The 112,488-nt window shown below is 65.6% G+C and carries 103 protein-coding genes and 4 pseudogenes (1 of these 107 only partly in view); 65 read left to right on the top strand and 42 right to left on the bottom strand.

All coding sequences use genetic code 11. The features are described 5' to 3' along the window. Positions 1-68 precede the first annotated feature (68 nt). The 6 genes from C7R54_RS08190 (at position 69) to C7R54_RS08215 (ending at position 8,696) form a co-directional block, all read left to right on the top strand. The gene (locus tag C7R54_RS08190; protein ID WP_129149712.1) at positions 69-1,025 is read left to right on the top strand and encodes an alpha/beta fold hydrolase; all 957 of its coding nucleotides are present in this window, start codon (positions 69-71) and stop codon (positions 1,023-1,025) included. A gap of 4 nt (positions 1,026-1,029) precedes the next feature. Then, on the top strand, positions 1,030-1,878 hold the full coding sequence (locus C7R54_RS08195) for a 3',5'-nucleoside bisphosphate phosphatase (protein ID WP_129149713.1): 849 nt from the start codon (positions 1,030-1,032) through the stop codon (positions 1,876-1,878). 13 nt (positions 1,879-1,891) lie between these two features. Next, positions 1,892-2,440, top strand: coding sequence for a transcription elongation factor GreB (gene greB, locus C7R54_RS08200; protein ID WP_129149714.1), 549 nt, complete (start codon positions 1,892-1,894; stop codon positions 2,438-2,440). Positions 2,441-2,517: 77 nt separating this feature from the next. Continuing rightward, positions 2,518-6,555 (top strand): phosphoribosylformylglycinamidine synthase, encoded by a 4,038-nt coding sequence (gene purL, locus C7R54_RS08205; RefSeq protein ID WP_129149715.1) that lies wholly within the window; start codon positions 2,518-2,520, stop codon positions 6,553-6,555. A gap of 51 nt (positions 6,556-6,606) precedes the next feature. Beyond that, entirely contained in the window at positions 6,607-8,079 is a 1,473-nt protein-coding gene (locus C7R54_RS08210) for a M20 family metallopeptidase (RefSeq protein WP_129149716.1), read from the top strand. 65 nt (positions 8,080-8,144) lie between these two features. Beyond that, positions 8,145-8,696 (top strand): DUF1415 domain-containing protein, encoded by a 552-nt coding sequence (locus C7R54_RS08215; RefSeq protein ID WP_129150391.1) that lies wholly within the window; start codon positions 8,145-8,147, stop codon positions 8,694-8,696. Between the two features lie 42 nt (positions 8,697-8,738). On the opposite strand, the gene C7R54_RS08220 is transcribed toward C7R54_RS08215, so the two are convergent. Beyond that, positions 8,739-9,590, bottom strand: coding sequence for a class I SAM-dependent methyltransferase (locus C7R54_RS08220; protein WP_129149717.1), 852 nt, complete (start codon positions 9,588-9,590; stop codon positions 8,739-8,741). A 376-nt stretch (positions 9,591-9,966) separates the two neighbouring features. Here C7R54_RS08220 and fusA point away from each other — a divergent pair, with 376 nt between their 5' ends. The 5 genes from fusA to C7R54_RS08245 all read left to right on the top strand — a co-directional run bounded on the left by fusA (position 9,967) and on the right by C7R54_RS08245 (position 16,343). Continuing rightward, positions 9,967-12,075 carry an elongation factor G gene (fusA, locus tag C7R54_RS08225; RefSeq protein ID WP_129149718.1) on the top strand — a complete coding sequence of 703 codons (2,109 nt, stop codon included), beginning with the start codon at positions 9,967-9,969 and terminating at the stop codon, positions 12,073-12,075. A gap of 463 nt (positions 12,076-12,538) precedes the next feature. Beyond that, complete coding sequence (locus C7R54_RS08230; protein WP_158021174.1) at positions 12,539-13,513, top strand: Bug family tripartite tricarboxylate transporter substrate binding protein; 975 nt, start codon at positions 12,539-12,541, stop codon at positions 13,511-13,513. A gap of 86 nt (positions 13,514-13,599) precedes the next feature. Further along, positions 13,600-14,574, top strand: a complete 975-nt coding sequence (locus C7R54_RS08235; protein ID WP_158021175.1) for a Bug family tripartite tricarboxylate transporter substrate binding protein — start codon at positions 13,600-13,602, stop codon at positions 14,572-14,574. A 108-nt stretch (positions 14,575-14,682) separates the two neighbouring features. Further along, complete coding sequence (locus C7R54_RS08240; protein ID WP_158021176.1) at positions 14,683-15,588, top strand: tripartite tricarboxylate transporter substrate binding protein; 906 nt, start codon at positions 14,683-14,685, stop codon at positions 15,586-15,588. A gap of 188 nt (positions 15,589-15,776) precedes the next feature. Then, a complete protein-coding gene (locus C7R54_RS08245; RefSeq protein WP_158021177.1) occupies positions 15,777-16,343 on the top strand; it encodes a tripartite tricarboxylate transporter substrate-binding protein in 567 nt (188 codons plus the stop codon). Between the two features lie 41 nt (positions 16,344-16,384). Here C7R54_RS08245 and C7R54_RS08250 read toward each other — a convergent pair whose 3' ends face one another. Together C7R54_RS08250 and C7R54_RS08255 are read right to left on the bottom strand one after the other, a co-directional pair. After that, positions 16,385-17,395 (bottom strand): tripartite tricarboxylate transporter substrate-binding protein, encoded by a 1,011-nt coding sequence (locus tag C7R54_RS08250; protein ID WP_129149723.1) that lies wholly within the window; start codon positions 17,393-17,395, stop codon positions 16,385-16,387. 91 nt (positions 17,396-17,486) lie between these two features. Further along, positions 17,487-18,482: a Bug family tripartite tricarboxylate transporter substrate binding protein gene (locus C7R54_RS08255; protein ID WP_129149724.1), complete on the bottom strand. Its 996-nt coding sequence runs from the start codon at positions 18,480-18,482 to the stop codon at positions 17,487-17,489. Positions 18,483-18,911: 429 nt separating this feature from the next. On the opposite strand from C7R54_RS08255, the gene guaB reads away from it, so the two are divergent. From guaB to C7R54_RS08280, 5 genes and pseudogenes are all read left to right on the top strand, one after another. Further along, a complete protein-coding gene (gene guaB, locus C7R54_RS08260; RefSeq protein ID WP_129149725.1) occupies positions 18,912-20,372 on the top strand; it encodes an IMP dehydrogenase in 1,461 nt (486 codons plus the stop codon). Positions 20,373-20,533: 161 nt separating this feature from the next. Next, the gene (guaA, locus tag C7R54_RS08265; RefSeq protein WP_129149726.1) at positions 20,534-22,126 is read left to right on the top strand and encodes a glutamine-hydrolyzing GMP synthase; all 1,593 of its coding nucleotides are present in this window, start codon (positions 20,534-20,536) and stop codon (positions 22,124-22,126) included. A gap of 247 nt (positions 22,127-22,373) precedes the next feature. Further along, positions 22,374-23,195, top strand: coding sequence for a type IV toxin-antitoxin system AbiEi family antitoxin domain-containing protein (locus C7R54_RS08270; protein WP_129149727.1), 822 nt, complete (start codon positions 22,374-22,376; stop codon positions 23,193-23,195). Positions 23,196-23,298: 103 nt separating this feature from the next. After that, positions 23,299-23,443: pseudogene (locus C7R54_RS08275) on the top strand (DNA-binding protein); the annotation flags it as partial. Between the two features lie 5 nt (positions 23,444-23,448). Continuing rightward, a pseudogene (locus C7R54_RS08280) lies at positions 23,449-23,570 on the top strand (ATP-binding protein); the annotation flags it as partial. Between the two features lie 46 nt (positions 23,571-23,616). On the opposite strand, the gene C7R54_RS08285 reads toward C7R54_RS08280, so the two are convergent. Continuing rightward, entirely contained in the window at positions 23,617-25,086 is a 1,470-nt protein-coding gene (locus C7R54_RS08285) for an FAD-dependent oxidoreductase (protein ID WP_129149728.1), read from the bottom strand. 49 nt (positions 25,087-25,135) lie between these two features. Here C7R54_RS08285 and C7R54_RS08290 point away from each other — a divergent pair, with 49 nt between their 5' ends. Next, positions 25,136-25,621, top strand: coding sequence for a MarR family winged helix-turn-helix transcriptional regulator (locus tag C7R54_RS08290; RefSeq protein WP_129149729.1), 486 nt, complete (start codon positions 25,136-25,138; stop codon positions 25,619-25,621). Between the two features lie 87 nt (positions 25,622-25,708). On the opposite strand, the gene C7R54_RS08295 is transcribed toward C7R54_RS08290, so the two are convergent. After that, positions 25,709-26,614, bottom strand: coding sequence for a LysR family transcriptional regulator (locus tag C7R54_RS08295; protein ID WP_240039434.1), 906 nt, complete (start codon positions 26,612-26,614; stop codon positions 25,709-25,711). A gap of 252 nt (positions 26,615-26,866) precedes the next feature. Between C7R54_RS08295 and C7R54_RS08300 the strand changes: the two genes are divergently transcribed. From C7R54_RS08300 to C7R54_RS29200, 7 genes and pseudogenes are all read left to right on the top strand, one after another. Then, the gene (locus C7R54_RS08300) at positions 26,867-27,670 is read left to right on the top strand and encodes an NADPH-dependent F420 reductase (RefSeq protein ID WP_129149730.1); all 804 of its coding nucleotides are present in this window, start codon (positions 26,867-26,869) and stop codon (positions 27,668-27,670) included. Between the two features lie 165 nt (positions 27,671-27,835). Continuing rightward, complete coding sequence (locus C7R54_RS08305) at positions 27,836-28,537, top strand: NADPH-dependent F420 reductase (RefSeq protein WP_129149731.1); 702 nt, start codon at positions 27,836-27,838, stop codon at positions 28,535-28,537. A 64-nt stretch (positions 28,538-28,601) separates the two neighbouring features. Then, the gene (locus C7R54_RS08310; RefSeq protein WP_129149732.1) at positions 28,602-29,369 is read left to right on the top strand and encodes an SDR family NAD(P)-dependent oxidoreductase; all 768 of its coding nucleotides are present in this window, start codon (positions 28,602-28,604) and stop codon (positions 29,367-29,369) included. A gap of 49 nt (positions 29,370-29,418) precedes the next feature. Next, positions 29,419-29,568 (top strand): annotated as a pseudogene (locus C7R54_RS08315) (DUF2840 domain-containing protein); the annotation flags it as partial. 50 nt (positions 29,569-29,618) lie between these two features. Then, positions 29,619-30,515 carry an NAD-dependent epimerase/dehydratase family protein gene (locus tag C7R54_RS08325; RefSeq protein WP_129149733.1) on the top strand — a complete coding sequence of 299 codons (897 nt, stop codon included), beginning with the start codon at positions 29,619-29,621 and terminating at the stop codon, positions 30,513-30,515. Continuing rightward, positions 30,512-31,252: an SDR family NAD(P)-dependent oxidoreductase gene (locus C7R54_RS08330; protein ID WP_129149734.1), complete on the top strand. Its 741-nt coding sequence runs from the start codon at positions 30,512-30,514 to the stop codon at positions 31,250-31,252. The genes C7R54_RS08325 and C7R54_RS08330 overlap by 4 nt, the downstream gene beginning before the upstream one ends. Positions 31,253-31,339: 87 nt before the next feature. Further along, positions 31,340-31,432 (top strand): annotated as a pseudogene (locus C7R54_RS29200) (LysR family transcriptional regulator); the annotation flags it as partial. A 6-nt stretch (positions 31,433-31,438) separates the two neighbouring features. On the opposite strand, the gene C7R54_RS08340 reads toward C7R54_RS29200, so the two are convergent. Next, entirely contained in the window at positions 31,439-32,359 is a 921-nt protein-coding gene (locus tag C7R54_RS08340; RefSeq protein ID WP_129149735.1) for a LysR family transcriptional regulator, read from the bottom strand. A gap of 300 nt (positions 32,360-32,659) precedes the next feature. Between C7R54_RS08340 and C7R54_RS08345 the strand changes: the two genes are divergently transcribed. Next, positions 32,660-33,595, top strand: a complete 936-nt coding sequence (locus C7R54_RS08345) for an aromatic alcohol reductase (RefSeq protein ID WP_129149736.1) — start codon at positions 32,660-32,662, stop codon at positions 33,593-33,595. Positions 33,596-33,670: 75 nt separating this feature from the next. Here the strand turns inward: C7R54_RS08345 and C7R54_RS08350 are convergent, their stop codons facing one another. Continuing rightward, complete coding sequence (locus C7R54_RS08350; RefSeq protein ID WP_129149737.1) at positions 33,671-34,390, bottom strand: SDR family oxidoreductase; 720 nt, start codon at positions 34,388-34,390, stop codon at positions 33,671-33,673. Further along, positions 34,369-35,490, bottom strand: a complete 1,122-nt coding sequence (locus tag C7R54_RS08355; RefSeq protein WP_240039435.1) for an alkene reductase — start codon at positions 35,488-35,490, stop codon at positions 34,369-34,371. The genes C7R54_RS08350 and C7R54_RS08355 overlap by 22 nt, the downstream gene beginning before the upstream one ends. Positions 35,491-35,564: 74 nt before the next feature. On the opposite strand from C7R54_RS08355, the gene C7R54_RS08360 reads away from it, so the two are divergent. Next, complete coding sequence (locus C7R54_RS08360) at positions 35,565-36,344, top strand: LysR family transcriptional regulator (RefSeq protein WP_240039436.1); 780 nt, start codon at positions 35,565-35,567, stop codon at positions 36,342-36,344. A 93-nt stretch (positions 36,345-36,437) separates the two neighbouring features. Beyond that, positions 36,438-37,100: an HD domain-containing protein gene (locus C7R54_RS08365; protein ID WP_204524302.1), complete on the top strand. Its 663-nt coding sequence runs from the start codon at positions 36,438-36,440 to the stop codon at positions 37,098-37,100. Between the two features lie 14 nt (positions 37,101-37,114). On the opposite strand, the gene C7R54_RS08370 is transcribed toward C7R54_RS08365, so the two are convergent. The 5 genes from C7R54_RS08370 to C7R54_RS08390 all read right to left on the bottom strand — a co-directional run bounded on the left by C7R54_RS08370 (position 37,115) and on the right by C7R54_RS08390 (position 42,171). Beyond that, on the bottom strand, positions 37,115-38,074 hold the full coding sequence (locus C7R54_RS08370; RefSeq protein WP_129149740.1) for a tripartite tricarboxylate transporter substrate binding protein: 960 nt from the start codon (positions 38,072-38,074) through the stop codon (positions 37,115-37,117). A 20-nt stretch (positions 38,075-38,094) separates the two neighbouring features. Then, a complete protein-coding gene (locus C7R54_RS08375) occupies positions 38,095-39,009 on the bottom strand; it encodes an amidohydrolase family protein (protein ID WP_158021178.1) in 915 nt (304 codons plus the stop codon). Between the two features lie 8 nt (positions 39,010-39,017). Next, a complete protein-coding gene (locus C7R54_RS08380) occupies positions 39,018-39,986 on the bottom strand; it encodes a Bug family tripartite tricarboxylate transporter substrate binding protein (protein ID WP_129149742.1) in 969 nt (322 codons plus the stop codon). Between the two features lie 145 nt (positions 39,987-40,131). After that, a complete protein-coding gene (locus C7R54_RS08385) occupies positions 40,132-40,998 on the bottom strand; it encodes an isocitrate lyase/PEP mutase family protein (RefSeq protein ID WP_129149743.1) in 867 nt (288 codons plus the stop codon). 9 nt (positions 40,999-41,007) lie between these two features. Beyond that, positions 41,008-42,171: a TauD/TfdA family dioxygenase gene (locus tag C7R54_RS08390; RefSeq protein ID WP_129149744.1), complete on the bottom strand. Its 1,164-nt coding sequence runs from the start codon at positions 42,169-42,171 to the stop codon at positions 41,008-41,010. A gap of 199 nt (positions 42,172-42,370) precedes the next feature. Here C7R54_RS08390 and C7R54_RS08395 point away from each other — a divergent pair, with 199 nt between their 5' ends. Together C7R54_RS08395 and C7R54_RS08400 are read left to right on the top strand one after the other, a co-directional pair. Next, positions 42,371-43,270, top strand: a complete 900-nt coding sequence (locus C7R54_RS08395) for a LysR family transcriptional regulator (protein WP_129149745.1) — start codon at positions 42,371-42,373, stop codon at positions 43,268-43,270. A 231-nt stretch (positions 43,271-43,501) separates the two neighbouring features. Beyond that, positions 43,502-45,112 carry a Fic family protein gene (locus tag C7R54_RS08400; RefSeq protein ID WP_129149746.1) on the top strand — a complete coding sequence of 537 codons (1,611 nt, stop codon included), beginning with the start codon at positions 43,502-43,504 and terminating at the stop codon, positions 45,110-45,112. 198 nt (positions 45,113-45,310) lie between these two features. Here C7R54_RS08400 and C7R54_RS08405 read toward each other — a convergent pair whose 3' ends face one another. Further along, a complete protein-coding gene (locus tag C7R54_RS08405; protein WP_129149747.1) occupies positions 45,311-46,429 on the bottom strand; it encodes an FAD-dependent oxidoreductase in 1,119 nt (372 codons plus the stop codon). 265 nt (positions 46,430-46,694) lie between these two features. Here C7R54_RS08405 and C7R54_RS08410 point away from each other — a divergent pair, with 265 nt between their 5' ends. Further along, positions 46,695-47,348, top strand: coding sequence for a glutathione S-transferase (locus C7R54_RS08410; RefSeq protein WP_129150397.1), 654 nt, complete (start codon positions 46,695-46,697; stop codon positions 47,346-47,348). Positions 47,349-47,445: 97 nt separating this feature from the next. Then, the gene (locus C7R54_RS08415; protein WP_129149748.1) at positions 47,446-48,021 is read left to right on the top strand and encodes a TetR/AcrR family transcriptional regulator; all 576 of its coding nucleotides are present in this window, start codon (positions 47,446-47,448) and stop codon (positions 48,019-48,021) included. A gap of 68 nt (positions 48,022-48,089) precedes the next feature. On the opposite strand, the gene C7R54_RS08420 is transcribed toward C7R54_RS08415, so the two are convergent. After that, on the bottom strand, positions 48,090-49,658 hold the full coding sequence (locus tag C7R54_RS08420) for a winged helix-turn-helix domain-containing tetratricopeptide repeat protein (protein WP_129149749.1): 1,569 nt from the start codon (positions 49,656-49,658) through the stop codon (positions 48,090-48,092). A gap of 149 nt (positions 49,659-49,807) precedes the next feature. Here C7R54_RS08420 and C7R54_RS08425 point away from each other — a divergent pair, with 149 nt between their 5' ends. Continuing rightward, positions 49,808-50,590 carry an SDR family oxidoreductase gene (locus tag C7R54_RS08425; RefSeq protein ID WP_129149750.1) on the top strand — a complete coding sequence of 261 codons (783 nt, stop codon included), beginning with the start codon at positions 49,808-49,810 and terminating at the stop codon, positions 50,588-50,590. A 1-nt stretch (position 50,591) separates the two neighbouring features. Here the strand turns inward: C7R54_RS08425 and C7R54_RS08430 are convergent, their stop codons facing one another. After that, on the bottom strand, positions 50,592-51,167 hold the full coding sequence (locus C7R54_RS08430; RefSeq protein WP_129149751.1) for a TetR/AcrR family transcriptional regulator: 576 nt from the start codon (positions 51,165-51,167) through the stop codon (positions 50,592-50,594). Positions 51,168-51,301: 134 nt separating this feature from the next. On the opposite strand from C7R54_RS08430, the gene C7R54_RS08435 reads away from it, so the two are divergent. The 7 genes from C7R54_RS08435 to C7R54_RS08465 all read left to right on the top strand — a co-directional run bounded on the left by C7R54_RS08435 (position 51,302) and on the right by C7R54_RS08465 (position 58,084). Beyond that, the gene (locus tag C7R54_RS08435; RefSeq protein ID WP_129149752.1) at positions 51,302-52,036 is read left to right on the top strand and encodes an SDR family NAD(P)-dependent oxidoreductase; all 735 of its coding nucleotides are present in this window, start codon (positions 51,302-51,304) and stop codon (positions 52,034-52,036) included. A 29-nt stretch (positions 52,037-52,065) separates the two neighbouring features. Next, complete coding sequence (locus C7R54_RS08440; RefSeq protein ID WP_129149753.1) at positions 52,066-52,662, top strand: NADPH-dependent F420 reductase; 597 nt, start codon at positions 52,066-52,068, stop codon at positions 52,660-52,662. Positions 52,663-52,872: 210 nt separating this feature from the next. Further along, positions 52,873-53,490, top strand: coding sequence for a nitroreductase family protein (locus C7R54_RS08445; RefSeq protein WP_129149754.1), 618 nt, complete (start codon positions 52,873-52,875; stop codon positions 53,488-53,490). A gap of 33 nt (positions 53,491-53,523) precedes the next feature. Beyond that, positions 53,524-54,069: a carboxymuconolactone decarboxylase family protein gene (locus C7R54_RS08450; RefSeq protein ID WP_129149755.1), complete on the top strand. Its 546-nt coding sequence runs from the start codon at positions 53,524-53,526 to the stop codon at positions 54,067-54,069. A gap of 61 nt (positions 54,070-54,130) precedes the next feature. Beyond that, positions 54,131-54,823 (top strand): glutathione S-transferase N-terminal domain-containing protein, encoded by a 693-nt coding sequence (locus C7R54_RS08455; RefSeq protein WP_129149756.1) that lies wholly within the window; start codon positions 54,131-54,133, stop codon positions 54,821-54,823. 49 nt (positions 54,824-54,872) lie between these two features. Then, positions 54,873-55,829, top strand: coding sequence for an AraC family transcriptional regulator (locus C7R54_RS08460; protein ID WP_129149757.1), 957 nt, complete (start codon positions 54,873-54,875; stop codon positions 55,827-55,829). A 161-nt stretch (positions 55,830-55,990) separates the two neighbouring features. Further along, positions 55,991-58,084, top strand: coding sequence for a putative bifunctional diguanylate cyclase/phosphodiesterase (locus C7R54_RS08465; protein ID WP_129149758.1), 2,094 nt, complete (start codon positions 55,991-55,993; stop codon positions 58,082-58,084). Between the two features lie 12 nt (positions 58,085-58,096). Here the strand turns inward: C7R54_RS08465 and C7R54_RS08470 are convergent, their stop codons facing one another. Both C7R54_RS08470 and C7R54_RS08475 read right to left on the bottom strand, forming a co-directional pair. Continuing rightward, complete coding sequence (locus C7R54_RS08470; RefSeq protein WP_129149759.1) at positions 58,097-58,750, bottom strand: FMN-dependent NADH-azoreductase; 654 nt, start codon at positions 58,748-58,750, stop codon at positions 58,097-58,099. 22 nt (positions 58,751-58,772) lie between these two features. Beyond that, positions 58,773-59,204 carry a GNAT family N-acetyltransferase gene (locus C7R54_RS08475; RefSeq protein WP_129149760.1) on the bottom strand — a complete coding sequence of 144 codons (432 nt, stop codon included), beginning with the start codon at positions 59,202-59,204 and terminating at the stop codon, positions 58,773-58,775. Positions 59,205-59,387: 183 nt separating this feature from the next. Here C7R54_RS08475 and pdxR point away from each other — a divergent pair, with 183 nt between their 5' ends. Further along, a complete protein-coding gene (gene pdxR / locus C7R54_RS08480) occupies positions 59,388-60,806 on the top strand; it encodes a MocR-like pyridoxine biosynthesis transcription factor PdxR (protein WP_129149761.1) in 1,419 nt (472 codons plus the stop codon). 80 nt (positions 60,807-60,886) lie between these two features. Here the strand turns inward: pdxR and C7R54_RS08485 are convergent, their stop codons facing one another. After that, entirely contained in the window at positions 60,887-61,372 is a 486-nt protein-coding gene (locus tag C7R54_RS08485; protein ID WP_240039478.1) for a hypothetical protein, read from the bottom strand. Positions 61,373-61,479: 107 nt separating this feature from the next. After that, positions 61,480-62,001 carry a hypothetical protein gene (locus tag C7R54_RS08490; protein ID WP_129149762.1) on the bottom strand — a complete coding sequence of 174 codons (522 nt, stop codon included), beginning with the start codon at positions 61,999-62,001 and terminating at the stop codon, positions 61,480-61,482. Positions 62,002-62,454: 453 nt separating this feature from the next. Between C7R54_RS08490 and C7R54_RS08495 the strand changes: the two genes are divergently transcribed. The 14 genes from C7R54_RS08495 (at position 62,455) to C7R54_RS08560 (ending at position 73,613) form a co-directional block, all read left to right on the top strand. Beyond that, complete coding sequence (locus C7R54_RS08495) at positions 62,455-62,862, top strand: GFA family protein (RefSeq protein WP_129149763.1); 408 nt, start codon at positions 62,455-62,457, stop codon at positions 62,860-62,862. A gap of 59 nt (positions 62,863-62,921) precedes the next feature. After that, positions 62,922-63,374, top strand: coding sequence for a DOPA 4,5-dioxygenase family protein (locus C7R54_RS08500; protein ID WP_129149764.1), 453 nt, complete (start codon positions 62,922-62,924; stop codon positions 63,372-63,374). A 154-nt stretch (positions 63,375-63,528) separates the two neighbouring features. Continuing rightward, positions 63,529-64,302 (top strand): SDR family oxidoreductase, encoded by a 774-nt coding sequence (locus tag C7R54_RS08505; RefSeq protein WP_129149765.1) that lies wholly within the window; start codon positions 63,529-63,531, stop codon positions 64,300-64,302. 27 nt (positions 64,303-64,329) lie between these two features. Continuing rightward, positions 64,330-65,238: a LysR family transcriptional regulator gene (locus tag C7R54_RS08510; protein ID WP_129149766.1), complete on the top strand. Its 909-nt coding sequence runs from the start codon at positions 64,330-64,332 to the stop codon at positions 65,236-65,238. Between the two features lie 168 nt (positions 65,239-65,406). Further along, positions 65,407-65,718: a BufA1 family periplasmic bufferin-type metallophore gene (locus C7R54_RS08515; RefSeq protein ID WP_129149767.1), complete on the top strand. Its 312-nt coding sequence runs from the start codon at positions 65,407-65,409 to the stop codon at positions 65,716-65,718. Positions 65,719-65,748: 30 nt separating this feature from the next. Further along, entirely contained in the window at positions 65,749-66,696 is a 948-nt protein-coding gene (gene bufB / locus C7R54_RS08520) for an MNIO family bufferin maturase (protein ID WP_129149768.1), read from the top strand. Next, positions 66,686-67,489, top strand: coding sequence for an HvfC/BufC N-terminal domain-containing protein (locus C7R54_RS08525; RefSeq protein WP_129149769.1), 804 nt, complete (start codon positions 66,686-66,688; stop codon positions 67,487-67,489). The genes bufB and C7R54_RS08525 overlap by 11 nt, the downstream gene beginning before the upstream one ends. Next, the gene (locus C7R54_RS08530) at positions 67,477-67,971 is read left to right on the top strand and encodes a DoxX family protein (protein WP_129149770.1); all 495 of its coding nucleotides are present in this window, start codon (positions 67,477-67,479) and stop codon (positions 67,969-67,971) included. Before C7R54_RS08525 ends, C7R54_RS08530 begins: the two co-directional genes overlap by 13 nt. Before the next feature lie 13 nt (positions 67,972-67,984). Continuing rightward, positions 67,985-68,626 (top strand): DUF1109 domain-containing protein, encoded by a 642-nt coding sequence (locus tag C7R54_RS08535; RefSeq protein WP_129149771.1) that lies wholly within the window; start codon positions 67,985-67,987, stop codon positions 68,624-68,626. Between the two features lie 88 nt (positions 68,627-68,714). Further along, positions 68,715-69,287: a sigma-70 family RNA polymerase sigma factor gene (locus C7R54_RS08540; RefSeq protein WP_129149772.1), complete on the top strand. Its 573-nt coding sequence runs from the start codon at positions 68,715-68,717 to the stop codon at positions 69,285-69,287. Then, positions 69,284-69,925, top strand: coding sequence for a DUF1109 domain-containing protein (locus C7R54_RS08545; RefSeq protein ID WP_129149773.1), 642 nt, complete (start codon positions 69,284-69,286; stop codon positions 69,923-69,925). Before C7R54_RS08540 ends, C7R54_RS08545 begins: the two co-directional genes overlap by 4 nt. Before the next feature lie 307 nt (positions 69,926-70,232). Then, positions 70,233-71,144, top strand: a complete 912-nt coding sequence (locus C7R54_RS08550; protein ID WP_129149774.1) for a dihydrodipicolinate synthase family protein — start codon at positions 70,233-70,235, stop codon at positions 71,142-71,144. 80 nt (positions 71,145-71,224) lie between these two features. After that, a complete protein-coding gene (locus C7R54_RS08555) occupies positions 71,225-72,211 on the top strand; it encodes a Bug family tripartite tricarboxylate transporter substrate binding protein (protein ID WP_129149775.1) in 987 nt (328 codons plus the stop codon). A gap of 97 nt (positions 72,212-72,308) precedes the next feature. Further along, the gene (locus C7R54_RS08560) at positions 72,309-73,613 is read left to right on the top strand and encodes an acyl-CoA thioesterase/bile acid-CoA:amino acid N-acyltransferase family protein (protein WP_240039438.1); all 1,305 of its coding nucleotides are present in this window, start codon (positions 72,309-72,311) and stop codon (positions 73,611-73,613) included. On the opposite strand, the gene tam is transcribed toward C7R54_RS08560, so the two are convergent. Together tam and C7R54_RS08570 are read right to left on the bottom strand one after the other, a co-directional pair. Beyond that, positions 73,594-74,355: a trans-aconitate 2-methyltransferase gene (tam, locus tag C7R54_RS08565; RefSeq protein WP_129149777.1), complete on the bottom strand. Its 762-nt coding sequence runs from the start codon at positions 74,353-74,355 to the stop codon at positions 73,594-73,596. The two genes, C7R54_RS08560 and tam, sit on opposite strands and share 20 nt — an antisense overlap. A 154-nt stretch (positions 74,356-74,509) precedes the next feature. Further along, entirely contained in the window at positions 74,510-75,391 is an 882-nt protein-coding gene (locus tag C7R54_RS08570; protein ID WP_129149778.1) for a LysR family transcriptional regulator, read from the bottom strand. A gap of 100 nt (positions 75,392-75,491) precedes the next feature. Between C7R54_RS08570 and C7R54_RS08575 the strand changes: the two genes are divergently transcribed. Both C7R54_RS08575 and C7R54_RS08580 read left to right on the top strand, forming a co-directional pair. Further along, positions 75,492-76,859, top strand: a complete 1,368-nt coding sequence (locus C7R54_RS08575) for an MFS transporter (RefSeq protein WP_129149779.1) — start codon at positions 75,492-75,494, stop codon at positions 76,857-76,859. 127 nt (positions 76,860-76,986) lie between these two features. Beyond that, complete coding sequence (locus tag C7R54_RS08580; RefSeq protein WP_129149780.1) at positions 76,987-78,684, top strand: Na/Pi cotransporter family protein; 1,698 nt, start codon at positions 76,987-76,989, stop codon at positions 78,682-78,684. Between the two features lie 10 nt (positions 78,685-78,694). Here C7R54_RS08580 and C7R54_RS08585 read toward each other — a convergent pair whose 3' ends face one another. After that, on the bottom strand, positions 78,695-80,179 hold the full coding sequence (locus C7R54_RS08585) for a 3-deoxy-D-arabino-heptulosonate 7-phosphate synthase (protein ID WP_129149781.1): 1,485 nt from the start codon (positions 80,177-80,179) through the stop codon (positions 78,695-78,697). 286 nt (positions 80,180-80,465) lie between these two features. On the opposite strand from C7R54_RS08585, the gene C7R54_RS08590 reads away from it, so the two are divergent. The 3 genes from C7R54_RS08590 to C7R54_RS08600 all read left to right on the top strand — a co-directional run bounded on the left by C7R54_RS08590 (position 80,466) and on the right by C7R54_RS08600 (position 82,921). Continuing rightward, positions 80,466-81,269, top strand: coding sequence for a YggS family pyridoxal phosphate-dependent enzyme (locus C7R54_RS08590; protein WP_129150401.1), 804 nt, complete (start codon positions 80,466-80,468; stop codon positions 81,267-81,269). Then, positions 81,269-82,138 (top strand): pyridoxine/pyridoxal/pyridoxamine kinase, encoded by an 870-nt coding sequence (gene pdxK, locus C7R54_RS08595; protein WP_129149782.1) that lies wholly within the window; start codon positions 81,269-81,271, stop codon positions 82,136-82,138. The genes C7R54_RS08590 and pdxK overlap by 1 nt, the downstream gene beginning before the upstream one ends. A 147-nt stretch (positions 82,139-82,285) precedes the next feature. Next, entirely contained in the window at positions 82,286-82,921 is a 636-nt protein-coding gene (locus C7R54_RS08600) for a glutathione S-transferase (protein ID WP_129149783.1), read from the top strand. Between the two features lie 77 nt (positions 82,922-82,998). Here the strand turns inward: C7R54_RS08600 and C7R54_RS08605 are convergent, their stop codons facing one another. Continuing rightward, entirely contained in the window at positions 82,999-83,748 is a 750-nt protein-coding gene (locus C7R54_RS08605; RefSeq protein WP_129149784.1) for an IclR family transcriptional regulator, read from the bottom strand. A gap of 315 nt (positions 83,749-84,063) precedes the next feature. Between C7R54_RS08605 and C7R54_RS08610 the strand changes: the two genes are divergently transcribed. Then, positions 84,064-85,227 carry an acyl-CoA dehydrogenase family protein gene (locus C7R54_RS08610; RefSeq protein WP_129149785.1) on the top strand — a complete coding sequence of 388 codons (1,164 nt, stop codon included), beginning with the start codon at positions 84,064-84,066 and terminating at the stop codon, positions 85,225-85,227. A gap of 7 nt (positions 85,228-85,234) precedes the next feature. Here C7R54_RS08610 and C7R54_RS08615 read toward each other — a convergent pair whose 3' ends face one another. Next, positions 85,235-86,128, bottom strand: coding sequence for an SDR family oxidoreductase (locus tag C7R54_RS08615; protein ID WP_129149786.1), 894 nt, complete (start codon positions 86,126-86,128; stop codon positions 85,235-85,237). A gap of 303 nt (positions 86,129-86,431) precedes the next feature. On the opposite strand from C7R54_RS08615, the gene C7R54_RS08620 reads away from it, so the two are divergent. Continuing rightward, complete coding sequence (locus tag C7R54_RS08620) at positions 86,432-87,145, top strand: MgtC/SapB family protein (RefSeq protein WP_377814280.1); 714 nt, start codon at positions 86,432-86,434, stop codon at positions 87,143-87,145. Positions 87,146-87,188: 43 nt separating this feature from the next. On the opposite strand, the gene C7R54_RS08625 is transcribed toward C7R54_RS08620, so the two are convergent. Both C7R54_RS08625 and C7R54_RS08630 read right to left on the bottom strand, forming a co-directional pair. Then, the gene (locus tag C7R54_RS08625; protein WP_129149787.1) at positions 87,189-88,076 is read right to left on the bottom strand and encodes an NAD(P)-dependent oxidoreductase; all 888 of its coding nucleotides are present in this window, start codon (positions 88,074-88,076) and stop codon (positions 87,189-87,191) included. Between the two features lie 143 nt (positions 88,077-88,219). Further along, complete coding sequence (locus tag C7R54_RS08630; RefSeq protein ID WP_129149788.1) at positions 88,220-89,098, bottom strand: aldo/keto reductase family oxidoreductase; 879 nt, start codon at positions 89,096-89,098, stop codon at positions 88,220-88,222. A 130-nt stretch (positions 89,099-89,228) separates the two neighbouring features. On the opposite strand from C7R54_RS08630, the gene C7R54_RS08635 reads away from it, so the two are divergent. Beyond that, positions 89,229-90,137, top strand: coding sequence for a LysR family transcriptional regulator (locus C7R54_RS08635; protein ID WP_129149789.1), 909 nt, complete (start codon positions 89,229-89,231; stop codon positions 90,135-90,137). Positions 90,138-90,348: 211 nt separating this feature from the next. Next, positions 90,349-91,905: a sensor domain-containing diguanylate cyclase gene (locus C7R54_RS08640; RefSeq protein WP_129149790.1), complete on the top strand. Its 1,557-nt coding sequence runs from the start codon at positions 90,349-90,351 to the stop codon at positions 91,903-91,905. Here the strand turns inward: C7R54_RS08640 and C7R54_RS08645 are convergent. After that, entirely contained in the window at positions 91,867-93,126 is a 1,260-nt protein-coding gene (locus tag C7R54_RS08645; protein ID WP_129149791.1) for an MFS transporter, read from the bottom strand. The two genes, C7R54_RS08640 and C7R54_RS08645, sit on opposite strands and share 39 nt — an antisense overlap. A 113-nt stretch (positions 93,127-93,239) precedes the next feature. On the opposite strand from C7R54_RS08645, the gene C7R54_RS08650 reads away from it, so the two are divergent. Both C7R54_RS08650 and C7R54_RS08655 read left to right on the top strand, forming a co-directional pair. Then, on the top strand, positions 93,240-94,175 hold the full coding sequence (locus C7R54_RS08650; RefSeq protein WP_129149792.1) for a LysR family transcriptional regulator: 936 nt from the start codon (positions 93,240-93,242) through the stop codon (positions 94,173-94,175). Positions 94,176-94,316: 141 nt separating this feature from the next. After that, positions 94,317-95,531 carry an MFS transporter gene (locus C7R54_RS08655; RefSeq protein WP_129149793.1) on the top strand — a complete coding sequence of 405 codons (1,215 nt, stop codon included), beginning with the start codon at positions 94,317-94,319 and terminating at the stop codon, positions 95,529-95,531. Between the two features lie 131 nt (positions 95,532-95,662). Here the strand turns inward: C7R54_RS08655 and C7R54_RS08660 are convergent, their stop codons facing one another. From C7R54_RS08660 to C7R54_RS08725, 14 genes are all read right to left on the bottom strand, one after another. Next, positions 95,663-96,427, bottom strand: coding sequence for an SDR family NAD(P)-dependent oxidoreductase (locus tag C7R54_RS08660; protein ID WP_129149794.1), 765 nt, complete (start codon positions 96,425-96,427; stop codon positions 95,663-95,665). A 102-nt stretch (positions 96,428-96,529) separates the two neighbouring features. Then, the gene (locus tag C7R54_RS08665) at positions 96,530-98,233 is read right to left on the bottom strand and encodes a rhodanese-like domain-containing protein (protein WP_129149795.1); all 1,704 of its coding nucleotides are present in this window, start codon (positions 98,231-98,233) and stop codon (positions 96,530-96,532) included. Positions 98,234-98,379: 146 nt separating this feature from the next. After that, positions 98,380-99,609, bottom strand: a complete 1,230-nt coding sequence (locus tag C7R54_RS08670) for an SfnB family sulfur acquisition oxidoreductase (RefSeq protein WP_129149796.1) — start codon at positions 99,607-99,609, stop codon at positions 98,380-98,382. Between the two features lie 98 nt (positions 99,610-99,707). Next, positions 99,708-100,562: an ABC transporter permease gene (locus tag C7R54_RS08675; RefSeq protein ID WP_129149797.1), complete on the bottom strand. Its 855-nt coding sequence runs from the start codon at positions 100,560-100,562 to the stop codon at positions 99,708-99,710. Continuing rightward, positions 100,559-101,536, bottom strand: coding sequence for an ABC transporter permease (locus C7R54_RS08680; protein ID WP_129149798.1), 978 nt, complete (start codon positions 101,534-101,536; stop codon positions 100,559-100,561). Before C7R54_RS08680 ends, C7R54_RS08675 begins: the two co-directional genes overlap by 4 nt. A gap of 6 nt (positions 101,537-101,542) precedes the next feature. Next, entirely contained in the window at positions 101,543-103,135 is a 1,593-nt protein-coding gene (locus C7R54_RS08685; RefSeq protein ID WP_129149799.1) for an ABC transporter substrate-binding protein, read from the bottom strand. Continuing rightward, positions 103,132-104,370 (bottom strand): LLM class flavin-dependent oxidoreductase, encoded by a 1,239-nt coding sequence (locus tag C7R54_RS08690; protein ID WP_129149800.1) that lies wholly within the window; start codon positions 104,368-104,370, stop codon positions 103,132-103,134. Before C7R54_RS08690 ends, C7R54_RS08685 begins: the two co-directional genes overlap by 4 nt. 12 nt (positions 104,371-104,382) lie before the next feature. Beyond that, the gene (locus C7R54_RS08695) at positions 104,383-106,092 is read right to left on the bottom strand and encodes a dipeptide ABC transporter ATP-binding protein (RefSeq protein WP_240039439.1); all 1,710 of its coding nucleotides are present in this window, start codon (positions 106,090-106,092) and stop codon (positions 104,383-104,385) included. Further along, positions 106,089-106,964: an ABC transporter permease gene (locus C7R54_RS08700; protein WP_129149801.1), complete on the bottom strand. Its 876-nt coding sequence runs from the start codon at positions 106,962-106,964 to the stop codon at positions 106,089-106,091. Before C7R54_RS08700 ends, C7R54_RS08695 begins: the two co-directional genes overlap by 4 nt. Beyond that, positions 106,961-107,935, bottom strand: coding sequence for an ABC transporter permease (locus C7R54_RS08705; protein WP_129149802.1), 975 nt, complete (start codon positions 107,933-107,935; stop codon positions 106,961-106,963). The genes C7R54_RS08700 and C7R54_RS08705 overlap by 4 nt, the downstream gene beginning before the upstream one ends. Before the next feature lie 73 nt (positions 107,936-108,008). Continuing rightward, the gene (locus C7R54_RS08710; protein ID WP_158021179.1) at positions 108,009-109,613 is read right to left on the bottom strand and encodes an ABC transporter substrate-binding protein; all 1,605 of its coding nucleotides are present in this window, start codon (positions 109,611-109,613) and stop codon (positions 108,009-108,011) included. A gap of 139 nt (positions 109,614-109,752) precedes the next feature. Beyond that, the gene (locus C7R54_RS08715; protein ID WP_129149804.1) at positions 109,753-111,024 is read right to left on the bottom strand and encodes an acyl-CoA dehydrogenase family protein; all 1,272 of its coding nucleotides are present in this window, start codon (positions 111,022-111,024) and stop codon (positions 109,753-109,755) included. 257 nt (positions 111,025-111,281) lie between these two features. Beyond that, a complete protein-coding gene (locus tag C7R54_RS08720; protein ID WP_129149805.1) occupies positions 111,282-112,214 on the bottom strand; it encodes a 2-dehydropantoate 2-reductase in 933 nt (310 codons plus the stop codon). A gap of 135 nt (positions 112,215-112,349) precedes the next feature. Continuing rightward, positions 112,350-112,488, bottom strand: partial view of an MATE family efflux transporter gene (locus C7R54_RS08725; protein WP_129150407.1) — the 3' end only. 1,193 nt of this gene lie beyond the right edge of the window; the window shows 139 of its 1,332 coding nt (coding positions 1,194-1,332); its start codon lies beyond the right edge, outside the window; the stop codon is at positions 112,350-112,352.

A 112,488-nucleotide genomic window follows, 5' to 3' on the forward strand; every position in this document is an offset into this window, starting at 1 on the left:
GCCGGCGGCCGTTGTCCGCCCCTTGCCTGCCGGTGGCCCGTTATCCCATTTCCCCCAGGAGCTCCCCGATGTCGTCTCCCCGTCTCGATTTCGTGACCTGCGCCAGCCCCGCCGGCCTGCATCGCATGGCGTATTGGGAATGGGGCGATCCGGACAACGACAAGGTCCTGGTCTGCGTGCACGGACTGACCCGCACCGGCAGGGATTTCGACACGCTGGCGCGCCGCATGGCCGGCGAGTATCGCGTGGTCTGCCCCGACGTGGCCGGCCGCGGCGCCTCGGACTGGCTCGCCAATCCGGCGTTCTATACCGTGCCCCAGTACGTGGCGGACATGGTGACGCTGCTGGCGCGGCTGCGGCCGGCGACGCTGCATTGGGTCGGCACCTCGATGGGCGGTCTCATCGGCATGGCGCTGGGCGGCTCGGCGGTGCTGTCCGCCAGGTTGCGCGCGGCCGGCGCCGGTCGCCCGGCGGGCGGGCCGGCCTTGCCCGGCGGCGGCTGGCATATCGGCAAGATGGTGCTCAACGACGTCGGGCCGCGGCTACAGCCCGCCGCGCTGGCGCGTATCGGCGAATACGTCGGCGCGCCGGTCGACGTGGCGGATTTCGATGCCGCGGTGGCGTATGTCCAGGACGTGTCGGGGGCGTTCGGCCCGCACAGCGATGCGCAATGGCGCGAACTGGCGCAGCACGTTTTCGTCGAGCGCAATGGCCGTTGGAGCAAGCACTATGACCTGAGGCTGTCCGCCCCCTTCGCGGTGCAGGACGAGGCAGCCTTGGCGGCCGGCGAGCAATTCCTGTGGCAGGCCTACGAGGCGCTCGACTGCCCGCTGCTGGTCCTGCGGGGAGAACGGTCCGACCTGTTGACGCCGGAGACGGTGGCGGAAATGTGCCGGCGCAATCCGCGCGCCCGCGCGATCGACGTCCCGGGGGTCGGGCATGCCCCCACGCTGATGGCGGACAGCCAGATCGCGCCGGTGGCCCATTTCCTGCTGGAGGAGCAAGGCGCCGACGGCCTACAATAGATCCATGACCCTATCCCGCTATTCCAACGTCGATCTGCATTGCCATTCCCGCGTCTCCGACGGCGTGCTGTCGCCGCGCGACGTGGCGGCGCGCGCCTACGCAAACGGCGTGGACATGTGGGCGCTGACCGATCATGACGAAGTGGGCGGGCTGGCCGAGGCCGGCGCGTCGGCGGCCGAACTGGGCCTGCGCTTCATCACCGGGGTGGAGATTTCCGTGACCTGGGCGGGGCAGACGGTGCACATCGTCGGGCTGGGGTTCGACCCCGGTAATGCCGCACTGGTGGAAGGCCTGCGCGCCACCCGTGCCGGGCGCGCCGACCGGGCCCGCAAGATCGGGGACCGCCTGGCGGACATGGGCATGCCGGGCGCCTTCGAAGGCGCCTTGCCGTTCGCCGGCAATCCGGAGCTCATCAGCCGCACCCACTTCGCCCGTTATCTGGTCGAGGCGGGGTATTGCCCGGATGTGCAGACGGTCTTCAATAAATACCTGGGGGACGACTGCCCCGGACAAGTGGCCATCCAGTGGGCGACCCTGGCCCAGGCGGTTGGCTGGATCATGGGCGCCGGCGGTCGGGCGGTCATCGCGCATCCCGGCCGCTACAAGTACACCGCGCTGCAGTTCGACGCCTTGTTCGACGAGTTCCTGGCGCTGGGCGGCGTGGGTATCGAGGTCAACACGGGCAGCCATACCGCGGACGAGGCGCGCCGCTATGCGGACGTGGCCCGCCGGCGGGGTTTCCTGGCCTCCTGCGGATCGGATTTCCACAGTCCGCAGGAAAGCCGGCTGGACCTGGGACAGTTGCCGCCGCTGCCTCCGGACCTGCGCACGGTCTGGCATGACTGGGAATGACGGTTCTAGCGCGATGAACAAAGCTTTCGTGAAAGAGTCCGACCAGGACGATGACGAGGATATTCCGCAGGCGCAGGCCTTGCCGCCCGGCACGCGCAACTACATTACGCCGCAGGGCTATGCCCGGCTGCGCGACGAACTGACGCACCTGATGACCGTCGAGCGGCCCGCCGTGGTGCAGGTGGTGTCCTGGGCCGCGTCCAACGGGGACCGTTCGGAGAACGGCGACTACCTGTACGGGAAAAAGCGCCTGCGCGAAATCGACCGCCGCATGCGCTTCCTGACCCGGCGGCTGGATATCGCCGAGGTGGTGGACCCGGCCACCCAGCCCAATCGCGACCAGGTTTTCTTCGGCGCCACCGTGCTCTACCTGGACAAGGCGGGCGACGAGCACGAGGTCTCCATCGTCGGCGTCGACGAGGCGGAGCCCCTGGCCGGCAAGATCAGCTGGATCTCCCCGGTGGCCCGGGCCCTGATCAAGGCGCGCGAAGGCGATACCGTGACCTTGCGCACCCCGGGCGGGGTGGAGACGCTGGAAATCCTGGAAGTCCGGTATCCGTAGCGGGTCATGGGGCGGAGTGGGCGCCAGGAGCGGTTAAAATCCCGCTTTGCTCCTTTTCCCCTACGGCGCCGCTCATCGTGTCCATCGTCCAGTATCTGCCCGGTTCATCCGTCCTGTCGTCTTTTCGCCGCGAGCGGCTGCTTGCGCAGCTGAAGCAGGCCGGCTTACCGGTAGCCGATATCTCCGCCCGCTACGAACATTTCGTCAACTGTGATGCCGCCTTGTCCGCGGATGAGCAGGCGCGCCTGGCGGAGCTGCTGGAATACGGCGATCCCTATGAAACCGCCGACAATCCCAAGGCCCTGGCCCTGCGTGTAATTCCGCGCCTGGGCACGATTTCGCCCTGGGCCAGCAAGGCCACGGATATCGCCCACAATTGCGGCCTCGCCACGGTGCGCCGCATCGAGCGGGGCGTGCGCTACATGCTGGTGCCGGAACGCGGCCTGCTGGGCAGCAAATCGTTCGATGCGGATATGCTCCAACGCGCCGCCGCGCTGCTGCACGACCGCATGACGGAAACCGTGGTCGACGCCAATTTCGACGGGCAGGCGCTGTTCGCCCCGCTGGACGGCCGTCCGATGCGGCAGGTGCCGGTGCTGGCGCAGGGCATCGCCGCGCTGGTCGAGGCCAATACCACCCTCGGCCTGGCGCTGTCGGAAGACGAAATCGAGTACCTGGCGCAAGCCTTCGGCAAGCTGGAACGCGATCCCACCGACGTCGAATTGATGATGTTCGCGCAGGCCAACAGCGAACACTGTCGCCACAAGATCTTCAATGCGCAATGGACCATCGACGGCCAGGCGCAGCCCCACACGCTATTCGGCATGATTCGCGCCACCCACGCGGCGCAGCCCGAAGGCACGGTGGTGGCCTATTCGGATAACGCCGCGATCATGGAAGGCGGCGTGGCCCAGCGTTTCCACGCCGGCCTGGCCGGGCAGGGCGCCGATGCGCTGGTCTACAAGCGGCGCGAGACCACGGTCCATACCTTGATGAAGGTGGAGACCCATAACCACCCGACCGCCATCGCGCCTTTCCCGGGCGCGTCCACGGGCGCGGGCGGCGAGATCCGCGACGAGGGCGCCACCGGCCGGGGTTCCAAGCCCAAGGCCGGCCTGACGGGTTTCACCGTGTCGCACCTGCGCATCGACGACGCGGTGCAGCCTTGGGAGGCCGATCATCACGGCCTGCCGGACCGCATCGCCTCGCCCCTGTCTATCATGATCGACGGCCCGATCGGCGGCGCAGCCTTCAACAACGAATTTGGCCGGCCCAATCTGCTCGGCTATTTCCGCAGCTATGAACAGACCGCCGGCGGCACCCGCTGGGGTTATCACAAGCCCATCATGATCGCCGGCGGCCTGGGCAGCATCGACGCCGGGCTCACGCACAAGAACGTCATCCCGGCCGGCGCGCTGCTGATCCAGCTGGGAGGCCCCGGCCTGCGCATCGGCATGGGCGGCGGCGCCGCGTCCAGCATGAGCGTGGGCAGCAACAGCGCCGACCTGGACTTCGATTCGGTCCAGCGCGGCAATCCGGAAATCGAGCGCCGCGCGCAGGAGGTCATCGACCGCTGCTGGCAGCAGGGCGAGGCCAATCCCATCATCGCCATCCACGACGTCGGCGCGGGCGGCCTGTCCAATGCCTTCCCGGAGCTGGTCAACGACGCCGGCCGCGGCGCCACGTTCGATCTTGCGCGCGTGCCGCTGGAAGAGTCCGGCATGTCGCCGGCCGAGATCTGGAGCAACGAGTCGCAGGAGCGGTATGTACTGGCCATCCTGCCGGCGGACCTGGCGCGCTTCGACGAGATCGCCCGCCGCGAACGCTGCCCCTATGCGGTGGTGGGCGTGGCCACGGAAGAACGTGAACTGCGCGTGGTGCAAGGCGAGGGCCTGCCGGGCCTGGATCCGGCAGGCGTGGCCGCGGGCCCCGTGCGTCCGGTGGACGTGCCCATCGACGTCATCCTGGGCAAGCCGCCGCGCATGTCGCGCGACGTCCAGCGCCTGCCGGCGATCGCCGAACCGGTGGACTTCGCGGGCATCGACCTGACCGAGGCGGCCTACCGGGTGCTGCGCCACCCCACGGTGGCCAACAAGACCTTCCTCATCACCATCGGTGACCGTACCGTGGGCGGCCTGACCGCGCGCGACCAGATGGTCGGTCCCTGGCAGGTGCCGGTGGCGGATGTCGCCGTTACGCTGGCCGACTACGAGGGCTTCCGGGGCGAAGCCATGGCCATGGGCGAACGCACGCCGGTGGCGGTCATCAATGCGCCGGCCTCAGGCCGCATGGCCGTGGCCGAGGCGCTGACCAACCTGGCCGCCGCCGACGTGGCGCAGGTGGAGAACATCAAGCTGTCGGCGAACTGGATGGCGGCCTGCGGCGTGCCGGGCCAGGACGCGGCGTTGTACGACACCGTATCGGCCGTCAGCGAACTGTGCCAGACGGTGGGCCTGTCGATCCCCGTGGGCAAGGACTCCCTGTCCATGAAGACCGCGTGGACCGAGAACGGCGAAGCGCGCCAGGTGGTGGCGCCGGTGTCGCTGGTGGTGACGGCTTTCGCGCCGGTCAAGGACGCGCGCGCCACGCTGACGCCGCAGTTGCGCGCGGATGTCGGCGACAGCGTGCTGATCCTGGTCGACCTGGGACGCGGCCTGCATCGCATGGGCGGGTCCATCCTGGCCCAGGTCTACAACCAGGTCGGCGACAGCGTGCCGGATATCGACGTGCCGCAGGACCTGCGCGCGTTCTTCATCACCATCCGTACCCTGGCCGAGGCGGGGACCCTGCTGTCCTATCACGACCGTTCCGACGGCGGCTTGTTCGCCACGCTGTGCGAGATGGCCTTCGCCGGGCGCACCGGCGTGTCCGTCAACCTGGACATGCTGACCATCGACGAGAACTCGGCCGATTGGGGTGACTACAAGATCCGTCCGGAGCAGGTCAAGGTCCAGCGCGACGAGCTGACCCTCAAGGCCTTGTTCTCGGAAGAGGCGGGCGCGGTGATCCAGGTGCCGGCGGCGCAGCGCGATGCCGTGATGCAGGTGCTGCGGGGCGCTGGCCTGTCCAAGTTCTCGCACGTCATCGGCGGCCTGAACAGCGGCGACGAAATCGAGTTCTATCGCGACGGCCGCAAGATCTGGGGCCAGCCGCGCGTCGACCTGGCGCGGGCCTGGAGCGAGACCAGCCAGCGCATCATGGCCTTGCGCGACAACCCGGAATGCGCCCAGGCCGAATTCGATACGTGGCTGGATGCCGCCAATCCCGGCCTGACGCCTCGCGTCGCATTCGATCCGCAGGAAGATGTGGCGGCGCCGTATATCGCCACCGGCAAGCGTCCGCGCGTGGCCATCCTGCGCGAACAGGGCTGCAACAGCCATGTGGAAATGGCATGGGCGTTCGACACCGCCGGCTTTGACGCGGTGGACGTGCATATGACCGACCTGCTGCAGGGCCGTGTCGACCTGGCCACGGTCAATGGCATGGTCGCCGTGGGCGGTTTCAGCTACGGCGACGTGCTGGGCGCCGGCGAAGGCTGGGCCCGTACCATCCGCTTCAACAGCCGCCTGTCCGACCAGTTCGCCGCCTTCTTCGGCCGCCAGGATACCTTTGGCCTGGGCGTGTGCAATGGCGCGCAGATGTTCGGCGCGCTGGCGCCCATCATCCCCGGGGCGCAGGCCTGGCCGCGTTTCACCCGCAACCAGTCGCAAAAGTTCGAGGCGCGGCTGTCCATGCTGGAGATCGCCGACTCGCCGTCCATCTTCTTCGCGGGCATGGCCGGCAGCCACATCCCGGTGGCCGTTTCGCACGGCGAAGGCTATGCCAATTTCTCGCAGCAAGGCGATGCGGGCAAGGTGGCGGGCGCGGCGTACTACGTGGACAACTACGGCAAGCGCACGGAAACCTATCCCTGCAACCCCAATGGCAGCCCGGCGGGCCTGGCCGCGGTCACCACGGCGGACGGCCGTTTCATGGCCATCATGCCGCACCCCGAACGCGTGTCGCGCAACGTCATGATGTCGTGGGCGCCTGAACGCTGGGGCGACAAGGACTCGGGCGGCGCGTTCAGCCCCTGGATGCGCGCCTTCCGCAACGCCCGTGTCTGGCTCAAGTAATCGACCCGCACAGCGGCCCGCGAGGCCGCTGTTTTTCAAGGACCATCACCTATGAACGCTCGTGTTCCCGACTCCGCGCTTTCCGGTCCCCTCGATCCGCAGGCCTTGCAGGCCTACGTCGATGAGAAGTGGGATAACGAAATCATCCCGGCGCTGACCGATTACATCGCCATTCCCGCCAAGAGCCCGGCTTTCGACGCCGATTGGGAGAAGAACGCCTACATCGAACGCGTGGTGCGGGATGCCGCGCAATGGGTCGAGTCGCAGAAAGTCGCGGGCCTGAAACTGGAAGTGGTGCGCCTGCCGGGACGCACGCCCGTCATTTTCTTCGAGGCGCCCGCCACCCGCGCCGACAACGGGGATACGGTGCTGCTGTACGGCCACCTGGACAAGCAGCCGGAATTCTCGGGCTGGCGCAACGACCTAGGCCCGTGGACGCCCAAGTACGAGAACGGCAAGCTCTACGGCCGTGGCGGCGCCGATGATGGTTATGCGATCTATGCGTCGCTGACGGCCATCCTGGCGCTGGACAAGCAGGGCGTGCCGCGTCCGCGCTGCGTGGGCATCGTGGAGACCTGTGAGGAATCGGGCAGCTACGACCTGCTGCCTTATGTGGACGCGCTGCGCGAGCGCCTGGGCAATGTCGCCCTGGTGGTCTGCCTGGATTCGGGCGCCGGCAACTACGACCAGCTGTGGATGACCACGTCGCTGCGCGGCATGGTGTCCGGCACCCTGGAAGTCCAGGTCCTGGACGAGGGCGTGCATTCCGGCGATTCCAGCGGCGTGGTGCCGTCCAGCTTCCGCATCCTGCGCCATCTGCTGGACCGGCTGGAGGACAGCGGCACGGGCCGCCTGCTGCCGAGCAGCTTCCATTGCGAAATTCCCGCCGAGCGCGTCGAGCAGGTGCATGCGACCGCCAAGATCCTTGGCGACGAGGTATGGCGCCGCTTTCCGTGGAGCTGCGGCGCCGATGGCGGCTTCGTGCTGCCCATGACGACCGAGCCGGAACAGGCCCTGCTCAACCGCACCTGGCGGCCGACCTTGTCGGTGACAGGGGCGGACGGCTTGCCGCCCTTGTCCAACGCCGGCAATGTGCTGCGGCCGCGCACGGCCTTCAAATTGTCGCTGCGCCTGCCGCCGCTGGTCGATGCCGTGGCCGCCGCGCAGGAGCTGAAGACCTTGCTGGAGGCCGACGCGCCCTATAACGCCAAGGTCACCTTCAGCCCCAATGCCGGCGCCTCCACGGGCTGGAATGCGCCCGAGTCGCAGGCCTGGCTGACCCAGGCCCTGGATGCCGCGTCGCGGCAGTACTACGGCGCGCCTTGCGGCTACATCGGCCAGGGCGGCACCATTCCGCTGATGAACACCTTGCAGCAAGGCTTCCCCAAGGCGCAATTCATGGTGTGCGGCGTGCTGGGGCCGAAGTCCAATGCGCACGGTCCCAACGAGTTCCTGCATGTGCCTTATGGCAAGAAGCTGACCGCGGCCGTGGCGCAGACCATGGCGGCCTTGCCGGCGGCATGATGGGACCGGAGAACGAGGACGGGGCGATCGAGCCCATCGCGCTCGACGCCCGGCACCTGGCGGGAATGCATCCCGACATCGAGGACGTCGCCCGGGTCACGCAACATTGGCTGACCCGCGCGGTCATCGGCCTGAACCTGTGCCCGTTCGCCAAGCGGGTGCATGTGAAGCGGCAGGTCCGTTATGTGGTCAGCGCCGCCACCGAGGAAGCCGACATCGCCGCCGACCTGGAAGCGGAATTGCGGCTGCTGGCGGACGCGGACCCGCAGGATATCGACACCACGCTCTTGATCCTGCCGGACGGGCTGGCCGATTTCTACGAGTTCAACGATTTCCTCGACACGGGCGATCGCCTGCTCAAGCGCCTGCGCCTGCGAGGCGTCCTTCAGGTCGCCAGCTTTCACCCGGATTACCAGTTCGCGGACACGGCGCCGGATGACATCGAGAACTACACCAACCGCGCGCCTTTTCCCATCCTGCATCTGTTGCGCGAAGACAGCATCGAGGAAGTACTGGAAACCTATCCCGACCCGGATGGGATCTACGAGCGCAACCAGGAGACGATGCGCCGGCTGGGGCTGGAGGGATGGCGGGCGGTGATGCGGGAAGACGACTGACGCAAGCGGGGCGCGGCCGGCACGGACGCCGTGCGCGCGAGGCTATTGCGTTGCGCCGGCCGACGCATCGGGAGCGAAAAAACGCTCCCGCAGTTCCCGCAGCCCGATCCGGTCCAGCATTTCGTTCAGGCGCTCGGCCGCTCGCCGCTGGGGCGGGTTCTTGTGCTGGGCGATGATCAACTCGTTCTTCATCGAGTGTTCCCAGCCGACCAGTTCCGTGACGCTCACCTGGTAGCCGTGGGCCTCCAGTTGCAGGCAGCGCAGGACATTGGTGACCTGGCTGCCGAATTCGCGGGTGTGCAGGGGGTGACGCCAGATCTCCGACAGGGGGTCGCGTTTGGTTTCGCCCTTGTTCTTGCGCAGGACGCTGGCGACCTCGGCCTGGCAGCAAGGCACGACCACGATGTAGCGGGCATGCCTGTTCAGGGCGAAACGCAGGGCGTCGTCGGTGGCGGTGTCACAGGCGTGCAAGGCGGTCACGACATCGACTTGCGGCGGCAGCTTGTCGGAGACGATGGAGTCGGCAACCGACAGGTTCAGGAAGGACATGCCCGCGCCGAAGCCCAAGCGGTCGGCCAATTCCTGGGATCGCCGTACCAATTCTTCCCGGGTTTCGATGCCGTAGATATGCGAGGCATCGTGCAGCGTCTTGAAAAACAGGTCGTAAAGAATGAAACCCAGATAGGACTTGCCGGCGCCATGGTCGACCAGGGTGATGTCGCGGCCTTCCTGCTTGAGCGCCTGGAGCAGGGGTTCGATGAACTGGAAAAGGTGGTAGACCTGCTTGAGCTTGCGGCGGCTGTCCTGGTTCAGCTTGCCGTCGCGCGTCAGGATGTGAAGCTCCTTGAGCAGTTCGACGGATTGGCCGGGACGGATATCGTGGTTCTTGGTCATGGGAACAGCGGGGGCCGCCGGACGGGATCCGTTGGTGCAGCGGTGATGGAATCTGTCATTTTAGCCGTCGGCGACAGGCTGCCGGCGGCTGGGTTTCCGTCCGGCTTGGATACCCCGAGGGAGCAGGTTCGGCCAGGGTAGCGAATCGCCCGCGCGCCTGAATCAACCCATCAATAACACCATGATTAATAGGGTCATATGCTTGAAATCCCAGGCTTCGCCCTTATTTTTTCGACCTGCGCAGGCTGGCCCCGTGGCCGCCGGCAAGGGGCCCCCGGGCGCCCTTGCGTTTCGCCCCACGCAGGGTGAAGATAGCGCCAGCCCCGGCCGGCCTTCAGGCTGCGGCCGGGCAAGTCCATCCGTTGGAGAAACCACCGTGACTCGCAAGACCCGTATCGAGAACTACCGCAACATCGGCATCAGCGCGCATATCGACGCTGGCAAGACCACGACGACCGAGCGCATTCTGTTCTACACCGGGGTGAATCACAAAATTGGTGAGGTTCACGACGGCGCCGCCACCATGGACTGGATGGAGCAGGAGCAGGAACGCGGTATCACCATTACTTCGGCTGCCACCACCGCCTTCTGGAAGGGCATGGCGGGCAATTATCCCGAGCACCGCATCAATATCATCGACACGCCGGGGCACGTCGACTTCACGATCGAGGTGGAGCGGTCCATGCGCGTGCTGGACGGTGCTTGCATGGTCTACGACTCGGTGGGCGGCGTGCAGCCGCAATCCGAAACCGTCTGGCGCCAGGCCAACAAGTACAAAGTGCCGCGTATTGCGTTCGTCAACAAGATGGACCGCGTCGGCGCGGACTTTTTCCGTGTGCAACGCCAGATCGGCGAACGCCTGAAGGGCGTGGCCGTGCCCATCCAGATTCCCGTGGGCGCGGAGGATCATTTCGAAGGCGTCATCGACCTGGTGAAGATGCAGGCCATCGTGTGGGATGACGCCAGCCAGGGCGTGAAGTTCGAATATCGCGATATTCCGGAGAACCTGAAGTCCACGGCTCAGGAATGGCACGACAAGATGGTAGAGGCGGCCGCCGAGGCCAACGAGGAATTGCTCGACAAATACCTGGGCGGCACGCCGCTTACCGAAGAGGAGATCAAGCAAGGCCTGCGCATCCGCACCATCAAGAACGAGATCGTGCCGATGCTTTGCGGCAGCGCGTTCAAGAACAAGGGCGTGCAGGCGATGCTGGACGCGGTGATCGATTATCTGCCGTCTCCGGTGGACGTGCCCGCCATCGCTGGGCATGACCTGAATGACAAGGAAATCGAGCGCCATCCTGCCGATGACGAGAAATTCTCGGCGCTGGCTTTCAAGATCATGACGGATCCCTTCGTCGGGCAGCTGGTGTTCTTCCGTGTGTATTCGGGCGTGATCAATTCCGGCGATACGGTGTTGATACCGGGCAAGGGCAAGAAGGAACGCCTGGGCCGCATCCTGCAGATGCACGCCAATGAGCGCAAGGAGATCAAGGAAGTCTATGCCGGCGATATCGCGGCGGCGGTGGGGCTGAAGGACGTGACGACGGGCGACACCTTGTCCGATCCTTCGGCCGTGATCATCCTGGAGAAAATGGTTTTCCCGGAGCCGGTGATTTCGCAGGCGGTGGAGCCGAAGACCCAGGCGGACCAGGAGAAAATGGGCATTGCCTTGAATCGCCTGGCGCAGGAGGATCCGTCCTTCCGCGTGCACACGGACGAGGAGTCGGGCCAGACCATTATCTCCGGGATGGGCGAGTTGCACCTGGAGATCCTGATCGATCGGATGAAGCGCGAGTTCGGCGTGGAAGCGACGGTCGGCAAGCCGCAGGTGGCTTATCGCGAGACCGTGCGCGGCACGGCGACAGATGTCGAAGGCAAGTTCGTCAAGCAGTCCGGCGGACGCGGCCAGTATGGTCATGCGGTGATAACCCTGGAGCCGCAGGAACAGGGCAAGGGATATGAGTTCGTCGACGCCATCAAGGGCGGCGTGATTCCGCGCGAATTCATTCCGGCCGTGGACAAGGGCATCCAGGAGACGCTGAAGGCCGGCATCCTGGCCGGGTATCCGGTGGTGGACGTCAAGGTGACGCTGACGTTCGGTTCGTACCACGACGTGGATTCGAACGAGAACGCATTCCGGATGGCCGGCTCCATGGCGTTCAAGGAAGCCATGCGCCGCGCGAAACCGGTGTTGCTGGAGCCGATGATGCATGTCGAGGTGGAAACGCCCGAAGACTTCATGGGTAATGTGATGGGCGATCTCTCGTCGCGGCGGGGGATGGTGCAGGGGATGGACGACATCGCCGGAGGCGGCGGCAAGCTGGTGCGTGCCGAAGTGCCTCTGTCCGAAATGTTCGGCTATTCCACGTCGCTGCGTTCGTTGACGCAGGGGCGTGCGACCTACACCATGGAGTTCAAGCATTACGCGGAAGTGCCCAGGCAGATCGCCGACGAGGTGATCGCGGCGAAATCCGCACGTTGATTCTCGTATGGCTGTGTAGGTCTCGTTGGTTGTCGCTGGCGCCGGTTTGCGGCGTCGGTCGATAGCACCGACAGGCAGTATCCATGAAGCCGGCGCATTATGCGCCGGCTTTTTTTCGGGTCGTCGCAAGACAAAACGCCCCTTCGAAGGCGGGTGACGCTGGGCTCACGGCAGCGAGTATTTCTTTTCGCCGGACCGTCATAAGACAAGAGAACTCCCTCGGGCCAGCCAGTGGCGCCAACCGCATGGCGTCGGAGCGCGTTGTTGTCCGGGAGGAGGGGCAGCCTCGGCTCGCGGTCCATACGGTCTTGGGCGGACTCAACTGTTATGCAATCAGTTTTTCATCTTGCTGCCGGAACCGACATGCGGCGCGTCGTACTCATCGGTAGCTGTCGCGCGCTGCAGGATTCTTGTTCGACGATCGGCATGAAGGAGATCGAAGATGGGCGTTTGCAGGAATGGATTGGGTTTGCTGGTTGTGGCGGGGAGTGCGTTTCCGCTCGCCGCGCTTTCGTCAGATGAGGTAATTGAAGTGTATCCAACGCGTCCTATAACGCTGGTTGTTGGTTTCTCTCCCGGCGATTCCCCGGATGTTGTCTCCCGTCATTTGGCTGCTTATATGACGGAAGACCTGGGCCAGAAAGTTGTCGTCGTCAACCGGCCAGGCGCAGGGGGGAATATCGGCGCTGCCGCGGTGGCCAAGGCTGCCGCGGACGGATATACGGTCTATATGGCGGTGAGGCCCGTCGCGCTGCACAAGGCCATGTACAAGCAAGTCAAATACGATTTCGCCAAGGATCTGGTTCCCGTCGGTATGGCTGTATCGGTGCCCTATGTCCTGGTCATGGGCAAGCACGTTCCGGCAACGACTTTTCTGGAAGCTGTTGAGCTGGTGGGCCGTAGTCCGGAAAAGTACGCCTGCGCATCGGGAGGGCTGGCGACGACGACTCACTTTTTATGCGAGGCATTGAGGGAGAAAGCGCCATTGCCGTGGACTCATGTTCCTTATCCGGGCAGCGTGGCGGCGTTGGTCGATGTGCTGGGCGGCCGTGCGGACTTCGCTGTCGCAACCATGACGGCCGCTCTGCCCCATATCTCCTCGGGAACGGTTCGCCCGCTAGCTGTCTTTTCAGAGGGGCGCGTGCCAGCAGTTTCGGCGGTTCCCCACATTGAAGAGTTTGGGTTCACCGGTATGGAGTCGCATGGTTGGTGCGCGCTCATGGCGCCGGCGGGTACGCCGATGCATGTGATCACACGCTTGAACCGCTCCATGAACGCGGCGCTTTCCAATGCTGCCGTTCAGGAGAAGCTCATCCGCTTTGGCTATGGCATGCCGAAAAAGAACAACACACCCGAAGCGCTGGAACAATTCCTTGCGGAAGATACGGAGCGATGGACCGGGGTGCTGGAGCAGCGGCAGCTAACGGGCCTTCAGTAGGCCGCGCGCCAGGTGTCGCGCGCTGCAGGATTCTTGTTCGACGATCGGCATGAAGGAGATCGAAGATGGGCGTTTGCAGGAATGGATTGGGTTTGCTGGTTGTGGCGGGGAATGCGTTCCCGTTCGCCGCGCTTTCGTCAGATGAGGTAATTGAAGTCTATCCAACGCGTCCTATAACGCTGGTTGTCGGCTTTCCGCCGGGAGGGGGTGTTGATGCCGTCGCCCGCCAGATGGCGACGCATTTGACGCAGGAGCTCGGGCAGAGCGTGATCGTGACTTACCGTCCCGGCGCTGCCGGCAACATAGGCGCCGCGGCGGTCGCAAGGGCCGCTCCAGACGGCTATACGGTCTATATGGCGGTGCGACCCGTGGCGCTTCACAAGACATTGTTCAAAGGTGTCGACTATGACTTCGCCACGGATCTTGTTCCGGTCGGGATGGTGGTCGGAGTTCCATATGTCCTGGCCATGGGCAAGCACGTTGCCGCGGCCAGTTTGCAGGCTGGGTTCGTCCTGGCCCGTTCTCATCCGCACGTGTTTACCTGTGCCTCGCCGGGAATGGGTTCGACAAACCATCTCCTCTGCGAGGACCTGAAGGAAAAGGCGTCGGTACCTTGGGTGCACGTCCCGTACAAAGGAGAGGCTTCCATGCTTGTCGACCTGATTGCTGGCCGAGCGGATTTCGCCGTTGTTTCCGTTCCGGCCGCGTTGCCATATATCGCTTCCGACAGCATTCGTCCCATGGCGGTATTCGCGAATGCTCGGGTTTCCGCCATTCCGTCGGTGCCACGTGTCGAAGAGCATGGCTATGGAAGCGTGCAGGCGCAGGGATGGTGCGCGCTCATGGCTCCAGCAGGCACACCGGCGCATGTGATAACACGCCTGAACCGTTCCATAAATGCTGCGCTTTCCAACGTTGAAGTTCGCAGGAAACTGGTCCGCCTTGGCTATGTGATGCCGGAGGGAGGCAATGCGCCCGAAGCGCTGGAGAAATTTCTTGCGGAAGATACGGAACGATGGACAAGGATGCTGGAGCAGCGGCAGATAACGGGGCTTCAGTAGTGTTCCAAGCGTGGGAGATAAAGGATGGGTCTGGGCTGTAAAGGGCTGGGTATCTTGATGACGGCTGGGAGTGCGTTTCCGTTGGCCGCGGCTTCGTCGGATAGGGCGATGGACGTTTATCCAAATCGTCCTGTAACCCTGGTTGTCGGCGCTCCAGCGGGCGCTGGCATCGACCGTATTGCCCGCCAGGTAGCCACGCATATGTCGAAGGACTTGGACGCGAAAGTCTTCGTTGAAAATCGGCCGGAAGAGAAAGGCAATGCCGGGGTGGAGTACGTGAAGAGGTCCGCGGCCGATGGACATACGGTGTACTTGGCGCTGCGCGCTGACGTACGCCGTAAATCGGCGTCGGCCATGCTTGACGCCTCCAAGGATTTTGTCCCTGTCGCGCTGCTGGCCAGGGTGCCCTATGTGCTGGTATCGGGCAAGCATGTGTGCACAACGTCGTTGCAGGACACCTTCGTGCTTATGTTTCAACGGCGACGCATATATACCTGCGCCTCCGAAGGCGGCGAATCGGTCGTGCACCTGTTGTGCGAGGTCCTGAAGAAGCGAGGCGGCCTGATTTGGAAGCACGTCCCCTACATGCGGGAGGCCGATGCGCTGGCGGACGTCATCGGCGGTGGCGCGGACCTTGCCATCGTTTCGTTACCGGCGACATTGCCATATATCAAATCGGACAGAGTACGTCCCTTGGCCGTGTTCGCGGAAACCCGGGTCGTCGCCATTCCGTCGGTGCCGGGCATCAACGAGCACGGATACGTTGACCCCCATGTGCCAGATTGGTGTGCCGTCATGGCGCCCGTTGGCACGCCATCGAACGTCGTCGATCGCTTGAATCACGCTGTCAATGCCGCGCTTTCCAATGCTGAAGTTGGAAAGCAACTCGCCAGCCTTGGCTATGCGATGCCACCGAAGACAAATACGCCGGAAGCATTAAGGGCATTTCTCGCGGCGGATACGGCACGGTGGGGGCGGGAGCTGGATGAGCATCGGCTCATGGCGCGTCAGTAGCGACTGATGGCCGATGTTGTCTTGCGCGATGGGGATGCCCGCTGCGGAATCAACACGAGGGGGTCGAAGATGGGCTTGAGGAAAACAGGTCTGGGTTTGCTGTTTGTGGCCGGCCACGCTGTACCGCTTGTCGCGATGGCCACGGAGAGGGGGGATAGAAGTGTATCAAGCATGTCGCCGCGGCGACTTTGCAGGATGTCGGTGCGCTAGGACGTCAGCGACCTGGTGGCCCCATTTGTGCATCGGGAGATGTAGGTTCTACTCCCCATCTGATATATGAACTTTTCAAAGCGCGAGCCGGTCTGGAATGGCAGTATGTCCCATTCAAAGGTGATCTGCCGGCACTGATGGAGGTAATTGCGGGGAGAGCCGACTTTGCCATCGTGACGGCGCCAGCGGCATTGCCGCGATTGGCGTCGGATGGCTTACGTGTGTCGACGGTCTTTTCAGATGGTCGGGTGCCAGCCCTTCAATCCGTGCCGAGTGTCGTCGAGCTGGGATATATGGATGCCGGGACGCAAGGCTGGTTCGCCGTCGTCGCGCCGAAGGGAACGCCGTCGCACGCCATTGCCAGATTGAATCTATCGATCAACAAGGCGCTGGCTAACGATTCAGTACGCAAGCGGCTCATGCAACTCGGTTATACGGTTCCACAATCGGCCAATACTTCGGAAGCGCTCGAAGTGTTCCTCGGGGAAGACACGGAAAGATGGACAGAGGTTCTGAAGTCCAGGCAAATCGTGGGCGTTCAGTAGGGTGACCCCAGGTCCGCCGTGGGGCCTGGGGCGTAGGGTTCTCAATTGCGATTGACATCCAGGGTTTTCCCGGGCGCACTCCACCGTCGTCCGATGAAGTCATTCCAGCGCTTCGTTTCCTCCATCATCAACTGCGTCAGCAAACGGGCGTTATTGGGCGGAAAGGGCAGGGAATAGCCAAGGTTGAGCAGTTGCCCGCGCAGCCGCGGTCTCGCCAGCGCGCGATTCAATGCGCGGTTCAAGGCGTCGATCGCCCTGGGGGGTGTTCCCGTTGGGGCGACCAATCCGAGCCAGGCATCATCGTGGACCTTGCCGAATCCCAGTTCACGAAAAGTGGGAATTGCAGGCGCCAGGGGCGCACGCCCCTCGCCGGAAACCGCGATGGCGTGCACGGCGCCTGCCCGTATGTAGGGAAGCGCGGCCGTCAGTCCCAGGAAATAGATGTCCAGATGTCCGCTGATGATGTGGGTGAGCGCCTGGTCGACGTAGTTATAGGGCGCGTGCACCACCTCGCCTTGGGCCTCTTTCTTGAACTCCTCGCATAGAAAATGTCCCGTGGATCCCACGCCGGGAGAGGCGCAGCTGAGCGGAGGTTTTTTTCGGGCTCGTGCCACCATTTCCTCGATGGTGGTGATGGCCGTGTGCCTGCCGGCGATGACCACGAACGGCAATGTGGCCATCAGCCCTACCGCCTGGAGGTCCCGCGTCAGGTCATAGGTCGGGCGCGCTTGCATGGCGCCATAGGTTGCGTTGGGCCGGGTGGCAATGAAAAGCGTGTAGCCGTCCGGCGTGCTGCGCGCCACATAATCCGCCGCGACGTTACTGGTCCCGCCAAGGCGATTTTCCACGAGGATGTCGACGCCCAGTTCCTGCTCCATCTCGGCGGCGACGAGCCTGGTCAGGGTGTCGACCGCTGTTCCCTGGGTGAATCCCACAACGATGGTGATCGGCTTGGCGGGGTACGCGGTCTTGGTGTTGGCGGAGTGTGCGGCAACGGGCAGCATGCTGCCTACGATCAGGGCAGCCCAGGTTTTGCGCATGCGGAATAGCATTCATGTATCCATAAAGATTTGGCGTATCCATGCCATCGATGGCCGAGGCCGGTCGGGCCTCGGACGAGAGGGCGGCTGTTGAGAGGATGGCTTAGTGCCGCGCGGGTGCGATGCGGCGATCCGCGATGAGGTCGGTCCAGTGCGCGGTTTCTTCCGCGATCAACCGCTCCAGGGACGCGGCTGTGTTCGGAGGCGCGGGAAGGATGTAGCCGAGACTGGATAGCTGCTCGCGCAATTGTGGTTCCGTAAGCACGCGGTTCAAGGACGTATTCAGCCGCTGCATCACGTTGGCCGGCGTGCCTGCCGGGGCGACCAGGCCGTACCAGACATCGCCATGCAGCTTGTCGAATCCCTCTTCTTCCAACGTCGGGATTCCTGGTGCCGAGGGTGCGCGTTCACGCCCGGAGACGGCTACGCCATGTACGGCGCCTGCTCGTATGTAGGGAAGCGCGGCCGACAGCGTGACGAACACCGTGTCGATGTGTCCGCCGAGCATGTGCGTAAATGCTTGATCGGAGTACGTATAAGGGACATGCAGCATTTCAACGTTCGCCCGTTGTTGAAACTCTTCGCAAAGAAGATGACCTGTCGACCCCACACCGCCCGAAGCGCATTTCAAGGACAAGGGATGCGCCTTGGCACGCGCTACCATTTCCCCGGGACTCGTGATCATGGTGTCCCGTCCCGCCACGATGACACTAGGCGCCGTCGCCATGAGTCCTACTGGGAGCAGGTCCCGCCTGAGGTCATAGCGTGGATTTTCATGCAAGGCGCCATAGGTGATGTTGGGTCTTGCCGCAACGAAGAGGGTATAGCCGTCGGGCTGGCTGCGCGCCACGTGTTCAGCCCCGATATTGCCCGCGGCTCCAGGGCGGTTTTCCACGAGGACAGTGACGCCGAGTTCCTGCTCCAGCACTCTGGCAACATGCCGGGAAAGGATGTCGACGCCGCCTCCCTGGGAGCCTCCGACCACGATGGTTATGCGTTTGGCGGGATAGGCTTGTTCCGCATTCGAGGAATGTGCACTCATGGGCAATACGCCGCCGGCCATCAGTGCCGCCCAGATTTTTCGCTTGGTGAATTGCATTCACATCTCCGTGGTCATTGCGGTGCTCACATAGGCGCCGCTTGCCCCGTTTAGTTGGAACAGTCCGCGAGGCGTTCCCAACCAAATTCGTCCGATGGCGCTAGCACTCATGCCTGGCTAACGCGCCCAGCGATCGATGTCGGGTAAGGAGTTGGATGCAAATCGGAGACGATGAAGCGGTGGTTCTTGCTTCGGTAAGCTGCCAAGTTGCCTTTTCGGTAGTTCGTGGCTGGTGTCCTGTGCACCGGCGGTCGTAGTCCCTCCGATATTCCCTGTTGTTACAATTTGGGGCCGGATCAGCGCCTCGCACGGAACCTGGAGGCGTTGCGGAGACAGGCTTTTCCTATGTCCCATAGGGTTTCTTAATGGTAAACACCTAGTAAATAAGCAGGGAAGGCGTATAATTTTGCTTTGCGCCCGGAGCTTCCCATGCGTCTCATCAAAACCGCGCTCACCTTCGACGACGTCTTGTTGGTGCCCGCGTACTCGAATGTATTGCCCCGCGATACATCTCTGCAGACCCGCCTCAGCCGTAACATCTCCCTGAACATCCCGCTCGTGTCCGCCGCCATGGATACCGTGACGGAATCGCGCCTGGCCATCGCCATGGCGCAGGAGGGCGGGATCGGCATCATCCACAAGAACCTGACCGCCGACGAGCAGGCCCGTGAAGTCGCCCGCGTGAAGCGCCACGAGTTCGGCATCGTGATCGACCCGGTCACGGTCACGCCGCAGATGAAGGTGCGCGACGCGATCGCCTTGCAGCAGCAGCACGGCATCTCCGGCCTGCCGGTGGTGGAAGGCCGCAAGGTGGTTGGCATCGTCACCAACCGCGACCTGCGTTTCGAAGCCCGCCTGGACGAGCCGCTGCGCAATATCATGACCCCGCAAGAGCGCCTGGTGACCATGCGCGAGGGCGCGACGCTGGAAGAGGCGCAGCAACTGATGCACAAGCACCGCCTGGAGCGCGTGCTGATCGTCAATGACAAGTTCGAGCTGCGTGGCCTGGCTACCGTCAAGGACATCGTCAAGAACACCGCTCACCCGCAAGCCAACAAGGATGCCCAGGGCCAGTTGCGCGTCGGCGCGGCGGTCGGCGTCGGCGGCAACACGGAAGAGCGCGTCGAGAAACTGGTCGCCGCGGGCGTGGACGTGATCGTGGTCGACACCGCGCACGGGCATTCGGCGGGCGTGCTGGAAGGCGTGCGCTGGGTGAAGCAGAACTATCCCAAGGTCGACGTCATCGGCGGCAACATCGCCACGGCGGCGGCGGCGCGGGCGCTGGTCGAGCATGGCGCGGACGGCGTCAAGGTCGGTATCGGCCCGGGCTCCATCTGCACGACGCGTGTCGTGGCAGGCGTGGGCGTGCCCCAGATCACGGCGATTTCCGATGTGGCGCAGGCGCTGGAAGGCACTGGCGTTCCGCTGATCGCCGACGGCGGTATCCGTTATTCGGGCGATGTGGCCAAGGCCCTGGCGGCCGGCGCCTATGCCTGCATGATGGGCGGCATGTTCGCCGGCACGGACGAGGCGCCGGGTGAAGTGGTGCTGTTCCAGGGCCGGTCGTACAAGTCCTATCGCGGCATGGGCAGCCTGGGCGCGATGACCGACGGCTCGGCCGACCGCTACTTCCAGGATCCCGCCAACAACGCCGACAAGCTGGTGCCGGAAGGCATCGAAGGCCGCGTGCCCTACAAGGGCAGCGTGCTGCAGATCATTTACCAGCTGGCCGGCGGCGTGCGTGCCTCCATGGGCTACTGCGGTTGCGCGTCCATCGACGACATGCGGACCAAGACCGAGTTCGTGCAGATCACGGCGGCCGGTTTCCGCGAGTCGCATGTGCACGACGTGCAGATCACCAAGGAAGCGCCGAACTACCGCGCCGACTGATCTTCGGCGTAAGGCCTCGCGGCCAGCGCGCACCGGTGGAAGCCTGCTTCCCGCCGGTGCGCTTTTGCTTAATAGTGCCGTTGTCGCGGCACTCGTCGTATTCCGTTTTCAGCCATTGGCCGTCGTGTTGAGCGGCGGCATCTTTCCAGCCAGAGCCCACTATGCACCAGCGCATCCTCATTCTCGATTACGGTTCACAGGTCACCCAGCTGATCGCGCGCCGCGTCCGCGAAGCCGGCGTGTACTGCGAGATCCACCCGGGTGACGTAACCGACGAGTTCGTGCGCGGCCAGGTCGCGCAGGGCCTGAAAGGCATCGTCCTGTCCGGCAGCCACGCGTCCGCCTACGATGAAGCGTCCATGCGGGTGCCGGGTTCGGTATTCGAGCTGGGCGTGCCGGTGCTGGGCATTTGCTACGGCATGCAAAGCATGGCGCAGCAATTGGGCGGCAAGGTCGAATGGTCCGATCATCGCGAGTTCGGGTATGCGGAAGTGCGCGCGCACGGGCATACCCGCCTGCTGGAAGGCATCGAGGATTTCACCACGCCGGAAGGCCATGGCATGCTCAAGGTCTGGATGAGCCATGGCGACAAGGTCACGGCGCTGCCGCCGGGTTTCAAGCTGATGGCGTCGACGCCGTCCTGCCCGATCGCAGGCATGGCCGATGAATCGCGCGGTTTCTACGCGGTGCAATTCCACCCCGAAGTCACGCATACCGTCCAGGGCAAGGCCTTGCTGTCGCGCTTCGTCAACGAGATCTGCGGCTGCACCGGCGACTGGAACATGCCCGACTACGTCTCGGAAGCCGTTGCCCGCATACGCGAACAGGTCGGCGATGACGAGGTGATCCTGGGCCTGTCCGGCGGCGTCGATTCGTCCGTTGCCGCGGCGCTGATCCACAAGGCCATTGGCGACAGGCTGACCTGCGTTTTTGTCGATCATGGCTTGCTGCGCCTGGACGAGGGCAAGCAGGTCATGCAGACGTTTGCCGAGAACATGGGCGTCAAGATCATTCATATCGACGCCACTGAACAATTCATGGGCAAGCTGGCAGGTGTCAGCGATCCCGAGGCAAAGCGCAAGATCATTGGCCGCGAGTTCGTCGAGGTCTTCCAGACCGAGGCGGGCAAGCTGAAGGCGGCGAAGTGGCTGGCGCAGGGTACGATTTATCCCGACGTGATCGAATCGGCGGGCGCCAAGACGGGCAAGGCGGTGGCGATCAAGTCGCACCATAATGTCGGCGGCCTGCCGGAGACCTTGAACCTGAAATTGCTGGAGCCCTTGCGCGAGTTGTTCAAGGACGAGGTCCGCGAACTGGGTGTGGCCTTGGGGCTACCGCCCGGGATGGTGTATCGCCATCCGTTCCCGGGGCCGGGACTGGGCGTTCGCATCCTGGGTGAAGTGAAGACCGAGTACGCGGACCTTTTGCGCCGCGCCGACGCGATTTTCATCGACGAGCTGCGCAGCACGCTGGACCCGATCAGCGGCAAGTCCTGGTACGACCTGACGTCGCAGGCTTTCGCGGTATTCCTGCCGGTGAAGTCGGTGGGGGTGATGGGGGATGGGCGCACGTACGATTACGTCGTTGCCCTGCGCGCCGTGCAGACGTCTGACTTCATGACCGCCGATTGGGCGCCCTTGCCGTATCCCTTGCTGGCGAAGGTCAGCGGGCGGATTATCAATGAGGTGCGGGGGATTAACCGGGTGGTGTATGACGTGAGCAGCAAGCCGCCGGCGACGATTGAGTGGGAGTGAAATCGGGTCCTTCGGCCGAGCATTAGCAGGTCTCCTGGCCCCTGACGGTAAAAGCCGTCACGAACAGCGTCTTCAGTGTGTCCTTGTGAAGGGAGGGTGGCATGAATAAGTCTCCCTGGACGAGCCATCGATGCGAGTTACACGGTTTATTTTTCCAGGAAAAAGTTCACTTTGAGTGATCTTTTTTTGCCATAAGCCAAACCATTGGACCTTGGCAGAGGTTTATAAAAGCTGTATTTTGACCACTATGAGTGATCAAAATACGAGAAAATTGAACCTATTGCTGGCCGAACTCGGTGATACGCGCCTGATATCGAGTCGCTGGTTGCGGGAGCGCGGCTACTCCAACAGCCTCGTCGCGCGCTACGTGAGCAGCGGCTGGTTAGTGTCGCCCGTGCGCGGCGTCTACATGCGCAAGGGCGGACACCTGCGGTGGGAGGGCGTGGTTCGCAGCCTGCAAGTTGGGGAGGGGATGCCGCTGCATGTCGGCGGCCGCTTCGCACTCAGCCTGCAGGGGCACGAGCATTACCTGCGCCTGGGTGATGCCGGGACGGTCACCCTCTATGGGCCGCGGCGGCCACCGGGCTGGGTGAGCAAGCTGCCGTTGCAGGAGCGCTTCGCATTCCAGGGCAAGGGGCCGTTCGATCTACCCGCCGTGCCGCTGACGACCGAGGTGTCCGAGTCCGTTCTGGCCGAGCAAGGATTGGCTTGGCATCGCGTTGGCTCGGATATCGATGCACTGGTGTTTTCGACGTCCGAGCGGGCCATGTTGGAGTTATGCGATGGTGTGTCGGATACGTCGCTGGTCTATGAGGCTGATGCGTTGATGCAGGCGATGACGACGCTGCGGCCGCAGCGTGTCGGCCTGCTGCTGCGCCACTGCCGCAGCATTAAGGCCAAGCGGCTGTTTCTGGCCCTGGCTGATCGCCATCGCCATGCATGGCTGTCGCATGTACCGTTGGATGGCGTTGATCTAGGCCGGGGCAAACGTGCGCTGGTGCCAGGCGGGCACCTGCATCCAACCTATCAGATCACCTTGCCGGGAGACCTCGATGAGCACTTGGCTTGATCATTGGGACCCGCGCTACACCGACCGGGTGCGGTGGCTGGTCGAGATTCTACCCGTGCTGGAAGAAACGCTGGCTAGGATCGCCGGTACACGATGAGACGACGAGGTGACGCCGGATCTGGTCGGACTGACCGACGTGGCCGACATCGTGGGCATATCGCGGCAAAACATGCGCAAACTGATGCTGGCCCCATCCGGGAAGCTTCCCGGCGCAGGTGCATGAGAGCATCGTGTCGATCTGGCACTTGCAGACTTCCAGGTCGTCGCCAAACGCCATGAACGCGGCAGCATCATCTTGACTAGCCCCCTTCCATTCCCCAGCGGGTCAGCGCCTTCGCCGACGACCGGACACTGACGGCAGCCATGCTGGACCGCCAGGGGGCTGCTGCTCGCCGCAGCGACTTCAGAACCGGCTTCATTCCTAGTTGCAGTAGCGGTCCACATGGTCTCGAAGTGCGGCTATCTGGTCTCTGGCAAAGACGCCAGCCAGGTAGCCATCGGGCCTGACCAGCGCGGAGGCCCCCTCTTCAAGGCCGTAGAACCGGGCGAACTGGCCCAGCCGATCTTCGATCTCCATGCCGGATCCGATACGGTGAATGTGCAATCCAGCATGTGGTGCGAGACTCGAGGTACCGTTGACCAGCAAGGTCCAATGCGTGCCCTTGAACAGGTTGAATAGACGCGTTGGAATGCCGCCGGCACCCTGCACAGCGGCATCAGGGGCGCGAGCGCCTGGCGCTAGCGTGCTGGAGCGCCCTCCGAACGACAGTGGCGAAGTGGGATAGCCAATATCCAACTGTTGGACTTCACGGCTCCGCCTGTTGTCTCCGGTCTTGAAGCCCGCAAGCAGGCGTGTAGACAGGTCGAGCACATCCGCGGCCAAAGGTCTACGTTCGGCTTCGTAGGTCTCCAGGAGCGCCTCGGGTGCGCCGGCCAGCACGGCGGCCAGCTTCCAGCCCAGGTTGTAGGCGTCCTGCACGCTGGTGTTGAGGCCTTGCCCTCCGGTGGGAGGGTGGACATGCGCCGCGTCGCCAACCAGGAACACCGGGCCATCCCGATAACGATCAGCAAGCCTGGCGTTCATATTGTAGGTGGAGGACCAGGCAACCGACCGCACCACTACGTCCGTGCGCTTTGTGTGCAGAGCCACGCGTTCGGTCAGCCCGGCCGCCGAGAGGTCAATGTCGCCATCCAGAGGAACCGGCGCCTGGATCTGGAACAGGCCGGTGCCCGCGAGCGGGCAGATGGCCATGGGGCCTGCGTCCCCTCCGTCAAACTGGTGCCATACATCGCGCGACAGCCCCTCCAACACGACATCGGCCACGATGGCGCGCACGCCCAAGGTCTTGCCCGGAAAGCCTATCCCCAAAGTGCTGCGCACAAAGCTCCGCCCGCCATCGGCTCCCACCAGATAGCGGGCGCGGAGGGTTTCTTCGCCCTCCGGGGAAGTAAGCACGGCCTCGATCCCATTGGCGATGACCGCCATTCGGGTCAGTTCGACACCAAACTCTGGCGCATGCCCTAATTCGATCAGGCGTTCGCGCATCACCGCTTCGGTCTTGAATTGCGGGACCATCAACGGCAGGCGGTAAGGCTCGGCAGGCGTAGGGTCATTAACGCTTGTCACTTCCTGATCCACATGGCGGCCATCGACGGTGTACTTGCGAACAGTGGGGTAGATGCCACCCGCCGCCATGGCCCGGTCCAGGATGCCGAGGTCTTCAAAAATCTCCTGGGTACGCGGCTGGATGCCCTTGCCGCGCGAGCCCTGGAAGGGGGAGGGAAGTTTTTCGACCAGGACAAAGCGCACTCCGCGCCGCGCCAGGTCTATGGCCAAGGTCAGGCCGGCGGCACCGGCGCCGCAGATCAGGACATCAACAGGCTCGCGCATGATTCAATCTCCAAATAATGTGTAATATGCACGTATCAGGAGATAGCTTATGGCCGAAAAAAAGAAAGTGCAAGATACACATATCTCGGCTCAGTTGAAGGATCTCCATCGATCCTTGATTTCGATCGTGAGCGTGATGAACCGTCCCCGGAACGACGAGCGGCTGATTGCAGAAGCCGGCGTCCATCTGGACCAAGCGCTTTTTCGCCTTCTGGTGGTGATCGAGCGAGTGGGACCGATTGGGGTGGTCGAGCTGGCAGATCGCCTTGGCAGGGACTACACGACCATCAGCCGCCAAGTCTCCAAGCTGGAGCGGATGGGACTGGTGATCCGGCATGAGAACGCGGAAGACCGCCGGATGCGCGAAGCGGTGGTCTCTGCCCAGGGCAAGGCCATGACCGACCAGATCGATCAGGCTCGTGAGCGCTTGGCAAGAGGAATCCTCAGGGATTGGACTCCGGAAGACATCGCGAACCTGGTGCGCCTGATGCGACGGTTCGCCGAGGACTTGGAGCAAGGCACAAGGACTGGCTAGAGAGCTTTTGAACAGTTCGCGCCGGATTCAGTCGAACCGGCCCTCACGATTGAAGCGCATGATCCGGCGATGCAAGTACCTGGCCGTTCACGATGAGCCGCCACCGTCCTCAAACGTACTAAGGCAGAGATCCACGAAGCCGCGCACTTTGGGATCCATGTAGCGGCTCGATGCGAATACGGCGTGGACAGGCGCCGGAACCTCCGCCCAGCCGGGAAGCACGCAAGACAGCGTGCCAGCAGCCACATAGGGTTCCGCCATGAAGCGCGGCAAGTGCGTGATCCCGAGTCCTGCAAGTGCGAGGTTCTTCGCCGCGATCGTGCTGTTGACGGCACAGCGCGGGGACACAGTGACTTTCTCTGTGTTCTCACCGTTTACCAGGGCCCAATTGGAACGCCCCCGCGTCGTCTTCATGATCAGATCGTGGCGCTTCAGGTCGCCGACGGCGGAAAGCGCCGGGCCCCGCTTCAGATAGCCAGGGGCAGCATACAGCCCGTAAGACACCTCGCCGAGTTTTCGCGCCGAGAGCCCCGAATCTTCGAGCGCGCCAACACGGATGGCGACGTCAAAGCCTTCATGGATGATATCGACCAGGCGATTCGTGTATTCCGCTTCCACCGTTACTTTCGGGGCCATTCGCAGGAACGCCGCGATCCATTCGTCCACGACCATCGTTCCGAACTCGGATCCAGCCGTGAGCTTGAGCAGTCCTTTGGGCTCCTTGGACTGCTGCGCCACCGCCGCCTCCGCGGCTTCGGCGGCGGTCAGGATGCACATGGCGCGCTCGAAATAATCGCGCCCGACCTCGGTGACGCTGAGGCGACGTGTCGAGCGGGTGAGGAGCTGTGCGCCGAGCTTCTTCTCCATGCGACTGACGATGCGGCTGATGCGCGCCTTGTCGGTGCCCAGCCGATCCGCAGCCGTCGTGAAGGAGCCATCGGTCACGACCGCCACGAAGACGCGCATCTCCGGTAGATCGATTGATGTGTTCATGGACAACAGTATGTGACTTCACCCTGTATTTATCAATCACGAAGGTAAGTCCATAGTGCGATTCATGCAACACGTCGCGCCCAATAAATACGGCGGTGGCACGGACTTGCTGCGGTTGTGAGCGTCACGGCGATCGAGACGCACACCGCCCTGTCGTTCGAACGACTTGCTTGCATCGCGGCGCGCTTAGGCGTGCGTCCCATGAAACCTGTCGGCGGGTTCCCGCCGTTCTCTCATAGAAGGAATGCGAAGATGACACAGACTATCGGAATTATTGGCACTGGCCTCGTAGGCAAGGCCGTCGCGCGCCTGGCTGTCGCCGCGGGGTACAACGTCGTGATCAGCAATTCGCGTGGCCCCGACACGCTCTCGGAACTGGTCAAGGGCCTTGGCCCCCGGGCCCATGCCGGAACCGTCGAAGACGCGATCGCCGCCGGGGATATCGTCACCCTTTCGATTCCGATCGCTGCCTTCGAGCAGTTGCCGGGCGACAAGTTCGCCGGCAAGGTCGTCCTCGACCAGACGAACTACTATCCCGGTCTCGGCGACTTCCGTCGCGATGATCTGGATCAGGGCGAGCTCACCTCAAGCGAACTCGTCGCGCGTCATCTCAAGGGCGCCAAGGTCGTCAAGGGCCTTCACAACCTCAGCTGGATCCACATGCAGGCGAATGCCACACCCACGGACGATGCAAACCGCACCACGCTTCCGGTTGCCGGCGACGACGCGGGCGCCAAGCAGGCCGTGACCCTCTTCCTCGACGACATCGGCTACGACGTTGTCGACGCCGGCTCGCTCGCCGACAGCTGGCGCATCGAGCCCAGCACGGGCATCTACTTCTGGCGCTACGCCCCCGAGGTGCCGCTCGACGCCACCGACGAGGAAACCCGCCGCAAGTATCAGCAGCCGGGTAAGCCGCTGTCGCGCGACGAGGCGCGCAAGCTCGTCGACGAGGCGGTGCGCCCGTCGCCGATCGGCGGGACTTTCGAAGGCATGCCGCGGATTCACGTTCATCTTTTCTTCGAGCAGGCCAGCGCCGATACGGTCAAGAAGTAAAGCTTCCGCGTCGGGCGTCTCATTGTGGGCGCCCGGTGACGGCTCACACAACCGATCTATTGATGTATTGATAGACAACTGTCTGTCGTTTTTTCTGCTATTTATCTATTTTTCGATCATCCCTAGAGTAGTGCTTTCAACACAACTGGGAAGCTCGAAAGCAAAATGAAGATAGGAATTTTGAATGCCGGCAATGTCGGCAGCCGCCTGGCGCGAGCCTGGGCAACCGCAGGTCATGACCTCGTCATTGCGAAGGACGGCGAGGATCGCAAGATCGCACCGTTGCTGGCAGAACTGGGCGACCGGGCCCGGCTCGGCACGATCCGCGAGGCCGCCGAGTTCGGCGAGGCCGTTCTGTTCTCCGTCTACTGGCCGCGGGTCGACGCGATCGTCAGCGAAGTAGGCGACGCGCTCGATGGCAAGACCGTCATCGAGACCATGAACCCGCTCGGCGTCACCGCGAATTTTCAGCATTTCCACGAACTGGACTTCATGCGCGACAACTCGACCTCCGAGGTTTTGCAGCAACGCCTGTCGAAGGCCCGGATCGTCAAGGCGTTCAATCTGCTGGGATCGCCATTGCTTGAAGCCGCAGCGTGGTCGAAGTCGCCGGTGCAGCCCAACGTCTTCTATGTCAGCGACGACGCATCGGCCGCGCAGGTCACGCGCGGTCTGATCGCGGATGCCGGCTTCAGGCCCATCAACGCCGGCCCCCTCAAAGGCGCCCGGCAACTGGAGCAGGCCGGCATCCTGCTGCACCACATTGCCGAGCATGAATATGCCGGGGACGCGGACGGCCTTGTCCGGCTGGCGCTGTCGGTCATCGAGGCAAGCCCAGGCCCGGTCGTACGCGAACGGATCACCTGAGCCACCTCGCAATCCGATCCGCAAGACCACTGAAACCACATTTCGCTTTACCTAGGAGAGTCTCATGTCCCAGTCCCTCAAGGGAAAAACCGCTCTCGTCACCGGCGGATCGCGCGGCATCGGTCGCGCGATTGCCGAACGGCTTGCGGCCGATGGTGCGACCGTCGCCATCACCTACAACGCAAGCAGCGCAGGCGCAGAAGAAGTGGTTACGACTATCGAAAAAACGGGCGGCACCGCTTTCGCGCTTCACGCGGACCTCGCCGATGCTGCAGCGATCCCGGCATTGTTCGATGCGCTCGACCGCGAGCTTACTGCAAGGAAGGGAAGCAAGGCGCTCGACATTCTGGTCAATAACGCCGGCAATTCCGGCTGGGGCGGCCTTGCCGATGCGACGCCGGACGCCTGGAACACGATGTTCGCGGTTCATGCCCGCGCACCGTTCTTCGTCGTTCAATCCGCGCTGAGCCGTCTCGCCGATGGTGGTCGGATCATCAATACGTCCTCCGGTCTGGCTACGCGCCCATTGCCGGCCGTCCCCATCTACGCCATGGCCAAGGCGGCCATCAACAACCTGACCCATGCGTTGGCGATGGAATTGGGACCGCGCGGAATCACGGTGAACGCCGTGGCGCCGGGCTGGACGCGAACGGACATGAACGCCGCTGTACGCGAAAACGCCGACATGGTGAAGGCAATCGAAGCCGATACCGCGTTGGGACGTTTTGGCGAAACCTCGGACATTGCCGCTGTCGTTGCTTTCCTGGCCTCCGATGAAGGCCGTTGGGTGACTGCCCAGGTGATCGAAGCCAGCGGCGGCTACAAGCTCTGATTCCGTCTGGGCGGAACCCGATACACCGGAGGAAATCGGGCCATCAAGCCGTTGGCGGCGTTGCGCGGTGTTCCTGTCGGACGCGACGTTCCGCCCCATCCGCTTGCAGGCCAACGATTACGGCGCCGTGCGCTGGCAGCTCATGGTGATGCAGTCAGGTACCTTTGAAGCGCTGCAGCAGCCACCTGCCTGCCGGCCCAGGCAATCGATCCGCTGGATAGGCAGCCTGGAAAGGCATCACGCCTGCGGATGGCCCTTCCAACTCTTGCAAGGCACTTTGTTGCTGAGGGACGACGGGTCCGGGGGCTAGCGCGATCCGACCGCGCCGAGGCAGCCCTGAAAGCCGCAAGCATCCAGCCCATTCGCGGCGATCTTGATGCCGGCCTGGCGCCGATAACCGCTGCTGCGCAGTTGGCCGACGTCACCATTTACGCCGCTCAAGTCGCGTTCTACCGCGAGCCGGCCGTCATCCGGACGCTGTGCGATGCACTCGCCGGACGCGGCAAGACGTTGATCTTCCTATCGGGCAGCGGCGTCTTCATGCAGCGCACCGGCGGCGCGTGGAGTTCCGACAGCTTTGCCGAAGACGATCCGTTCGTGCCGGAGCCCTTGGCGCTTCCACGGGTAAAGGCGGAAGGGATTGTCCGCGCTAGCGCCGCGCAAGGCATGCGAAGCATGGTGATTCGACCGCCGATGATTTGGGGGCCGGGCGACAACGGGCCAGTGGCGAGCGTGTACCGCTCCGTCGCGCTTACGGGCGCTGCCTGCTATATCGGCTCGGGACTGGCGACCTACTCCAACGTGCATAGCGCCGACCTTGCCCGGCTGTTCTCGCTCGCCATCGCGCGCGGACAAGCCGGTGCGCTGTATCACGCCGTAGCCGGCGAAATTCCGTATCGCTGGATCGCTGAGGCCGTGGCGCATGACCTAGGGGTCAAGACGCGAAGTCTGACGGTGGACGAGGCGGCCCAGGTATTCGGTACGTTCGGGGCGCTTATCCAGTCTGCCAGCAGCCGCTCCCGTGATCCCCGGACACGAACCGAGTTGGGCTGGAAGCCCTTCCAACTCGACCTGTTATCAGAAGTCGGCGAGCCGCGGCTGCGTGCGCTCGCGGACCCGCAATTTAACCAAGGAGCAAATTCATGAAAACGCATCAAGACAAAGTCGCAATTATCACCGGTGGAAAGCAAGGCATCGGTCGCGGAATCGCCAATCTTCTTGCCGAGAGAGGCGCCAAGGTAGTTCTCGTCAACCGCGAGAGCGCCGACGAAGCGGCGAAGGCGATCGGCAATGGCGCTATCGCAGTCGCTGCCGACGTGGCGAGTGAAGGAGGATGGGCCGAGGTCGCCGGGCAGGTCGAGCACGCATTTGGTCGGGCCGACATCCTTGTACACGCTGCGGGCATCTATCCCTTGGCGACGCTTGATCAAATGACTCCTGTCGAATGGCGGCGTGTGCTCGCTGTGAATCTCGATGCGCATCTGCTCGGGGCCCGCGCGATCGTACCGCTGATGCGAAAAGCCGGCGGCGGCTCGATCGTCACTATTGGTTCGGACGCCGTCGATATGGTGACGCCACCCGGCATGGGGTTCTCGCACTACGTCGCGTCCAAGATGGGTGCGATCGGCTTGGTGCGCGCGCTCGCCAACGAGTTGGCGGCCGACAACATCATTGTCAACGCCGTCCATCCCGGCATCACCGACACCGAAGGTGCCAGCGGCATGCCTAACGAGCAGAAGGCGCAGGTCTACATGATGCAGGCAATCAAGCGCCTTGGCACGCCTGCCGACATCGCTGGTCCCGTTGCCTTCCTTACCAGCGACGACGCGCGCTTTGTGACGGGGCAGACGTTAGTGGTCGATGGTGGCTTGATGCGGCTGTGAAAAAGAGACGATGAAGGCCCAAGCATCGCAAGGCGTCACTTGGGCCGGACAGGGCGAGCGATGACCCATGGAATTGCGCCCCTTACGATGCTTCATCGCTCCTTACGATGCTTCATTGCGGTCGCTGAAGAACTACAGTTGGTCCCCGCAGCGGAGCGACTGCACATTGAACAGTCGCCGCGCCTTCTACACCTGCAACTTCCACTCCGGCTCCACATCATGGATAAGTTTCGCGATCCAGTCGGCAAAGGCTCGAACCGTTGGGGAAAGATGGCGGTTCCTCGGGTACATGATCGATAAAGGAACTGTCGGCGCCGTCAGGCCGGGCAACACCTGTCGCAGTTGCTTGCTGCGTAGATAAGGGATCACCATGTAGCTGGCGGCACGGATCAGGCCCAGGCCGTGCAAGCCGGCGGAAACATAGGCGTCCGTATCGTTGACGGTAATGCGCTCGGGGACCTGGGCGGCAGACTCCTCGCCGTCGATCACGAAGCTCCAATGCGAGCTAGGGCTGTTTCGGCTCGATAGGAAACCCACTGCATGGTGGTTGCGCAGGTCGTCCAATGATTTTGGCTCGCCATATTCCTCGATATAGGCGGGCGATGCGCAGGTGATCCACTCGAACCCGGCGATACGCCGCGCGACGAGTATGGCGGAGTCTTGGGGTACACCCGCACGGATTACGCAATCGACGCCTTCCTGCACAAGATCGATGGTCCTGTCACCCAGGGTCAGCGTCAGTTCCACGTCTGGATACGTAGCCTGGAACTCCTTGATGGCGGGCAATACGAACAGGCGCGCGAACGAAGACGTCATGTCGACACGCAGCTTTCCCCGGGGCTGTCCCGCACTGCCCGGGAATGAGGACTCCACCATTTCTATCTCCGCCAGCAGGCGGCGGCAGTGGTCGTAGTAGAGGCTTCCATCTGGCGTCAGGCTGATATGCCTGGTTGTCCGTTGAAGCAACCGTACGCCGAGATAGGTCTCCAGCTCCTTGATGGCCCGCGTCACCGACGACGGCGGAATAGCCAGGCTGGTGGCGGCCTTGCCGAAGCTGTGCGCTTCGACGACGCGAGCAAAAACCTGCATGGCCTGAAGTCTATCCATTCCGATATTCCTTTGTTCTGGCGGCGTCTTCCCCGCAGCTTCAAGAATTGTTCCGAGTTTGCGAATTAACTCCGCGGAAGTTGTCAAAAATTTCACCGCCTGGGGTCGAAATCGGGAAATTTCGGGTCGATTATTCCATATCCGCTAATACCAAAACTCAACATTGGGTCTATATCTGACCGCCTTGTTCGCGCAGACTTGTGCAAACGCTACTTCGAGAGCGATGTCCAGACCTAACCGCTCGAGCGGGGAGCTCACGAGGCTCTTCCTGGTGGGTCTCATTCATGAAATGGATACTGTATGAACACACGCAAAGTAGATTTACGTGACATCCTGGTGCTCGGCGCCGGGCAATTGGGAATGGCGGTCATCCGGGAGCTTGCTCCGCGCCTTCGGGCAGCGAACGAGCAACTGACCGTACTGGTCGCGCCGCAAACCGTGAACCGCCCCTCCGGACAGGATACGGCGACTGTCGCCGAGTTGCGCGAGCTCGGCGTCGAGGTCATGGGCCTGGATCTGGCGTCGGACGCACAGACGCTGACCAGCCTGTTCAAGCGATTCAGGACGGTAGTGAACTGCACCGGTTTCGTGGCCGGGCCGGGCACTCAGATGAAGATCACTCGGGCGGCACTGGCCGCGGGCGTCAAGCGGTACTTCCCGTGGCAATTCGGCGTCGACTACGACGTGGTGGGACGCGGTAGCGGGCAGCCTGTGTTCGACGAGCAGTACGACGTACGTGGACTGCTGCGCGGCCAGACCGCCACTGAATGGGTGATCGTGTCGACCGGAATGTTCACCAGTTTCCTGTTCGAGCCGTCGTTCGATGTCGTCAACCTCGAGCGACGGACGGTCCACGGGCTCGGCGGCTGGGATACGAAGGTCACCGTGACCACACCGGAGGATATCGGAAAGCTCACCACGGAGATCCTGCTTGCCGAGCCGCGCATCGTCGACCAGGTCGTCTATGTCGCCGGCGACACGATCTCCTACGGGCAGTTGGCGCAGGTGGTCGAGCGCGTCACCGGGCTTCCATTCGAGAAAACGGAATGGAGCCTGGATAAGCTCCGTGCCGACCTTGCCGCTGCCCCGGATGACGTAATGACCCGTTATCGCGCGGCTTTCGCCCAGGGGGACGGTATGTGGTGGGAGAAGTCGAGCACGTACAACGCGCGCCACGGCTTCGAGACGGCGGACGTCGAGGCGTATCTGCGCGCTCGCCTACAGGCAGGGCGGTAATCGACCCGATTTCATCCGGACTTGGCATCGCACGCCAGCCACGGGGCGTGCGGCGCCAGCCGCTTCCGTGTTGGCTCAGATTGCCATCCTGCCGGTCGAACCGCCACCATCGACGAACAAGGTCTGTCCGGTAATGTACCCAGCGTCTTCGGATGGCAGGAAGGCAATGGCGGCGGCAAGCTCTTCAGGTTTGCCGAGCCGGCGCATCGGGATTATCGATAGGAAGCGCTTTTCCGCTTCGCTGCCAACGGGTGTGTTCTGGCGGAACATTTCGGTTTCCACCGGGCCGGGAGCCACGGCATTGACCGTGATGCCGCTCTCGGCGAGCTCCAAAGCCCAGGTGCGCGTAAGGCTGTTGATTGCTGCCTTGGCTGCCGCATAGGCGCTACGCTGGGCGATGCCCACGACTACCATGCTGGAAAGATTGACGATGCGCCCCCAGCCTTTTTCCCGCATGGCCGGCAAGGTGGCCTGCACCGCCTGTATGGTCGGATGGATGTTGCCTCGAAACATCTCGTCCACTTCCGTGAGATCGATTTTGCCCAAGGGCTGCATTTTGATCATGCCGAGGTTATTCACCACACCATCGATGGAATAGCGTTCGGCCAGCTCGGCGAAGGTCAGCGTCGAAGCTGTTTTGTCGCTGAGATCGATCGGCACCAGCGTACCGGGGAATCCTGGATCGGCACCGCGTGCGATGCCAACCACATGATGACCGGCGGCTGCGAGCCGTTCCGAGACTGCACGGCCGATACCCTTGCTTGCACCGGTGATTAGAAAAGTTCGCTTCGCCATGTTGTTTCCTTTTTTACGTATGGAGGGAAGTCCGTGTATCCCACTTCGCCGTTGCGCGTGTAGTAGACGGACCGGTCCGCTACGGCCAAGGGCCAGCCGTTCCTGAGACGCTCTACAAGATCGGGATTCGCGATATACGGCCGGCCGTAGGCAATCAGATCGACCAGCCCGGTATCGAGCGCAGCCTGGGCGCGCTCAACGTCATTGAAACCGCCACACCAGATGAAGGAGCCAGCGAAGGATGCCCGCGCCTTGGCGAGCATGCGATGGTCAAGATGGAGCGCCTTGAACGTGGCCGATTCCATGTTGCCGTCGGGTAGAAGCTCGTAGAGCAGATGGATATATGCGACGCCGCGTTGCCCGAGCTGCTCGACGACATACAGGAATGTCTCCTCGACAAGCGGATCGGCGGGCATTGAGCCATACTTTCCGAATGGCGAAAGACGAACGCCCACGCCCCCCGGGCCGATTTCGGCGACTACCGCCTCGACGACCTCCATCAGGAAACGTGTGCGGTCTTCCAGCTTGCCTCCGCCATAGCGGTCAGTGCGGGTATTGAGCACCGAGTTCATGAACTGCTCGATCAGGTAGCCGTTGGCGGCGTGAATCTCGACGCCATCAAAACCGGCCTCCCGGGCGTTCGCAGCGGCCTTGGCAAAAGTGCCCACCATGGCCGTCACCTCGTCGGTGCCGAGTGGCCTTGGCTTTTCCGCCCCCATGAAGCGCAACCGACCGTCGGGGCCATGTGCGAATACCTCCGAGCCGATGGCCTGTTCCGCCGTCACGCCGACCGGCGCCTGGCCATTCGGCAATAGAGACGAATGTGCCAGTCGACCAACATGCCACAGCTGCATGAAGATGGTGCCGCCACGATGATGAACTGCTTCGGTGACGGGGAGCCAAGCTCGCTTTTGCGCTTCGGAATGTATCCCGGGAATTCGCGCGTAGCCGTGACTGGACTGGTCCACGTCATTGACTTCAGAGATGATCAGGCCAGCGCTGGCGCGCTGCCCGTAATACTTGGCGACGAGTTCATTGGCCATGTCGCCGTCCGCCGGATGCGCGCCTTCAGTAGTACGGGTTCGCGTCATCGGCGGCATGACGACCCGGTTCTTGAGGTGGATGGGCCCCAGGGGCCGCGGTCGGACGAGCGGTGTCGCGTCTTGAGACTCGGTTGGGGGCCAAGCTATTGCATCGAACGACACGGCGCCTGACCCTGACGCCGGCGGGGGAGGCTTGGCTGGAACGCTGTGTCGCGGCATTGGGCGAGCTGGATCGCGGGGAGAACGCGCTCCTTCTGGCGCGGGACACGCCTGGCGGCGAGGTCCGTATCGATTTGCCGACGGCTTTCGGGCGGCTATACATCATGCCGGTGCTGCTCGATGTCGCAAAACGCTATCCGGCGCTAAATCTCAATGTGAGTTTCACGGATCGTCGGGTCGACCTGATCGGCGAGAATATCGACCTGGCCGTGCGCATTGGGAAGCTGGAGGATACGGCGGACCTGGTGGCGCTTCGGATCGGCGTTCAACACATGGTGATCGTCGGTGCGCCCGGTTATCTCGAGCAGCGTGGCGTCCCGCGGTCTTGGGACGATCTTCATGCGCACGATTGCATCGTGGGACGGCGGCAAGGAAGCCGCGTGGCCTGGCTGTTAAAGCAAGCGGATGGTTCCATCGCCCGGCAGTTCATTCCGATCAAGCATGAGTTTCAGGATTTCGAGACCGTGCTGATGGCGGTCAGGGCGGGACACGGTCTCACGCAACTTCCGTCATGGATGGTGCGAGACGATGTCCGAAAAGGAACCCTGCGGACCGTGCTGGAGGGGTGGTCCGGAGGCGAATTGCCGATCAATATTCTTTGGCCGCACATGAAGACGCTGCCCGCCAAGATGCGAGTGGTTGTAGACGGGCTGGCGCGCTGGGCGCGGGAGTCTTCGCCCAGCGCGCCCTAGGTGGGAATCTTTCGTGTTTGGGTCTTTATTTAGCCTTCCTCCAGGCATAATATTCCCGGCTAACAGCTTCCGTAACACGCCGGAGTCACCCAAATGATGACTGACGATACCAACGCCTCCCCATTCATTGCCGGCGTGCGGATTCCCGATAGCAAGCTAGCGCGGGAAATTACCGGGTTCATTCGCGACACGGAGAGCGATCTGCTTTTCAAGCATTCGGTACGTGTGTATTTATGGGGAGCCTTGGCCGGGAGCCGAAACGGCCTGACGTTCGATCCCGAGTTGTTCTATGCCGCTGCGATGTTCCACGACATCGGCCTGACCGAGCGGTATGAACATAGCCACCTGCGCTTCGAAGTCGACGGTGCGAATGCCGCGCGGGATTTTCTTCGGCAGCGAGGGATTGCCGACAGCGACCTGGAGACGGTATGGAATGCCATCGCGCTCCACACGACGCCAGGTATTCCGGAATTCATGCGTCCCGAGATCGCGCTGGTCCAGGTCGGGGCCGGCATGGACGTAGCGGGGCGCGGCTTCGGCAGCTTTACTGCCGAACAGCGCAATGCCGTCACGGCAGCGTTTCCGCGCGAAGCCGACTTCAAGCACGGTATCATCGATGCGTTCTACGATGGTATGAAGCATCGGCCGAACAGCACCTTCGGCACATTCAACGATGATATCCTGGCGTTCAAGGATCCGGGTTTCCAGAGGATCAACATATGCAGCGCGATCCTCGCGTCGGATTGGCCCGGCTGAACCCAGTATCACGGTCACCCGGCGCGCGCATTCGATTCCCGCACGACCTTGCCCCAACGTTCGACCTCGGTCACCAGGAAGTCGCGGAAGCCGTCCGGCGTGCTGCCCGTCGCGATAAGGCCTTCGTCCAGGAGGCGCCGGCGATTGACCGGATCGGCCAGGATCTTCCCGGTCGCCTGCGATAGCTTCCCGGCGTAGGTCTTGTCCATGCCGGCGGGCCCCAGCACGCCGTACCACGCGCTGAAGTCATAGCCGGGCAGCGTGTCGGCCACGGGCGGCACGGAGGGCATGATTTCCATGCGCGCGGCGCTGCTGACGGCCAAGGCATTTACCTTCCTGGCCTCGATCTGCGCCTTGGCGATGGCCGCGCCCGCGAACATCAGCTGTACCTGTCCTCCCAGCAAATCCGTCATGGCCGGCGCCGTGCCCTTGTACGGCACCAGCACCAGGTCGATGCCGGCTTCGCGCTTGAGCACTTCCGCGCCCAGATGGCCGGCCGAGCCGATGCCGGGCAGGGCCATGTTCAGCGTGCCAGGCTGGGCCTTCGCCAGCGCGATGAGTTCGGGCAGGGTGGTGGCCTTGACCGACGGATGCGCCACCAGGAAGGAAGGCGCCGTGGCCAGATAGGACACCGGCTGGAAGCTCTTTACCGGGTCGTAAGCCAGATTGTCGTACAGCGTGGCATTGATCGCGTGGCTGGTGTAGCACACAAGCAGCGTGCGGCCATCGGGATCGGCATGCGCGACCGTTTGCGCGGCGATATTGCCGCCGGCGCCGGGCTTGTTGTCGACCACGAAGGTGCCGCCGCCCATGTACTTGCCCAGCTCCGCCGCCAGCAAGCGCGCGACCGTATCGGTGCCCCCGCCGGGCGTGGCGCCGACGACGATGCGCGTCGGCGCGCCCTGGGCGCGCGCCACGCCCGCTGCGGCCACCATGCCGGCGCCCAACACGCCCATGAAAGAACGTCGCTTCATTTTGTCTCCTGAACGTAGCGCTACGCCTGCTCGGCTTGCGGAAAACCGTAAAGCGCGGCCGGGTTGTCCACCAGTATGCGGTTGCGCAGGGCCTCGTCCTGCACCCATACGCAAAACTTGTCGATGAGGTGGCCGTCGTCCGGCACTTGCGCGGGCGCGAAGAGGGCAGGGTGTGGCCAGTTCGAGCCGAACACCAGTCGATCCGGACGGGTTTCGACCAAGGCATGCACGAGCGGCGCCATGTCGGAATAATTCACGGCGTCCGAAGAACGGCGGTACCAGCTGGAAATCTTCGTCCAGCAGTCCTCGCGCCGCTGCATCAGGCGCAGCAGCGCCTGGAAACCGCGGCTGTCCGGCCCCTGCGTACCCTGCGCGCAACCCAGGTGATCGAAGACCAGCGGCACCGGTACGCGCATCAGTTCTTCTTCCAGCTCGGCCAGTTCGTCCACATTGTTGACATGCACCTGCACGTGCCAGCCCAAGGGCCGGATAACCCGCGCGAAATGCGATATCGCCTGCGTGCCGCCATAACCCTTGACGTGCGTGGACACGCGCACGCCCCGCATGCCGCCGCGATGCAGATCTTCGATTTCCTGGGGCCCCACGTCCGGGCGCAGCCCGGCGACGCCGCGGGCACGGTGCTGGCCCAGGGCCGCGATGACATCGAGCGTAAGGCGGTTGTCCGCGCCGTAGACGCTGGCGCTGACCTGCACCGTACGGCCCAGGCCTACCTGGTCGCACATCGCAATGTATTGCGCCAGCGTGGCGGGCGCTGGCGTGTAGGAACGGTGCTCCACCAGGGGATAGCGCGCCGGGTCGTCATAGACATGGCAGTGGCAATCCGTCGCGTGGGGCGGCAGGGCGTGGCGCGGGCGGGACACCCGCGCCAAGGGGGGAAGGCATACGGCCGCTTCCCCTGCTTGGTGCTGAGTCATGGATGCTCCTAGTTCTGCGCGGTGATGCCCGCTTCCTTGATCACGGCGCTCCATTTGGCCGTTTCACTCTTCAGGACCTTGTCGAAGTCCGCGGGCGCGCCCAACGCGACATCGGCGCCCAGGTCACGGAACTGGCGGGCGGTGTTTTCTTCCTTCAGCGTTTCTTCCAGCGCGGTATTGACGCGGGCCAGGACGTCGGCGGGCGTTCCTTTCGGAAACAGCAGGCCGGTCGTGGTCGCCGCCTCGAAGCCGGGCAATCCCTGTTCGGCCAGGGTGGGCAGTTCCGGCATGACGGACGAGCGCTTCGCGCTGGTCACGCCCAGGGCCTTCAACTTGCCAGCCTTGATCTGCGCCAACGTGGAAGCCAACTGGTCGAAGGTCAGGTCGACGTGGCCGCCCAGCATGTCCGACACGGCCAGGCTGCTGCCCTTGTAGGGCACGTGCAGCAGCTTGGTGCCGCTTTGCTTCTGGAAATACTCGCCGGTCAGGTGCGCGGCCGTGCCGACGCCCGCCGACGCCATCGTCAACTTGCCGGGATTCGCCTTGGCGTAGGCGATGAATTCCTGAAGGTTGTTGGCCGGCACGGTCGGGCCTATGGCCAGCACCAGCGATGCGCGCGAGATAGGGCCGGCGGACACGAAATCCTGTTCCGGCCGCAGTTGCGCATCGGGATGCAGCGCGCGCAGGGGCGCCAGCGCGCCCGTCGAGCCCAACAGCACCGTATAGCCGTCCGGAGCCGCCCGGGCGACGACTTCGGCGCCGACCAGGCCGGCAGCACCCGCGCGGTTATCGACGATGACGGTCTGGCCCAGGCGTTGGGCCATGCCCGAGGCGATGATGCGGGCCGTTGCATCGATGTTGCCGCCTGGCGGGAAGGGCACCACCAGGCGGATGGGTTTGTCGGGATAGGCAGCGGCGGCGGTGGCCGCCGCAATACAGAACAACGCGCCGGTCAGCGCGCGCATCAAAGCTCGCATGAGTGTCTCCTATTTGATTTTTCTGGCGGCGATGTCGCCGCTTTTTGACCCGCCGGGCGGATGCTGAATTTCCCAGGGGCCTGAATTTCCTATTACAGGCGCAGGACGCCACGCTGGCGCGATGGCGCTTCCCGCTTGCCTGCCACTAGTCTCCTGAATACTTGCGTCCGTTCTCCAAAAGCTCGGGCGTGCCGATCAAGCCGTTCAGTCCGTTGAAGTCGTTCATCTCTTCCTTGAACTGGCGCGTCGTGCCGGTGCGCTTCAGGCCTTCGAAGTAGCGTTGCAGCTGGCGCGAGACGAAGCGCGCGGTGCCACCCGGGTAGATGACGATGCGATAGCCTCGCTTGCCCAGTTCCTCCGCGCTCTGGATCGGCGTCTTGCCGCCTTCGACCATGTTCGCGAGCATGGGCAGGCGAGAGGCGAACAGCCCGCATACCTTGTCCATCTGCGCGGCGTCATTCACCGCCTCGATGAAAAGGGCATCCACGCCGCATTCCAGATAAGCCTCGGCACGCTCGATGGCGGCGTCCAATCCTTCCACGGCCACCGCGTCGGTACGTGCCAGGATCAGCGTGCCGGCGTTGTGCCGCGCGTCCACGGCCGCGCGCAGTTTGCCGCACATCTCGCGGGTCGAGACCAGCGACTTGCCTTCCAGGTGGCCGCAGCGCTTGGGGAAGGTTTGGTCTTCGAGCTGTATCATGCCGGCGCCAGCGCGCTCGAACATGCGTACCGTGCGCTGGGTATTCAGCGCATTGCCGTAGCCGGTGTCGCCATCGACGATGATGGGCAGGCTGACGCGGTCGGCGATACGGGCCAGCACGTCAGCGGTCTCGGACGCCGTCGTCAGGCCTACGTCGGAACGGCCTAGCTGGGTGTAGGCCACCGCGCCGCCGGACAGGTACACGGCTTCGAAGCCGGCCTGTTCGGCAATCAGCGCGGTGAGCGCGTCGTAGACGCCGGGAGCCAGGACGGGCGTGTCGCCGCGCAGGCGCGCTTTCAGGGAAATGCTCATCGTGTGCCCTTACGCCGTCGCGTGTTCTTTGTTCAGGCCGGCGATGATGCGCTCCATGTCTTCCTTGAGCATGAAGGGACGCCAGGTTTCGAACGGCATGTTCAAGGCCTTGGCCTGCCGCTTCTCGTATTCCAGGAACTCCTGGGTGATCGCGCTGCCCCGCACGCCGCCGCGCACCGATCCGGCGCGGCTGTCGCCGTAATACTCTTTCCAGTCATCCGGCAGCGGTTGGGAGGTGGGCACGGACAACCACAGGCGGAACAGGTGGCGCTTGCGGTCCGGTTCATCGTAGTCCTCGAAGGGCGTGCGCGAGTGCAGCGTGACGTAGTTGTTGAGCAGCTGCATGTCGCCCTGTTCCAGCTCCATGGTGAAGCAGAGCGGGTCGCTGGGCATCAGTTCGTCCAGCAGGTCCAGCGCTTCGGTCTGGGCCTGCGTCAGGCGGGGCACTTCGGGGAAATCGCGCTGCGCCGCGACCGTGTTCTTGCGGTTGGCGCGAGCGGCGAAGTACTCGGGGTGGTTGCCGAAGATGGACAGGCGATAGTAGGGCGGCTGGCTGGGATCCTGCGTGCCCTGGTAGCTGTGGAAGAAGGGCTGCCTGAGCACCGGGATCAGGTCCGGACGACGGCGTTCCACTGCCTCGTATAGCGCGATCGAGCTGATCACCTTGCTGGTGCCGCCCGCCTTGGCGGTGCGACGGCACAACAGGCCCACCACGTCGGCGGAGTCCTGATGGAAGTCCAGGCCGGCGTTGGTGTTGTAGCCGCGACCGCCCTTGACCTTGTACTCGCCGCCTTCGTTGCGGACGTCGTTCATGAACTGGCTGGCACGGTTCTGCGTGCGGCCGACGCCCATGTACAGGCTCATGCCCCAGTAGGCCAGGCGGGATTCGTCTTCAGTCCACTCGCCCACCGGGAAGCCCTTGACCAGGCACATGCCCCAGCGCCCTTGGGTGGTGTCGATGGCTTCCTGCAGGATCTTGCGGGCCGCTTCGTTCAAGGGAAAGTCGGCCTGTTCCATGGACAGGAGGGGCTTGCCCAGCGTCTTGGCATGGTCCAGGGCGTCGCGGAAGCCCTGCACCTGCTCTTCGGTCAGGCGAAGGGTCCAGGAACGGTCATCCCGCGCCTGTTGCGCGGTCCACGCCTGGGGACGGTCCGATCGTGCCGTGAAGGTCATCTTGCTCACTCCTTATGGTTGGCCCGGTGTCCCAGGCGTTTGAGCGTAGTCTAGTCACGGCGGCTTCGTTAGAATAGCGAATATATTTGAGCTTCTTCATAAGCATTTTTGATGAAGTGAACGGGCGTTACCCGCGGACGGAGGCGACGGCGGACAGGCATGTTGCCCGGCAATAGAACGGTTCTGGCAGTGAGCATCCATGAAGATAGAGACCTTCCACACCTTGGAAGCGGTGTTGCAGACCGGTACTTTCGCCGGCGCCGCCAAGCAGGCCAACGTCACGCCCAGCGCGGTCAGCATGCAGATGAAGCAGCTGGAGCTCTATCTGGGCAAGCCCCTGTTCGACCGTTCCGGCTTGCAGGCACGGCCCAACCAATTGGCGCATCAGGTTGCGGACACGATGCGTCAAGCGCTGCACGGCCTGGAGGCCTTGCGCGCCGGTCATGGACTGGCGGTGGAGGGCGTGGTGCGGCTGGGCGTGATCGAGTCGATGCAGCCCATGGTCTTGCCTGGCATCATGCGCTATCTGCGGGATCACCATCCCAAGCTGGAATTGCGGCTGGTGCGGGGGCGCAGCAGCTCGTTGACGGCCGCGGTGAAGGCGGCGGAGATCGACGCGGCGCTGGTGGCGCAGCCGCCGACCGGCGGTTCGGCGCGACTGCGCTGGACGCCCATGCTCAAACGCGAGCTCGTGGTGGTCGCCCCGCCGAATGTCACGGACAGCAATGTGGCGGCGCTCTTCCGGCAGTACGACTGGATACGCTACGACCGGCAGACGGTCTCGGGGGGGCTGGCGACGCAATACGTCAGCACGCATATCCGCGAGATCCGCGGCACATTGGAGTTCGACAGCGCGCCGGCCATCGCGGCCATGGTCAGCGCGGGACTGGGCATCTCGGTGCTGCAAACGCCGGATCCTTCCGTGCTGCGAACGCATCCCTTGCGGGTAATCAAGCTGGGGCGGTCGGCGCCCGTGCTGACGTTGTCCATGGCGGCGCGCAAGTCCGACGACGACAACCGCGCGGTCGAGGCCGTGCGGGAAGCCATGCAAATGGCGCTGGCGTCGTACCAGCGCGAGGCGGTGGCTGCCGCGCGTTAAGGGACTACGGGCTGGAATGGGCGGCCATGGCGAGCGCAAGGAGGAAGGCGTTCCCGGCGCCAGCACTCGTAATCGCGACTGTCGCGTTTACCTGTCTCGTCTGGCATAATCATTTTTGTTCAAAAACCGAAAAATATAATTAATTTTGTGCAAACTTAATCGTTATTCCGCATGATGGCGCCTGCCAAACTGGTTTTAAGCATACGACATCCCCTTTAACAGGAGCCGTTCATGACCGACCTGCCCACAGATCCTGTTGGTGCTGCCTGGCTAGCTCAGGCTTATGACGTGCTTCCACTGGGGCAGTTTTCGGTGTTGAGCCAGATCGGCGGCAGACGCGCAACTCAGGTCAATGATGGGTTCCGTCTGGAAATCTACACGGAACCCATGCGACCCGCTGCCGAGCCCGCTGCGCATTTACAGTTCCACCTGCGGCACGAGGTGCCCCACCTGGAATTCCTGGCCCGTTTGTTCGAGCGGACGGGCCCGGACTTTGTGCAGGTATGGGTCGCGCGCGAGCCAACCGGTCAGTACGCGCGCCGCGCCGCCTTTTTGTATGAGTGGCTTACTGGGAATGTCCTTGAGGTGCCTGAGAGGCTAGCCGGCAACTACGTCGATGCCATTGATGAGGAAAAAATGGTCGCGGCGTCCAGGGACCGGGTGATCAGGGCGCCTCGCTGGAGGATAAATGACAACTTGGCTGGCACGCGCGAATTCTGCCCCAGCGTGATCAAGACCAAGGCAGTAGAGACTGCAGCCGCATTGGACGTACCGCGCCTGTTCGGTGAGTTGACGGACGAGTTCGGCGAGGACCTCCTGCAGCGTGCAGCGGTCTGGATGACGTTGCGCGAGAGCAAGGCCAGCTTCGCCATCGAAGGCGAAGCCGACCGGGTAGGGCGAGTGCAGCGTTTTGCGGATGTAATGGCGCGACGTACAGGGCAGGGAGAGCTACCGCTGGACGATTCCGCGTTGGCAGCGTTGCAGAAGGAGATTCTGGGCGATCTGACCACGATCACGCACTTCGGGGTGCGCCAATCGCCGGTGTTCGTTGGCGAAACGGTGCGCTACCAAGAGATAGTGCACTACGTCGCCCCGGCTGCTGGCGAAGTCGGCGCGATGCTCGACGGACTGCGGATGTTCCTCGAAAAAACAGAAGGACAGTCGCCTGTAATGCGGGCCGCCGTCGCGGCTTTCGGTTTTGTCTACATTCATCCGCTCGCCGACGGCAATGGCCGCGTGCATCGATTCCTGGTCAATGACATCCTGCGGCGCGATGGCGTGATCCCGGACCCGGTGATTCTGCCGATCTCCGCGGTTATCACGGATGACGCGGGCGAGCGGCGCGGCTACGATCGCGTGCTGGACCAGGTGTCCAAGCCGCTGATGCAGGCGGTGCGTGACCATGTTGTCTTCGAGTCCAGGCAAACCGCTTATCCGGACGGCGTGTTGTCGAATTTTGTATTCAACGGCGGCAATCAGGCCACGCCAATATGGCGTTATCCGGACCTTGGACCTCACGTGGTCTTCCTGGCCAACATCGTTAGCCGCACCCTGACCGAGCAGATGCGCGAGGAGTCACGCTATCTGCGCAGCCATGCACGGGCCCGCTCGGCGCTGAAGGAGGTGGTCGAGATGCCCGATCACCAGGCGGACCGCGTTCTACGCTCGATCGAGCAGAACCGCGGCGAGTTGAGCAATGTGCTGGCCAAAGAACTCCCCGTTCTTGCAAGGCCCGGGGTGTGGACAGAAATTGTCGATGTCGTCTCTCGCGCCTTGGGCGAGGATGGTACGGACATGGCAGTGATCGACCGATACCGTCCCGGTAAACCTGTTGGGCGCTAAAAACCCTATCCATCCACGACCGGCGGCGCTCACGACAGGGCGTCGAGCTGGTATGGAACGCCCCTGACGGCGGTCGGCGAGAATCCGAATCGCTTGTTGAAGCGTACCGAGAAGCGTGAGGCCACGTCCTGGGGCTTGTCGAGCCCGTCCTTGAAGGAATGAAACTGCCGGTGTTCCCTCGCTTCCAGCCATGGAAGCTCAACGCGCGGCGGTGAGGAAGTCGATGAGACTGAAGGGCGCGCGTTCGCCCAGGCAAAGGTCCAGGACTCGATGCGCGTCCTCGGCCGCGGCCCGGCTACGCGCGAACATTGCCGTTTCAAAGCGGGCCAGCGCGCCCTCGATGTCTCCACTATCAGCGGCGATGGCCTCACCGAGCTCGGCTCCGTCCAGCATCGCCAGGTTTGCACCGTCGCCGGCCGGCGGCGATAGATGCGCGGCGTCGCCGAGCAGCGTCACGCCTGGAGTACGCGCCCATCGATGACCGACCGGCAGCGCGTCGATCGTTCTAAGGACGGGCGCCGTGTGGCTGTCGGTGATCAATGTGGTGAGCGCCGATGTCCATCCGTCGAATTCGGCCGCGATCCTGGTCTTGGCTGCTGCGGCGTCGTTGAAATCAATTTCCGCGAACCAGGACTCAGGCCGTCTCAATTGAATGTAGGCGTGCAGTATGCCCGCCGGTTCACGGTGCGCGGTGATTCCCTTGCCGGGCTCAAGCGCGAACATCCCGCCGGCCCCGACCGCTGCCGCCGTCGCGGGGAACCGCCTATCGGCATCATGCAGGTAGGTTTCGACGAAGGAGACACCGACGTAGGCGGGCTGCGCGCTTGACAGCAATGGTCGCACCTTGGACCACGCGCCATCGGCGCCGACCAGCAATTCGGTCTCCACGGTCGAGCCGTCGGTGAACGTCAGCTTGTGACGACCGCCGCCCAGGGACACGGCGCGGGCCAGCTTCCGCCCCCACCGGATCGTCCCCGCAGGCAAGGCGTCGATGAGGATGCGCCGCAGGTCGCCACGCAGCACTTCGGGGCGCCCACCGTCTTCGGGCTGGTCTAGCAGGACATTGCCATCCCGGTCCAGGGCGCGCGTCGCGTCGCCCCCCTCGTTGATGATCGCGCGGAACGCGGCAGTAAGGCCGGCTGCGGCAAGGGCGCGTTGACCATCCTGTTCGTGTATGTCGAGCTGGCCGCCCTGAGTACGGGCGTGCGCCGACGGCTCCGCTTCGTAGATCGTGGCGGTGATGCCGTGCACGTGGAGCACGCGGGCCAGTATCAGGCCGCCCAGGCCTGCGCCAACTATGGTTACGGATAGGGTCATGATGTCGTCTCGAACGATAGCGGCATTGTTCCATACGCGGCAGGTCGGAACAACGTTCCTTGACAACCCGATTCCGGCGGAATATTGTTCAAGCTAACAAACGTTAGGTAGTGTACCGAGTGGCGCATTAAGTGGCGCATCAAGGGCGTATCAGTCAGCGCGCTGGATATCGATGATCGTCCTGGCGTTGATCACCCAAAACCGTAAAGAGGCGAGATCTATGAATGCAGTTCCCACGAGCGCCGATGTCAGGCAAGTGCCGATGATGACGATTCACGATTTTCCGAAGGGGCCCTATCCGACGCGCGTTCGCATCGCCCTGGCTGAAAAGAATCTGCAATCGCGAGCACGGTTCGTGATGGTCGACCTGTACAAGGGGGAACACAAGAAACCCGAATTCATTGCGACCAAGAACTACTCGGGAACCCTGCCGGTGCTGGAGCTTGCTGACGGAACCTGCATTGCGGAATGCACGGCCATCACCGAGTATCTCGACAACCTCGACGGCCAGCCTGCGTTGACGGGCAGGACCGCGCTGGAAAAAGGCCTCATCCACATGATGAGCAAGCGCGCCGAACTGGAGCTGCTCGATGCCATCAGCGTGTACTTCCATCACGGCACGCCGGGACTGGGGCCGCAAGTGGAGCTGTATCAGAATCCCGAATGGGGATGCAGGCAGCGCGACAAGGCGCTGCGCGGCATGCACTACTTCGACGCGGTACTGAAAAATCAACCCTATGTTGCCGGCAAGGCGTTCTCGATGGCGGACATTACGGTGATCGGCGGCTTGGTGTTCGCCGCCATCGTCGATCTGCCAGTGCCGGAGGAATGCGGGGCGCTACTGGCGTGGTATGAACGGGTGCGGCAGCGTCCCAGCGTAAAGGACCAGCCGGCATTCCTGGATCTTGCCGCCGGTTGAATTGGGTCCAGGCCGGACGGCTTGCACTCCCACGTTTGTTGGGAGGCGCGACCAGCGATACACTGGCCCTCTTCGGTACGTCGCCAAGGGCAGGTTCGTGAAGAGCGAGGCAAGCATCAGTTCCCATGAACGTATCCTGTTGATCGCGACAAGGATTGCGCAGGCGCACGGCTACGGCGGCTTGAACCTTCGCAGCCTTGCCGCGGAAGTGGGGATCAAGGCGGCAAGCCTATACCACCATTTTCCGAGCAAGGCGGATCTTGCCGCGGCAGTCGCCAAGCGTTATTGGGAAGATGCGGCGCTGGCGCTGGAAGCCTTGTCGAGCAAGTTTCCGGATCCCGCCGACAGTCTGCGCAAATATCCGGAGGTCTTCCGCAAGTCGTTGGAAAACGACAATCGCATATGCCTATGCAGCTTCATGAGCGCCGAATACGACGATCTGCCGGACGTAGTGAAGAAGGAAGTGCAGCAGTTTACTGACGTTAACGTCGCATGGCTCGGAAAGGTGCTGGTGGCGTCGGGTCTTGTCGCTTCCAGGGATGCCAGGAAGCGGGCGGGCGCCATATTTGCGGCGATAGCCGGCGCACAACTGATGGCACGAGGCCGGTCGGACCTAAAGCTCTTCGATACCTTGATCGACGGCTACAGGGCGGCGGGGCTGCTGCCGGCTTGAAAGGAAAGGCATCCATGTTGGCGCTTGCCGCGCGCTGAATGCGTGTTCAGTGCGCAGCCTTCCTCGATTCAGCAAGCGAATCCCGCCTTTTTCAAGCCTTCCGCCATGAGCGCACGGTTCACGCGGCTTTGGGTCGGCAGCCAACTGAGCAAGCGGTCCAGGTCCTGGTCCGGCGCGAGGCTTGCCAGGCGCTGGGCGGCGATGCCGGCTTCGTCCTGTTTGTCGAGCATGGCCAGGCTGGCGACGAGCACGACTTGCGACACCATCAGGTTCGGCATGTTGCGCGCGGACTTTTCCGCCCACGCCGCGGCTGCGCTGAAATCGCCGAGGAAGTAATGGGCGGCCGCCATGCCGATCTGCATTCGGTACAACTCCGGATCGACGGGACTCAGGGACATGGCGCGGGTAAATTGCTTGATGGCCTGTTCCGCCTGGCCGTACCACAAGTGGCAGAACGCGCCGAGAAACCACGCCGAAGCAAGATTCGGATTCAATTCCCTCGCCCGGTCCAGCAAGGCGATGCCTTCGACCAGATCGTCGGCCAGATGGCACAAGGCATGACCGCTGCGCGCCAAGGCCACCGCGTCGTATTGCCCCAGTTCGACCGCGCGGCGTGCCAGTCGAGCGCCTTCGGCCATTTCCGTGGGGCGATCCTGCATCCAGCCGTTGATCTTGCGCCAGCAATGGCACCATGCTGCCATCGCATACGCCGACGCAAATTCCGCGTCGCAGGCAAAGGCGCGCTGGAATAGCGGAAGGGCTTCGGCCATGGCCTGCCGCGTGCCTCGGTGCAGCTGCGCCATGCCGCGCAAGTAGTAGTCGTAGGCATCGAGGTTCCCGGTCGCCTTGACCCTGGCCCGGGCAATTTCCGCCTGTTCCACTTGCGGCGCGATGGCGCCTACCACGCTGGCGGCGATTTGATCCTGGAAGTCGAAGATATTGCCTAGCACACCCTCGAAGCGTTCCGCACTATGCGTTGCGCCAGTGGCCGCATCAACCAGGTGCCCGGTGATGCGTACGCGGCCTTGCGCCTGTCGCCAACTGCCTTCGAGCACGTAGCGCACGCCCAGTTCACGCCCGATCTGCTTTACGTCGACGCTGCGATTCTTGTAGGTGAAGCTGGAATTGCGGGCCACCACGAACAGCCAGCGATAGCGGGACAGGGCGATGATGACATCTTCGATGACGCCATCAGCCAGATAGTCCTGCGCCGGGTCGCCGCTAAGGTTGACGAAGGGCAGCACCGCGATGGATGGTCTGGTGACTACTACGGCAGGGAGGGATGCCGATTCCGCCAGGGGTTGATTGCCCGCCTGCGGCGATTCTCCTTGCTCGGCCAGATCGGCGACAAAGCGGAAGCCTTTGCGCGGGATGGTCCTGATGACGTGTTGCTGCTGGCCGTCGTCGCCAACGGCCGCACGTACGGCGTTCACATGGCTGGCTACCGTGGATTCGGAAACCGCGCGCCCATTCCATACCTGGTCGATCAACTCGTCCCGGCCGACCACGCGGTTGCGGTTTTTTGCCAGATACACCAGCAGGTCGAAGGCCTTGGGCGTCGTCGCCACCAGCGCTGAGGCGTGGCGCAACTCGCGGCGTTCCAGGTCCAGCGCGCAGTCGGCGAAAACCCATTGCATTCAGGACTCCAGTGCGGTTGCGGGCAGGCCGCGGCCGCCGGTTCGACGGTCCAAGGAATCTTGGACGGAAATACGAGCTGGCGGCAAAGCCGCGGCGGCCGCCGGAAATGATACTACCGGCATCGCACAACGAGCCGGAGGGCATAAACATGAAAGTCGTCGTTATCGGTGGAAGCGGGTTGATTGGATCGAATGTAGTCCAGCGGCTGTCCCGCAATGGACATGAAGTATTTTCCGCATCCCTGAAAAGCGGTGTGAACATCATTACTGGCGCGGGCCTGGCCGACGCGCTCAGGGGCGCGCAAGTCGTGGTGGATGTTTCCAATTCGCCATCGTTTGCCGACGATGCGGTGATGGCGTTCTTCCAGACCGCGGGGCGCAACCTGGTGGCTGCCGAAGAGGCCGCGGGCGTCGAGCACCACCTGGCGCTGTCGGTCGTGGGCACCGAGCGTTTGCAGGAAAGCGGCTATTTCCGCGCCAAGGCCGCGCAGGAAGCATTGATCAAGGCATCGCCGATTCCCTACACGCTGCTGCGTGCCACCCAGTTTTTTGAATTCATAGGCGGCATTGTCGATTCCTGCGCCCACGGAGACGAACTGCGCGTTTCCCCGGCGCTGATCCAGCCGGTCGCCGCCGACGACGTGTCCGCCGTCCTGGCGGATCTTGCGGCGGGCGTGCCGCTGAATGACACAGTGGAAGTCGCCGGTCCGGACCGCTTCCCCCTGGACGAGCTGGCGCGCAAGTACCTCGCGCGTCACAACGATACGCGCAAGGTGATTGCCGACGTCCACGCCCGCTATTTCGGCAGCGAACTGGACGACCGCACCCTGGTCGCCGGCGACGGATATCGCGTCGGCCCGACGCGCTTCATCAACTGGCTCGCCAGTGGCGCGTCGTCGCGGCACCTGACCCCCGGGCCGGCCTTGTCCTGAGCTACGTCGCTTTCCCGACGTTGTTGCCAGGCCGGTTGGTAAGGATGGCGCTCGTAATTAGGTGAACGAGGTGATCCGCCCGCGCCTTGAACGAGGGTTGGTCCACCGCCCAACCCAGCGCCGTTATCAGGGCGAACAGGTCGTCCCCGGTCATGTCGGCGCGCGCCGTTCCTTCGTCCTGGGCGCGCCGCAGCAGTCGCGCGCCCGCCGAATGCACGGCGGCGCATGACGCATAGAGCGCGGAGTCCGGGTTGGCGTGGGCGGCCGCCATCATGGCGACCACGCCCCGATAGCCTTGGGTGAACACCACCAGTTCGCGAAACCAGGTGAGAAGTGCCGCGTCAGCCGCGGCGGAGGTTTCGAGTTCGTCCGCCTTCCGCGTAAGGGCGTCCAGGTGGGTGCACAGCAAGGCCTCGAACAAGGCTTCCCGCGTGGGGAAATGACGAAGCAGCGTGGCCAGGCCCACGCCCGCGCGGCGGGCGATATCGCGCATCGACGCGTCGGCGCCATGCTCGGCGACGGCGTCACGCGCGAAGGTGAGGATCTGGCTGCGATTTTTTTGGGCGTCGGCTCTCATGGGGTGTGGAAGGCTGTATTGACAAATGGATCAGTGATCCATATAGTCTTTTATCCGGATCGGTGATCCGTATCATACAGCGTCGTACGGCGCCTCCCCAGCTTCCGTGCGACCCCCAACGAAGGGCACATGACATGAACAGACTGAATGGAAAGACCGCCGTAATTACCGGCGGCGCGACAGGCATAGGCCTCGCCGCGGCAAAGCGCTTCATCGAGGAGGGCGCTTTCGTCTTCCTCTTCGGCCGCCGGCAGCAGGCGCTCGACGCCGCCGTGGCCGCGCTGGGCGCCAATGCTCGCGCGGTACAGGGCTCGGTGTCCGATCCAGCCGATCTCGATCGACTCTATGCCGACGTGAAGGCCCAGCGGGCAAGCCTCGACATCGTCTTCGCCAACGCCGGCACGGGAAGTCCGCTGCCGCTCACCCAGATCACCGCCGAGCACATGGCCGAGACCTTCGACACCAACGTGATGGGAGTGGTCTTCACGGTCCAGAAGGCGCTGCCGCTCATGGGCCAGGGCGGTTCCATCATCCTGACCGGGTCGAGCGCCGGCACCACGGGCGCCTCGGGGTTCAGCGCCTATAGCGCTAGCAAGGCGGCCGTGCGCAACCTGGCCCGGACCTGGGCGGAGGAACTGAAGGGCACCGGCATACGGGTCAATGTGCTGTCGCCGGGGCCGACCGCGACGGAACTCGCCAAGGCCGCGCTAGGCGAGGAAGGCCAGAAGCACTATGCCTCGATGAACCCCCTGCAGCGCATGGCCGATCCAGCGGAAATCGGGGCCGTGGCCGCCTTTCTCGCGTCATCGGACAGCAGCTTCATGACTGCCAGCGAGGTCGCCGTCGACGGCGGCCTGGCGCAGCTCTGACCCTGCCGAAAACAACGAAGGAGAATCTCATGAGCTACGCAATCATCGGCCTGGGCAAGATAGGTCGGGCCCTGGCCAAGGCATTTGCCCGCCGCGGCATCGAAGTATCCGTCGCGACCACGCGGGATCCGGCAAGCTTTGCATCCGACGCGGCCGCCATCGGACCCACGATCATTCCCACGACCCTGGCGCAAGCCGTCAAGGCGGACGTCATCTTTTTGGCTGTCCGTTTCGAGTCGCACCCGGACGTCGCAAAGGCGCTGGCCGACTGGAAGGGCAAGACCATCGTCGACGCAATGAACACGCAGGCGACGCCTGAGGAACTGGGGGGCCTTCCATCTTCCGTCGTCGTCGCGCAGGCGTTCAGCGGGGCGAGGGTGGTGAAAGGCTTCAATCATCTGGTCGCCGCGGTTCTCGACCAGGACCCGGCGGTAAACGGCGGCAGGAGGGTCGTGTTCCTCGCGAGCGACGATGACGGCGCGGCGGCGGAGATGGGCGCGCTTGTGGAGAAACTCGGTTTCGCGCCGATCCAGCTGGGCGCACTTTCGGAAGGCGGACGGCTGGTGCACGCGCGCGGGAAAACCTGGGGCCACCTGATCTTCAAGGACCTGGTCAAGTTCGGCTGATGCCATTCAGCGCATTTCCCGGCCGGCGGTGGGGAAACCGCTGGCTGGGGGGGCATGACGCCGTGCTCTTAATGGCCCTGATATCGGTCCTGATATCCGGAGTTGATCCTTTTGAGCATTTTATTGAGAATATAGAGTCTCGAAAGATGCATGGCATGGTCCTAAAGTGGAGCCTCCTAACCACTGCTCCCCAACCCAACAGGACCCTCCATGACCAACGCCGTGATCGAATGCATCCTGAGTCGCAGCGCTTCCAAGTACTACGATCCCGCCGCCACCTTGAGCGATGACCAGATCGGTGAGCTGGTGCGCATCGGCACCTCCGCGCCGACTTCCTTCCATATGCAGAACTGGCGCTTCATCGCCGTGCGCACGCCTGAAGCCAAGGCGCGCCTGCTGCCGATCGCCTGGAACCAGCCGCCCATCACCGATGCGGCCGTCACTTTCATCATCTGCGGCCAGCTGGCCGATTCCAGCGTCATCCCCGAGCGCCTGGCTCCCCTGGTGGAAGCGGGCGTGATGCCCGAAGCGATGGTGCCGGAATGGGAAAAACCCGCGCGCGGCCTGTATGCCGAGCATCCCCAGCGCCAGCGCGACGAGGCTGTGCGGACAGGCACTTTCGGCGCGTCGGCAATGATCTATGCCGCCCGTTCGCTGGGCCTGGGGTCGACGCCCATGATCGGTTTCGACGCCGAAGGCGTGACCCGCGAGTTCGGGCTGGCCGATAACGAAGTGCCCGTCATGCTCTTGTCCATCGGCGCGGAACTTCCGGGCAACTGGGCGCAGAAGCCACGCCGGCCGCTGTCCGAAGTGCTGGATTTCGTCTGAGCCGCCCCTATCCACTATCCAAGGAGAAATACGATGACCAGGACTACCCCGCTTGCTCCGGAACAGGTGCCGGCCGAATCGAAACCCACCCTCGATGCCTTCACCAGGAACCTGGGGTTCACCCCGAACATGATGGCGGCCTTCGCCCAGAGTCCCATTGCCTTCAATGCATGGGCCACGCTGCTGGGCGCCTTGAGCAAGGCGCTGGACGTGAAGACCCGCGACAGCATCGGCCTGGCCGTGTCCGAAGTGAACGGCTGCGATTATTGCTTGACGGTACACAGCTATACGGCCCAGCACATGGCCAAGCTGCCCGCCGATGACATCATTCTTGCCCGGAAGGGGCAGGCCAGCGATCCCAAGCGCGATGCCGCCCTTCGTTTTGCCCGCAAGGTCATCGAGACCCGCGGCAAGGTCGACGACGCCGACCTGAGCGCTGTGCGGGATGCTGGGTACACTGATGCGAACGTCATGGAAATTGTCGCGTTGGTGGCCATGTATTCGCTGACGAACTTTTTCAACAACGTGTTCGATCCGGAAAAGGATTTCCCCGCCGTTGCGCCCGCGGGGTCGATCTGAACGCCAACGGGCCGCGTCGCGGCGCGGCCCGCACCTCGACAAACCCTCAAGGAGCCGGCAAGTGCCGACCGATCATCCGATTTTCTCGCGCTGGCCGGCGCGGCATCCCGACCGGCTGCAGCTCTTTTCCCTGCCGACGCCCAACGGCGTGAAGGTGGGCATCATGCTGGAGGAGACTGGCCTTGCCTATGAGCCTCACCGCATCGACATCACGGCGAACGAAAGCCATGATCCGGCTTATCTCGCGCTCAATCCCAACGGCAAGATCCCGGCCATCCTTGACCCCAATGGGCCGGGCGGCCGGCCGTTGGCATTGTTCGAATCGGGGGCGATCCTGCTTTATCTCGCCGAGAAGACGGGCCAGTTCCTGTCCACGGATCCCGGCGCCCGCTACGAGACGATACAGTGGTTGATGTGGCAGATGGGCGGCGTCGGGCCGATGTTCGGCCAGGTGGGCTTCTTCAATAAATTCGCCGGCAAGGACTATGAGGACAAGCGCCCCCTGGAACGCTACGCCAAGGAATCGGCGCGGCTGCTGGGCGTGCTCGACGGGAGGCTTGCGAACCGGGATTGGGTGATGGACGAGGGCTACAGCATCGCCGACATTTCCCTGCTCGGCTGGGTGCGCAACCTGATCGGCTTCTACGAGGCGCGCGAGTTGGTGGGCTTCGACCGTTATCGACATGTCCGGCGTTGGCTGGACCAGGGCCTGGGGCGACCGGGAGTGCAGCGCGGGTTGAAGGTGACGGCCTAGCGCCGGCGCCGACACATCGGCAATACGACAGGCGAGCGTCCAGGTTTCCATGTCCCAGGTCGACTGGCTTAGCCATCTCCTCAACATGATCACCGTCACGGGGCGGCTGGAGGTGCGCTGCACCTATGGCGCCCCCTGGCGCATCGCCTGGCCCCGGTCCGAGGCGCATGCGATTCCTTACCACATCGTGCTCAAGGGCCGGGCCATCATCGAGGATCCGGAGACGCGGACGGCCACGGAACTGGCGGAGGGCGACATCGTGCTATTGCCTAGCGGGTCGGCGCACGTTTTGCATGACGGCAGCGGGGAGCCGCCGGGGGAGGCGCGCAATCGTCAAGGCGCGGCGGGGTGGATGCTCATGGAGAACGACGGGCCGGGCGAACGCCTGGACATGTTGTGCGGGCGGTTCTTCGTCGAACGGCCCCACGACAGGCTGATACGCAATTACCTGCCCGCGAACCTGGTGGTGCGGGCGAGGGACGGCGACGTCGCGGGAGACGCCGAGTCCTCGACCAGGCACCTGGCCGGCCTGGTGGGACTCATGCGCATGGAGTCCGCCGGCGGCAGGCTGGGCGGATACGCGATGCTCAACGTGCTGACGTCGGCGCTGTTCACGCTGGTCCTACGCGCGGCAAGCGAGTCGGAGCAAGTCCCGGCAGGCTTGCTGGCGTTGGCCGGCCATTCACGCCTGGCCCCCGCCATTTCCGCCATGTTCGCCGATCCGGCACGGTCCTGGAGCCTGCCGGAACTGGCGGACCTGTGCAGCATGTCGCGCGCGACGTTCATGCGTCACTTCCAGGACAAGCTCGGGCGTTCGGCCGTCGACCTGCTGACCGATATCCGCATGAGCCTGGCCGCCAATGCGTTGAAGAAGCCGGGAAAGACCACCGAGGCCGTGGCCGAGGAGGTCGGGTATCAGTCCGTGGCGGCATTCCGGCGGGTGTTTAGCGACCGGATGGGGATGACGCCCGGGCAATGGCGCCGAGTGGCGGACGAGAAAGCGTAAAGCACGCCTCGGCTTCCGCCTGCTCTACAGTTATGTTAAAAATTGAAACAATGCCCAGGCGGTGCCGGTGGCGGCGTTGACGTCGTACCTAGAGGCACGGCGGCGCCCACGAGCCATGGCGGCGACGGGATGGAACAAGAACGAGAGCGTAGGGGCCGCGTATGCATGGTATCTATGATCCGCTGTTGACGTGCCTGTCCGTGGTGGTTGCCTTTCTTGCGTCCTTCACCGCACTCGAAGGCGCCGCCATGCTCACGACCGTGACGAGCAGCCGTCGACGCCACGTGTGGCTGGCGGGCAGCGCATGCGCGATGGGCATGGGCATCTGGTCGATGCACTTCATCGGGATGATCGCGCTTACGCTGCCGATCAGCGTGGGCTACGACATAGACGTGACGGCTGCCTCGCTCGTGCTGGCGATACTCGCGGCGCTGGTCGCGCTTGCCACCGTGAGCCGCGGGCAGCTTTCGGTAAAACGATTGCTCGTGGCAGGCGCCATCATGGGGACCGGCGTGGCCGCCATGCATTACACCGGCATGATGGCGATGCGCATGTCCCCGTCCATCGACTACGATGCCGCGCGGGTCGCGTTATCGATCGCGATCGCGGTTGGCGCTTCGATCGCCGCGCTGTGGCTGGCGTTCCGTTTGCGCGACTCGCGTCGCGAATACATCGTGTGGAAACGCATCGGCGCGGCCGCCGTGATGGCGGGCGCGATCGCGGGCATGCATTACACCGGCATGAGCGCCGCCACCTTCGCCGATGGCAGCCTTTGCCTGAGCACGCAAAAGGTAGACGCCAACACGCTGGCGCTCACGGTGGGCGTGGCGTCGACCGCCGTGCTGATCGGCACGCTATGGATCTTCGGCATGCAGGCGAGCCGCCTGTCCGCCTCGCTCGAACGCGCGACGCAAACCATCCGGCACCTGGGCACGCACGATGCGCTTACCGACCTCCCCAACCGCGTCTATCTGATGGCCCAGGCGAAGGACCTGGTGCGGCGCATCGCCGACACCGGCGAAGCCTTGGCCGTGCTGTTCATCGACCTGGATGGCTTCAAGGCGGTCAACGATACGCTGGGCCATCGGGCCGGCGACGAGTTGCTGCGCCTGGCCGCCATGCGCATCGCGGCTTGCATGCGCAAGGACGACGTGGTGGCGCGGCTGGGCGGCGACGAGTTCGTGGTCGTGGCGACGGGACTGCCTGCCGCCGAGCGCGTCGATGCGGCGGACGCCATCGCGCGGCATATCCTGGCCAGCCTGGGCGAAGAGTTCGTGCTCGATGGCGCGGTTCCGGTTCGCGTCGGCGCCAGTATCGGCATCGCGTTGGCGCATGGCGAGGGCGCCGTCTTCGACACGCTGCTGAGCCGCGCGGACTGCGCGATGTACGCCGCCAAGCGCGGCGGCCGCCACACCTTCCGCCACTTCGAGGACGGCATGGACGCGTCCACGCTGCGTTCGCTGCAGATCCAGCGCGACCTGCACGGGTCTGTCGTGCACGAGCAGTTCGATCTCGTGTTCCAGCCGAAACTCACCGTCGACGGCAAGGTCATGACGGGCGCCGAAGCGCTCCTGTGCTGGGCGCATCCGGTGCTTGGCAAGGTGCCGCTGTTCGAATTCCTGCCCGTCGCCGAGCGCGCGGGCCTGATGCCTTCGATCGGCGATTGGGTATTGCGCCGCATTTGCGCGCATATCGTCGAATGGGACCGCGAAGGGCTCGCGCCCCTGTCCATCTCGATGAGGCTATCGGCGTCGCAGTTCAATCTGCCGCGCATCGTCGAGCGCATCGACGCCATCGTGGCGGCAGCCGGCGTGCCGCCGCAACGGCTGATGTTCGAGATCGGCGAAGCCACCGCGATGCAGGACGTCGAACGCACGCGCCGGGTCGTGGCGGCCTTGCGCGAACGGGGCTATGCCGTGGCGCTCGATGATTTCGGCATGGCGTTTTCCAGCCTGGCGCATCTGAAGGATTTCCGTGTCGACCAGATCAAGATCGACCGCACGTTCATGGATGACCTGGACGATACGTCCTTGCGCGGGTCGGCGCTGCTGTCCGCCGTGATGGCGCTGGCGCGCGTGCTGGGCATCGTGGTCGTCGCCGGGGGTGTCGAGACCGTCGCGCAGTCGCTCAAGCTGCTCGCGCTCGACTGCGACCAGATGCAAGGGGCGGCCGGCGGAACGCCGCTCGCGGGGCACGAGTTCCGCCGCGCGATGGCGGCGCCGTTCGCGGCGGGCGCCAAGGTCGCGCCGACATGATGCCCGAGGGCGTCAGGCGGATGCCACCTGACGCTGGCTGCCGTGCGCCCTGGCGTCGAGGCTGGAAGTATCCAGTGTTTCGATCAGGGCCTGCCGGTCCGCGGCCAGTTCGCCATCATCGCGGAATGCCGTTGCCTGCAGGCAGAGGAATTGCAGCATGGTCAACCCGATGCAGCCGAAGGCCGCGGTCAGGTAAGGGGTCAGGAAGTCCGGTTGCCTGGCGCGCTCGCCACTGAAGACCCCGCCCGACGCAATAGCGATATAGACAGGCTTGTCCCGCAGCAGGCCGATTTTTTCGCCCGTCGGCGCCATGCCTATCGTGCGGCCTACCCGCAGCACCTGGTCGATCCAGGCCTTGAGGACGGAAGGCACCGTGAAGTTATTCATCGGCGTGCCGATGACAAGGACATCGGCGCTCTCGATTTCCCCGATCAATTGCTCCGACAGGCGTGTCGCGTCGGTGGCCTCGGCGGCCGCCAGGGCCTCGGGCGTGGACAGGGCGATCGCGTAGCCGGCGTCCGCGTGGGGTAGGGGATCGCGGCCCAGGTCGCGGCGCAGGACGGATGCCTGGGGATGCATGGCGCGCAGCCGCGCCACGATCGCGGCCGAGATTTCCCGGCTGTGCGATGCCTCTCTCGGGCTGCAATCGATATGAAGAATCCTCACGTATCGTGCTCCAGTGCTTCGTTTATAGCGCTTGGCGGAAATGCATGCCCATGGCCAGCAGTCCCTGCCGGAAATAGAAGCGCTGCGCCAGGGCATTGCCCAGGCCCGTGTCGAGGACGAAATTCGCGCAGTCCTGTTCGCGGGCTTCCTCGCGCAAGGCGTCGAGCAGCCGGGCGCCCAGTCCTGCGCGCCGCGCATCGGCGCTGGCGACGAGGTCGTCGACGTAGAGAAAGCGCCCATACAGGGTGTTTTCCTGCAGGCGATAGCCGGCCAGGGCCTTGACCTGCCCGTCTTGCCAGGCGGCAAGGATGCGATATCCCTGCCTGGCTTGGCGATGCACCTGCGCGGTATATGCATGCACGTCCGTCAGGTGCGGACGCAGCTCGCGCATGACGTCGAAGCCTGCCTGGATGTCCTGGTCGCTGTCGAGATGGCTCAATCGAAAATGGGGCATGGGCAATCCTTGTGGTTCAGCGAATAATGTAGGACGATCATGGCCTATGAGACAGGTGCAAGAACGGGTTAAAAGAATGGGACATAGGACCCAGGACATAAGCATCGGGCGTGGAACCCCGGAGTCCGGTAGCCGGAAACCGGCGCATCCGGCCCGGGCATGGAAATGAGCGGGGCATGAACCATGGACGTGGAACACCTGAAACCGCGCCGTAAGCAGGACGGCCCGGTCTACCTGCAGTTGTACCGGCGGTACCGGGAAGCGATCTCGACCGGCAAGCTCAAGCCGGGCGATCGTGTGCCGTCGGTGCGCAGCCTCGCCAGCGAGTTGAGCCTGGCGCGCGGCACGGTCGAGATGGCCTACGAGATGCTGGCCAGCGAAGGCTATTTCGTGGCGCGTGGCGCGGCGGGGACCATCGTGTCGCCGCGCCTGGAGAACCTGCCCGATCCGGACAAGGGGACGGCGGCCGCGCGGCCCGCGCATCAGGCGTCCTATCCCTCGTTGTCGGCGCAGGGCGAACCGCGACCGTTCCAGCTGGGCCTGCCGGCATTGGATGCGTTTCCGCGCAAGGTGTGGGCGCGCCTGGCCGGGCGCAACGTGCGCATCCTGGAGACGGAGGCGATGATTTCTCCCGATCCCGCGGGGTATGCGCCCCTGCGCCGTGCCATAGCCGCCTATCTTGGGATTTCGCGCGGCATCGTCTGCGCCCCGGAGCAGGTATTCGTGACGACGGGATACTGGGGCGCGCTGGAACTCGTCCGCCGCGCGTTGCTGCAAGCCGGGGACCAGGGCTGGTACGAGGATCCGGGCTACATCCATGCCCGGTCGTGGCTGGAGCGCGCCGGCATGCGACTGGAGCCGGTGCCTGTCGATGATGAGGGCCTGGACGTGGAGATGGGGGAGCGGCTGGCCCCGCGTGCGCGCTTCGCGGTGGTCACGCCCACGCATCAGAGCCCCATGGGCATGGCCTTGTCATTGCCGCGTCGGCTGGCGCTGCTGGAATGGGCCAAGCGCAGCCAGGCCTGGATCATCGAGGACGACTACGACAGCGAGTTTCGCTACCATGGCCGGCCGCTGCCGGCGTTGAAAAGCCTGGATCGTGATGGGCGCGTGCTTTACAACGGCACCTTCAGCAAGGTGCTGTTTCCGGGCTTGCGGCTCGCGTATCTGGTGGTGCCGCTGTCGCAGGCCGGCAGGTTTCGCGACGCGGTGGACCATTTGGCCGGTCCCGGTTCCATCCTGCTGCAGTCCATGGTCGCCGATTTCATGGAGCAGGGGCATTTCGTCCGGCACCTGCGCAAGATGCGTGGCCTGTATGCGGCCAGGCGCGGCTATCTGGTGGATGCGCTGGCGCAAACGATGGAAGATCGCCTGCATGTCCAGCCGCAAGCCGGCGGCATACATGTCCTGGCGCATTTGCGGACCGGACAGGACGACAAGGCGCTGGCGGCGGCCGCGCGAGCCCGGGGGCTCGCGGTCCAGGCCTTGAGCGACTGGCGCGTGCGCCAGGGATCGCAAAGCGGTTTGCTGATGGGGTTCGCCAATCTTGCGACGCCCGCGGACGCGCTGAGGGCGGTCCGGCGCCTGGCGCAGGTCCTGTAGCGCTCACCCGTGCCGCGTGGGCGGCGTGGGGGGCGTCGCAGGCGTGGCGGCCGCGCGGCCCCGTCCCGAAACTGCTGGCCTTATTGCAGCGTGCCCCAACGCGTCACGGCCGGTTCGGCCGAGGCCCATTTCCAGGTGTCCTGGCCGCGGCAAGCGGTGGCGGCATACCAGCGTTCGGGCGCCGCGGGCGTGTCGCCGTCCTGTACGGAGAAGACGAACTCCTTGCAGGATGCGAGCATGGACGAGAACGCGCGGGTGACTCTTACCTTGCCGTGGCCGTTCTCCACCGGCAGGACATGCTTGACCTGCCATGTGCCCGTGCCGTCGACCGGCAGGCGCCCCGCTGTCGCGGCAATGAGGTTCTGCTGGTCCGCGTGCATGTTTTTCATGAAACGAGAGACGGCCTCGTCCGTGGCGGCCTGCACGGTAATGCCCACGCCCAATGCCACGGCCGGATTCGCCGTGACGGCGCCCGAGGCCACGGCGGCGGCCGCGCCGCTCGCGGCGCCGATCGAGGAGCAGCCGCTGGTAGCGGCCAGGAGACACCCGTATAGCGCGGCAAGCAGGCAGGGTAGGGCGCGGGCGCCCCTGCCGTCCCTCGCGCGAATGTGCGGCCCGCGTCGCCGCGCGCGCGACGATACGCTGGCGACGTCGTCCACCTGTGCACCGTCTCTCACTGGAGCGCGCCCCAGCGGTCGGTGGACGGCTCGGCCGATGCCCATTTCCATACCTTGCCGTCCCGGCATACCGACGCGACGTAGAACGCGCTCGACGCGGCGGTGTCCTTGGTCGCCTCGTGCTCGACGGAGAACACGATTTCCTTGCAATCGAGCGCGCCCGTGCTGATCTTGCGGCTTACCGTCACGCGGCCATGCGCGTCGTCTTCGATGGGGAAGGCGTGTTTGACGGACCAGGGTGCGACCGCGCCCGGGCCAAGCGGGCCGGCGGCGCTGGCGATGCTGTTCTGCGTGTTGTCATGGACGACGCGCTCCGAATACTGCACGCCGGTCTTCGCCAGCGCAACCGCGCCAAGGCCGATACCGGTCGCAACCGCCGCATTGTTGGTGACCTTCGACGCGACCAGCGCGCCGCCGACACCGGCGCCTGCCTGGGCTCCTTCGGAATACAGCGAGCTGCACGCGGTACAGGCGAGACTCGCCAGGCTGGCGAGCACGACGACCGCGATCAGGCGCATTCGGCGCGCGGGCGATGTCCATTCCTCGCGGTGTCGTGGCGGGGGCGCCGTGGTCGGCGTTGTCGACGTTCTGGATATGGAATGGATCTGTCCTTGCATTTTCCTGCTTTGCGTCGACGGCCGAGGGTCTCGATACGATTCGCCGGTCCGCGCGCACTTCCGCACTTTTTCGGTGCGGCGGATTTTGCCCGATAACCTTTCAGGACGGGACATCTGAAATGCAAGAAATTGCAATATCACGGATCAAGGACCGCACTGAAGTTACGCGACATGGCGGCCGTCTGCCTGGACCGGCCCCTGGTGGCGGCATCCTGGCCGCCGCCAGGGATGGCCGCGCCGCGGCCGCGAGGGCGCCGGGCCGCTCGCTTGTCGGGTGGCGGGCGACGGGGGAAAGGCTGTATAAATACACAGCGCCCACAGCCGAGGCGCCACTCCCGCAGCGAGGACACCAATATGAAAGGTACGTGTTTATGCGGCGCCGTGAGCGTCACGGCCGCTGACAGCAGGTCGATAGGCGCCTGCCATTGTGGATATTGCCGCAGATGGGGAGGCGGTCCCTTGCTCGCGGTCCACTGCGGGCCAGACGCGGTGTTTGTCGGCCAGGACCAGATATCGGTCTACCGTTCGTCCGACTGGGCTGAACGCGCCTTCTGCGCCAAATGCGGCGCCCATCTTTATTACAAGCTCCTCGCCGACGGCCATTACTTCATTCCGGCCGGTCTCCTGGACACCACGGATTTCCAACTGGATAGCCAGATCTATATCGACAAGAAGCCGCCGTACTACGATTTCGCCAACCAGACGCCGACGATGACGGAGCAGCAGGTCATCGACGCCTATGCGCCCAAGCCGTCCGAGTAGGGCGGTGACGATCGCGGCCGCATTCGCTGGTTCCATTTTCTGGATATTCGGGATACTCCATGGATAAAGCCTTGGCGGGTACGCCCGCAGCTTCCGGACCGGATCGCGCGGTCCAAGCGCTGGATACGATACGCAGCTATCACGCGCACATCTATTTCGACGGTCCGGCGCAGCGCCAGGCCGCCGAGATCCTGCGCGAGGAAATCTCCCTGCGCTTCTCCGTGCTGCTTGGCCGCTGGCACGACACCCTGGTCGGCCCGCATGCGCGGCCCATGTACCAGGTGGCCTTCGCTGTCGCCGAATATGCGCGTTTCGTGCCCTGGCTCATGATCAATCGCCGCGGACTGGCCGTGCTCGTCCACCCCAACACGGGCAGGCCCAGGACCGACCATACGGACCACGCGCTCTGGATGGGCGAGGTGCTGGGCATCCTCAACCCACAGCGGCTGCCCGATATGGAGGGGCCGGAGCCCGCGATCGTGCCCAACACACAGCCTACGCTTACGGCCTGAGCGGACATCCGGCCGCGCCGGCGTCCAGGCGTAAGTCCAGGCGTAAGCGTCCCATTGGCATGATTTCCTGGATTATCTATCCAGGCCGGCAGCATTTATTTCCGCGGTCGCCATCTCTACAGTGAGCGGTACCCCATACCTGAAGGAGATTTCCATGGCGGACCATTCCATAAAGGGCAAAGTCGTCTTGATCGCCGGCGGCGCCAAGAACCTCGGCGGCCTGATCGCCCGCGACCTGGCTGGGCAAGGCGCCAAGGCCGTCGCCATTCACTACAACAGCCCGGCCAGCAAGGCCGACGCGGACGCGACCGTGGCCGCGGTGCAGGCCGCGGGCGCCAAGGCGGTCGCCTTCCAGGCGAACCTGACCACGGCGGCGGCCGTCGAGAAACTGTTCGCCGATACCGTCGCCGCGCTGGGCCGCCCGGACATCGCCATCAACACCGTGGGCAAGGTGCTGAAGAAGCCCTTTGTCGAGATCAGCGAGGCCGAGTACGACGAAATGACGGCGGTCAATTCCAAGGCGGCCTTCTTCTTCCTCAAGGAAGCCGGCAAGCACGTCAACGACAACGGCAAGGTGGTCACGCTGGTGACGTCGCTGCTGGGCGCGTTCACGCCCTTCTATGCTTCCTATGCCGGCACCAAGGCGCCCGTGGAGCATTACACTCGCGCCGCGGCGAAGGAGTTTGGCGCGCGCGGCATTTCGGTGACCGCGGTAGGGCCCGGCCCGATGGACACGCCGTTCTTCTACCCGGCCGAGGGCGCCGACGCCGTGGCCTATCACAAGACCGCGGCCGCGCTGTCGCCCTTCAGCAAGACCGGTCTCACCGATATCCAGGACGTGGTGCCGTTCATCCGCCACCTGGTGAGCGATGGCTGGTGGATCACCGGCCAGACCATCCTGATCAACGGCGGTTATACGACCAAGTAATGCCCTGGAGGGGGCGCGTGCGAGGACATGGATAGACTAGACCGATACCGGATTTTCATGCAGGTCGCCGAGATGGGCAGTTTCATCAAGGCGGCGCACGCGCTGGACGTGCCGCGCGCGTCGGTATCGGCCGCCATCCAGCAACTGGAGGCGCAGGTGGGTGTCCGCCTGCTGCACCGGACCACGCGCCAGGTGCGCCTGACCGCCGATGGCGCGCTGCTGCTCGAACGCCTGCGTCCGCTGCTGGCCGACGTGGAGGACATCGACCTGTTGTTCCACGCCAGCCAGCGCCAGGTGTCGGGCCAGTTCCAGATCGACGTGCCCAGCCGCATCGCGCGCCGGCTGATCGCGCCGGCCTTGCCGGCGTTGTTGCGCAGGCATCCGCGCCTGCGCCTGGTCCTGGGATCGAGCGACCGCGCGGTCGACCTCGTGAAGGAGGGGGTCGATTGCGCGGTGCGGGTGGGGGCCTTGCAGGACAGCAGCCTGGTGGTGCGCCAGCTGGGCACGATCGCGCTGATCAACTGCGCGAGTCCCCGCTACCTGGCGGAGCAGGGCGTGCCCGAGCGGCCCGGGGACCTGGAGTCGGGGCATTGGATGGTGGGCTATGCATCGCCCACGACCGGGCGGGAACTGCCCTGGACATACGTGTCCGACGACGGCGGCGAGCAAGTCGTGGCGGTGGCCAGCCAAGTGGTGACGAACAATGCGGAAGGCTATATCGCCTGCTGTCGCGCCGGCCTGGGGTTGATCCAGATACCGCGCTTCGACGTGCGGCATCTGCTGGATGCGGGAGACCTGGTCGAGGTCATGCCGGCCTATCGGGCGGCGCCCATGCCGGTTTCCCTGCTGTATCCGCACCGCCGCCAGCGTTCGCGCAGGCTGGCGGTATTCCTGGAGTGGTTCGAGGACCTGATGCGGGAGCATCTGGACGCATAGTCCGATCCCCGCGGCTTCGCTGCCTGCTGCCCCCCAAGGGGCTCTTTTGCCTTGGGGCGGCCCGGCGGCAAAAAATTTCCCGCTGGCCTGTAACCCGATCCGCGTCGTGGACGAATTAGCTTGTGTATCCGCCATGGATACGTCCGAATGCAATTACCGGAGAAAGCCATGTCTGCAAAAACCACCGTTACTTCCACCTTGCTCGCCAGCGCCCTGGCCGGCATCCTCGCCTCCGCCGCCAACGCCGCGCCTCTCACCAAGGAAGAGGCCGGCGCCGCCCTGGCCGCGCACAAGGAAAAATGCTACGGCGTCGCGCTGAAGGGCCAGAACGATTGCGCCGCGGGACCCGGCACCACCTGCCAGGGCACTTCCACCATGGACTTCCAGGGCAATGCGTGGAAATTCGTCCGAGGCGGCACGTGCACGAGCATCGAGGTCCCAGGCGGCGGGCATGGGTCGCTTACCCCCATCAAGTCCTGACACGGCGGTTCCCCACGGCAAGGGACGGCCATGAACGCAATTTCCAAGGCAACCGCCGGGCCAACGGCGGAGGGGACCGCGACGGTGCGCGACCCTGGCCGTCTCCTGCGCCAATGCCCGGATGGAAGGGCGCTGGCCGGCACCAGCTTCAAGCCCGAGCACCTGGCGGCGATCCTGGACGATGCCGTGACGGATGGATTCTTCGAAGTCCACGCCGAGAACTACATGGGCGCGGGCGGACCGCCGCATCGGATGCTTGCCGCCATCCGCGAACGCCATCCGCTGTCCCTGCATGGCGTGTGCATGTCGATAGGCGGCATGGCCGGGCTGGACACGGAACATCTGGCGCGCTTTCGCGAGCTCGTCCTGCGCTACGAGCCGCTGCTGGTGTCCGAGCACCTGGCGTGGTCGTCGCATCAGGGTGCGTTCTACAACGACCTTTTGCCCTTACCCTACACAAATGCGACCCTCGCAAGGGTCTGCGAGCACATCGACCAGGTCCAGCAGGCGATCCAGCGCCCGCTGCTGCTGGAGAATCCGGCGACCTATGTGGCATTTTCGTCCTCGACGATGAGCGAGACGGATTTCATCCGCGCGGTTTCCAGGCGCACCGGTTGTGGTCTGCTCCTCGATATCAACAACGTCTTCGTTTCGGCGACCAATCACGGTTATTCGGCCGAGCGGTACCTGGTGGATTTCCCGCTGCAGCACGTCGGTGAAATCCACCTTGCCGGTCATGACGCGCAATGCGACGACGACGGACAACCGCTGCTGATAGACAGCCATGACCGCGCCATCGCCGATCCCGTCTGGGCGCTGTATCGCGGCGTCATCGCTCGCGCGGGCGCCAGGCCGACGCTGGTTGAGTGGGACAGCGCGCTGCCCGCCTGGCCCGTGCTGCGGGCGCAAGCGCATACGGCGCTTGGCATCCTGCGCGGCCATGGCGCGTTCGAGGAGGACCACGTCCATGCCGTCTGAACGTCGTTCCCATGCGCCGGACCATGCCGCCGCGTTCGCGCCCGGCTTGCTGAAGCCCGCGCTGGCGGCCCCTGCGGACTTGATGGCAGGACGCGGAAAAAGCGTCGTCAAGCGCTACAACGTCTATCGCAACAACGTGACCGTGAGCCTGATCGACGCGCTGGCCGCCATCTATCCCGCCGTCCAGCGCATTACCGGCGTAACGTTTTTTCGCGCCATGGCGCGTTTCCATGTCCGCGCGACGCCGCCGGCCTGTCCGATGCTGTTCGAGTACGGACGGGATTTTCCCGCTTTCATCGAGGCCTACGAGTACGCGGCGGGCCTGCCCTGGCTGGCGGACACGGCGCGTATCGAACGGGCCTGGCTGGACGCCTATCACGCCGCCGATTCGCCGGTCCTGCCGGCCGCGGCGCTTGCCGCCGTCGACCCGAAGGGATTGGCCGACCTGCGTTTCGTCCCGCATCCCTCCACGCGCGTCCTGCGATCGAGATACCCCGCGGTGTCGATCTTCGCGATGACCAGGGCGCCGGGCCCCATCATGCCGCCGTGCGGAAGCGACGCGGAGGATGCGCTGGTGACGCGGCCGGCGCAGGAAGTCATCGTGTCGCGCCTGCCGCCGGGAGGCGCCGCCTTCCTTGTCCAGCTGCTCGAAGGCGTGCCGCTGGGCGCGGCCGCCCAGGCGGCTTACGACGAAGCCGCCGGTTTCGATCTCCCGGCCAATCTCGAGGGCATGATCGCGGCGGGCGTATTCGCTGCCATTGAACATGGAGGTAAACACGAATGTCAGTCATGAATACCCGCGAAGCGCCCGTGCCCCTCGTGGCCATGGTCCGGGCAAGAGGGTGGCTGGCGCGCTGCGCCCAGCCTTGGTGGGTGCAATTGATGCTGCGGGTCGCGCTAGCGGTGCCGTTCTGGAGGTCCGGCATCCTTAAATGGGAGGGGTTCCTGCGCCTGAACGACACCGCCATCGCATTGTTCACCGATGAATTCCAACTGCACCTGCCGGGCGGACCTTATCCCTTTCCGGCGCCGGCTGTCGTCGCGTTCCTGTCTGGATGCGGCGAGGTGCTGTTTCCCGTGCTGCTCGTGCTGGGTATCGGGACGCGCTTCGCCGCCACCGGGCTCTTGCTCATGACCTGCGTTATCGAGCTGACGGTTCCCGACGGCTGGCCGGTGCACCTGACTTGGGGCGCCATGGCCGCGGCCATCGTCGCCTGGGGGCCTGGCCGCCTTTCACTGGACTATTTGCTGGGGGACCGGTCCCCTCGGTCATGATGCGTGGATGCAAATGAGAACCCAGGATCTGGTATCCAGGCTGGCCGGGCGTGCGGGACCCATCGAGCGCAACGCCGTCGCCAGGCGATTGAACCGGGCACTGATGGCGGGCCTGGCGGGCAATGCCGTCCTGCTGGTGACGCTGTACGGTATCGACACCAATATGCCGGAACAGATGCTTACCGCGATGTTCTGGATAAGGCTGGCGTTTCCCCTGGCCATCATGGCGGCGGCGTTGAGGCTGGCCGAGCGGCTGGCCCGGCCCGGCGCGGCGCTCGGACTGGCGTGGACGGCGGCCATCGTACCGACGATCCTGATGTTGCTGGTCGCGGCCGTGATCCTGTTCGCGACGCCGTCGGCATATCGGTTGCGGTGGACGCTGGGCGCGACGTGGGCCGCCACGACGGCAAACGCCGTGCTGCTTTCCCTGCCGTCGCTCGCGGCGGTCATGCACGCCATGAAGGGGCTGGCGCCGACACGCCTGGCGGTGGCGGGCGCGGGCGCCGGGTTGCTGGCGGGCGCCCAGGGCCTGCTGGTGTATTCGGTCTACTGTGCCGACATGCCGGCGACGTTCTGGAGCGTCTGGCACGTCCTGGCCGTTCTCGTCACCATGGCCATCGGCGCCGGGCTGGCCCCGGGATATCTGCGATGGTAGCGGCCAGGCGGGGCGGCGCGTCGGGCAGGGGACGGCCGGGTAGAATTCCTGGCGGGGATGTTCCCCCGTCGCCAGACCAGGCGCCCTCATGACACCTGCACCGCAAGATGGATCGCCGGAATCCGCCGAAATCCGGCTCAGGGCCTTGTTGCTGGCCGGGTTGGACGGCGATGCGCGCGCCTACCACGCATTCCTGCAGGCGTTGGGGGCGCACCTGCGGGCCTTCCTGCGCAGGCGACTCTATCGCCTGCCCGATGACATCGAGGACATCGTCCAGGAGATACTGATCGCCGTGCACAACGGACGCCACACCTATCTGCCGGACCAGCCGCTGACGGCCTGGACCCACGCCATCGCGCGTTACAAGGTGGCCGATTACCTGCGGCATCGGTCTCGCCACGAGGCGCTGCACGAGCCGCTGGACGATCAGCAGGATATCTTCGCGGAGTCCGACGAAGAGGCGGCGCAGGCGCGCCGCGATGTGGGCAAGCTCCTGGCACAGTTGCCGGACCGCCATCGCCTTCCCATCCTGCACGTCAAGGTGCACGGGCTCTCGGTCGCGGAGACCGCCCAGTTGACGGGCTTGTCGGAATCAGCGGTGAAGGTGGGCGTGCACCGCGGACTCAAGGCGCTGGCTGCCAGGATACGAGGTTCGTTATGAAGACCGATGACATGATTTCCATGCTGGCCGCCCAGGTCGCGCCGGTCGATCGCGGCATCCTGGCGCGGCGCTATCGCGGCGCGCTGGCGCTGGGCGGATTGGGTTCCATCCTGCTGATGGCGATGATCTACGGGATACGGCCGGATATCCGCGCGATGCTGGCCACCCCGTTGTTCTGGGCCAGGATGGCCTTTCCCGCCTGCACGGCGGCGGCGGCGCTGCTGGCCGCCGCCCGGCTGTCGCGTCCTGGCATGCCGGTGGGACGCGGCTGGGTCTTGCTGGCCGCGCCCGTCGTCGCCGTATGGGGCGCCGCCGCTGTCATGTTGCTGGCGGCGCCGGCGCAGGCGCGCCTGCCCATGGTCTTGGGTGTCACATGGCGCACGTGTCCCTTCAATATCGCCTTGCTATCCGTGCCGACCTTCATCGCGGTGTTCTGGGCGATGAAGGGCCTGGCGCCCACACGCCCGCGCCTGGCGGGCGCGACGGCAGGCCTGCTTGCCAGCGCCACCGCGACAGTGGCGTACTGCCTGCACTGCCCTGAAATGGGCGTGGCTTTCTGGGCGGTGTGGTATTTCACTGGCATGTTGTTGCCGACGGCGCTGGGCGCGCTGCTTGGGCCGAAGCTGCTGCGCTGGTAGACGGCGCGGGAGAGGAGGTTATTCCGCGCGCGGGCGCCTGCTCCGCTCCGGTGCCGATGGCTTCCCTCCACCTTGCTTTTACCAGTCCAAATGCTATCTTCCAGGAAGTTGTGCGCGCGTTCCTGGCAAGCTTCCATCGCGACCTGGTGACCGAGCTTCCGGTGCTGGAACAGGGATTTCTTGTCTTGCCTTGCCGACCGAGCCGGGGTTGGGAACCCGGCTGGCCCCGGGCCTGAAGTCCCGTGCCGACGCCGTCATCAAGCGCAGCGCCGCCTGAACCGCTGCCCCTATCCTGGAGACATCATTCATGACCGCTTTCACTTTTTCGCAGCTGCGCGCTGCGCTCAACGGTATTTCCGGCATCCTGGTCACGCCTTTCGACGACCAGGACCAGATCGCGCCGCGCAAGCTTGCCCCCATCGTCGATCGCGCCGTGGACGCCGGCGTGCATTGCCTGGTGGTGAACGGCAATACCAGCGAGTTCTATGGCCTGTCGCCGGAGGAAGCCGTGTCCATGGCGCACGCGGCGACCGAACTGGTGGGCGGCCGCGCGCCCGTGCTGGGCGGCGTGGGCCGCGACATCGGCCAGGCTTGCCGCCTGGCGCGTGAATCGGCGCGGGCCGGCGCCAGCGGCCTGATGGTGCACCAGCTGCCGGACCCCTTCGTCGCGCCGCGCGGCGTGGTGGAGTACGTGAAGCGGGTGGGCGATGCCAGCGGCGGCCTGCCCATCGTGCTGTACCTGCGCAACGAGGGCATCGGCCTGGCGGCGATCGAGGCCTTGTGCCGCCTGCCCGGCGTGGTCGGCATCAAGTGGGCTTCGCCCACGCCCCTGCTGATGGGCGAAGCCATGCGTCGCTGCGCCGACCTGGATCTGGCATGGGTTTGCGGCCTGGCCGAAATCTGGGCGCCGCCGTTGTATGCGATGGGCGCGCGCGGGTTCACGTCCGGCCTGATCAACGTCAAGCCGGCCCATTCGGTGGCGATACACCAGGCGCTGGAGGCGGCCGATTATCCGCGCGCCCGCGTGCTGATCGAGCAGATGCGCGCCTTCGAATCCTTGCGCGCCGAAGAGCAGAACGGCTGCAACGTCAGCGTGGTGAAGGCGGCCTTGCAGCTGCTGGGCCAGGACTGCGGCGCGCCGCGTCCGCCGGCGGCATGGCCCCTGACGGAAGCGTCCGCGCAGGCGCTGCGACAGTTGTTGGCGGGCTGGCGCGACTGAGGGCAAGGGAAACCCCTAGATGGTTTCCCGCCAGCGCTTGCACGACCATACGGCTTTCCTCGCCGCTCATGGAGTGCCGGATGCCTTTGTCTCGTCGTCACATGCTGGGCGCGCTGGCCGCCTTGCCCTGCGTCATCGGTACCGCGCGGGCCGCTGACAAGTTTCCCGCGCATCCCATCAAGCTGCTGGTCGGCTTCGCGCCGGGCGGCTTGACCGACATCGCCGCGCGGGCGTTGGCCGAACGCATGGGGCCGGCCATGAACGGCAACGTGGTGGTGGAGAATCGTCCGGGCGGGCAGGCCATCATCGCCACGGTGGCCGTGGCGCGGGCCAAGCCGGATGGCTATACGCTGGGGTTCGCTGGCACCAACGGCATGATCCTCAACCCGCTGCTGTACACCAATCTGCCCTACAAGCAGTCCGACTTCAAGCAGCTGGGCTCCATGGGGAAGTCGCCCATGGTGCTGATCGTCAATCCGGCGCTGGGCGTGAATACGGTGGCGGAGTTCGTAGCGTTGGCCAGGAAGAAGCCGGGCGATATCACCTGCGCCCATGCGGGGATCGGCGTCATCAACCATCTGGCCATGCTGCATTTCCAGTCCCAGACCGGCACCGAGTTCCAGGGCGTGCCCTACAAGGGCAGCGGCCCGGCGCTGATCGACATGATGGGCGGCACGGTCATGAGCACTTTCGATTTCCCGACGTCGGCGCTGGCCCATATCAAGTCGGGCAAGCTCAAGGCCCTGGCGGTGACGGCGGACCAGCGCCTGTCCAGCCTGCCCGACGTGCCGACCATGGCGCAGGCCGGGGTGCCCAATATGGAGCTCTACACCCGCATGATGATTTCCGGGCCCGCCGGCATGCCGGCCGATGTGGTGAAGGTGCTGGAGGCCGCGGTGAAGAAGGGCACCGAGGACCCCGGGTTCATCAAGCAGTTCGCCGACCAGGGCGTGGCGATCGAGTTCGCGTCCTCGGCGCGGATGGACAGGATACTTGCCGACGAGAACGCGCTGTGGGCCAAGGTAATCAGCGACAACAACGTGCCCAAGACCCAGTTGAGCAGTTGAAGGGGCGGACAGCTCCCTGAATTTACCGATGCCTGCCGTGTCGACCCCTGCCTTGTCGCCCGCTGCTTTGCCGACGCCCATTCTGGAGGCCACGACCGTGCCCACCCCCCGCATCACCGTCACGCCGGAACGCGCCCTCGTCGATGTCGAGCGCGACATCCGGCTGGAGGGCTATCCGCCCTACGCCTTCGTGACCGTCGCGGCGAGCATGCGCATGTGCGGCGCCCTCTGGTCCTCGGAGTCTGTGTTCCTGGCAGGTCCGGACGGCAGCCTGGACCTGCGCCGCGACAGCCCGGTGTCGGGTTCCTATTCAGAACCGTCGGCCATGGGCATCGTCTGGTCCATGCGTTGCCAGGAGATGGACCGGGTGGTGTTTCCGCCGGACCGGACGGATGCGCTGGTCATCGAGATCGCTGCCACCAGCGGCGACGTGTCGGCCTATGCGGTGCTGGTCCAGGAGTTTCTTGCGGCGGGCGTGAAGCACGATCCGGTGCGAGTCGACGTGGCGGGGATGTCCCTGTCGGGCGAGCTTTATACGCCGCCCGGTCCGGGACCGCACCCGGTGGTGATTTACATGAACGGGTCGTCGGGAGGCGTGAATGCGCCGCGCGCGGCCTTGTTCGCGGCGCGCGGGTATCAGTGCCTGGCGTTGGGCGTTTTCAATTACCCGGGACGGCCCAAGTATCTCAATGACATGCCGCTCGAATATTTCGAGCAGGCCCTGCTGTGGGTGCGGGACGTGCTCAAGCCGAAAGACGGTTTCGTCGCCGTGTCCGGCATCAGCCGGGGAGGGGAGATGTCGCTGCTGCTGGCAGCCCACTATCCCGCGTTGGTGAGCGCGGTGGTGGCCTACGTGCCGTCGCCGGTGACGCATGGCGTGGTGAGCGCGGGCGAGCCGGGCACCGGCCGCGATGCGCAGGTATGGACCAAGGGCGGACAGCCCTTGCCCCACCTGTGGCAGGACAACGCCACGGCCGACTGGGAGGCCGCGTATTCCACGCCGCCGCCGTATCGGCAGACGTTGGCTTTCCTCAGCGCCACGCGCGATCGCGCGGCCTTCGAGCGGGCCCGCATACCCATCGAGCGCTATCCCGGGCCAGTGCTGCTGGTGAGCGCGTCCGACGACGGTTTCTGGCCCAGCACGGCCTATTCGGAGATCGTGGCGCGCATCCGCCAGGCGGCGGGACTGCCGGTGGAGCATCATGTCTGCGCGGGCACCGGGCATCACGTCCATTATCCGACCTTGCCGGCCACCCTGATCAACAAGCCCCATGCCATGTCGGGGCTGTTGCTGGATGCGGGTGGAACCGCGCCCGCCAACGCGGCGGGCAATGCGGGGTCCTATCGCGCGGTGCTGGCGTTTCTCGCGCGCGCTCGCGGAATTACCGCGTCGCCAGGATGAACAGCCGCGGGAAGGGCAGCAGCACCGTGCCGCTCGGCAGGGCGGGGTAGGCCTGCTCGATGCGTTCCTTGTACAGCTGCAGGAACTGGGCCTTCTCGTCGTCGTCCAGCTTCGCGAGGAAGGGGCGCAGCGCGGAGCCCTTGAACCACTCCACCACGGCCTGGGCGTTTTCCAGCGGATGGAAGTATGTGGTGCGCCATACGTCGATATGCTGGCAATGCGGTTGCAGCAGGCCGTAGTACCACTGCGGCGCGTGACGATTGTGCTGCCGCACTTGCGCGATCTTGCCGCCCCAGCGGGGGTCGGCGGCGACTTCCTGGGCCAGCAGGTGGGCGGGTTCCTGCAGGTTGTCCGGCGTCTGGATGGCCAGGGTGCCATTCGGCGCCAGGCAGCTGACCAGGCGGGGGTATAGGGCCTGGTGGTCCGGCAGCCATTGCAGCGACGCATTGGCCAGGATCACGTCGCATTGGGTGTCCGGCGTCCACTGCGCGATGTCGGCCAGGTCGAATTGGGTTCGCGGCGAGCGCTTGCGCGCGGCGGCGATCATGTCCTGGTCGCTGTCCAGGCCCGTGACGCGGGCTTGCGGATAACGCTGCGCAAGGACTTCGGTCGAATTGCCCGGGCCGCAGCCCAGGTCGACGGCGATCCTGGCATCCTCGTTCGGAATCGCCGCGACCAGGTCGCGGACGGGGCGGGTGCGCTCGGCTTCGAAGCGCGAATACTGCTGTGCGGACCAGGTCATGGCGGTCTCCCTCTTATCGATCTGCGTGGCATGGCGAACAGCAGAAGATTACGCCATCGGCCTTACAAAAGCCCCACGCGAGGCGCACCGCCGCCGACCGTTCGGGAACGAAACTTCTTCTTGCGCGATTACGCCGTGACGGACGAGGCGTGGCTTATCTTGGCTGATATCCTGGTCCTAAGCGGGGATCGTCCAGGAAGGCGGCGGCCCAGTAGTCCATGGCCGCGCGGACGATTTTTGCGCGCTTGAGGTCGCGGTGGGTGACCAGCCAGAGTTCGGGCGCGAACGGCGGGACGGGACTATCGAGGCGGACCAGGGTCTTGTCGGCATCGCCCAAAAAACAAGGCAGGGCGGCCACGCCGCCGCCGGACTGGACGGCCATCAACTGGCTGTTGGTGTCGCTGAGTTCGCAGGCGATGGGGCGTTTTCCCGCCGCCGTCCTGATCCACCGGGCCAGCGGCATGCGGCTGTAGCGCTGTTCATAGGCGATGAAGGCCCAGCGCGACGGGTCTTCCAGGGCGCCGTAGCGGCGGCTGGCGTAGAGGGCGAAAGGCAGGCGGCCGATGCGGCGGATGACGGTGCTGGCCTCCTTGGGTCGGGCCATCCGTATCGCCACGTCGGCCTCGCCGCCGGCCAGCGATACCTGCCGCGCTTCGGATGACACCGCCAACTGGATGCCGGGATAGGCCGCCTGGAAATCCGCCAGGCGCGGAGCCAGGAAATGCGTGGCCAGCATGGGCGGCGCGCTTAGCGAGACCCTGCCCTTCAAGTCCGTCTGGCTCGCGCGTGCCTGCCTTTCTATGGCGAACGCCGCCGCTTCCATGAGCTTGGCCTGTTCGAAAACGCGCGCGCCGATGGCCGTCAGCCGGCAGGCCCGCGGCAAGCGCTCCACCAGGGGCGCCTGCACCTCGGCTTCCAGGGCGGCCAGGCGGCGGCTGACCGTGGCGTGGTCCACTTCCAGGGCGCGCGCCGCGCCGGACAAGGTGCCGGCCCTACCCACCGCAAGGAAGTGCCGCAGATTTTCCCAGTCGAACATCTGTGCGTTTTCTCCAGGTTGAAGTGCGATTTTAGGGAATTTACGCGGATAGGGGGCGTGCGTAGCATCGTTTCCTTCCGGTCCTTCCTTCGCTTGAACCATGTCCGCTTCCTTTTCTTCACCACGTGGCACGCTGGTGGCGACCGCGCTGGGCTTCGTCGTCGTGCTGCTGGATGTCAGTGTCGTCAACGTCGCGCTCGACGCCCTGCGCCACGAATTCTCCACCGATGTCGTCGGCCTGCAATGGGTGGTCAACGCCTATACCCTCACGTTTGCCGCGTTGTTGTTGACCAGCGGCGCGCTTGGCGACCGCTTCGGCGCCAGGCGCATATTTCTCTACGGCTTCTGGCTGTTCACCTTCGCGTCGGCAGTTTGCGGCCTTGCCTCGGACCTGGCCATGCTGGCTGGCGCGCGCGCCGTGCAGGGCGTGGGCGCGTCGCTGCTGGTGCCCAATTCGCTGTCCCTGCTGCAACGCGCCTTTCCCGACAAGTTGCAGCGCAGCCGCGCCGTGGGCTGGTGGGGCGGGATCGCCAGCCTGTCGCTGGCGGCGGGACCCGTGCTGGGCGGGATATTGGTCGCGCACTGGGGCTGGCGCGGGATCTTCGCCATCAACCTGCCTATAGGCGTGCTGGGCGGCTGGCTGACCCTCAAGTACGCCGCGGCCGATCCGCCGGCGCACGGGCGCGGCCTGGACTGGCCGGGGCAGGCTGCCGCCATCCTGGCGCTGACGGCCCTGACCGTGTCGCTGGTGGAGGTGGGCCGCCTCGGCTGGTCCAATGCCTGGGTGCAGGGCGGTTTCCTGCTCTGCGCGGCCGCCGTCGCGGGATTCTTCCGCATCGAGTCGCGCAGCCGGTCGCCCATGCTGCCATTGGCGCTGTTCCGTGCGCCAGCCTTCGCGATGGCATCGCTGTCCGGCGTCGTCGTCAACTTCGCCTACTATGGCTTGATCTTTGTTTTCAGCCTGTTCTTCCAGGTCGAGCAGGGCCTCTCGCCGGCGCGGACCGGCTTGGCTTTCCTGCCGATGACCGTCGTGCTGCTAGGGGCCAATCTCGTGGCCAGCCGCCTGATCGCGCGGATAGGCGCCCGCAGGCTGATGGCGCTGGGCCTGTCGATCGCGGGAGCCGGATACCTGCTCCTGCTGCCCGTGCGCATCGACGGCTCCTACGGCTGGCTGGCGCTGCCCATGCTGCTTGCCGCGATCGGCACGGCGCTGACGGTGCCGACCATGACCAACATCACGCTGTCTTCGGTGGAGGCCTCGCGCGCGGGCATTGCGTCCGGCGTGCTCAATTCCGCGCGGCAGGTGGGAGGACTGCTGGGCGTGGCGGTGTTCGGCTACCTGGTGCGCGACACCACGCCGGCGGCCTTCATGGCGGGGATGCACCTGTCGGCCGGTCTCGCGGGCCTGTTGATCCTGGGCGCGGGAACCCTGTGGTGGCGCGGCGGCGAGGAGAGGCTGGTCGCCTAGGCTCGCCCGGTTTGCGTGACCGGTATGCGTGACGGTAGGGCCAGGATAAGATATCCGCGCACGCCAACGTGCCGGCGCCCGCGCTCGCGGCAGCCGTTCCAGCGATACGGGCGAGGGCTGCGCATTCATGTCTACCGTAATTGCCATCCTGGGTGGGGTCGGGCTTTTCCTGCTCGGCATGACCGTCATGACCGACGGATTGAAGGCGCTGGCGGGATCCGCCTTGCGCACGGTGCTCGGCAAGGCGGCGGCCACGCCGTGGTCGGGCGCGTTCTGGGGCGCGATGGTGACGTTGCTGGTCCAGTCTTCAAGCGCGGTGACCATGACGACGATAGGCCTGGTCAGCGCGGGCATCCTGCCTTTCTCCAAAGGGCTGGGCCTGGTGTTCGGCGCCAATGTCGGTACCACCGGCACGGCCTGGCTGATTGCGCTGGTCGGCGTGCGGGTGTCGTTGTCCGCGTACGCCTTGCCCATGATCTTCATCGGGGCGCTGGCGAAGCTGCTTGGCAAGGGGCGTGTTTCCGCGGCCGGCGGCGCGTTCGCGGGCTTCGCCCTGGTGCTCTATGGCCTGACCACGCTGCAACAGGGCATGGGCGGGCTGGCGCAGAGCCTGAATCCCACCGACCTGCCCGCGGTGCTGGGCATGCCGGGGGCCGGCTGGATGAGCGGAACGGGCGGCTTGCTGATGTTGATCATCGTGGGCCTGGCGATGACGGCGGTCATGCAGTCGTCGACCGCCTCCACCGCGGTCACCATTGCATCCTTCCATGCCGGCGCGATCAGCCTGGAGCAGGGGGCCGCGCTCATCATCGGGCAGAACATCGGCACGGCGACCAGTTCCGCCATGGCCGCCATCGGCGCCAGCGTGACCGCCAAGCGCCTGGCGCTGGCGTATGTGCTGTTCAAGGTCATCGCCGCGCTGATCGCGATTTTCTCTTTCCCCTTCGTGACGTCATGGATGACGCGCCTGCTGCCGTCCATCGACGGCACCACCCTGCTGGCCGGGTATCACACGGCGTTCAACGTAGTAGGGGTCGCGGTGCTGCTGCCCGCGACGCAATGGTTCACGCGCGTCGTCGAGCGCATCATGCCTACACGGGAAACGGCCCTGGAACGCGCGCTGGATCGCAGTGTGCTGGCCAATCCGGTGGTGGCCGTCGAAGCCGCGCGACGGGTGGTGGCGGATGTCCTGAAGACGATATCGGCCGCGGTCGCCGCCGCGCTTTCCACCAATACGGACCATCGCGGCGTGCCGGGGGCCGCAGCGGCAGCCGCCACGCTGGGAGAGGTCAGGGATTTCCTTTCTGAACTGCATGCGCCGGCCGCGTCGGAGACGGACGCGGACCGCTATCACCTGACGAGCACGCTGCATGCGCTGGATCACGCCACGCGCCTGGTGGAGAACCTGGCCGCAGGGCGCTTCGACCCGCCGCCCGGTCCGCCCGAAGGGAACTCCCCGCTGGATATCCATGCGACGGCGCTTTGCGTCAAGGCCATGCAGGGAGCGCAGGAGGTCGGCGCCGCCGTCACCGCGCAAAGCGCGCTGAGCGGGCATACCGATCCCGTCGGATGGAGCGTATCGCCCGAGGTGGCGTCAGAGCTCGATGAAATGGCGAGCACGGCGCTCGAGCTGGACGCCGTGGGACGGGACCACCGCGCCGCCACGCTTGCCGCCGTGGCGCCGGGCACGATAAGCGCCGCCGAGGCCTTGCGGCGCATCGACAATGTGAAGCGATTGACCCGCATTGCGCATCATGCGTGGCGATCGTCGGCGCACCTGGTCGGCCGGGCCGCGCTCGACGGGGGCGCCATCCCGGCCGAGTAGGCCGGGGGGATCAGGGCGCGCGGGTTGCCGCGGCCAGATCCGCGACGTGCACCATCAGGTCGCGCACCCGGTGCAGGGTGGCGTACTGCTCCAGGACCGATTGCCATTGGGGCGACGACACCAGGTGGTCCCAGACCGCTTCCAGCAGCGCCGGATCCGCCGGCGTGTCCTCCGCCAGCCGGGTCGCGTAGGCCAGGCTGGCGGGCGCCGACAGCAGCTGCATCCGGCTGGCGGCGTTGAGCAGGCGCGGCGCGTCGTCGGCCGGCGCGTCGCAGCAATAGAGCACCGTGCCGTCCAGGCATGCGCCGTCGGTGGGCAAGGCCTGCAAGGCGGCGCCGCGCAGCATGACGACGCCCTCGCGGCACGAGAACGGATAGCGCGCGCCGGCGTCCGCCCGCGCGAGCAGGCGCAGGCCGCGCAGCAGGCGAGGGTAGTCCGTGGTGGCGGCATCCACCGATGACTTGGCTTCGGCAAGCAGGCAGACGTCCCAGACGGGCGCGCCGTCGCCATCGGCCGGCCCCCAACGGGATGGGCGGGCGTCTGGTGATGCGACGCCGGCCCGTTCGTCATTCATCGGCTCGCGATCCGGCTGTCCGTCGTCCTTGCCTGGCGCCCGCCGCAGCAGGGCCACATCCCATTCCGTCTTGGCGCGTTCCGCCTTGCCCGCGATCGCCGCCGGCACGCGCATCGAGGTGACGACCCGATAGGCCGCGGGGTCGCCCGCCGCGACGCTCAACCGCCGTGCCCACGCTTGCAGCGCTTGCGCGGCCAGGGCCTCGACGGCGGCCCCGCGCTGCTGCGTGCCGCGTCCCAGCGCCGCGGCCTGGGCGCTGCCTGAACGCGGACCGCGCCTGTCCCACAGCGCTTCGTACTCGCGAACGGAATCGTCGTCCGCCAGGTCGGCCAGGCGCCGCAGCCTGTCCAGGGCCGGGGCGTCCAGCAGTTTCCGCAAACCGCGTTCGACCAGGGCATTGTTCGCGGCTTCCGGCAGGGACAGGACCTGCCGCGCGGTGTCGGCCAGCGCCGGCCAGGCGGCCGCGGCGGCCTGGTCCTGCAGCCGCGACAGCCCGTCGCGCAGGGGGCCGGGCGGCAGGCGCTCCCGCTTGCCGGGATGCGCGATGGCGTTCACGGCCGACAGGAGGGCGCGCCGATCCTGGTCCGCATGCGCCGACAGGGACGCATGTTCGCGCACCCGTGGCTTGCGGTGCCGCAGCACCATGGCTTGGAACGCAAAGTCGCCGCGGGCCGGGCGCATCGCGTCCTGGACCAGCCGCGCGAGCGCGTCGATGAAGGCTTCTTTCCGGCCTGCTCGCAGCGGCCGCCCCGCGACCAAGGCGGCGCGCGCCTGTTCGATGACCAGCGCCAGTTCGAGCGCCGGCGGATGGTCGCGTCGATGGGCGGCAGCCGGGACCGCGGGGATGCGATAGCGCCGGGCGACGGCATGGGGCAGGCCTTCGAGCGTGGCGGGGCCGGGCGTCGGGGTGTTTTGGGGCATGGACACATCACGGTTGCGATGCGCCGGGTCGGCGGACGGGGCGGCGAGTGCCGGCGCGCAGGGTGTCGAGGGAGTATACCGATCAACCCGCGGACCCAACGCAAAGGCCCACCAAGGGCCGCGCAAGGCTCCAGCGCAAGGACCCAGCGCAAGGACCCATTGCAGGGCCCCCGCCATGCCTCCCCCGGCACGTCCGTGCCCGGGTGATACTCTTATGCCCGTGGCGCCGGCCCTTTCCGCGCGCCACCGGCTTTTCAGCATCGAGGCGCGATCCGTGAACACCGCTATGCCATTGGACACCCCCACGTTGCACGACCAGCATGGCCGTTGGCCACAGGCCGAAAACGTGGAGGACTTCCGCCGTAATCTCGCGGCGGTGCGGGCGCGCATCGCCGCTGCATGCGAGCGCGTCGGCCGCGACGCCGCGGGCGTGCGGCTGCTGCCGGTCAGCAAGACCAAGCCCGAGGCGACGCTGCGGCTGGCCTACGCGGCCGGATGCCGCGATTTCGGCGAGAACAAGCCGCAGGAGGCCTACGGCAAATGGGAAGCCATGACGGACCTGGCCGACCTGCGCTGGTCGGTGATCGGCCACTTGCAGACCAACAAGGCCAAGCTGGTAGCGCGCTTCGCCGCCGAGTTCCAGGCGCTGGACAGCCTGCGCGTCGCGCAAGCGCTGGATCGGCGCCTGCAGGCCGAAGGCCGGGGCCTGGACGTGTTCGTGCAGGTCAATACGTCGATGGAAGCGAGCAAGTACGGCCTGCCGCCGGATGAGGTGGCCGCGTTCCTGCGCGCCTTGCCCGCGTTTTCGTCGCTGCGCGTGCGCGGCTTCATGACGCTGGCGGTGCTGTCGGCGCAGGCCGCGCAAGTGCGGCAGTGCTTCGTGCGCCTGCGCGAATTGCGCGACCGCCTGCGCCAGGAGACGCCCGGCGGGATGTCGCTGGACGAGCTGTCCATGGGCATGTCCGGCGACTATGAGATCGCCATCGAGGAGGGCGCCACGGTGGTGCGCGTGGGCCAGGCGATTTTCGGCGCGCGCGCCACGTCCAATGATTACTACTGGCCTTCGGCCCCCGAAGGAGAGGCACGTTGATGGGCGCCTTCGATCCCACCGTGGGCGCGGCATCGACGCCCTTGCTGCCCTTGTCCATCGACGTGGTGTCGGTCCAGTCGCAGGTCGTCTATGGCCGGGTGGGCAACAACGTGGCCTTGCCGGCGCTGGATGCGCTGGGACTGACCGTCGCCGCCGTGCCGACGGTGGCGTTCAGCAACACGCCCCATTATCCGAGCATCCATGGCGGCCCGATTCCTCAGGAATGGTTCGAAGGCTATTTGCGGGACCTGTACGCGCGGCAGGCGTTGGGACATCTGAAGGGCATCCTGGCTGGATACATGGGCAGCGCGGAGCAGGTGCGGGCGCTGGGCGAGTGGACAGCGCGGGTGGTCGAGGCCAAACCTGATGTGCGGGTCGTGATCGATCCCGTGATCGGCGACTATGACAGCGGCGAGTATGTCAGCCCGGGCATGGTCGACGCCTACCGCCGGCACCTGCTGTCATGGGCCGACGGGATGACGCCCAATGGGTTCGAGCTGGAACGGCTGACGGGCTTGCCGGTGACGGATATCGCCAGCGTCGTTGCCGCGGCCAGGACCCTGCTGACGGGGCGTACGCAGTGGGTGACGGTGACCAGCGCCGCGCCCCACACCTGGGCGGCCGGCGAAATGCGGGTCGTGGTGGTCACCCGCGATCGCTACGAGGTGCTGGCGCATCCCCGTATCGATGCCACGCCCAAAGGCACCGGCGACCTGTTCAGCGCGGTGGTCACGGGCCGGCTGGTGATGGGCGCGTCGGTCTTCGAGGCGGTCGCGGCGGCGTGCAGCCAGGTGGTCGCGGCATTGCGGTTGACGTTCGAGGCGCGCAGCGCGGAACTGCTGCTGCCTCGCGGGTCCGTTGCGGCGTAAGATCCCGGGCGTTGCGCCGCCGCCGCGCAGCGTTCTTTCCCGGGAGACGGCAGGACGGGCCCTCTTGGGTCTTTTCCAAGCCTTTTTCCGAGCCTTTTTCCGAGTTTTTTTTGAGCCTTCTGGAGCCTTTTGGAGCATACGCGAGCGATGAAATTCGAGCTGATAGGCATGCTGGACTCCCCCTTCGTCAGACGGGTCGCCATTTCGATGCAGATCATGGGCGTGCCCTACGTCCACCGTGCGATCTCGGTATTTCGCGGATACGACACCTTCAGGGCCATCAACCCCGTGGTGAAGGCGCCCACGCTGGTGACGGAGGACGGGCAGGTGCTGACGGACTCGACGCTGATCCTGCAATACCTGGAAGCGCTGGTTCCCGAGGACCGGCGCCTGGTTCCGGAAGACGCCGGCGCGCGCCTGTCCGTGCTGCGCTTGACGGGGCTGGCACTGGTGGCCAGCGAAAAGGCCGTGCAGATCGCCTATGAACGCTTTCTACGCCCCGAGGAGAAGCGGCACCAGCCCTGGGTGGATCGCGTCGAGCAGCAGCTGAGGGCGGCATTCGACGAAATCGAAAACGACTTGCGCGCCTCGCCCCTGGTGTGGGCGACGGAGGCGGACGTGGCGCCCGTGGAGCTGGATGGCATCAGCGTCGCCGTGGCATGGTATTTCACGCAGCGCATGCTGCCGGGGCTGATCGACGCCGCCGATTATCCGTTGCAGGCTGCCTGGTCGGCGCTGGCCGAAGAACAGGCGCCTTTCAAGGCCGCGCCTTACACGCCCTGAACGCCCCAGCCGTCCGGGCATTCCACGCCGCATAGCCCGGCGCCCTCATGGGCCGGCCCGCGATGCCGCCGGCCCGATCAAATATTGTCGATGGCCTGGTCGCGCGCCAAGGCCTGGATCACCTTGGCCAGGACCGCGACATGCCGGTCCCAGGCCGCCTGCATGCGTCCGATCGGCCCCACGACGGAGAGGGCATACCATTTACCCGCCATGGAAAAAGGCGCGGCGATGGCCGCCAGGTCGGGCACGCTTTCCGAGACGTTGGCCGACCATCCGCGTTCGCGCGACAACGCCAGGTCCTTGAGCAAGGCCTTCCGGCTGGTCAGCGTATGGCGGGTGAGCGCCTTCATGTCCAGCTTGGCGAGAATTTCTTCCAGTTCTTCCCCGTCCAGGGCGGACAGCAGGGCCTTGCCCAGCGAGTTCGAGTGCAGGCCGCGCGCCTCCCCGGCCTGCGCCGTATAGCGGATGGCCTGCAGCGAGTGGGCGCAATCCAGGTAGATCACCTGCAACTCCTCGCGCGTTCCCAGCACCGCCGTTTCCCCGCTTTCATCGCGCAGGCGCGCCAGGTAAGGGCGCAGGATATCGAGGACGGGATCTTGCGCGTCGATGGCCCCGCATATCCCCATCAGCTTCTTGGTCGGATAGTAGGTGCGCTTGCGGGTCTGGTACAGATAGCCGCGCGCAACCAGCGTGCGGACCAGCGCCAGCGTGCTCGACATGGGGGCCGCCAGCGCCTGCGAGAGTTCGGTGAGGGACAGGGCTTCGCCCTGGTTCGCGTAGCACTCGAATAAATCGAGGGTGCGGGCGACGAGTTTCACTTCCGACATGATCCGATCCTGAAGATGGGCAGGCAAGCAGCGCCGCCGCGCCGGGCTGGCGTCGCCGCAGGCAGGATATCAGCCTTGCCGCCGCAGACCGGAAGTTTATAGAAATCCAGGAAATTCACCAGCATGAATAGTTATTCACACAAGAGAATTTCATATGATATATTTTTTGCGCCGGAAGCTGGACGACGACGTGGATGCCGCGCCTCGAAGCGTGGCCGGAAAAATCACCGCCAGGCGCGGCGACTCGGCCATCGCTGGAAACGCGTTCGCAAGGGCGTGAATTTTTCTTGAACCCCCAATCAGCAGGATGCAGCAATGGATTTCCGTCTGAGTGACGAGCAAGAGCAGATCAAGGCAGCCATCGAACGCTTGTGCGAGCCTTTCGATGATGATTACTGGTTCAAGCGGGACAAGGAAGGCGGCTTTCCCTTCGATTTCCACCAGGCCCTGGCCCAGGCCGGCTGGCTGGGCATCGCCATGCCGCAGGAATACGGCGGCGCCGGCCTGGGCATCAGCGAAGCGGCATTGATGATGCATACGATCGCCGCGACCGGCGCCGGCCTGTCCGGCGCTTCCGCCGTGCACATGAACATCTTCGGCCTGCATCCGGTCGTCGTGTTCGGAACGGACGCGCAGAAGCAAAGGTGGTTGCCGTCGCTGATCGCGGGCAAGGACAAGGCGTGCTTCGGCGTCACCGAGCCGAACACGGGCTTGAATACCTTGAAGCTGAAGACGCGGGCCGTGCGCCAGGGCGACCACTACGTGGTTACCGGGCAGAAGGTCTGGATCTCCACCGCGCAGGTGGCCAACAAGATCCTCTTGCTGGCGCGCACCAAGCCCATCGAGGAGTGCCAGGGCAACGAAGGGCTCAGCCTGTTCTATACCGACCTCGATCGCAACGCCGTGGAGGTCCACGAAATCGAGAAGATGGGCCGCAAGTGCGTCGATTCGAACCAGCTCTTCATCGACAACCTGCGGATTCCCGTCGAGGACCGCATCGGCGAGGAGGGCAGGGGGTTCAGCTATATCCTGCATGGCCTGAATCCGGAGCGCATCCTGATCGCCGCGGAAGCCGTCGGCCTGGGCCGGGCCGCCTTGCGGCGCGCCGCCAAGTATGCCAACGAGCGCGAGGTATTCGACCGTCCGATCGGCAAGAACCAGGGCATCCAGCATCCGCTCGCACGATCCTGGATGGAACTGGAGGCCGCGCACCTCATGGTGCAGAAGGCGGCATGGCTATACGACCAGAAGCAGCCTTGCGGCGCGGAGGCCAATAGCGCCAAGTTCCTCGGCGCCGAGGCGTGCTACGCCGCGTGCGAGAACGCCATCTTCACGCATGGCGGCATGGGCTACGCGAAGGAATACCATGTGGAGCGCTACCTGCGCGAGGCGTGGATCCCGCGCCTTGCACCGGTGAGCCCGCAGATGATCATGAGCTTCATCGCGGAGAAGGCGCTGGGCCTGCCGAAGTCGTACTAGCCAGGCCTCACGCTGTCGCCAGGCGCAGGTTGCGCAGGTCGGCCAGCAGCCCGGGGCCGGTCGGGTGCCAGCCGAGGGTGGCCTGCGTCCAGGCGCTGGATGCAGGCAGGTCCATGCCCGCGAACATCGACATCCAGCCGAAGTGCTCCACCGCCGCTTGCGGCGCGATCGACGCCGTGGGCACGCCCAGCACGCGCCCGATGACCTCCGCGATGTCGCGCAAGGGCACGCCTTCCTCGGCGACGGCGTGATAGCGGGCATTGGGCTGCTGGCGTTCGATGGCGAGACGGTAGAGGCGGGCAACGTCCAGTACATGGGCGGCCGCATAGCGGTTCAGGCCTTCGCCGATATACGCGGAAACGCCTTTATCCCGCGCGATGGAAACGGCGTAGGTGAGCAGGCCCTGCCTGGTGGTGTCGTGTACCTGGGGCAGGCGCATGATGGAGACATTGACGCCGTCCTCGGCCAGCGCCGCGCCGGTCAGTTCGGACAGCTTGCGCGGATTCGGATTGCCGGCGTCGAAGACGTCCTCCTTCGCCAGGAGGCCGGGCGCGGGGCTCCCCATGCCGGTGCCGGAGGTGATGACGATGGGGCGGGCCGTGCCGCGCAGCGCGCTACCCAGCGCCTCGATGGCGCGCTTGTCCTTTTCGCAGTTCGCCGCGAAATTCGAGAAGTCATGGTCGAAGGCGCAGTGGATGACGCCGTCGGCCTGCCCGGCGCCGCGGCGCAGGCTGTCCAGGTCCTCCAGGTCGCCGCGGTGCGGCTGGGCGCCGGCGGCTTCGAGCGCCTGCGCGCCGGTGTCGGATCGCGTCAGCCCCAATACTTCATGACCATGGTCGATGAGTTCCTTGACGACGGCGGTCCCGATGAAACCCGTGGCGCCGGTAACGAAGACACGCATGTTCAATTCTCCTGGTTGCGATGCGGATGGCGTTATGCGTTATGGAGGAAGCTACTTTGGACGCAGCCGCGGGCGGAGAAAAGTAGTGACGTTATACAGGTATAGGCACTAACAGGATGACAGGCACGGAGTGATGAGCCCGGGGGCCTGGGCCGGAGCAGGGCGCGGCCACGCGGCTCGCCCGGTCGCCTCTGCCGCCATCGGCCGCCGTGGTGCCGGTACGGTGGGTGTTGCCTGCGGAACGAAGATTGCTGGTGGTCCGGGGCCGGAATCGCCCCGCGCATCCTCGGAAGGTCATTCGCCATGAACATGCCCCTGAATCCCACGTGGCCCGACATTGCCCTGCGTCTGGTGCTGACCCTGCTGGCGGGCGCGGTAATCGGTTTCAACCGCGAGGCGCGCGGCCACGCCGCCGGCCTGCGCACCACCATGCTGGTCTGCCTGGCGGCCAGCATCGCCATGGTGCAAGCCAATGTCTTGCTGACCTTGTCCGGCAAGACGCAGTCTTCCTTCGCCGACATGGACCTGATGCGCCTGCCGCTGGGGATACTCACCGGCGTCGGATTCATAGGCGGCGGCGCCATACTCAGGAAGGGCGACCTGGTCACCGGCGTCACCACCGCCGCCACGCTGTGGATGGTGACCGTCATCGGCTTGTGCATGGGCGGCGGCCAGCTGGGCCTGGGCGTGTGCGCGACGGTGCTGGCGGTGCTGACCTTGTGGCTGCTGAAGCGGGTCGACCTGGCCATCCCGCACGAGCGCTGGGCGCGCGTGACAGTCATCGCGAGCGCGGACGAGGATATCCTGCCGCAATTCCGCCGGCTGGTGGCGCAACGGCACGGGCAGGCCTATTTCGACTGCCAAAGACAGATATCGGGCACGACGAACGTCGAGTATGACTTCCGTATCTGCTGGCGCCAACGGCGGCGCCAGGATGTGTCCGTCGACTGGCTGAAGCTGGTCCGGTCGCACTACAACGTCAAGACGTTCGACCTGACCAGCGACGAGCCGGCCTAGGGGCCCGGCCCTGCCTTTTGCCGTGCCCCGTCGGCCCTGGGGATCAGGCGCTGCCCGCGTCCGTGCGTCGTTCCAGGGCGCGCAATACGGCGACCATGTCGTCCTGCCCCAGGCCCATGTCCTCGGTTTCCCGGTAAAGATCATGGCAGACGTCCAGCAGGGGCGACGCGATGCGGATGCCGCGCGCGGCCTCCGCCACCAGGCGGCTGTTCTTCAGCACGTCGGTGATGGCGGCCTGCACGGAGTAGTCCTGCCTGGTGAGCTTGTCCAGCTTGACGCGGGAAACGTCGCTGGCCATGGGGCCCGCATTGAGCACGGCGGCGAATGTCGCCAGGTCTATGCCGTGACGTTGGGCGAAATGGGTGGCTTCGGTCAGGCCGGTGACCATGGTGATCAGGAAGAGGTTGACCGCCAGCTTCATCGTCAAGGCCGCCGGCACCGCGCCGCAGACGAAGCTGTCGCGGTAGAGCGGCTTGACCAGTTCGCGCACGGCGGCGGTGTCGTCCGCGTCGCCGGCCAGCATGACGACCAGCTGTCCCGCCTCGGCGGGCTTGCGCGATCCGGACACCGGCGCTTCGACGTAGCGCCCGCCGGCCGCCTGTATTTCCGCGCCCAGCTCGCGCGAATAGCCGGCCGATGTGGTGCCCATGTTGACGATCACATGGTCCCGCGCGCGGACGCTGAAATCCGCCGTACCGCGCGCCAGGACCGCGTCGATGGCGACGTCGTTGGCCAGCATGAGGATGACCGTGCGGCACCGCGCGTAGACCTCCTCGGGGGTCTGCGCGACCTGCGCTCCGGTCGCGCGCAAGGCGTCGTAGTTGCCGCTGGAACGACTCCAGACCAGCAGGGGCGTGCCCGCGCGGGCAAGATTGAGGGCCATGGGCGTGCCCATGACGCCCAAGCCTATGAATCCAATGCGTGTCTCCATTTTCTTTCTCTCTCGGGTAGGTGGTAATGGGTTGCAATGCCGCCTTTGACGCCAAGCCGTCGTGCCAGGGTGTCCCGGCATGGACGCACCGTTGGCGTGCCCCGGGCGCGTGTCGAGTCCGGGGCCCCGTGAGATTAAACCGTTTATTTCTCCCTGTCTTGGCCGATTCCCTCCAGCGCCGCCATCGCATCGTCCGGCAGGACGATATCGCCGCTGGCAAGGTTCTCGCGCAGGTGCGCGAGGGACGACGTGCCCGGTATCAGCAGGATGTTGGGCGAACGCCGCAGCAGCCACGCCAGGGCGACCTGCATGGGCGTGGCGTCCAGCCGCCGGGCCACGTCGGACAGGATGTTCGATTGCAGCGGGCTGAAACCGCCCAGGGGGAAGAACGGCACGTAGGCGATGCCGTCGCGGGCCAGGTCCTCGATCAGGGCGTCGTCGCCGCGATGCGCCAGGTTGTATTGGTTCTGTACGCAGACGATGTCGCAGATGCCGCGTCCCTGCGCGATCTGCTTCGCGGTGGCGTTGCTCAGGCCGATGTGGCGGATCAGGCCTTTTTGCTGCAATCCGGCGAGGACCGACAAGGGGGCTTCGATCGAGCCCTCGGCCGGCCCATGCACGTCGAACATCAGGCGCAAGTTGACCACGTCCAGCACGTCCACGCCCAGGTTGCGCAGGTTGTCGTGCACCGCGTCGGTCAGCGCTTCCGGCGAGAACGCCGGCTGCCATGAGGCGTCGTCGCCGCGGCGGGCGCCCACCTTGGTGACGATGCGCAGGTGGGCGGGATAGGGCGCCAGGGCCTCGCGTATCAGCTGGTTGGTGATATGCGGGCCGTAGAAATCGCTGGTGTCGATGTGGTCGACACCCGCGTCGACGGCGGCGCGCAGGACCGCCAGCGCGGCCGCCTTGTCCTTGGGCGGACCAAAGACGCCGGGGCCGGCGAGTTGCATGGCGCCGTAGCCGAGGCGGCCCACCTCGCGGCCGGCCAGCGGAAAGCGGCGGGGGTAGTCGTTGCTGGACATGGGAATCTCCTTGGAGGTAAGGCGGGGAGGGGAGGCGCCGGGGGGCACGCCGACATGCGAACAAGATAAACACTCTGGCGGTCGTTGATAATCCCGTACAATCCGTACGGGCTGTACGGATATCAGGACAATGAGAGCCGACCTGAATGATCTCAGCGCGTTCGCCGCGGTGGCGCGGGCGGGCGGTTTCCGCGACGCCGCGCGCGCGCACGACACCAGCGCTTCCCGCTTGAGCGATGCGATACGCCGCCTGGAGGCAGGACTAGGGGTAAGGCTGTTGCATCGGACCACCCGCAGCGTGTCGTTGACCGAAGCCGGCCGCGGCTTGCTGGCGCGGCTGGAGCCGGCCCTGGGCGAGATGCAGTCCGCGCTGGACGCGGTCGGCGGTTTTCGTGACCGGCCGGCGGGGACGCTGCGGCTTAACGTGCCGGTCAGCGTGGCGCGGCTGGTCTTGCCCGCCATCGTTTCGCCTTTCCTGGCCGCGTATCCGGATATCCGGCTCGACGTGGTGGCCGAGGAGAATTTCGTCGATATCCTGGCGCAAGGATGCGATGCCGGCATCCGCTACGGCGAGCGGCTGGAACAGGACATGATCGCCGTGCCGATCGGGCCGCGGGTGCAGCGCATGGCCGCGGCGGCCGCGCCCGCCTATCTTGCCCGGCATGGACGCCCGGCGCATCCGCGCGATCTGATGGACCATGCCTGCCTGCGCGGGCGCTTTCCCAGCGGCAATATGGCGCCGTGGGAATTCGAGCGGGCCGGGGAAACCGTGCGCATCGATGGGAGCGGCCCGCTGGTGGTGCTGATCGGCGGTGGCATCGACCTCGCCGTCGATGCCGCCATCGGCGGCAGCGGCATCATCTATCTGTTCGAACAGTGGTTGCGGCCGCACCTGGACAGCGGCGCGCTGGCGCCCGTCCTCGAACCCTGGTGGCAGCGCTTTCCCGGGCCTTTCCTTTACTACTCCGGCAGGCGCTTCATGCCGCCGCCCTTGAAGGCGTTCGTCGAGTTCGTGAAGGCGGCGAACGAGGGCGCGTAGCCGCCCGGGTCGCCGGCCGCGCGCACGCATTAGGCGTCCTTGCGTCTTGGCGCGTAACCGCTGCGTCGTCGCCACGCCGCGACACGGCGCGCGCGCCAGGGTGACAAGCCTCCAAGACGCCGGCTATCATCCCCTCGCCGCGACACGCGGCCGTGGCAGCGACGGCTGCCGCGATCCGGAACTGGGCTAGCCCAGGGGAGAGTGGCCGTTGATGTCCCGCATCCGTAGCCTGCTGTCCTCCGCCGTCGCCCCCATCGTGCGGGTGGCGGGCAACCGGCCTTGTGCGGTGGGCATCGCCGGCACGGTCGTCGCCCTCGCGGCGGCGCTGGTCCCGCTGTCGATGATGTGGCTCATGCGCCATCAGGTCATCGACCACCAGCGCGAGACCTCGGAGAATCTCAACGCGATGATCGCGCTGGATCTCGAAAACAATTTCCGCTTCTACGACGTCCAGCTGCAGGACCTGGTCAGCGATGAACAGGCGCTCGCCGCCCATGGGCAAGCGGTGCTCGCCGACACGGATCGTGCGGGGATATTCAAGAGCCTGCCTCTTGAATCCTACGTGGACACGAAATTCGTGGTCAACGCCATGGGCGTGATCGTGGCCGCGCAGCAGAAGGGCAAGGACAATATCGGCATGTCGGTGGATGACAGGCGCTACTTCATCGAGCAGAAAAACAAGCCTGACATCGGCCTGTACATTTCCCATCCTTTCACGACCCGGGCCAAGGAGGGCGGCCATGTGATGGCGCTCAGCCGCCGGATCAACGCCGCGGATGGCTCGTTCGCGGGCATCGCGTTCTTCGAGGTGCGGCTTGAGTTCTTCCAGCGCCTGTTCGAGCGCATCCAGCTGGACGCGCCGGGCGTGGTGGAGATCCTGTTGGATGACGGCACGATGGTCGCCTCCAAGCCGTATTCCGACGTGGTGGTGGGCAGCAGCGTCGCGGCGTCGCCCATCTACAAGCGGCTGGCCGACAAGGGGCGCGGCACGCTCATCGCGCGGGGCCGCGACGGCATCGAGCGCCTCTACACCTTTCGCCGGGTGGCCGGCCTGCCGTTCTTTGCCGTGGTCGCACCCACCATGGACGACGTGCTCGAAGACTGGAAGCGGCATTTCCGCCTGGCGGCGGCCGCATCCGTGTTCTGGGGGATCGCGCTGACCGTGGGCGCCTGGCTGCTGGCCTTGGCCCTGCGGCAAAAGCTGCGCGTGCAGGCGGAGCTGGCCCGGCTTGCCGCGACCGACCCGCTCACCAAGCTGCACAACCGCCGTACCTTCGATGCCCGCTTCGACGCGGAGTGGAAGCACGCGATGCGCAGGCAGCGTCCGATCTCGGCCCTCTTCATCGATATCGACCGCTTCAAGCTGTACAACGACACATATGGGCATGCCGAGGGCGACAAGGTGCTGGCGTCGGTCGCGCAATGCATAGGCGCGACGGTGCGGCGGTCGGTCGATGTGGTGGCCCGCTATGGGGGCGAGGAGTTCGTGGTGCTCTTGCCCGACACCGAGGAGGCCGGCGCGGCGCGGGTGGCCGAAGAGGTGCGCCGCAACGTGCGCGGCCTGGATATCGAGAACACGGGCTCCCAGATCGGCCGCGTCACGGTCAGCATCGGTTGCGCGTCCTGCGTGCCGGCGGCGGGAGAGCTCAAGGATGCCTTGCTCGCCGCCGCGGATGCGTTGTTGTACAAGGCCAAGGCGTCGGGGCGCGACCAGGTCCGGTCGGCCCCGCTAGCGCCGGCCGCCACGGAAGCCGTGGCGCCGCGCTAGGAAAGCGGTGCCCCACGCGGCGGCCGCCAACGCGACCGGCATCCAGGGCAAGGCCGTCGCGCCGACGGTGGCAAGCAAGGCGCCGCCCAGCACGCCGCTGCCGGCGAAGGCCAGGTTGAAGACGGTCACCAACATCGATTGCGCCACGCTTTCGTGTTCGCCGGCGGCGTCGCCCAAGGCGGTCTGCAACAATGTCGGCGCGCCGCTGAAGCTCAGGCCCCAAAGCGCCGCGCCGGCTGCGATCACCGGCCAGGATGTTCCCCACGCGCCATAGGCCGCCGCAATGCCGGCAAAGAGACCCAGCGAGGCCAGGACCAGGCCGCGCAGGTGGCGGTCCACCAGCCAGCCGACCAGCCACAGGCCCGCCAGCGTGCAAAGTCCGAACGTGGACAATACCGCGCCCAGGCGATCCGCCTGGCCCGCCGCGGCCAGGAAGGGCGCGATGTAGGTGTAGAGGGTGTAGTGCGCCAGCACCCAGAGCAGGACCACGGCCAGGACGGGACGTACGCCGGGCAGCGCCAGCACCTGGCCCAGGCGCGGGCGAGGCGCTTGCGAGGCGCTTGCGGGGCGGGACTGTCGGCCGGCATCCACGGTATCCACGGCATCAGGGACCGCGGCCAGCAGCCATACGGCGAGCAGCAAGGCCAGGCCCGACAGGCCGCCGAAGACCCAGCGCCAGCCGACCAACTGGCCCAGCCACGCCGCCAGCGGCACGCCCAGCGCCAGGGCCAGCGGCAGGCCCAGCATGGCGACCGCGAGGGCGCGACCCTGTTGCGCGGGCGGCGCGAGCCGGCGCGCATACGGGGCTATTACGCTCCAGGCCAGGCCTGCCGCCGCACCCACCACCAGCCGGGCAGCCAGCGTCAGCAGGAAATGCGTCGATAGGGCCGTGATGGCGTTGCACAGGAAGAAACCTCCCAGCGCCAGCACCAGGACGCGGCGGCGTGGCCAATGGCGCAGGCCGGTGGCCAGCGGCACGGCGCCCAGGCCCGCGCCCAGGGCGCACAGGGTGACCAGTTGTCCGGCCCAGGCTTCGGACACCCCCAGGCCGGCGGCCAGTTGCGGCAGCAGCCCGGCCGGCACGGTTTCGTTGGCGGTGGTGGCAAAGCTGGCGAGCATGAGCGCGAACAGGCCCGCCCAGTTCGGCGAGCTTGCGGTGGACAGGGACAGGCGGGGGCAGGACGCGGCAGCGGCCGCGCCGGAAGGCGTGTTGGAAGGCATGGGGGATGTCTACGGAGCGTCCCCAGGCGGGGACAACGGGCGCTAGTATGGTCGGCACCGTTATATTTGATAATTGGTCCTGGATTTGACTGACTTTCAATAAGAGCTGAAGAATGGCGACCGACAGGTTGGGTGACATGCGGCTGTTCGCGCACGCGGCGGCCCTGGGTAATCTCTCGGCGGCGGGGCGCAAGCTGGGCATGTCGCCCGCCGCCGCAAGCGCGCGCCTGGGCAAGCTGGAAGCGGCGTTGAGTGCGCGCCTGTTCGTCCGTACGACCCGGCAGCTGCGGCTGACCGATGAGGGGCGCGTGTACCTGGCGCACTGCCAGGCGGCCCTGCAGGCGATCGACGATGGCGAGGCGGCATTGCAGGCAGGCGCCACGGCGATACGGGGCAAGATACGGGTGTCGGCGTCGACGGACTTCGGCCTGCATAGCCTGTCTCCCTGGCTGGACGACTTCACCGCGCGCCATCCCGACGTGCGCCTGGCGATGACGTTGACGGATACGCTCAGCAACCTGGTCCAGGACGAGGTCGACCTGGCCATACGCTTTGCCGAACCCGACGAAGGGACCCTCGTCGCGCGCCGGCTGGGCCCGATGTGCCGCGTGCTGTGCGCCTCGCCCGAATACCTGCGCCAGCATGGCGAGCCGCTCACGCCCGCCATGCTGGACCGGCACCGTTTCATCGTGCTGGTGACGGCATCGGGGCCGCTCAACGAGTTCCACTTCCGCAAGGATGGCGCGCGCTGGCACTTCACCGTGCCGATGGCCGAGGCGTGGGAGACCAACGACGGTGCGCTGGCGCGCCGGTGGGCGCTGGAGGGACGCGGCATCGTGCGCAAGACGATGTGGGACGCCGCCGCGGAGGTGCGCGCCGGCCGCTTGAAAATCGTGTTGCCGGACTACATCTGGCCCGAGCCCGGCGTGTACGCGGTGTGGCATCGCACGCGCTACATGGCGCCCCGCGTGCGCGCCTTGCTGGATTTCCTCATCGACCGCTTCGCGCGCGAGACGGAGAACCTGCCGAAGGCCGTGACGGGGCCTTGACCGTGTCCTGCCGTGCTTCGGTTCGAGCCTGAGGGTCATCTTCAGCGGTTACCATAGCGGCATGTCCCTGCCGCATGCATCCCTTGCGGGCGCCCGGCAGGCGCCGATGTTCCTCCCCCGTTGTTCTCGATTCACATCCCTATGTCCATTTCTCCTGGCGTGGCCGACGGCCGCGCCCCTGCTTCCATAGCCCTTTCCGCGGCCGAGACCCGCCGCGCGCTGTTCGCCCTGGGCGTCGGCGGCTTTGGCATCGGCACCGGCGAGTTCGTCATCATGGGCCTGCTGCCCGATGCGGCGCGCGACCTGCACATCACGATCCCGCAGGCGGGGCACCTGATCAGCATCTATGCGCTGGGCGTTGTGATTGGCGCGCCCTTGCTCGCGGTGCTGGGCGCACGATGGGCGCGCCGCAGTTTTCTCATCGGGCTGATGCTGGTCTTCGCGCTGGGCAATTTCATCAGTGCGCTCGCACCCGGTTTCGGGTCCATGGCGCTGGCGCGGTTCGCGACCGGCTTTCCCCACGGCACGTATTTCGGCGTCGCGGCCCTGGTCGCGGCGGGGCTGGTGCCGGCGCACCGGCGCGCGCGGGCCGTGGCCATGGTGCTGCTGGGATTGACCATCGCGACCCTGGTGGGCGTACCGGTCGCGGCCGCCATCGGGCAATGGCTGGGCTGGCGCTCGGCTTTCGCCATCGTGGGCGCCATCGGCCTGCTGACCGCCTATGCGGTGCGTCGCTGGGTGCCCTATGCACCGGGCGACCAGCGCGCCAGCCCCTTGCGCGAACTGGGCGCCTTGCGCAACAAGCAGGTGGTGCTGACGCTGGGTATCGGCGCCATCGGTTCGGGCGGCATCTTCACCGTGTTCAGCTATATCAAGCCCACGATGACGGAGATGGCGCACATGCCCGAGGCCCTGGTGCCGGTGGTGCTGGCGCTGTTCGGCCTGGGCATGGTGACGGGCAACCTGATGGGCTCGCGCTTCGCCGACCGCAACATGGAGAGGACCATACGCTATGTGCTGGTCTGGGCGGCGGTGGTGATGGGGGCGTTCTACCTGTCCGCCAACAGTCCTTACCTGGGGCCGCTGAACGTGCTCCTGATCGGCACGGTGGTGGCGCTGGCGGCGACCTTGCAGACCCGCCTGATGGACGTCGCGGGCGATGCGCAGACCCTGGCCGCCGCCTTGAACCACTCCGCCTTCAACATCGCCAACGCGCTGGGCGCATGGCTAGGGGGCCTGGCCATCGACGCGGGCCTGGGCTGGTCCTCGACGGGCTGGGTAGGCAGCCTGCTGGCGCTGGCGGGCCTGGCCATCCATGCCTGGGCGCTGGCGGACATGCGCGCCAGCGGTCGGTGACGGATATACGCGCCGCCGGGGCGGTGGTCTGCCTGGCGGCCGTATCGGGGTGCTTGAGGGCCGTATCGTGGTCAGGTCCGGTCAGCTTAGGTCAGCTCAGGTCAAGTCCGGTCAAGTCAACTCAAGTCAAGTCAAGTCAGGTTCAGGCCGCCGTCCGAAAGCAGCACTTCGCCCGTGAGATAGTCCGACGCCACCAATAGCGCCACCGCCTGCGCGATATCGGCGGGGCTGGCCGCGCGCCGCATGGGGGAGCGCTCTTTCCACAGCCGCTGCGCATCGGTCCAATCGGCCGTCAGCGGCGTATCGACCAGGCCGGGCGCGACGGCATTGACCCGGATGTCGGGCGCCAGCGTAAGCGCCAGCAGGCGCGTCACGTGATTCAACGCCGCCTTGGTGGCCGCGTAGGGGATGGAGGCGCCCTTGGGCCGGATGCCCGCGTGTGAACTGATGTTCACCACGCAGGCCGGCCGGCCCCGCGCCGCCGCGGCGCGCAGGGCCGGTTCGGCTTCGGTCACCAGGCGGAAGGGAGCGACGACGTTTACTTCGTAGAGCTCGTGCCACACTGCCGGCGTCGCGGCGGCCAGGTCCCCATGCGGGATGACGCGGCTGATGCCGGCATTGTTGACCAGGACATCGAGCCGACCCCAGGCGGCCACGCCTTCGCGGACCAGGCGGCCGCGCTGGACGTCATCCTGCAGGTCAGCCTGGATGTAGACCGCCTTGCCCAGTTCCGCCGCGAGGGCGCGGCCCGCATCGACCGATCCGCGCGAATGAAGCACCAGCGCATGGCCATCGTCCGCCAGCCGTCGCGCGATGGCGGCGCCGATGCCGGAAGTCGAGCCGGTGACGAGCGCGACGGGGCGGTCGGCGTTGGGAGCTTGCAGGGGCATGGTCATGGCTGGCGTCTTCGCGATGAGGTTCGTCCCGAAGGGTAGCAGGTTCGTAGCCTGGCCGCGGCAACGGCCATGACCGTGATAACGGCCATGGCCATCCAGCCCTCAGCTGGCCCGGCCAGCGATGTCGTCGTAGCGTTGGAAGGAGACGAGCGCGTCGCGCTTGAGCTGGTCGATCAGGCCGACCTCCCAGTCGATATAGGTATCGAACGCGGCGATGCGGTCTTCGCGGAAATAGGGCGATAGCCAGACATCGTCGGCAGGATCGTGCCAGTGGAGGTCTTCGGCGCCCAATAGCTCGCCGCCATTGTCGCGCCATGCGAGGTTGCCGCCGGCCAGCACGCGCACGCGGTCCGCGCCCGCCAGCGCGGCGATGTCGGCGGCCGCCAGGCGCGCCAGGGCCGGATCCGAGGCGACCACCACGATATCGCGGTCCGCCGCGGCATCCAGCAGGCGCTGGTCGATGCGGGAACGCAGCGCGAAGCGCGCGCCGGGAATGTGGGAGACCCGGTACAAGGGACTCGGCGAGAAATCGAAGACGGCGAGGCGGCGCGCCTCCAGGCCCTGGCACAAGGCCTCGGCCGTGATGGGCGTGGCGGCGGCCGGCAGGCCCAGCACCGCGCGTTGGCCGGCGCCAAGCTCCAGTGCATCGGTGGCGGGATCCAGGCCATAGGTATATACATCGTCCCAACCGAGCTGGATCAGCCATGACGCGGTGATCGCCGCTCGCACGCCGTCGCGGTCGTCGACCAGCACGACACGCGCATGGCGCGTGGCGATCCACTGGTCGGTGGCCTGGATCAGCTGGCCGCCTTCGGCCCACACGGATCGCGGCAGATGGCCGTCGCGGAATTCCTCGCGGGTGCGTACGTCCAGCACATACAGGGTGCGGTCGGGGTCCGCGCGCAAGGCTTGCAAGCCGGCGCGGTCCAGGTCCTGGATGGCGAAGCGCCGGCGCAGCGCGGCGGTGGATTGCCGAGCCTTGGCCAAGCCCGCGGGCGTCGGCGGCGGCGCCGTGTTGTGGTGCTTGGTGTTCAGGGGATACCCGGCCTTGAGCCAGGCCATCGCGCCGTTCTCCAGGGCCACGACGCGGTTGGGCAGCCCGGTATTGATCAAGGCCTGGGCGCCAATGATGGAGCGCGTGCGACCCGCGCAGTTCACCACCACCAGCGTGTCCCGGGACGGAACCAGGTCGTGCACGCGATAGGGCAGTTCGGCATTGGGGCAGGCATGCGCGCCGGGAATGCTGAAATTGTAGAACTCATCGATATTGCGGCCGTCCAGTACGATAAGGTCCTCGCCACGATCGATGCGGGATTTCAGTTCCTCGGCCGGGATGTGCGGCGTGCCGTAGGCATGCTCGACGAATTCGCCGAAGGCCTTGGACAGCACGTGCCACCCGGTGTAGACCTCCAGGCCGGCATCGCGCCAGGCCCGCACGCCGCCGTCGAGGACCGCCACGTCTCGGTAGCCAGCCGCGACCAGGCGCGCCGCGGCGCGCTGTGCGAGGCCGACCTCGCCCGAGCGGTTGCCCGTGTGGTCATCCGTGTGGTCGCCCGAGTCATAGACCACGACAGGCGCGCCGCGATGCGGAAGCAGGGCATCGGCCTGGATTTCCAGCTGGCTCAGCGGCAGGGGAATGGACAGCAGCAAATGCCCGTCATCGACATGCCGGGCGAGTTCGCGGACATCGATGACGGCGAGCTCGTGCTTTTCCCGCAGGCGGTCCGCCAACTGGCGGGCCGTGATCGTCTTGATGGCGCCGGCGGCGGCCGGCACGTTTGCCCTGGGGCTGGTGATGGCGCTCATGTGGATGTTCTCCTGACGATATGGGTGATACTGGAGGCCCTGGCCATCCGACGATAGGGCCGTGGATGCAGGGCTGTGGTTCGGGGCTCTGATTCAGAGCTGTAATTCAGGGCCGTGATGCAGGGCCGTGATGCAGGGCCGTGGATTCAGATGAGGGACCGTGGGCCGGGCTCGATGCCGTTCAGGTAGTAGTTGCCAAGGTGGAACAGCTTCCATCTCAACGGATCGTGCAAGGTATGGGTGCGGGCATTGCGCCAGTGGCGGTCCAGGTCGTATTGCGCCAAGGTGGCGCGCGCGCCGGTGAGCGCGAACAACTGGTCCGATACCTTCAACGCGGCGTTGGCGCAGGCGATGCGCGCGTCCGCCGTGGCGAGGCCCGCCTGCAGCGCCGCCTCCTTGCCGCCGTCCGCCCAGGCGTGGTCGATGTCCGCCGCTGCCGCCTTCAACAGGCGCGCGGCGGTGCGCACGCCATGGCCGGTCTCGCCGTAAGCCTGCACGATGAACGGCTCCTGGGCATGCCGCGGGTGGGGATTGTCTATCCAGGGGCGGGTCTGGTCCAGGATGTAGCGGCGCAGGTCGTCTTGCGCCTCCTCGGCGATGCCCAGGTCGATGGCCGCATGGATCAGCGCCGCCAACAGGCGCGTGGGACGCTTGCTATCGCCCGCCAGGTGGTAGGGGAAGACGTTGAAGTCGGGTATGAAGACGTTATCGAAAAGCGTCGAGCCGCTGGCGGTGGTGCGTTGCCCCATTCCGCTCCAGTCGTTCACGATGCTGACGCCCTTGGCCTTGGCGTCGACGAAGAACATGAGCTGGCGCTGCTGGTCGTCGTAGCCGATGAAGGGTATCCACTCGGCGAACGCGGCGCCGGTCGAATAGAACTTCCTGCCGCTGACCGTCCAGCCGCCGTCGACCCGGGCCAACTGGTGCTCATAGGTGCCGGCGCGATGGCGCGTGCTTTCGTTGTGCGCGTTGCCGATGCTGTCGCCGGCCAGCACGCGGCCATGGAAGAACGCGGCCTGTTCTGGCGTGCCGAAGGAGAACACGGGCAGGAAGCAGAAATGGTTCTGCGGGATCTGGCCGATGCTGGGGTCCGCCTTGGACAGGATGCGGAAGACCTCGGCCACGGTCGCCGCCGACGCGCCGAGGCCGCCATGCTGGCGGGGCACGGTGATGGCGAAGACGCCGGCGCGCTTGAGCGCGGCGATTTCCCCGTGCGGCAGGCGCCGGTCGCGGTCGCGTTCTATGGCGCCGTTGCGGAAGCCGGCGGCCAGGCGCTCGACGGTCTGGAGAACCTCGGCTTCGGTCTCCAGGCGTCGGGCCGGGGTTTGCGTCGTCGTTCGCGCCGCCGGCGGCGCGGAGGATTCAGTCAAGGGCATGGTGGGTCTCCATGATCGGGTTCTTGTGATCGGGTTTCTGTAATGTGTAGTGGGCCGCGCTTGTCGCCGCCCTGGCTCGCCGGCGGCGTCCGCGACGGCTAGGCATCGCGGACGGGGTTGATCACCAGGTTGGCGCCGTTGCCGATCGCCGTGATGGCGGCGACCGTCAACACCACGGCGACGCCCGGAATGGCCGTGATGTACCAGGCCGTGCGCAGCACCTGGCGGCCGGCGCCTATCATGCTGCCCCAGGACATGACGTTGGGGTCGCCCAGGCCAAGGAAGGCCAGCCCCGCCTCGGTCAGGATGGCGCTGCCCGCGAGTATCGTGGCCGTCACGACGGCGGGCGAGATCACGTTGCGCAGGATGTGGCGCCAGACGATGTGCGTGGACCGTAGCCCAAGGACCACCGACGCCGCCACATAGTCGCTGCCCCGCGCGCGCATCGTCTCGGCGCGGATCAACCGGGCCGTCTGCGGCCAGCTGGTCAGGCCGATGGCCAGGACGATGGACGCGACGGAAGGCTTGAAGATCGCCATGATGGTGATGACGAAGATCATCGACGGCATGGTCTGGAACAGTTCTGTCACGCGCATCAGCACATGGTCCACCCAGCCTCCGGCATAGCCCGACGCCAGGCCGACGGCCACGCCCACGATCGATGAAATGGCCGCCGCCGTCACGCCGACGAGCAGGGACACGCGTGCGCCATACGCCAGCTGCACCAGGATGTCGCGTCCGAACATGTCCGTGCCTAGCGGAAAGCGCGGGTCCGCGCCGGGCCACAGGAAGGGCTTGCCCACCATGGCGAAGGCGTCGTGCGTGAACAGCCATGGCGCCGCCGCCGCCAGCAGGGCCGCGAGCAGCAGCAGCGCCAGCCCGGCAACCGCGGCGCGGTGGCGGGCATAGTGGCGCCAGGCCGCGAGGAAGGATGCGGGGGCCGAGCCGTTCATTTCAACGCGATCCTTGCGTCCAGCCTGGCGTAGGCCAGGTCGGTGGCGATGTTGGCGATCATCACGACCAGCGAGCTGCAGAAAAGTATGCCCAGAAGCAAATTGAGGTCGCGCTGCATGACGGCATCGAAGGCCAGACGCCCCAGCCCGGGCCAGGCGAAGACGGTCTCCACCACCACGGACCCGCTGAGGATGGAGCCGACCTGCATCCCGGTTACCGTGACGACGGGAAGCAGGGCGTTGCGCAGCACGTGGACGATGGAAATCCTCAACTCGCCCAGCCCCTTGGCGCGCGCCGTCCGCACATGGTCCATGCCCTGTACTTCCTTGATGGCGTTGCGGGTGATGCGCGTGTATATCGCCAGGTAGAAAAAGGCCAGGCTGAGGACCGGCATGATCATGTGGCGGGCGATGTCGGCAAGTCGGGCGTAGCCCTGGTACTCGGCGTCGATATCCTCCAGGCCGCCGGTGGGCAGCCACCGGAAATGAATGGAGAAAAGCACGATCAGCATCAGGCCGGTCCAGAACAGGGGGGTGGCGAAGCCGACGGTGGTAAAGGTGGAAATCGCATGCCGCAACCAGGCGCGCCGGGTGTTCGCCGATAGCCAGCCCAGGCCGACGCCGGCCAGGCAGGCCAGCAGCAGGCCGGAACCGGCGAGCAGCACGGTCGCGGGCAAGCGTTCGGCGATCAGCGTGGCCACGCTGGCGCCATTGCGGAAGGAATAGCCGAGATCGAAACTGAGCAGTTTTTCGTAATAGTGCAGCAGCTGTTGCGGCAAGGGCTGGTCCGCGCCGAACTGCTGGCGCAGGCTGGCCATCAGCTCCGGCGTGGCCGCGCCCATCTCGCCCGCCATCACGTCCGCCATATCGCCGGGCGCCAACTTGAGCAGGAAGAAATTGGCCAGGATGATGAGCAGGGCAATGGGCACCATCTGGACCAGCCGGTTCACGAAGTAGGCGAAATAGCGCAGCATGGCGGGCTAGCTCCGGGCTTCCAGCCAGATGTCCTTGAAGGACTTGGCGTAGCCGTCCGGGAAGGTGCTCAGGCCGTGCACGCGGGTCGAAACGACGCTGTAGTGCTGCAGTTCCAGCAGGTTGATCGACGGCAGGTCGTCCTGGGCGATCTTCTGGAATTGCACCAGCAGGTCGCGACGCCTGGCGGGATCATTTTCCGTGAAGCTGGCTTCGATGATCTTGTCCAGCGCGGGGTTGGAATAGCCGGTGCCGTTGGACCATGGCACGCCCTTGGCGATGGTCTTGGTCCAGTAGCGCCGCAGGACGCCGAATTGCGGGTCGGCGCCGGCGGCGTAGTAGGTGCTGAACGTATCGAAATTACGGTCGCCGAAGACGGTGCGGTGGAACTGGCCGAGGTCCAGGTTGACCAGTTCGACCTCCACGCCGACCTGCTTGAGCGATTCCTTCAGGAATTCGCCGACCCGCTTGAACACGTCGCCATAAGGCATGGTGTGGTGGGTGATGCGCAGGCGCACGCCATCGGCCTTGCGCGGCAGGCCGGCGGCGTCCAGCAGTTGCTCGGCCCGCGCGGGGTCGTAGGGGTATTGGGTCGTGTCGCTGGTATAGGCGGCCGCCTGGGCGCTGGGGATGGGGCCGGTGGCCACCTTGGCCAGGCCGAACCACACCTTGTCCGCCATGGCCTGGCGGTCGATGGCGTGCGCGAACGCCGTCCGTAGCCGCTTGTCGCGGAATTGCGGGCGATCCAGGTTGAAGTCGAAGAAAAACTGGGGGACGAAAATGCCATAGCCGCCCGTTTCGATACGCAGGCCAGGCACGGTCTTCAGCCGGGCCACCTCGGAGGGCGCCACGGGACTGAAGGGCGAGTAATGGACTTCGCCGGCCTCCAGCGCGGCGGCGCGGGCGCCGGGATCGGTGATCGTTTTGATGCGGACGCGGTTCAGGTGTGGCTTGCCGCCCCAGTATTCGGGATTGCGTTCGAGCAGGATGTAGTCTCCTCGTTGCCATTCCTTGAAAACGAAAGGGCCGGTGCCGATGAGCTTGTTGTTCCATTCATTGGTGAGCGGCGGCTTGCCCTCGTACAGGTGGCGCGGCAGGATGGCGGCCTCGCCGGCCGAAAGCACGGCCCAGATGGCGGGCGAAGGCTCGGACAGGCGGAATATGGCCGTATACGGGTCGGGCGTGTCGACCGCCTGGACTGCCTTGTACGCCGTGCCGGCGCGGGGATTGACCTTCTTCACCACCTCCAGCACGGTGTATTGCACGTCGGCCGAGGTGAACGGCTTGCCGTCGTGCCACTTCACGCCGCGCCGCAGGTGGAAAGTAATGGTCAAGCCGTCCGGCGATGCTTCCCAGCGCTCCGCCAGGGCGGGCACGGGCTTGTAGTCGCGGTCGTACTCGACCAGGCCCTCGACGACCTGGCCTGCCAGCACCCCGGCCGTGTTCGAGTTGAACAGGAAACTGGAGGGTTCCGGTTCCAGGTTGACGATGAAGGTGCCCCCTTCACGCGGCCGGTCCTCGGCACGAATGTCGAAGGGAACGGTGCTGGCCAGCAGCGCGGCCACGGAATTCCGCATGAATGCGCGGCGGTCTATCGTCATGACTGGTGTTCCTGTTGCTGTGCCTGGACAGCGGTGGCGGGCAGGTCGGGAATGCGCAGGCCTGCCTCGTGGAGCAAGGGAAGGACTTTCTCGCCGAAATACTCCAGGTCCGGCGCGAAGTCGTAGAAGGTCAGCTGGACACCGTCGATGCCCGCGGCCTTGAGCTTGATCAGCTTGTCGACGATCTGCTCGGGGCTGCCGACCAGGTGCAGGTTGCCGCCGATGGCCCGATGCTGGCGGCGCTGGTTGCGCCAGGCCTGGCTGTCGCCGCGACGTCCGTGCTCGGCGAAATTCTCCATCGCCACCACGTCGGCCGCCGCTTCGATGGCATCGCGATAGGCGATGGCCTCCCGTTCGGTATCGCGGCAGATCACCATGGGATTGATCATGGTGCGCAGGGAACGGCCGGCGGCCGCGGCCGTGGCGCGGATGTTGGCGATATGGCCCGGCAGGCTGGCGAGCGCGTCCTCGATCTGGTTGCCCGCGGGGCTGGTGATGAAGATCAGGTCGGAATGCCGCGCGGCGTACTCGATGCCGGCGGGCGAGCCGGCGGCGTTGACCAGCACCGGTCGCCCATGCACGGGCTTGGGCGAGACGAAAGCGTCTTCCATGGCCCAATACGGCCCATCGACGGTCAGGTTGCCGGGCAGGGACCACAACTGCTTGAGCCGCTGCACGAATACGTCGGCCATGGCGTAGCGCGCATCGTGCTCGATTTTCTTCATGCCGAACATCAGCGGTTCGCGCTCGGCATAGCCGGTGACGACATTGATGCCCCAGCGGCCCTTGGAGATATGGTCCAGGGTCGCCCCGAACTTGGCCAGGTGGACGGGATGCCAGGGCCCGTACAGCACGTGCAATGTCGAGATCAGCAGGATGCGTTCGGTGCACGCGGAAAGCGCCGCGGTGGCCATGAACGAGTCCAGCGAGATCTCCCGGTAGCGGATGTCGCCGCCGTAGCCTCCCGCGCTGGCCCATTGCGCCAGGCCGAAGACGAGGTCGAATCCCAGCGCTTCGGCGCGGCGGGTCAGGGCCGCGTTGTAGTCGAAGGTCCAGGTGGTCGTGCGCGGCAGCGTGGATGGCGTCCACCCGCCGTCCTGGATAGGCAGGAACAGGCCCAGGATCAGCGGCTGGCGCAACACGCGCGACAGCGGGCTGTTCGGGTCGTCGGCGGGAGAGCGGAAGGAGGATGCGTCCAGGGACGGGGGCGCATCCAGGGCGGGAGGGGCATTCATGGCAGGGTTCCGTTACGTTCGTGCATCGGCCGCGGCCGCGCGCAGGCCCGGCACGGCGGCGATCAATTGGCGGGTATAGGGATGGGCGGGGCGCGCGAAGATGTCCTCGACCGGGCCGCGCTCGACGATGCGACCCTCGCGCATGACGAGGACCTCGTCGGCGACCTGGCGCACCACGGCCAGGTCGTGGGAAATGAAAACGTAGGTCAGGCGCAGGCGGGATTGCAGGGATTCGAGCAGACGCAGGATCTGCGCCTGCACCGTGACGTCCAGCGCCGAGACAGGCTCGTCGAGCACCAGGATGGCGGGCTGCGCCGCCAGGGCGCGCGCAATGGCCACGCGCTGCAATTGCCCGCCCGACAACTCGCGCGAACGCCGCGTCAGGACGTCCCGGGGCAGGGTCACCATGTCCAGCAGTTCAGCCACGCGCGCGGCGTGGGTGGCTGGCGTGCCGTAGCCCAGCGCGCGCAGCGGTTCGGTGAGCACCGTCCGGATCCGGTGCCGTGGGTTCAGCGAGAGATAAGGGTTCTGGTAGACGAACTGTACATGGCGGCGATAGGCCCGGTCCGCGCCGGTTGGCAATGCCGTCCCGTCGGCGTCCCAGACCCCGACCTCGCCCGTGGTGGGCGCGAGGAAACGGGCGATGACGCGCGCCGTGGTCGTCTTGCCGGAACCGGACTCGCCGACGATGGCCACGGTCGTGCCGGCCGCGACGTCGAAGGAAATATCGTGGATGGCCTTGTGGCCCGGGGCGCCGCGCGTGGCGTATTCCACGCCGACGCCGGCAAGGCGGATGGCGGGCGGCATCGCGGCCGGGGCGCGCGGTGCACGATGATCGCGGGCGCCGCCCGCGACGCCCGGCACATCCTTGAGCAGTTGGCGGGTGTATTCGTGCCGGGGATGGCGCAGGACCTCGGCGGTCGGACCCGCTTCCACGATGCGTCCGTGGCGCAATACCACGACGTCCTGCGAGCGCTCCGCCGCCACGCCGATATCGTGCGTCACCAGCAGGACCGCCATCCGGTCCGTCTGCCTGCGCTCGTCGATGAGATCGAGGATGGCTTTCTGGACGGTCACGTCCAGGGCGGACGTGGGTTCGTCGGCCACCAGGATGCTGGGCGTCCACGCCAGGGCGATGGCTATCAGCACGCGTTGCTGCATGCCGCCGGACAGTTCGTGCGGATAGCGGTGGGCGACCTGCTCGGGATCGCGGAACCCGACTCGTGCCAGCAGGTCCAGGATGCGTGGCCAACGGGCCGACCGTGGCGCCTTGGGCTCATGCACGGCCAGCGCTTCGTCCACTTGCGCGCCTACGCGCTGCAACGGGTCCAGCGACCGCGCGGGGTTTTGCGGCACGTAGCCGATCGCCGTTCCGCGCAGCCGGCGGAAGCGCCGTTCGGGCAGCGTCAGCAAGTCTTCCTGGCCGAAAGGGATGGAGCCGGTCTTCAGGGCGGACGCCGGCAGGGTGCCCGCTATGGCGCCGGCGATCGTGCTCTTGCCGGACCCGGATTCGCCCAGCAGCGCGGTGGTCACGCCGCGACGCAGGACCAGGCTCGCATGGGCGACGGCCGTCACCGCGCGATCCGCCGCGCGATAGACCACGCCGAGATCTTGGACGGCCAGCAGGTCCGCGGCATGATCCGGGACGGCGATCGTAGGGAGTGCAGCCTGGGCCGCGATGGGATTCGCGATATGGCTGGCGGGAATGGGCAGGCTGCTCAACGGGTGCTCCTGCGGATTTCGGTCGCGATGCGGCTGGCCGACAGGACGACCGCGACGATCACCAGTCCGGGCAGGGTGGTCAACCACCACGCGAACGCCAGGAAATCGCGGCCCTCGGCGACCAGCAAACCCCATTCAGGCGTTGGAGGCGGCGTTCCAAATCCCAGGAAACCCAGGGTGGCGATGGCGAGTATCGCCGTCCCGAACTGAAGCGCGGCCAGGCCCAGTACAGGCGTGATGGCGTTGGGCAGGATGTGCCGGAAAACCAGGCCGGCATGGCTTGCTCCCGAGCCGCGCGCTGCTTCGACATAGTCCAGCGCGCGCAGGCGCAGGACCTCGGCGCGCGTCAGCCGCGCGAAGACTGCGATGGAGGCGACGCCGACGGCCAGCGCGGCGTTCCAGGTGCCGAATCCGAACGTGACGACGATGGCCATGCTCAGGAGCAGGTTGGGTATCGCCAGCAGCACGTCTGTCAGCCGCATGGCGATGGCGTCCGGCAGTCCTCCGGCATAACCCGCCAGGACGCCGACGAGGACGCCCGCGACGAGGCCCAGGGAAACGGCGATCGCCGCGCCGCTTAGCGACAGGACGGCGCCGTGCACGGTGCGGCTGAACACGTCGCGGCCCAGGTTGTCCGTGCCGAACCAGTGGTGCAGGCTCGGCGCCTGCAGGCGGTTGGCGGGGTCGGCGTCGAGCGGACCGTAAGGCGACAGCAGATCGGGCGCGAGGGCGCAGAGCAGGGCCAGCAGGACGATGGCCAGCGCGAGCAGCAGTCCGGGATCGGCGTGGGCCCGGAAGCGTCCGGCGCGGGAGTACGCCGGTTGGTCCTGTCCGGCCTGCCCGGCCTGGTCCTCGGCGACGGTGGTATTCATGATTTCGGTTCCTCGGCGAGGGGCAGGGCGCGATTCGCGGCGCGCGACGCGCGCACGCGCGGATCGACCAGCGGATGGGCGACATCCACCAGCCAGTTGGCGAACACGAAGACGGCGGCCGCGAACAGCACCACTGCCTGGATGACGGGCAGGTCCTGGCTGGCGACCGAGCGCTCGGTGAGGAAGCCCAGCCCCGGACGGGAGAAAATGGTCTCCGTGACGACCGCGCCGGCGACCAGTTCGCCGGCCGTGATGCCGAGGACGGTCAGGGCGGGCATCAATGCGTTGCGCAACACATGGCGGGTGTAGATCCGCGCGGCGCCGGCGCCCTTGGTCTTCAACACGTCGACGAAGGGTTCGTGGTAGACGGCCTGCACGCTGGCCATCAGCACGGCCGCCAGCGGCGCGCTGACCGGCAAGGCCATGGCCAGGGCGGCGAACAGCAGGGAGGAAGGCGCCTGGTCATCGACCGCGACGAACAGGCCCAGGCGGAAGGAGAACAGCTGGATCACCAGCAGTCCCAGCCAGAACATGGGCACCGAAACGAACAGGCTGGGCAGCAGTTCCAAGGCCGCGCGCAAGGCTTTCCAGCGCGTCAACGTGGCGACGGTCACGATGGCCAGCGCCAGCAGGACGGCGAACGCCAGGCCCAGCCCCGTCAGTTGCAGGGTGGAGGGCACGGCCTTGCCGATCAGCGTGCCGACGCGTTCGCCGGAGATCAGGGAATAGCCGAGGTCGCCCTGGAAGAGTCGATGCAGCGATCCCAGGTATTGTTCCCAGGCGGGCCGGTCCAGGCCGTAATAGGAGAGGATCCTGGCCGCGTCCTCGGGACTGACCGGATTGTCGGGATCGGCCAGTCGCACGCTGATCGGGTCCAGCGGGATGAGGAAGAGCAGGGCGTAGCTGGCCGTGTAGGCCAGCCAGAGCACGAGCAGGGCCTGGGCGGTGCGGCGGACGAGGTAGCGCGACATGACGGTCTTCCGGGCGGGCGGGCGTGGCGGCGAAGCGCAGGCAGGGGCCGCCCGTGGCGGCTCGGTGTGGAGGCTATTTCTTCGAAAGCCAGGTGGTCAGGAAGTAGGGGCGGCCTTGCGCTTCATGGCCGATATCGTGGACGTAGTCCGCGACACCGTAGACCAACGCATCTTCATAGAGCGGGATGGCCAGCCCATTGTCCAGGACGAAGTCTTGCACCTGGGCGGCGATACGCTTGCGCGCATCCAGGTCGGCCGTCTGGTTCTGTTGACGCACCAGCGCATCAAGCTCGGGAATCACGCGGTTGGCCTGGTTCCCCACCGTGCTGTCCCAGGTGAACCGCAGGGCATCGATGTCGAAGCGGATCTGCGAGGTCTGGAAGAATGCGTTCACCTTGCCGTCGCGCTGGACCTTGGCATAGGTCGCCGCATCGGCCTTGTGCAGCCGCAGGTCTATCCCGACCCGCTTCCATTGCTCGGCGAGCAGTTCGAACCCGCCTTGCGACGTAATGTGGTGCATGGAAATATAGGTCGGGATCGTCAGCTTGCTGCCGTCCTTGTAGCGGTAGCCGTCGGCGCCGGTCTTCCAGCCTGCTTCGTCCAGCAGGGTCGCGGCGGCCTTGGGGTCGTAGGCCAGGCGCGCCGATTCGTCGACCCAGCCGGGATTGGCGCGGCCCAGCACCGAGGTGGCCAGTGCATAGCTGTCCGAAAGCAGCGCCTTCTTCAGCTCGGCGCGGTCGGTCGCCAGGTTGAGCGCACGGCGCACGCGCGTATCGTCCAGGTTGGGGGTGCTGGCGTTCACCGTCAGCACGTTCGCCACGTTGGCGGAGATGACCTCCAGGCGATGACGCGGCGAACGCTGCACCAGCGGCTCGTCCGTAGGCAGGATGCCCCGGGCCGCGTCCGCCTGGCCTGCGAGCAGGGTGCCGACACGCACGCTGCCCTCGGTGGCGATCGTGTGCACGAAGCCGTCCAGGTAGGCGGGGCCTTGGTGATGCAGGGCGTCGGGCCCCCAGTTGTAGTCATCGCGGCGCTTGTAGGCAATTTCCTTGCCGGGGCGTTCAGACGCGAACACGAAGGGACCTGTGGTGACCAGGTTCTTGCCCTGGCACTGTTCCTGATAGGGCAGCTTCAGCGTAGCCGGCGCCAGGATGCCGGCCTGCGGCATGGACAATTGCTGCGGGAAACTGATGTTGGGGCGCTTGAAGTACACCGTGACCTGGGTAGGTGTATCGATTTCGGTGCGGTCGTAGTCCGCGATCATGGTCCAGCGGGGAATGGCTTGGGCGGTGTTGCCCAATGCGATCTGGTCCAGGTTGGCCTTGACGACGTCGGCGGTCAGCCTGGTGCCATCGCTGAACGTCACGCCCTCGCGTAGCGTGAAGGTATAGCGGGTCCCGTCCTCGTACGACCGCCAGGCGGTGGCCAGCCAGGGCGATAGCGCCGCGGTCTTCGGGTCCTGGTAGACGAGGCGATCGAACAGGTTGTTGGAAATGACGGAGTTGGCGTACGTGCCGGCGGCCGACGGCGCAAGGCAGATCCAGGCAAGATAGTCGATCACGCGCAGGGTGCCGCCGCGCTGGGGCGTCTGCGCCGCCGCGGCGCCTGGCAAGGCCGCGGCGACGGCGAACAGCGGTCCGATCAATCCGCCCAGCATGGCAGACGTTCTTGCTTGCATTACGGTGACTCCAATCGATATCCGCCGGCATATCGGGCCGGCGCGGGAAGCGCCCGCCTGCCGCCTGGCGATGGCGGAAGGGGGCAGGCCTGCCAGGCGATGCCCTGAGCGTTCAGAGGCAAGGGCGCGAGGCCGGGGTCTAGAAGAAGCCCTGCTTGGGCAGGGGTTCGCCACGCGCCAGGTAGGCGCCGATCGCCAGGGCCTTGTAAAGCGACGGGTTATGCGAGGAAAGCGTGCGGGCGTTGCGCCAATGCCGGTCGAGCTGGCGTTCACGGTGCGTCGCCGAAGCGCCGCCGAGGTCGAACAGCAGCGTCGCCGATGCGGTGCCCAGCGCATCCACCGCCACCTTGGCCTGGGCCGCGGCCAGGGCCGCCTCGTGGTTGGCCGCCGAGCGTTGCGCCGGCGCGAGCGCCGCCGCGCGATCGAAGGCTTCGGCGGCATGCAGGATGATGGATCGCGCCGCGAAGGCGTTCGATGCCAACTGTCCCAATGCCTGCAATAGCAGGGGATCCTCGACGGGCGTGGGCGACGGGGCGTAATACAAATGTTGCTTGCGGCCGCGGATAAGCCTGAGCGCATCGTCGAAGGACGCCTGCACGATGCCGGCGACGATCGCGGTCAGGAATAGTTGAGGCAGGCTGGAGCCGTATTCCGAACCCGGGCGCAGGCGGTCGCGATGCACGATCTGGTGTTCGCCTTCCAGCCTGACCTGGTCGAGCACGACGGTGCCGCTGGCGGTGAAGCGTTGGCCGAAACCCGCCCAATCGTCGATCACCTTCACGCCGGCCTGGCGGGTCGGGACCACCACCGTGACGGTCTGGGAGCCATCGTCGCGTGTCGCCTGGATCGCCAGCCAGTCCGAGTACAGGCTGCCGGTGGCATATTGCTTCTTGCCGTCGAGGACCTGCCCCTGGCCATCGCGCCGCAGCGTCGTATTGAAGCGGCTCAGGTCGGCCGCGCGGCCATCGGCGTCGACGGGACGCACGGCGTCGGTGACCCCGTTGGCGAAGAGCTCGCCTTGCGCGGCGCGGCGCAGCCAATGCGCCGCCTTCTCCTCGTCGCCTAGCGTCAGGAGCACTTGCAGGAAGCCGTAGTGGTTACGGAAGATATGGGCGATGTTGGCGTCGGCCGCGCCCAGGCGCACGACCAGGGCAAACAAGGCGCGGTAGCCCAGGCCGGCGCCGCCCAACGCGACCGGTACGTTCAGCGCGCCAAAGCCGCGCGCCAGCAGGGCGCGGACCTCGTCGTGCGGCAGCCGCCCCGCGTGTTCGCGGGCCGGTGCGGTGTTCGCGATCTCGGCGAACAGTTCGGTCCATTGGTCTTCGGTCGCCGGCGCCTGCGGCAAGTCGCGGCCGAAGATGCTGTCATCGCTGCCCTGCCGCGTCGCGGCGGCATTGGTCGTAAACGTCATTGAAACCCCATCGATTCCGATTCACTGTCTTTCTGCTTGTATGAATCGAAAGACATATCCCTTTTTTCAAGTTAAGGGATCGTCGTGGACGGGGCAACGAATCGTTCCTGATAAAGATATGGGCTTAACCATATGGGCTTAACCCATATGGGTTTAACGATCTCGGCTCAACGAAATCGGCTTAACGATATGGGCTTAACGATATGGGCTTAACGATATGGGCTTAACGATATTCCGTCTCGATGGGGTACGAGGACTCAGGACACGGCATTCGCGCGCTGGCGGGCGTACACCTGCAGATGACAATAGGACGCGCGTATCAGCGGCACATCGATGCCGTGCCGCTCGGCGCGCGCGATCAGGTCGCCCACGATGGCTTGCGATTCCAGGCGCGGCGCGCCATTGGCGATGTCCCGCATCATCGATGCCGCCCACGTCGAATCGACATCGAGCAGGCGCGCTTCCAGCTTGCGTACGTCTTCCTCGGGCAGGGGGTGGCCCTCCGCCCGCGCGACGGAAAGACTTTCCGCGATGGCCTGGTGCATGAGGCGCGCGCCGTCCTGCGTGGACAGGATGTCGCCGATGGTGCCGCGCATCAGGCAGTTCATCAGCGCGCCGGAGGCCAGCATTACCCACTTGTTCCACAGTGCCTGCATGATGTCCACGGACAGCGTGCGCACGCCTTGGGATGACGAAATCAAGGCGTGGAACCGTTGCGCGGCGCCGGCGCCGGCTTGCGTGCGCGCGCCGACGATGACGACGTCGGTCGCGGCAAGGTGGCGGACGGCGCCCTGCGCGTCCAGCATGGTGGCGATATAGGAAACGCCGCCTATGACGCGGTCCCTGCCGTAGCGCGCGTCGAGCTGGTCATAGGCGCCCAGGCCGTTCAGGAAGGGCAGGATGCGGGTCTGCGCGCCGATGGCGGGCTGGATGTCGTCGAGGGCCGCGGGCAGGTCATAGGCCTTGCAGCCCAGCACGACCAGGTCGTACTCCGGCCGCAGCGCGGCGCGGGTGATGGCGTGGACCGGCGCCGAAAAGTCCCCCAGCGGACTGTGGACTCGCAGCCCTTGCCGCGCGAGCAGGTCGGCGCGTGCGGGACGGACCAGGAACGTCACGTCCGCGCCGGCCTGTATCAGCCGCGCCCCATAGTATCCGCCGATGGCGCCCGCGCCGACGACCAGTATCTTCATGATCAACTCCTCGTTGCTTGTTGCATGGAAAGCATGGAAAGCATGGAAAGCATGGATGGCAAGGGCGGCCAACACCGCTGGCCTCGACCGGACGGTCGCGTTGCCCGGCCTTGGAAAGGGAAAGACCCGCGCGCTTCAGGCGCCCCTGGATGCTGGCGCCCACTGTCCGTGCCTGACGGATGCGAAGATGCAGGCGCCGTAGACCACCATGGCGATGGCGCCCGCGGCGAACAATGTCGTCAGCGACCCGGTGATGGACAGCGCGATGCCGCCC

The organism is Achromobacter aloeverae (assembly GCF_004121055.1).
Taxonomy (GTDB): domain Bacteria; phylum Pseudomonadota; class Gammaproteobacteria; order Burkholderiales; family Burkholderiaceae_B; genus Bordetella_C; species Bordetella_C aloeverae.

Bases quoted from the DNA above. Each gene is read 5' to 3' on its own strand.
- C7R54_RS08190 (WP_129149712.1), top strand. From the start codon at position 69: ATGTCGTCTCCCCGTCTCGATTTCGTGACCTGCGCCAGCCCCGCCGGC.
- C7R54_RS08195 (WP_129149713.1), top strand. From the start codon at position 1,030: ATGACCCTATCCCGCTATTCCAACGTCGATCTGCATTGCCATTCCCGC.
- greB (WP_129149714.1), top strand. From the start codon at position 1,892: ATGAACAAAGCTTTCGTGAAAGAGTCCGACCAGGACGATGACGAGGAT.
- C7R54_RS08210 (WP_129149716.1), top strand. From the start codon at position 6,607: ATGAACGCTCGTGTTCCCGACTCCGCGCTTTCCGGTCCCCTCGATCCG.
- C7R54_RS08215 (WP_129150391.1), top strand. From the start codon at position 8,145: ATGCATCCCGACATCGAGGACGTCGCCCGGGTCACGCAACATTGGCTG.
- C7R54_RS08220 (WP_129149717.1), bottom strand. From the start codon at position 9,590: ATGACCAAGAACCACGATATCCGTCCCGGCCAATCCGTCGAACTGCTC.
- C7R54_RS08240 (WP_158021176.1), top strand. From the start codon at position 14,683: ATGGACGTTTATCCAAATCGTCCTGTAACCCTGGTTGTCGGCGCTCCA.
- C7R54_RS08250 (WP_129149723.1), bottom strand. From the start codon at position 17,395: ATGCTATTCCGCATGCGCAAAACCTGGGCTGCCCTGATCGTAGGCAGC.
- C7R54_RS08255 (WP_129149724.1), bottom strand. From the start codon at position 18,482: ATGCAATTCACCAAGCGAAAAATCTGGGCGGCACTGATGGCCGGCGGC.
- guaB (WP_129149725.1), top strand. From the start codon at position 18,912: ATGCGTCTCATCAAAACCGCGCTCACCTTCGACGACGTCTTGTTGGTG.
- guaA (WP_129149726.1), top strand. From the start codon at position 20,534: ATGCACCAGCGCATCCTCATTCTCGATTACGGTTCACAGGTCACCCAG.
- C7R54_RS08270 (WP_129149727.1), top strand. From the start codon at position 22,374: ATGAGTGATCAAAATACGAGAAAATTGAACCTATTGCTGGCCGAACTC.
- C7R54_RS08285 (WP_129149728.1), bottom strand. From the start codon at position 25,086: ATGCGCGAGCCTGTTGATGTCCTGATCTGCGGCGCCGGTGCCGCCGGC.
- C7R54_RS08290 (WP_129149729.1), top strand. From the start codon at position 25,136: ATGGCCGAAAAAAAGAAAGTGCAAGATACACATATCTCGGCTCAGTTG.
- C7R54_RS08295 (WP_240039434.1), bottom strand. From the start codon at position 26,614: ATGAACACATCAATCGATCTACCGGAGATGCGCGTCTTCGTGGCGGTC.
- C7R54_RS08300 (WP_129149730.1), top strand. From the start codon at position 26,867: ATGACACAGACTATCGGAATTATTGGCACTGGCCTCGTAGGCAAGGCC.
- C7R54_RS08305 (WP_129149731.1), top strand. From the start codon at position 27,836: ATGAAGATAGGAATTTTGAATGCCGGCAATGTCGGCAGCCGCCTGGCG.
- C7R54_RS08310 (WP_129149732.1), top strand. From the start codon at position 28,602: ATGTCCCAGTCCCTCAAGGGAAAAACCGCTCTCGTCACCGGCGGATCG.
- C7R54_RS08325 (WP_129149733.1), top strand. From the start codon at position 29,619: ATGGCCCTTCCAACTCTTGCAAGGCACTTTGTTGCTGAGGGACGACGG.
- C7R54_RS08330 (WP_129149734.1), top strand. From the start codon at position 30,512: ATGAAAACGCATCAAGACAAAGTCGCAATTATCACCGGTGGAAAGCAA.
- C7R54_RS08340 (WP_129149735.1), bottom strand. From the start codon at position 32,359: ATGGATAGACTTCAGGCCATGCAGGTTTTTGCTCGCGTCGTCGAAGCG.
- C7R54_RS08345 (WP_129149736.1), top strand. From the start codon at position 32,660: ATGAACACACGCAAAGTAGATTTACGTGACATCCTGGTGCTCGGCGCC.
- C7R54_RS08350 (WP_129149737.1), bottom strand. From the start codon at position 34,390: ATGGCGAAGCGAACTTTTCTAATCACCGGTGCAAGCAAGGGTATCGGC.
- C7R54_RS08355 (WP_240039435.1), bottom strand. From the start codon at position 35,490: ATGCCGCCGATGACGCGAACCCGTACTACTGAAGGCGCGCATCCGGCG.
- C7R54_RS08365 (WP_204524302.1), top strand. From the start codon at position 36,438: ATGATGACTGACGATACCAACGCCTCCCCATTCATTGCCGGCGTGCGG.
- C7R54_RS08370 (WP_129149740.1), bottom strand. From the start codon at position 38,074: ATGAAGCGACGTTCTTTCATGGGCGTGTTGGGCGCCGGCATGGTGGCC.
- C7R54_RS08375 (WP_158021178.1), bottom strand. From the start codon at position 39,009: ATGACTCAGCACCAAGCAGGGGAAGCGGCCGTATGCCTTCCCCCCTTG.
- C7R54_RS08380 (WP_129149742.1), bottom strand. From the start codon at position 39,986: ATGCGAGCTTTGATGCGCGCGCTGACCGGCGCGTTGTTCTGTATTGCG.
- C7R54_RS08385 (WP_129149743.1), bottom strand. From the start codon at position 40,998: ATGAGCATTTCCCTGAAAGCGCGCCTGCGCGGCGACACGCCCGTCCTG.
- C7R54_RS08390 (WP_129149744.1), bottom strand. From the start codon at position 42,171: ATGACCTTCACGGCACGATCGGACCGTCCCCAGGCGTGGACCGCGCAA.
- C7R54_RS08395 (WP_129149745.1), top strand. From the start codon at position 42,371: ATGAAGATAGAGACCTTCCACACCTTGGAAGCGGTGTTGCAGACCGGT.
- C7R54_RS08400 (WP_129149746.1), top strand. From the start codon at position 43,502: ATGACCGACCTGCCCACAGATCCTGTTGGTGCTGCCTGGCTAGCTCAG.
- C7R54_RS08405 (WP_129149747.1), bottom strand. From the start codon at position 46,429: ATGACCCTATCCGTAACCATAGTTGGCGCAGGCCTGGGCGGCCTGATA.
- C7R54_RS08410 (WP_129150397.1), top strand. From the start codon at position 46,695: ATGACGATTCACGATTTTCCGAAGGGGCCCTATCCGACGCGCGTTCGC.
- C7R54_RS08420 (WP_129149749.1), bottom strand. From the start codon at position 49,658: ATGCAATGGGTTTTCGCCGACTGCGCGCTGGACCTGGAACGCCGCGAG.
- C7R54_RS08425 (WP_129149750.1), top strand. From the start codon at position 49,808: ATGAAAGTCGTCGTTATCGGTGGAAGCGGGTTGATTGGATCGAATGTA.
- C7R54_RS08430 (WP_129149751.1), bottom strand. From the start codon at position 51,167: ATGAGAGCCGACGCCCAAAAAAATCGCAGCCAGATCCTCACCTTCGCG.
- C7R54_RS08435 (WP_129149752.1), top strand. From the start codon at position 51,302: ATGAACAGACTGAATGGAAAGACCGCCGTAATTACCGGCGGCGCGACA.
- C7R54_RS08440 (WP_129149753.1), top strand. From the start codon at position 52,066: ATGAGCTACGCAATCATCGGCCTGGGCAAGATAGGTCGGGCCCTGGCC.
- C7R54_RS08445 (WP_129149754.1), top strand. From the start codon at position 52,873: ATGACCAACGCCGTGATCGAATGCATCCTGAGTCGCAGCGCTTCCAAG.
- C7R54_RS08450 (WP_129149755.1), top strand. From the start codon at position 53,524: ATGACCAGGACTACCCCGCTTGCTCCGGAACAGGTGCCGGCCGAATCG.
- C7R54_RS08460 (WP_129149757.1), top strand. From the start codon at position 54,873: ATGTCCCAGGTCGACTGGCTTAGCCATCTCCTCAACATGATCACCGTC.
- C7R54_RS08465 (WP_129149758.1), top strand. From the start codon at position 55,991: ATGCATGGTATCTATGATCCGCTGTTGACGTGCCTGTCCGTGGTGGTT.
- C7R54_RS08475 (WP_129149760.1), bottom strand. From the start codon at position 59,204: ATGCCCCATTTTCGATTGAGCCATCTCGACAGCGACCAGGACATCCAG.
- pdxR (WP_129149761.1), top strand. From the start codon at position 59,388: ATGGACGTGGAACACCTGAAACCGCGCCGTAAGCAGGACGGCCCGGTC.
- C7R54_RS08490 (WP_129149762.1), bottom strand. From the start codon at position 62,001: ATGCGCCTGATCGCGGTCGTCGTGCTCGCCAGCCTGGCGAGTCTCGCC.
- C7R54_RS08495 (WP_129149763.1), top strand. From the start codon at position 62,455: ATGAAAGGTACGTGTTTATGCGGCGCCGTGAGCGTCACGGCCGCTGAC.
- C7R54_RS08500 (WP_129149764.1), top strand. From the start codon at position 62,922: ATGGATAAAGCCTTGGCGGGTACGCCCGCAGCTTCCGGACCGGATCGC.
- C7R54_RS08505 (WP_129149765.1), top strand. From the start codon at position 63,529: ATGGCGGACCATTCCATAAAGGGCAAAGTCGTCTTGATCGCCGGCGGC.
- C7R54_RS08510 (WP_129149766.1), top strand. From the start codon at position 64,330: ATGGATAGACTAGACCGATACCGGATTTTCATGCAGGTCGCCGAGATG.
- C7R54_RS08515 (WP_129149767.1), top strand. From the start codon at position 65,407: ATGTCTGCAAAAACCACCGTTACTTCCACCTTGCTCGCCAGCGCCCTG.
- bufB (WP_129149768.1), top strand. From the start codon at position 65,749: ATGAACGCAATTTCCAAGGCAACCGCCGGGCCAACGGCGGAGGGGACC.
- C7R54_RS08525 (WP_129149769.1), top strand. From the start codon at position 66,686: ATGCCGTCTGAACGTCGTTCCCATGCGCCGGACCATGCCGCCGCGTTC.
- C7R54_RS08530 (WP_129149770.1), top strand. From the start codon at position 67,477: ATGTCAGTCATGAATACCCGCGAAGCGCCCGTGCCCCTCGTGGCCATG.
- C7R54_RS08535 (WP_129149771.1), top strand. From the start codon at position 67,985: ATGAGAACCCAGGATCTGGTATCCAGGCTGGCCGGGCGTGCGGGACCC.
- C7R54_RS08540 (WP_129149772.1), top strand. From the start codon at position 68,715: ATGACACCTGCACCGCAAGATGGATCGCCGGAATCCGCCGAAATCCGG.
- C7R54_RS08545 (WP_129149773.1), top strand. From the start codon at position 69,284: ATGAAGACCGATGACATGATTTCCATGCTGGCCGCCCAGGTCGCGCCG.
- C7R54_RS08550 (WP_129149774.1), top strand. From the start codon at position 70,233: ATGACCGCTTTCACTTTTTCGCAGCTGCGCGCTGCGCTCAACGGTATT.
- C7R54_RS08555 (WP_129149775.1), top strand. From the start codon at position 71,225: ATGCCTTTGTCTCGTCGTCACATGCTGGGCGCGCTGGCCGCCTTGCCC.
- tam (WP_129149777.1), bottom strand. From the start codon at position 74,355: ATGACCTGGTCCGCACAGCAGTATTCGCGCTTCGAAGCCGAGCGCACC.
- C7R54_RS08570 (WP_129149778.1), bottom strand. From the start codon at position 75,391: ATGTTCGACTGGGAAAATCTGCGGCACTTCCTTGCGGTGGGTAGGGCC.
- C7R54_RS08575 (WP_129149779.1), top strand. From the start codon at position 75,492: ATGTCCGCTTCCTTTTCTTCACCACGTGGCACGCTGGTGGCGACCGCG.
- C7R54_RS08580 (WP_129149780.1), top strand. From the start codon at position 76,987: ATGTCTACCGTAATTGCCATCCTGGGTGGGGTCGGGCTTTTCCTGCTC.
- C7R54_RS08585 (WP_129149781.1), bottom strand. From the start codon at position 80,179: ATGCCCCAAAACACCCCGACGCCCGGCCCCGCCACGCTCGAAGGCCTG.
- C7R54_RS08590 (WP_129150401.1), top strand. From the start codon at position 80,466: ATGCCATTGGACACCCCCACGTTGCACGACCAGCATGGCCGTTGGCCA.
- pdxK (WP_129149782.1), top strand. From the start codon at position 81,269: ATGGGCGCCTTCGATCCCACCGTGGGCGCGGCATCGACGCCCTTGCTG.
- C7R54_RS08600 (WP_129149783.1), top strand. From the start codon at position 82,286: ATGAAATTCGAGCTGATAGGCATGCTGGACTCCCCCTTCGTCAGACGG.
- C7R54_RS08605 (WP_129149784.1), bottom strand. From the start codon at position 83,748: ATGTCGGAAGTGAAACTCGTCGCCCGCACCCTCGATTTATTCGAGTGC.
- C7R54_RS08610 (WP_129149785.1), top strand. From the start codon at position 84,064: ATGGATTTCCGTCTGAGTGACGAGCAAGAGCAGATCAAGGCAGCCATC.
- C7R54_RS08615 (WP_129149786.1), bottom strand. From the start codon at position 86,128: ATGCGTGTCTTCGTTACCGGCGCCACGGGTTTCATCGGGACCGCCGTC.
- C7R54_RS08620 (WP_377814280.1), top strand. From the start codon at position 86,432: ATGAACATGCCCCTGAATCCCACGTGGCCCGACATTGCCCTGCGTCTG.
- C7R54_RS08625 (WP_129149787.1), bottom strand. From the start codon at position 88,076: ATGGAGACACGCATTGGATTCATAGGCTTGGGCGTCATGGGCACGCCC.
- C7R54_RS08630 (WP_129149788.1), bottom strand. From the start codon at position 89,098: ATGTCCAGCAACGACTACCCCCGCCGCTTTCCGCTGGCCGGCCGCGAG.
- C7R54_RS08635 (WP_129149789.1), top strand. From the start codon at position 89,229: ATGAGAGCCGACCTGAATGATCTCAGCGCGTTCGCCGCGGTGGCGCGG.
- C7R54_RS08640 (WP_129149790.1), top strand. From the start codon at position 90,349: ATGTCCCGCATCCGTAGCCTGCTGTCCTCCGCCGTCGCCCCCATCGTG.
- C7R54_RS08645 (WP_129149791.1), bottom strand. From the start codon at position 93,126: ATGCCTTCCAACACGCCTTCCGGCGCGGCCGCTGCCGCGTCCTGCCCC.
- C7R54_RS08650 (WP_129149792.1), top strand. From the start codon at position 93,240: ATGGCGACCGACAGGTTGGGTGACATGCGGCTGTTCGCGCACGCGGCG.
- C7R54_RS08655 (WP_129149793.1), top strand. From the start codon at position 94,317: ATGTCCATTTCTCCTGGCGTGGCCGACGGCCGCGCCCCTGCTTCCATA.
- C7R54_RS08660 (WP_129149794.1), bottom strand. From the start codon at position 96,427: ATGACCATGCCCCTGCAAGCTCCCAACGCCGACCGCCCCGTCGCGCTC.
- C7R54_RS08665 (WP_129149795.1), bottom strand. From the start codon at position 98,233: ATGAGCGCCATCACCAGCCCCAGGGCAAACGTGCCGGCCGCCGCCGGC.
- C7R54_RS08670 (WP_129149796.1), bottom strand. From the start codon at position 99,609: ATGCCCTTGACTGAATCCTCCGCGCCGCCGGCGGCGCGAACGACGACG.
- C7R54_RS08675 (WP_129149797.1), bottom strand. From the start codon at position 100,562: ATGAACGGCTCGGCCCCCGCATCCTTCCTCGCGGCCTGGCGCCACTAT.
- C7R54_RS08680 (WP_129149798.1), bottom strand. From the start codon at position 101,536: ATGCTGCGCTATTTCGCCTACTTCGTGAACCGGCTGGTCCAGATGGTG.
- C7R54_RS08685 (WP_129149799.1), bottom strand. From the start codon at position 103,135: ATGACGATAGACCGCCGCGCATTCATGCGGAATTCCGTGGCCGCGCTG.
- C7R54_RS08690 (WP_129149800.1), bottom strand. From the start codon at position 104,370: ATGAATGCCCCTCCCGCCCTGGATGCGCCCCCGTCCCTGGACGCATCC.
- C7R54_RS08700 (WP_129149801.1), bottom strand. From the start codon at position 106,964: ATGAATACCACCGTCGCCGAGGACCAGGCCGGGCAGGCCGGACAGGAC.
- C7R54_RS08705 (WP_129149802.1), bottom strand. From the start codon at position 107,935: ATGTCGCGCTACCTCGTCCGCCGCACCGCCCAGGCCCTGCTCGTGCTC.
- C7R54_RS08710 (WP_158021179.1), bottom strand. From the start codon at position 109,613: ATGCAAGCAAGAACGTCTGCCATGCTGGGCGGATTGATCGGACCGCTG.
- C7R54_RS08715 (WP_129149804.1), bottom strand. From the start codon at position 111,024: ATGACGTTTACGACCAATGCCGCCGCGACGCGGCAGGGCAGCGATGAC.
- C7R54_RS08720 (WP_129149805.1), bottom strand. From the start codon at position 112,214: ATGAAGATACTGGTCGTCGGCGCGGGCGCCATCGGCGGATACTATGGG.